At 64.8% G+C, this 107,671-nt stretch carries 95 protein-coding genes, 1 tRNA gene, 1 pseudogene and 1 riboswitch; of the genes and pseudogenes, 46 read left to right on the top strand and 51 right to left on the bottom strand.

What is annotated here, in order from left to right; translation table 11 throughout:
- The 6 genes from AB3X89_RS23795 to ubiA form a co-directional block, all read left to right on the top strand.
- A partial coding sequence (locus tag AB3X89_RS23795) for an ATP-dependent DNA helicase RecG (protein WP_368585448.1) occupies positions 1-1,144 on the top strand: 1,144 nt, incomplete at its 5' end.
- Positions 1,145-1,248: 104 nt separating this feature from the next.
- Entirely contained in the window at positions 1,249-2,208 is a 960-nt protein-coding gene (locus AB3X89_RS23790; protein ID WP_013088477.1) for a LysR substrate-binding domain-containing protein, read from the top strand.
- A 375-nt stretch (positions 2,209-2,583) separates the two neighbouring features.
- Positions 2,584-4,038 (top strand): catalase, encoded by a 1,455-nt coding sequence (locus AB3X89_RS23785; RefSeq protein ID WP_368585447.1) that lies wholly within the window; start codon positions 2,584-2,586, stop codon positions 4,036-4,038.
- Between the two features lie 95 nt (positions 4,039-4,133).
- Complete coding sequence (locus AB3X89_RS23780; RefSeq protein WP_368585446.1) at positions 4,134-4,298, top strand: hypothetical protein; 165 nt, start codon at positions 4,134-4,136, stop codon at positions 4,296-4,298.
- Between the two features lie 155 nt (positions 4,299-4,453).
- Positions 4,454-4,951, top strand: coding sequence for a Dps family protein (locus AB3X89_RS23775; RefSeq protein ID WP_018431894.1), 498 nt, complete (start codon positions 4,454-4,456; stop codon positions 4,949-4,951).
- Positions 4,952-5,185: 234 nt separating this feature from the next.
- Positions 5,186-6,049, top strand: coding sequence for a 4-hydroxybenzoate octaprenyltransferase (gene ubiA / locus AB3X89_RS23770; protein ID WP_368585445.1), 864 nt, complete (start codon positions 5,186-5,188; stop codon positions 6,047-6,049).
- Positions 6,050-6,180: 131 nt separating this feature from the next.
- Here ubiA and proC read toward each other — a convergent pair whose 3' ends face one another.
- The 6 genes from proC to AB3X89_RS23740 all read right to left on the bottom strand — a co-directional run bounded on the left by proC (position 6,181) and on the right by AB3X89_RS23740 (position 13,380).
- Positions 6,181-6,996, bottom strand: a complete 816-nt coding sequence (gene proC / locus AB3X89_RS23765) for a pyrroline-5-carboxylate reductase (protein ID WP_368585444.1) — start codon at positions 6,994-6,996, stop codon at positions 6,181-6,183.
- A 76-nt stretch (positions 6,997-7,072) separates the two neighbouring features.
- A complete protein-coding gene (locus AB3X89_RS23760; protein ID WP_368585443.1) occupies positions 7,073-7,795 on the bottom strand; it encodes a YggS family pyridoxal phosphate-dependent enzyme in 723 nt (240 codons plus the stop codon).
- A gap of 36 nt (positions 7,796-7,831) precedes the next feature.
- Entirely contained in the window at positions 7,832-9,058 is a 1,227-nt protein-coding gene (glcF, locus tag AB3X89_RS23755; RefSeq protein ID WP_368585442.1) for a glycolate oxidase subunit GlcF, read from the bottom strand.
- Positions 9,059-9,066: 8 nt separating this feature from the next.
- Positions 9,067-10,155, bottom strand: coding sequence for a glycolate oxidase subunit GlcE (gene glcE, locus AB3X89_RS23750; protein ID WP_368585441.1), 1,089 nt, complete (start codon positions 10,153-10,155; stop codon positions 9,067-9,069).
- Between the two features lie 183 nt (positions 10,156-10,338).
- Positions 10,339-11,832 (bottom strand): FAD-linked oxidase C-terminal domain-containing protein, encoded by a 1,494-nt coding sequence (locus AB3X89_RS23745; protein ID WP_368585440.1) that lies wholly within the window; start codon positions 11,830-11,832, stop codon positions 10,339-10,341.
- Between the two features lie 129 nt (positions 11,833-11,961).
- Positions 11,962-13,380, bottom strand: a complete 1,419-nt coding sequence (locus tag AB3X89_RS23740; RefSeq protein WP_368585439.1) for an FAD-linked oxidase C-terminal domain-containing protein — start codon at positions 13,378-13,380, stop codon at positions 11,962-11,964.
- 222 nt (positions 13,381-13,602) lie between these two features.
- On the opposite strand from AB3X89_RS23740, the gene AB3X89_RS23735 reads away from it, so the two are divergent.
- Positions 13,603-14,157: a cob(I)yrinic acid a,c-diamide adenosyltransferase gene (locus AB3X89_RS23735; RefSeq protein WP_368585438.1), complete on the top strand. Its 555-nt coding sequence runs from the start codon at positions 13,603-13,605 to the stop codon at positions 14,155-14,157.
- A 54-nt stretch (positions 14,158-14,211) separates the two neighbouring features.
- Here AB3X89_RS23735 and AB3X89_RS23730 read toward each other — a convergent pair whose 3' ends face one another.
- The 6 genes and pseudogenes from AB3X89_RS23730 to AB3X89_RS23705 all read right to left on the bottom strand — a co-directional run bounded on the left by AB3X89_RS23730 (position 14,212) and on the right by AB3X89_RS23705 (position 23,322).
- Positions 14,212-14,544 carry a helix-turn-helix domain-containing protein gene (locus tag AB3X89_RS23730; RefSeq protein ID WP_368585437.1) on the bottom strand — a complete coding sequence of 111 codons (333 nt, stop codon included), beginning with the start codon at positions 14,542-14,544 and terminating at the stop codon, positions 14,212-14,214.
- A pseudogene (locus tag AB3X89_RS23725) lies at positions 14,541-14,885 on the bottom strand (type II toxin-antitoxin system RelE/ParE family toxin). The gene AB3X89_RS23730 and the pseudogene AB3X89_RS23725 overlap by 4 nt, the downstream one beginning before the upstream one ends.
- A 201-nt stretch (positions 14,886-15,086) precedes the next feature.
- A complete protein-coding gene (gene aroG, locus AB3X89_RS23720) occupies positions 15,087-16,160 on the bottom strand; it encodes a 3-deoxy-7-phosphoheptulonate synthase AroG (RefSeq protein ID WP_368585436.1) in 1,074 nt (357 codons plus the stop codon).
- Positions 16,161-16,500: 340 nt separating this feature from the next.
- Positions 16,501-17,967, bottom strand: coding sequence for a metalloprotease TldD (gene tldD, locus AB3X89_RS23715; RefSeq protein WP_184225997.1), 1,467 nt, complete (start codon positions 17,965-17,967; stop codon positions 16,501-16,503).
- A gap of 87 nt (positions 17,968-18,054) precedes the next feature.
- Entirely contained in the window at positions 18,055-18,918 is an 864-nt protein-coding gene (locus AB3X89_RS23710; protein ID WP_368585435.1) for a carbon-nitrogen hydrolase family protein, read from the bottom strand.
- Positions 18,919-19,068: 150 nt separating this feature from the next.
- Positions 19,069-23,322, bottom strand: a complete 4,254-nt coding sequence (locus tag AB3X89_RS23705) for a YhdP family protein (RefSeq protein ID WP_368585434.1) — start codon at positions 23,320-23,322, stop codon at positions 19,069-19,071.
- Between the two features lie 262 nt (positions 23,323-23,584).
- On the opposite strand from AB3X89_RS23705, the gene glnE reads away from it, so the two are divergent.
- Positions 23,585-26,383: a bifunctional [glutamate--ammonia ligase]-adenylyl-L-tyrosine phosphorylase/[glutamate--ammonia-ligase] adenylyltransferase gene (glnE, locus tag AB3X89_RS23700; RefSeq protein ID WP_368585433.1), complete on the top strand. Its 2,799-nt coding sequence runs from the start codon at positions 23,585-23,587 to the stop codon at positions 26,381-26,383.
- A 112-nt stretch (positions 26,384-26,495) separates the two neighbouring features.
- Here the strand turns inward: glnE and recN are convergent, their stop codons facing one another.
- Complete coding sequence (gene recN, locus AB3X89_RS23695) at positions 26,496-28,163, bottom strand: DNA repair protein RecN (protein WP_368585432.1); 1,668 nt, start codon at positions 28,161-28,163, stop codon at positions 26,496-26,498.
- Positions 28,164-28,218: 55 nt separating this feature from the next.
- Entirely contained in the window at positions 28,219-29,133 is a 915-nt protein-coding gene (locus AB3X89_RS23690; protein WP_368585431.1) for an NAD kinase, read from the bottom strand.
- Between the two features lie 210 nt (positions 29,134-29,343).
- Here AB3X89_RS23690 and hrcA point away from each other — a divergent pair, with 210 nt between their 5' ends.
- The 3 genes from hrcA to AB3X89_RS23675 all read left to right on the top strand — a co-directional run bounded on the left by hrcA (position 29,344) and on the right by AB3X89_RS23675 (position 32,028).
- Positions 29,344-30,363: a heat-inducible transcriptional repressor HrcA gene (gene hrcA, locus AB3X89_RS23685; RefSeq protein WP_026227992.1), complete on the top strand. Its 1,020-nt coding sequence runs from the start codon at positions 29,344-29,346 to the stop codon at positions 30,361-30,363.
- A gap of 178 nt (positions 30,364-30,541) precedes the next feature.
- Entirely contained in the window at positions 30,542-31,612 is a 1,071-nt protein-coding gene (hemH, locus tag AB3X89_RS23680) for a ferrochelatase (protein WP_368585450.1), read from the top strand.
- 8 nt (positions 31,613-31,620) lie between these two features.
- Entirely contained in the window at positions 31,621-32,028 is a 408-nt protein-coding gene (locus tag AB3X89_RS23675) for an RNA-binding S4 domain-containing protein (RefSeq protein ID WP_368585449.1), read from the top strand.
- Here AB3X89_RS23675 and AB3X89_RS23670 read toward each other — a convergent pair.
- Positions 32,000-32,161, bottom strand: coding sequence for a hypothetical protein (locus AB3X89_RS23670; protein WP_176109498.1), 162 nt, complete (start codon positions 32,159-32,161; stop codon positions 32,000-32,002). The genes AB3X89_RS23675 and AB3X89_RS23670 overlap by 29 nt on opposite strands.
- Positions 32,162-32,524: 363 nt before the next feature.
- On the opposite strand from AB3X89_RS23670, the gene grpE reads away from it, so the two are divergent.
- The 4 genes from grpE to pabB all read left to right on the top strand — a co-directional run bounded on the left by grpE (position 32,525) and on the right by pabB (position 38,711).
- A complete protein-coding gene (gene grpE / locus AB3X89_RS23665; RefSeq protein WP_368585430.1) occupies positions 32,525-33,112 on the top strand; it encodes a nucleotide exchange factor GrpE in 588 nt (195 codons plus the stop codon).
- Positions 33,113-33,442: 330 nt separating this feature from the next.
- The gene (gene dnaK, locus AB3X89_RS23660; protein WP_176379033.1) at positions 33,443-35,398 is read left to right on the top strand and encodes a molecular chaperone DnaK; all 1,956 of its coding nucleotides are present in this window, start codon (positions 33,443-33,445) and stop codon (positions 35,396-35,398) included.
- 268 nt (positions 35,399-35,666) lie between these two features.
- Entirely contained in the window at positions 35,667-36,806 is a 1,140-nt protein-coding gene (gene dnaJ, locus AB3X89_RS23655; RefSeq protein WP_018431876.1) for a molecular chaperone DnaJ, read from the top strand.
- 18 nt (positions 36,807-36,824) lie between these two features.
- The gene (gene pabB, locus AB3X89_RS23650) at positions 36,825-38,711 is read left to right on the top strand and encodes an aminodeoxychorismate synthase component I (RefSeq protein ID WP_368585429.1); all 1,887 of its coding nucleotides are present in this window, start codon (positions 36,825-36,827) and stop codon (positions 38,709-38,711) included.
- 48 nt (positions 38,712-38,759) lie between these two features.
- Here pabB and panB read toward each other — a convergent pair whose 3' ends face one another.
- The 6 genes from panB to hda are packed head-to-tail and all read right to left on the bottom strand — an operon-like array spanning position 38,760 to position 43,922.
- On the bottom strand, positions 38,760-39,575 hold the full coding sequence (gene panB / locus AB3X89_RS23645) for a 3-methyl-2-oxobutanoate hydroxymethyltransferase (RefSeq protein WP_368585428.1): 816 nt from the start codon (positions 39,573-39,575) through the stop codon (positions 38,760-38,762).
- Positions 39,576-39,612: 37 nt separating this feature from the next.
- Positions 39,613-40,293, bottom strand: a complete 681-nt coding sequence (locus AB3X89_RS23640) for a deoxynucleoside kinase (protein ID WP_368585427.1) — start codon at positions 40,291-40,293, stop codon at positions 39,613-39,615.
- Positions 40,290-40,832, bottom strand: a complete 543-nt coding sequence (gene folK / locus AB3X89_RS23635) for a 2-amino-4-hydroxy-6-hydroxymethyldihydropteridine diphosphokinase (protein WP_368585426.1) — start codon at positions 40,830-40,832, stop codon at positions 40,290-40,292. The genes AB3X89_RS23640 and folK overlap by 4 nt, the downstream gene beginning before the upstream one ends.
- A gap of 51 nt (positions 40,833-40,883) precedes the next feature.
- Positions 40,884-42,494, bottom strand: a complete 1,611-nt coding sequence (gene pcnB, locus AB3X89_RS23630) for a polynucleotide adenylyltransferase PcnB (RefSeq protein WP_368585425.1) — start codon at positions 42,492-42,494, stop codon at positions 40,884-40,886.
- Complete coding sequence (locus AB3X89_RS23625; RefSeq protein WP_013088509.1) at positions 42,491-43,177, bottom strand: HAD family phosphatase; 687 nt, start codon at positions 43,175-43,177, stop codon at positions 42,491-42,493. Before AB3X89_RS23625 ends, pcnB begins: the two co-directional genes overlap by 4 nt.
- Positions 43,170-43,922, bottom strand: a complete 753-nt coding sequence (gene hda, locus AB3X89_RS23620; protein WP_368585424.1) for a DnaA regulatory inactivator Hda — start codon at positions 43,920-43,922, stop codon at positions 43,170-43,172. The genes AB3X89_RS23625 and hda overlap by 8 nt, the downstream gene beginning before the upstream one ends.
- Before the next feature lie 277 nt (positions 43,923-44,199).
- Between hda and purM the strand changes: the two genes are divergently transcribed.
- Positions 44,200-45,255 carry a phosphoribosylformylglycinamidine cyclo-ligase gene (purM, locus tag AB3X89_RS23615; RefSeq protein ID WP_368585423.1) on the top strand — a complete coding sequence of 352 codons (1,056 nt, stop codon included), beginning with the start codon at positions 44,200-44,202 and terminating at the stop codon, positions 45,253-45,255.
- A 91-nt stretch (positions 45,256-45,346) separates the two neighbouring features.
- Here the strand turns inward: purM and miaA are convergent, their stop codons facing one another.
- Positions 45,347-46,327, bottom strand: a complete 981-nt coding sequence (miaA, locus tag AB3X89_RS23610; protein WP_368585422.1) for a tRNA (adenosine(37)-N6)-dimethylallyltransferase MiaA — start codon at positions 46,325-46,327, stop codon at positions 45,347-45,349.
- 46 nt (positions 46,328-46,373) lie between these two features.
- Positions 46,374-48,470: a DNA mismatch repair endonuclease MutL gene (gene mutL / locus AB3X89_RS23605; protein WP_368585421.1), complete on the bottom strand. Its 2,097-nt coding sequence runs from the start codon at positions 48,468-48,470 to the stop codon at positions 46,374-46,376.
- 194 nt (positions 48,471-48,664) lie between these two features.
- Here mutL and AB3X89_RS23600 point away from each other — a divergent pair, with 194 nt between their 5' ends.
- Positions 48,665-49,336: a VTT domain-containing protein gene (locus AB3X89_RS23600; protein WP_176109485.1), complete on the top strand. Its 672-nt coding sequence runs from the start codon at positions 48,665-48,667 to the stop codon at positions 49,334-49,336.
- Positions 49,337-49,458: 122 nt separating this feature from the next.
- Here the strand turns inward: AB3X89_RS23600 and AB3X89_RS23595 are convergent, their stop codons facing one another.
- Complete coding sequence (locus AB3X89_RS23595) at positions 49,459-50,277, bottom strand: mechanosensitive ion channel family protein (RefSeq protein WP_018431865.1); 819 nt, start codon at positions 50,275-50,277, stop codon at positions 49,459-49,461.
- A gap of 191 nt (positions 50,278-50,468) precedes the next feature.
- On the bottom strand, positions 50,469-50,843 hold the full coding sequence (locus tag AB3X89_RS23590) for a hypothetical protein (protein ID WP_368585420.1): 375 nt from the start codon (positions 50,841-50,843) through the stop codon (positions 50,469-50,471).
- Between the two features lie 439 nt (positions 50,844-51,282).
- Here AB3X89_RS23590 and AB3X89_RS23585 point away from each other — a divergent pair, with 439 nt between their 5' ends.
- On the top strand, positions 51,283-51,606 hold the full coding sequence (locus AB3X89_RS23585) for a hypothetical protein (protein ID WP_368585419.1): 324 nt from the start codon (positions 51,283-51,285) through the stop codon (positions 51,604-51,606).
- 181 nt (positions 51,607-51,787) lie between these two features.
- On the opposite strand, the gene AB3X89_RS23580 is transcribed toward AB3X89_RS23585, so the two are convergent.
- The 9 genes from AB3X89_RS23580 to ydfG all read right to left on the bottom strand — a co-directional run bounded on the left by AB3X89_RS23580 (position 51,788) and on the right by ydfG (position 58,563).
- Positions 51,788-51,863: transfer RNA gene (locus AB3X89_RS23580), tRNA-Lys, on the bottom strand.
- A gap of 187 nt (positions 51,864-52,050) precedes the next feature.
- Positions 52,051-52,800: a tol-pal system protein YbgF gene (ybgF, locus tag AB3X89_RS23575; protein ID WP_368585418.1), complete on the bottom strand. Its 750-nt coding sequence runs from the start codon at positions 52,798-52,800 to the stop codon at positions 52,051-52,053.
- 20 nt (positions 52,801-52,820) lie between these two features.
- Positions 52,821-53,327, bottom strand: coding sequence for a peptidoglycan-associated lipoprotein Pal (gene pal, locus AB3X89_RS23570; protein ID WP_368585417.1), 507 nt, complete (start codon positions 53,325-53,327; stop codon positions 52,821-52,823).
- Positions 53,328-53,359: 32 nt separating this feature from the next.
- On the bottom strand, positions 53,360-54,652 hold the full coding sequence (gene tolB, locus AB3X89_RS23565; protein WP_368585416.1) for a Tol-Pal system beta propeller repeat protein TolB: 1,293 nt from the start codon (positions 54,650-54,652) through the stop codon (positions 53,360-53,362).
- 137 nt (positions 54,653-54,789) lie between these two features.
- Complete coding sequence (gene tolA, locus AB3X89_RS23560) at positions 54,790-55,833, bottom strand: cell envelope integrity protein TolA (RefSeq protein ID WP_368585415.1); 1,044 nt, start codon at positions 55,831-55,833, stop codon at positions 54,790-54,792.
- Entirely contained in the window at positions 55,830-56,276 is a 447-nt protein-coding gene (tolR, locus tag AB3X89_RS23555) for a protein TolR (RefSeq protein ID WP_013088523.1), read from the bottom strand. The genes tolA and tolR overlap by 4 nt, the downstream gene beginning before the upstream one ends.
- 10 nt (positions 56,277-56,286) lie before the next feature.
- Positions 56,287-56,964 carry a protein TolQ gene (gene tolQ / locus AB3X89_RS23550; RefSeq protein ID WP_006047860.1) on the bottom strand — a complete coding sequence of 226 codons (678 nt, stop codon included), beginning with the start codon at positions 56,962-56,964 and terminating at the stop codon, positions 56,287-56,289.
- Positions 56,965-57,151: 187 nt separating this feature from the next.
- Positions 57,152-57,616, bottom strand: coding sequence for a tol-pal system-associated acyl-CoA thioesterase (ybgC, locus tag AB3X89_RS23545; protein ID WP_368585414.1), 465 nt, complete (start codon positions 57,614-57,616; stop codon positions 57,152-57,154).
- Positions 57,617-57,816: 200 nt separating this feature from the next.
- On the bottom strand, positions 57,817-58,563 hold the full coding sequence (ydfG, locus tag AB3X89_RS23540) for a bifunctional NADP-dependent 3-hydroxy acid dehydrogenase/3-hydroxypropionate dehydrogenase YdfG (protein ID WP_176122515.1): 747 nt from the start codon (positions 58,561-58,563) through the stop codon (positions 57,817-57,819).
- A 247-nt stretch (positions 58,564-58,810) separates the two neighbouring features.
- A riboswitch (ZMP/ZTP riboswitch) is annotated at positions 58,811-58,937 on the top strand.
- Between the two features lie 178 nt (positions 58,938-59,115).
- Between ydfG and glyA the strand changes: the two genes are divergently transcribed.
- The 7 genes from glyA (at position 59,116) to AB3X89_RS23505 (ending at position 63,940) form a co-directional block, all read left to right on the top strand.
- The gene (glyA, locus tag AB3X89_RS23535; RefSeq protein WP_368585413.1) at positions 59,116-60,363 is read left to right on the top strand and encodes a serine hydroxymethyltransferase; all 1,248 of its coding nucleotides are present in this window, start codon (positions 59,116-59,118) and stop codon (positions 60,361-60,363) included.
- Between the two features lie 6 nt (positions 60,364-60,369).
- Positions 60,370-60,852 (top strand): transcriptional regulator NrdR, encoded by a 483-nt coding sequence (gene nrdR / locus AB3X89_RS23530; protein ID WP_368585412.1) that lies wholly within the window; start codon positions 60,370-60,372, stop codon positions 60,850-60,852.
- A 213-nt stretch (positions 60,853-61,065) separates the two neighbouring features.
- Positions 61,066-61,632, top strand: a complete 567-nt coding sequence (locus tag AB3X89_RS23525) for a GspH/FimT family pseudopilin (RefSeq protein ID WP_368585411.1) — start codon at positions 61,066-61,068, stop codon at positions 61,630-61,632.
- Positions 61,629-62,078: a hypothetical protein gene (locus tag AB3X89_RS23520; RefSeq protein WP_368585410.1), complete on the top strand. Its 450-nt coding sequence runs from the start codon at positions 61,629-61,631 to the stop codon at positions 62,076-62,078. Before AB3X89_RS23525 ends, AB3X89_RS23520 begins: the two co-directional genes overlap by 4 nt.
- Positions 62,075-62,881: a PilW family protein gene (locus AB3X89_RS23515; RefSeq protein ID WP_368585409.1), complete on the top strand. Its 807-nt coding sequence runs from the start codon at positions 62,075-62,077 to the stop codon at positions 62,879-62,881. The genes AB3X89_RS23520 and AB3X89_RS23515 overlap by 4 nt, the downstream gene beginning before the upstream one ends.
- The gene (locus tag AB3X89_RS23510) at positions 62,881-63,480 is read left to right on the top strand and encodes a hypothetical protein (RefSeq protein WP_368585408.1); all 600 of its coding nucleotides are present in this window, start codon (positions 62,881-62,883) and stop codon (positions 63,478-63,480) included. Before AB3X89_RS23515 ends, AB3X89_RS23510 begins: the two co-directional genes overlap by 1 nt.
- Before the next feature lie 22 nt (positions 63,481-63,502).
- Entirely contained in the window at positions 63,503-63,940 is a 438-nt protein-coding gene (locus AB3X89_RS23505; RefSeq protein ID WP_368585407.1) for a type IV pilin protein, read from the top strand.
- Between the two features lie 78 nt (positions 63,941-64,018).
- Here the strand turns inward: AB3X89_RS23505 and AB3X89_RS23500 are convergent, their stop codons facing one another.
- The 3 genes from AB3X89_RS23500 to AB3X89_RS23490 form a co-directional block, all read right to left on the bottom strand.
- Positions 64,019-64,534 (bottom strand): DUF3318 domain-containing protein, encoded by a 516-nt coding sequence (locus AB3X89_RS23500; RefSeq protein ID WP_368585406.1) that lies wholly within the window; start codon positions 64,532-64,534, stop codon positions 64,019-64,021.
- Positions 64,535-64,591: 57 nt separating this feature from the next.
- Entirely contained in the window at positions 64,592-64,981 is a 390-nt protein-coding gene (locus AB3X89_RS23495) for a phage holin family protein (RefSeq protein WP_368585405.1), read from the bottom strand.
- Positions 64,982-65,114: 133 nt separating this feature from the next.
- Positions 65,115-65,417 carry a YqjD family protein gene (locus AB3X89_RS23490; protein WP_026227987.1) on the bottom strand — a complete coding sequence of 101 codons (303 nt, stop codon included), beginning with the start codon at positions 65,415-65,417 and terminating at the stop codon, positions 65,115-65,117.
- A 340-nt stretch (positions 65,418-65,757) separates the two neighbouring features.
- On the opposite strand from AB3X89_RS23490, the gene AB3X89_RS23485 reads away from it, so the two are divergent.
- Positions 65,758-66,396, top strand: coding sequence for a peroxiredoxin (locus AB3X89_RS23485; protein WP_368585404.1), 639 nt, complete (start codon positions 65,758-65,760; stop codon positions 66,394-66,396).
- Between the two features lie 74 nt (positions 66,397-66,470).
- On the opposite strand, the gene AB3X89_RS23480 is transcribed toward AB3X89_RS23485, so the two are convergent.
- Complete coding sequence (locus tag AB3X89_RS23480) at positions 66,471-67,661, bottom strand: acyl-CoA dehydrogenase (RefSeq protein WP_368585403.1); 1,191 nt, start codon at positions 67,659-67,661, stop codon at positions 66,471-66,473.
- Positions 67,662-67,755: 94 nt separating this feature from the next.
- Here AB3X89_RS23480 and AB3X89_RS23475 point away from each other — a divergent pair, with 94 nt between their 5' ends.
- Positions 67,756-68,541, top strand: a complete 786-nt coding sequence (locus AB3X89_RS23475) for an IclR family transcriptional regulator (RefSeq protein WP_368585402.1) — start codon at positions 67,756-67,758, stop codon at positions 68,539-68,541.
- Positions 68,542-68,582: 41 nt separating this feature from the next.
- Here AB3X89_RS23475 and AB3X89_RS23470 read toward each other — a convergent pair whose 3' ends face one another.
- Complete coding sequence (locus tag AB3X89_RS23470; protein ID WP_368585401.1) at positions 68,583-69,416, bottom strand: diguanylate phosphodiesterase; 834 nt, start codon at positions 69,414-69,416, stop codon at positions 68,583-68,585.
- Between the two features lie 337 nt (positions 69,417-69,753).
- Between AB3X89_RS23470 and hmgA the strand changes: the two genes are divergently transcribed.
- Complete coding sequence (hmgA, locus tag AB3X89_RS23465) at positions 69,754-71,100, top strand: homogentisate 1,2-dioxygenase (RefSeq protein ID WP_368585400.1); 1,347 nt, start codon at positions 69,754-69,756, stop codon at positions 71,098-71,100.
- On the top strand, positions 71,097-72,395 hold the full coding sequence (gene fahA, locus AB3X89_RS23460; RefSeq protein WP_368585399.1) for a fumarylacetoacetase: 1,299 nt from the start codon (positions 71,097-71,099) through the stop codon (positions 72,393-72,395). The genes hmgA and fahA overlap by 4 nt, the downstream gene beginning before the upstream one ends.
- A gap of 106 nt (positions 72,396-72,501) precedes the next feature.
- Here fahA and AB3X89_RS23455 read toward each other — a convergent pair whose 3' ends face one another.
- The 5 genes from AB3X89_RS23455 to AB3X89_RS23435 form a co-directional block, all read right to left on the bottom strand.
- Positions 72,502-74,289: a PQQ-binding-like beta-propeller repeat protein gene (locus AB3X89_RS23455; RefSeq protein WP_368585398.1), complete on the bottom strand. Its 1,788-nt coding sequence runs from the start codon at positions 74,287-74,289 to the stop codon at positions 72,502-72,504.
- A gap of 125 nt (positions 74,290-74,414) precedes the next feature.
- Positions 74,415-74,600 (bottom strand): hypothetical protein, encoded by a 186-nt coding sequence (locus AB3X89_RS23450; RefSeq protein WP_368585397.1) that lies wholly within the window; start codon positions 74,598-74,600, stop codon positions 74,415-74,417.
- 538 nt (positions 74,601-75,138) lie between these two features.
- On the bottom strand, positions 75,139-76,296 hold the full coding sequence (locus tag AB3X89_RS23445; protein WP_368585396.1) for an MFS transporter: 1,158 nt from the start codon (positions 76,294-76,296) through the stop codon (positions 75,139-75,141).
- Between the two features lie 170 nt (positions 76,297-76,466).
- A complete protein-coding gene (locus AB3X89_RS23440; protein ID WP_368585395.1) occupies positions 76,467-76,859 on the bottom strand; it encodes an SRPBCC family protein in 393 nt (130 codons plus the stop codon).
- A gap of 35 nt (positions 76,860-76,894) precedes the next feature.
- Entirely contained in the window at positions 76,895-77,728 is an 834-nt protein-coding gene (locus AB3X89_RS23435; protein ID WP_368585394.1) for a crotonase/enoyl-CoA hydratase family protein, read from the bottom strand.
- A 143-nt stretch (positions 77,729-77,871) separates the two neighbouring features.
- On the opposite strand from AB3X89_RS23435, the gene AB3X89_RS23430 reads away from it, so the two are divergent.
- The gene (locus AB3X89_RS23430; RefSeq protein WP_368585393.1) at positions 77,872-78,450 is read left to right on the top strand and encodes a hypothetical protein; all 579 of its coding nucleotides are present in this window, start codon (positions 77,872-77,874) and stop codon (positions 78,448-78,450) included.
- 44 nt (positions 78,451-78,494) lie between these two features.
- Here the strand turns inward: AB3X89_RS23430 and AB3X89_RS23425 are convergent, their stop codons facing one another.
- Positions 78,495-79,490, bottom strand: a complete 996-nt coding sequence (locus AB3X89_RS23425) for a 2-hydroxyacid dehydrogenase (protein ID WP_368585392.1) — start codon at positions 79,488-79,490, stop codon at positions 78,495-78,497.
- Between the two features lie 335 nt (positions 79,491-79,825).
- Between AB3X89_RS23425 and AB3X89_RS23420 the strand changes: the two genes are divergently transcribed.
- From AB3X89_RS23420 to AB3X89_RS23400, 5 genes are all read left to right on the top strand, one after another.
- Entirely contained in the window at positions 79,826-81,049 is a 1,224-nt protein-coding gene (locus AB3X89_RS23420) for an alanine--glyoxylate aminotransferase family protein (RefSeq protein ID WP_368585391.1), read from the top strand.
- A gap of 717 nt (positions 81,050-81,766) precedes the next feature.
- Positions 81,767-82,756 carry a carboxylate--amine ligase gene (locus tag AB3X89_RS23415; protein WP_368585390.1) on the top strand — a complete coding sequence of 330 codons (990 nt, stop codon included), beginning with the start codon at positions 81,767-81,769 and terminating at the stop codon, positions 82,754-82,756.
- Between the two features lie 39 nt (positions 82,757-82,795).
- On the top strand, positions 82,796-84,049 hold the full coding sequence (locus tag AB3X89_RS23410) for an FAD-dependent oxidoreductase (RefSeq protein ID WP_368585389.1): 1,254 nt from the start codon (positions 82,796-82,798) through the stop codon (positions 84,047-84,049).
- A gap of 61 nt (positions 84,050-84,110) precedes the next feature.
- A complete protein-coding gene (locus AB3X89_RS23405; RefSeq protein WP_368585388.1) occupies positions 84,111-84,995 on the top strand; it encodes a polysaccharide deacetylase family protein in 885 nt (294 codons plus the stop codon).
- Between the two features lie 93 nt (positions 84,996-85,088).
- The gene (locus AB3X89_RS23400) at positions 85,089-86,333 is read left to right on the top strand and encodes a glycosyltransferase (protein WP_368585387.1); all 1,245 of its coding nucleotides are present in this window, start codon (positions 85,089-85,091) and stop codon (positions 86,331-86,333) included.
- 450 nt (positions 86,334-86,783) lie between these two features.
- Here AB3X89_RS23400 and AB3X89_RS23395 read toward each other — a convergent pair whose 3' ends face one another.
- Positions 86,784-87,167 (bottom strand): hypothetical protein, encoded by a 384-nt coding sequence (locus tag AB3X89_RS23395; protein WP_368585386.1) that lies wholly within the window; start codon positions 87,165-87,167, stop codon positions 86,784-86,786.
- A gap of 218 nt (positions 87,168-87,385) precedes the next feature.
- On the opposite strand from AB3X89_RS23395, the gene AB3X89_RS23390 reads away from it, so the two are divergent.
- From AB3X89_RS23390 to AB3X89_RS23365, 6 genes are all read left to right on the top strand, one after another.
- Positions 87,386-89,605, top strand: a complete 2,220-nt coding sequence (locus AB3X89_RS23390; protein ID WP_368585385.1) for a GNVR domain-containing protein — start codon at positions 87,386-87,388, stop codon at positions 89,603-89,605.
- Between the two features lie 142 nt (positions 89,606-89,747).
- Complete coding sequence (locus AB3X89_RS23385; RefSeq protein WP_368585384.1) at positions 89,748-90,848, top strand: glycosyltransferase; 1,101 nt, start codon at positions 89,748-89,750, stop codon at positions 90,846-90,848.
- Between the two features lie 4 nt (positions 90,849-90,852).
- The gene (locus AB3X89_RS23380) at positions 90,853-92,058 is read left to right on the top strand and encodes a hypothetical protein (RefSeq protein ID WP_368585383.1); all 1,206 of its coding nucleotides are present in this window, start codon (positions 90,853-90,855) and stop codon (positions 92,056-92,058) included.
- 157 nt (positions 92,059-92,215) lie between these two features.
- Positions 92,216-93,133 (top strand): glycosyltransferase family 2 protein, encoded by a 918-nt coding sequence (locus AB3X89_RS23375; protein ID WP_368585382.1) that lies wholly within the window; start codon positions 92,216-92,218, stop codon positions 93,131-93,133.
- Between the two features lie 57 nt (positions 93,134-93,190).
- Positions 93,191-94,927 (top strand): hypothetical protein, encoded by a 1,737-nt coding sequence (locus AB3X89_RS23370; protein WP_368585381.1) that lies wholly within the window; start codon positions 93,191-93,193, stop codon positions 94,925-94,927.
- 24 nt (positions 94,928-94,951) lie between these two features.
- Complete coding sequence (locus AB3X89_RS23365) at positions 94,952-96,241, top strand: oligosaccharide flippase family protein (RefSeq protein ID WP_368585380.1); 1,290 nt, start codon at positions 94,952-94,954, stop codon at positions 96,239-96,241.
- Positions 96,242-96,260: 19 nt separating this feature from the next.
- On the opposite strand, the gene AB3X89_RS23360 is transcribed toward AB3X89_RS23365, so the two are convergent.
- Positions 96,261-97,472: an MFS transporter gene (locus AB3X89_RS23360; RefSeq protein ID WP_368585379.1), complete on the bottom strand. Its 1,212-nt coding sequence runs from the start codon at positions 97,470-97,472 to the stop codon at positions 96,261-96,263.
- A gap of 357 nt (positions 97,473-97,829) precedes the next feature.
- Here AB3X89_RS23360 and xdhA point away from each other — a divergent pair, with 357 nt between their 5' ends.
- Genes xdhA through xdhC form a run of 3 tightly spaced genes read left to right on the top strand, consistent with a single transcriptional unit; the run spans position 97,830 to position 102,392 of the window.
- Positions 97,830-99,347 carry a xanthine dehydrogenase small subunit gene (gene xdhA / locus AB3X89_RS23355; protein WP_368585378.1) on the top strand — a complete coding sequence of 506 codons (1,518 nt, stop codon included), beginning with the start codon at positions 97,830-97,832 and terminating at the stop codon, positions 99,345-99,347.
- A 34-nt stretch (positions 99,348-99,381) separates the two neighbouring features.
- Positions 99,382-101,751: a xanthine dehydrogenase molybdopterin binding subunit gene (gene xdhB, locus AB3X89_RS23350; protein ID WP_368585377.1), complete on the top strand. Its 2,370-nt coding sequence runs from the start codon at positions 99,382-99,384 to the stop codon at positions 101,749-101,751.
- A gap of 29 nt (positions 101,752-101,780) precedes the next feature.
- Positions 101,781-102,392, top strand: a complete 612-nt coding sequence (gene xdhC / locus AB3X89_RS23345; RefSeq protein WP_368585376.1) for a xanthine dehydrogenase accessory protein XdhC — start codon at positions 101,781-101,783, stop codon at positions 102,390-102,392.
- 67 nt (positions 102,393-102,459) lie between these two features.
- Here xdhC and AB3X89_RS23340 read toward each other — a convergent pair whose 3' ends face one another.
- The 3 genes from AB3X89_RS23340 to AB3X89_RS23330 all read right to left on the bottom strand — a co-directional run bounded on the left by AB3X89_RS23340 (position 102,460) and on the right by AB3X89_RS23330 (position 105,865).
- The gene (locus AB3X89_RS23340) at positions 102,460-103,443 is read right to left on the bottom strand and encodes a LysR substrate-binding domain-containing protein (protein ID WP_368585375.1); all 984 of its coding nucleotides are present in this window, start codon (positions 103,441-103,443) and stop codon (positions 102,460-102,462) included.
- 199 nt (positions 103,444-103,642) lie between these two features.
- Entirely contained in the window at positions 103,643-104,302 is a 660-nt protein-coding gene (locus tag AB3X89_RS23335) for a 2-hydroxychromene-2-carboxylate isomerase (protein ID WP_368585374.1), read from the bottom strand.
- 159 nt (positions 104,303-104,461) lie between these two features.
- Positions 104,462-105,865, bottom strand: a complete 1,404-nt coding sequence (locus tag AB3X89_RS23330) for a TAXI family TRAP transporter solute-binding subunit (RefSeq protein ID WP_368585373.1) — start codon at positions 105,863-105,865, stop codon at positions 104,462-104,464.
- 555 nt (positions 105,866-106,420) lie between these two features.
- On the opposite strand from AB3X89_RS23330, the gene AB3X89_RS23325 reads away from it, so the two are divergent.
- Positions 106,421-106,759: a BON domain-containing protein gene (locus AB3X89_RS23325; RefSeq protein WP_176109426.1), complete on the top strand. Its 339-nt coding sequence runs from the start codon at positions 106,421-106,423 to the stop codon at positions 106,757-106,759.
- A 264-nt stretch (positions 106,760-107,023) separates the two neighbouring features.
- Positions 107,024-107,272, top strand: coding sequence for a hypothetical protein (locus tag AB3X89_RS23320; RefSeq protein ID WP_176109425.1), 249 nt, complete (start codon positions 107,024-107,026; stop codon positions 107,270-107,272).
- 45 nt (positions 107,273-107,317) lie between these two features.
- On the opposite strand, the gene AB3X89_RS23315 is transcribed toward AB3X89_RS23320, so the two are convergent.
- Positions 107,318-107,671 (bottom strand): TSUP family transporter (locus AB3X89_RS23315; protein WP_368585372.1); only part of this gene is annotated, 354 nt, incomplete at its 5' end.

Below are 107,671 nucleotides of genomic sequence, written 5' to 3'. Positions count from 1 at the left end.
CTACCAGGCCGCGCTGATGGCGCCGACCGAAATCCTCGCCGAGCAGCACGCGCGCAAGTTGCGCGGCTGGCTCGAGCCGCTCGGCGTGAACGTCGCGTGGCTCGCGGGCAGTCTGAAGACGAAGGAGAAGCGCGCCGCGATCGAAGCGGCCGCGCTCGGCACCGCGCAGCTGGTGATCGGCACGCACGCGATCATTCAGGACGCGGTCGAGTTCGCGCGCCTCGGGCTCGTGATCGTCGACGAACAGCATCGCTTCGGCGTCGCGCAACGGCTCGCGCTGCGCGCGAAGGCGCAGGGCGCCGCCGACGGCGCGTCCGACTTCCAGCCGCATCAGCTGATGATGTCCGCGACGCCGATTCCGCGCACGCTCGCGATGACCTACTACGCAGACCTCGACGTCTCCACGATCGACGAACTGCCGCCGGGCCGCACGCCGATTCTCACGAAGCTCGTGTCCGACGCGCGCCGCGAAGAGGTGATCGGCCGCGTGCGCGAGGCGGCGCTGACGGGGCGCCAGGTGTATTGGGTGTGTCCCCTGATCGAGGAAAGCGAGACGTTGCAGCTGCAAACCGCGGTCGAGACCTACGAGACGCTCGTGGCCGCGCTGCCCGAGCTCAAAGTCGGGCTCGTGCACGGGCGCCTCGCGCCCGCCGAAAAGGCCACGGTGATGGACGCGTTCTCGCGCAACGAGATCCAGCTGCTGGTGGCGACCACGGTGATCGAGGTGGGCGTCGACGTGCCGAACGCGTCGCTGATGGTGATCGAGCACGCGGAGCGCTTCGGTCTCGCGCAGCTGCACCAGTTGCGCGGACGGGTGGGGCGCGGCAGCGCCGCGTCGGTCTGCGTGCTGCTGTACACCGGACCGCTGTCGATGACCGCCCGCGCGCGTCTGCAAACGATGCGCGAAACCACCGACGGCTTCGAGATCGCCCGCCGCGACCTCGAAATCCGTGGACCCGGCGAGTTCCTCGGCGCGCGGCAGTCGGGCGCGGCGATGCTGCGTTTCGCCGACCTGCAAAACGATCAGCACCTGATCGAGCCCGCGCGCGAAGCCGCCGCGATACTGCTGGACCAGTATCCGGACGTGGTCATCCAGCATCTGGCGCGCTGGCTCGGCGCGCGCGAGCAATATCTGAAAGCCTGAGTGCGAGCCCGCCGCCACGAACGGAACGGCTAAAAGGTTGGCGAACCGACCCTATAGGTGTATAACTAGAACCTATCGAATCTATCGTACTGATTGATCCCCGAATGACGCTCACCGAATTGAAATACATCGTGGCGGTTGCGCGCGAGCGGCACTTCGGCCGGGCCGCCGAAGCGTGTTTCGTCAGCCAGCCCACGCTGTCCGTCGCCATCAAGAAGCTCGAAGACGAGCTGAACGTGCAGATTTTCGAGCGCGGCACCAGCGAGGTCAGCGTCACGCCGATCGGCGAACAGATTGTCACGCAGGCGCAACGCGTGCTCGAGCAGACGCTCGCCATCAAGGAAATCGCCAAGCAGGGCAAGGACCCGCTGGTCGGTCCGCTGCGCCTCGGCGTGATCTACACGATCGGACCGTACCTGCTGCCCACGCTCGTCAAGCAGATGATCCAGCGCGTGCCGCAGATGCCGCTGATGCTGCAGGAAAATTACACGCTGAAGCTGATCGAACTGCTCAAGCAGGGCGAAATCGACGTCGCGATCATGGCGCTGCCGTTTCCCGAAACCGGCTTGATGCTGCGTCCGCTGTACGACGAGCCGTTCGTCGTCGCGTTGCCGTCCGGTCACGCGTGGGAAGGCCGCTCGAAGATCGACCCCGATGATCTGAAGCAGGAAACCATGCTGCTGCTCGGCAGCGGCCACTGCTTCCGCGATCATGTGCTAGGCGTGTGCCCCGAGCTGATGCGCTTTTCGCAGAATGCGGACGGTATCCAGAAGACCTTCGAGGGCTCGTCGCTCGAGACGATTCGTCATATGGTCGCGAGCGGCGTCGGCATTACCGTGCTGCCGCGCATGTCGGTGCACGAGGTCAAGCCGCATGCGGGCGGTATCGACGCGGGCCTGCTCAGCTATGTCGCGTTCGACGAGCCGGTACCCGATCGCCGCGTCGTGCTGGCATGGCGCAAGAGCTTCACGCGGATGCCCGCGATCGATGCGATCTGCGAGGCAATCGCCGCCTGCGAACTGCCGGGCGTCAAAAAACTCGATCTGCCCGCTGCCGTCAACTGACGTGCCATCCCCGCGCAGCCGCGCCGCACAACGGCGCGGCCTGCCGCGAAAAAGGGCGCGAGCTCTATCGAATAGATTAAATTAATCAAATACGAATATTCGATAGTTATTGCTATAGTTTCCTCCATGGATCGCCCGATCCCCTTATTCGATAAGGCTCAGGAGGAAAACATCATGCAAGCGGTTTCTCAGCCCATCCACGCTTTTCCCGCCCAACCGATCATCACGGCCGTCGCGCCGAGTATCCGCACGGTCGCGATGTCGTTGCTGGTCGACCGGGTGCTGGCCGCCTGACGTGCCTACCCATGACGGCGTCCGTCCCGCACGGATGCCGCGCGATTTCCTCTGATCCAATAAAACCACGCAGGAGTGCCCATGTCCGAACGTAAGCTCACCAATGCCGCCGGCGCGCCCGTCGCCGATAACCAGAACTCGATGACCGCCGGCCCGCGCGGCCCGGTCGTGCTTCAAGATGTCTGGCTGCTCGAAAAGCTCGCGCACTTCGATCGCGAAGTGATTCCCGAGCGTCGTGTTCACGCGAAGGGTTCGGGCGCGTTCGGCACACTGACGGTCACGCACGACATCTCGCGCTACACGAAGGCGAAGGTATTCGCGCAGGTCGGCAAGGAAACGCCGCTTTTCATGCGCTTTTCGACGGTGGCCGGCGAGCGTGGCGCGGCCGACGCCGAGCGCGACGTGCGCGGCTTCTCGATCAAGTTCTACACCGAAGAAGGCAACTGGGACGTGGTCGGCAACAACACGCCGGTGTTCTTCATCCGCGATCCGCTGAAGTTTCCGGACTTCATTCACACGCAGAAGCGTGATCCGTACACGAACCTGCGCAGCAACGTCGCCGCGTGGGATTTCTGGTCGCGTCATCCGGAGTCGCTGCATCAGGTGACGATTCTGATGAGCGATCGAGGGATTCCGAAGAACTACCGGCAGATGCACGGCTTCGGCTCGCACACGTACTCGTTCATCAACGCGCACAACGAGCGTTTCTGGGTCAAGTTCCACTTCAAGTCGCAGCAGGGCATCGAGAACTTCACCGACGCCGAAGCCGCGCAGGTGGTCGCCAATGACCGCGAAAGCGCGCAGCGCGATCTGGTGAACAGCATCGACGCGGGCAACTTCCCGAAGTGGCGCTTCGCGATTCAGGTGATGCCCGAAGCGGATGCGGCGAACTACCGCTTCAACCCGTTCGACATCACGAAGGTGTGGTCGCAGAAGGACTATCCGTTGATCGACGTCGGCACGATCGAGTTGAACCGCAACGCGGCGAACTATTTCGCGGACGTCGAGCAGGCGGCGTTCACGCCGGCGAACGTGGTGCCGGGCATCGGCTTTTCGCCTGACCGTCTGTTGCAGGGGCGTCTGTTCTCGTACGGCGATACGCAGCGTTACCGGCTCGGCATCAATCATCACCAGATTCCGGTGAATGCGCCGCGCGTGCCGAACCCGCATTCGTTCCATCGCGACGGCGCGATGCGCACCGACGGCAATCTCGGCGGCAACGTGAATTACGAGCCGAATCGCTTCGGCGACTTCGCGCAGGACGCGAACGCATCGGAGCCACCGCTCGCGGCGGGCGCGGTCGCGCGTTACGAGCATCGCGAGGACGACGACTACTACACGCAGCCGCGCATGCTGTTCGCGCTGTTCGACGACGCGCAGCGTCAGCGTCTGTTCGGCAATATCGCGCGACATATCAACGGTGTGCCGCGGGAGATCATCGCGCGCCAGATCGAGCATTTCCGCCGCGCCGATCCGGCTTACGCGGAAGGTGTGATCGCGGCGCTCGCCGCGTTGCAGGAAGGCAGAAACCGCTAGGCGTCCAGTACGCGGCCCATGGCAACGCAGTAGCACAGTAATCGACGGCGCAGCGCGTCGCTGCGGCCGTCACGAGACGAACCGGGAGTACGATCATGATTCAGATGATGATGGCAAGCATCGGCGGTCCGACCGCCACGCCGAGCATGCGGGCGCAACGGCAGGTGTTGATGTTGCGCAAGGCGATGGGCGTTGCGATCGTCGCGAGCGGCTTTGCGGTAATCGCCGCGCACGCGTTGCAACACGCGCTGCGCGGCTGAGCGCAGTACCGCCAGGATGGCGGCGGGGCAAGGCTCCCGAGCACGCCTTGAGCGAAGCTTGCGGCAATTCACGCTACACTGTCGAACGGTTTTATTCGTGTTTCCGCAGACCGTCATCTGCCGACCGGTTCGTATCACTCTTCGAAGGAGTCATCATGGCCAAGAAAGAAGCCGCAGCAGCCGTACAGCACGTCAACATCGGGATCAGCGACAAGGATCGCAAGAAGATCGCCGAAGGGTTGTCGCGTTTGCTCGCCGATACCTACACGCTGTACCTGAAGACCCACAACTTCCACTGGAACGTCACGGGTCCGATGTTCAACACGCTGCATCTGATGTTCGAAACGCAGTACAACGAACTCGCGCTCGCAGTCGACTCGATCGCCGAACGTATCCGCGCATTGGGCGTGCATGCGCCGGGCACCTACAAGGATTTCGCGAAGCTGTCGTCGATTCCTGAAGCGGACGGCGTGCCGGCCGCGGAAGACATGATCCGCCAGCTGGTCGAAGGCCAGGAAGCGGTGGTGCGCACCGCGCGCGCGATCTTCCCGGCGACGGAAGCCGCCAACGACGAGCCGACCGCCGACCTGCTCACGCAACGCATGCAGACGCACGAAAAGACCGCGTGGATGCTGCGCTCGCTGCTCGCGTGATTTGGCGCGGCTAAGCCGGCCGAGTCACGTTCGAATGCAGGTGCGGGCAACAGCCGCGCCGTGATAGAAACGCACAAGCCTCCCTGTACGGGAGGCTTTGTTTTTTGCGCCGCCGCCGCGTGATGCAGGAGTGCGAGAGCCAGCCACTTCGATACGCGGCCAGATGAATTCAGAGCCGCCGTGCGGTTCCCGTAAAATAGGCGCACCGTGTTCGCACTTCACCGAATTCGTCCCATGTTCGCCCGACTTCCCCTGTATCTGCGCCTCGTGCGCATGGACAAGCCGATCGGCAGCCTGCTGCTGCTGTGGCCGACGCTCAACGCACTATGGATCGCTTCCGGCGGTCATCCGTCGTGGCAATTGCTGGTGATCTTCACGCTCGGCACGGTGCTGATGCGCTCAGCCGGCTGCGCGATCAACGACTACGCGGACCGCGATTTCGACCGCCACGTGAAGCGCACCGAAAACCGGCCGATCACGTCGGGCAAGATCAATGCGTGGGAAGCGGTCGTGCTGGCCACCGTGCTGTCGCTGATCGCGTTTCTGCTGATCCAGCCGCTCAATGCGTTGACCAAGGAGTTGTCGGTGGTCGCGCTGTTCGTCGCCGGCACGTATCCGTTCATGAAGCGCTTCTTCGCGATTCCGCAGGCGTATCTGGGCATCGCGTTCGGCTTCGGCATTCCGATGGCGTTCGCCGCGGTGCTGGATCACGTGCCGCTGCTCGCATGGGCGATGCTGGTCGCGAACATCTTCTGGGCCGTTGCGTACGACACCGAATACGCGATGGTCGATCGCGACGACGACATCAAGATCGGCATCCGCACGTCGGCGCTGACCTTCGGTCGCTTCGACGTGGCCGCGGTCATGCTGTGTTATGCGGTGACGCTGGGGATTTACGTCGGCATCGGCCTGACGCTCGGGTTTGGTTTGCTGTACTGGCTTGGCTGGGTGGTCGCGGTGGGTTGCGCGATCTATCACTACACGCTGATCCGCAATCGCGAGCGGATGCCGTGCTTTGCCGCGTTCCGTCACAACAACTGGCTCGGCGGCGCGTTGTTCGCGGGGATCGCCGCGCATTACGCGGTGACCTCGTTTTAATTCGCGCCAGCGAGTTTCTGGCTTCACGCCGCTGCTGCATCTGCACGCCGTAGGCGCCTGCCCTGAATGGAAAAGGGCAGACGCGCTACGGCGTTTTTGTTTCCGCTATTTGCTGTCGACGCCGATTCGCATTACTGCTTGCCGAACTCGTCGCCCATCTCGCGCGCCCGCGCGTCCGCGGCCAGCGCGCCGCGCACGATCGCATCCTTGATGCCGCTCGCGTCGAACGAGGCGAGCGCTGCCGCGGTCGTGCCGCCTTTCGAGGTCACGCGTTCGCGCAGCACGCTCGGCGGCTCGTCGGAATTGGCCGCGAGTTGCGCGGCGCCCGTGAAGGTCGCGACCGCAAGCGCGCGGCCCTGCGCTTCGTCCATACCGAGCTGGCGCGCGGCTTCCTGCAGCGCTTCGATGAAATAGAACACGTAGGCCGGCCCGCTGCCCGAGATCGCGGTCACAGCGTCGATCTTCGCTTCATCGTCGAACCAGACGTTTTCGCCGACCGCGCCGAGCACCTGCGACGCGAGCGCGCGGCCCGCTTCGTCGACGCTGCCGCTGGCGACGAGACCCGTCACGCCCATGCCGATCAGCGCCGGCGTATTCGGCATCACGCGCACGATGTGGCTGTGGCCATTCAGCCAGCGCGACATGTCGCCGATGCGGATGCCCGCGACGATGCTGACGATCAGTTGCGACGCGCGCAGATGCGGCGCCAGCGTCTCGGCGACGCTCTTCAGGATCTGCGGCTTCACCGCGAGCACGACCGCGTCGTAGTCGGCGAGCGTGCCGTCGGCGGCCGCACCGGTGCGGATGCCGAATTGCTGCTCGTTGCGCCTGCGCGCGTCTTCGTTCGGATCGATCGCGTACAGGTCCGCAGGCGCGGTGCCCCGCTTGATGAGGCCGCCGATCAACGCCGCGGCCATGTTGCCGCCGCCGATAAACGCAATTTTCATGATGGTCCGGATAGGTTCAGATGAGATGCGGTGGGGACTTCGCGCAGCCAGGTTCGCGCAAGGCCCATGGAAAAGCTCAGCGCGAATAGTCGCGCGCGCCGAAGATCGCGGTGCCGACGCGCACGATCGTCGCGCCTTCGAGCACGGCTGCTTCGAGATCGGCCGACATGCCCATCGACAGCGTATCGAGCTCGAGTCCGTCGTTGCGCAAGCGCTCGAACAACTCGCGCAATTGGCGATGCGGCGCACGTTGCGCGTCGAGATCGCCGGCCGGTTCCGGAATCGACATCAGCCCACGCAGCTTCAGCTTCGGCAGTGCGGCGATCTGGTGCGCGATGGCGGCCGCCTCGTCGGGAGCCACGCCGCTCTTCGACGCCTCGCCGCTGACGTTGACCTGCAGGCAGACGTTGAGCGGCGGCAGGTTGTCGGGGCGCTGTTCCGACAGCCGCTGCGCAATCTTCAGCCGATCGACCGAATGCACCCAGTCGAAATGCTCGGCAACGGGGCGCGTCTTGTTCGATTGCAGCGGCCCGATGAAATGCCATTCGAGCGACGCGCGCAGATCGGCGAGCGTCTGCATCTTGTCGAGCGCTTCCTGCACGTAGTTCTCGCCGAATGCGCGCTGACCGGCCGCATGCGCGGCGCGCACGGCATCGGCGGGAAACGTCTTCGAGACCGCGAGCAGCATCACGGACTGCGCATCGCGGCCGGCCGCTTGCGCGGCCCAGGCGATGCGCTCGTGCACTTCGGCGAGATTGTGAGCGAAGTGATCGGCGAAACGGTGAGGCAGATCGGACATGGAGCGAACCGGTGTTCAGCGAAGACGATGCCCCGATTATACGGACAGCATGTGCTCGACCAATTCGATCCAGTGCGCGACCGGCGTCGACGTGCCGCTTTGCAGATGCGCGATGCAACCGACGTTCGCCGACACGATCACCTGCGGCTCCTGCGCCTGCAAACGCTCGAGCTTCTGATCGCGCAGCGCGTATGACAGACGCGGCTGCAGCAGCGAGTAGGTGCCGGCCGAGCCGCAGCACAGATGGCTGTCGGCGGGCAGGCGCACTTCGAGGCCGAGCGCGCCGAGCAGTTGCTCGACCTTGCCGTGGATCTGCTGGCCATGCTGCAGCGTGCAGGGCGGATGGAACGCGACCGTGTGCACCGAGCGGCGGCGCGTGATCGCGACGAGCTGCTCTTCGAACTCGGGCAGGATTTCGGAGACGTCGCGCGTCAACTCGACGATGCGGCGCGCCTTCTCCGCATACTCTGGATCGAGGCGCAGCAGGTGCGCGTATTCCTTGACCGTCGCACCGCAGCCCGACGCGTTCATCACGATCGCTTCAACGCCCTGTTCGACGTAGGGCCACCATGCGTCGATGTTCGCGCGCACGTCGTCGAGTGCTTCGTCGTTGTAGCCGAGGTGCAGGCGGATCGCGCCACAGCAGCCGGCTTCGGGCGCGATCAGCGTTTCGATACCGAGCGCGTCGAACACGCGCGCGGTCGCGATGTTGACGTTCGGCATCATCGACGGTTGCACGCAGCCCGCGAGCATCAGCACCTTGCGTTCGTGTGTCGCGCTCGGCCATTCGAGCGGGCGTTGACGCGCGGGCACCTTGTCGCGCAGCTTCTTCGGCAGCAGGCCACGCACGTGCTGGCCCAGCCGCATCGCGGGCGTGAAGATCGCGCTGTTCGGCAGCACGCTCGCGAGCAGCCGCCGCATCAGCCGCTGATTGAGCGGACGCGTGACCTTCTCTTCGGTAAGCTTGCGGCCGATCTCGACGAGCCGTCCGTATTGCACGCCGGACGGGCAGGTCGTTTCGCAGTTGCGGCAGGTGAGGCAGCGGTCCAGGTGAACCTGGGTGCTGCGCGTGACCGGCGCGCCTTCGACCATCTGCTTGATCAGATAGATGCGCCCGCGCGGACCGTCGAGCTCGTCGCCGAGCAGTTGATAGGTCGGGCAGGTGGCCGTGCAGAAACCGCAATGCACGCATTTGCGCAGGATGGCGTCGGCTTCGTTGCCATCGGGGGTATTGCGAATGAAGTCCGCGAGGTTGGTTTGCATCGCGTCACTCAGAAGTCGGGGTAGAGACGGCCGCGGTTGAAGATGCGGGCCGGGTCGAATGCATGTTTGAGGCCGCGATGGATTTTCATTAACGGCGCGGGCAGCGGTGTGAATACGCCGGCGCTGCGGTCGTAGCCGTGGCCGCTGCGGAAAATGGTTGCGTGGCCGCCGGCCTGCTTCGCGCTGATGCGCACGGTTTGCGCGTCGGTGTCGGTGATCCACCAGCGCTGGCCTCCGCCCCATTCCATCAGTTGCGCGCCGGGCAGTTGCAGCGGCTCGGTGATCGACGGCAACGCGAGACGCCACAGCGCGGCCTTCGGCGGAATGCTCGCAAAGAACGAGTCGGTCTGTTCGCGCAGGCCGCCCCAGAAGCGCTCGGCTTCGACCGCATCGACGACTTCGCCGCCGAGCCCGGTGCGCGCGGCCTTGACCGCGGCCTCCGCGCCGCCCAGGCGCACCGCGAGCGTGCCGTTGCGCCATGCGCTCGCGGTGATCGGCAGCGGCCGGCCGCCCCATTCGTTGAGCTTGCGTACCGCGTCGGTGCCATTCATGTCGAACTTCAGCGTGGCTTCGGCCTGCGCGCGCGGCAGCACTTTGACCGACAGCTCGAGGATCAGCCCGAGCGTGCCGAGCGAGCCCGCGAGCAGCCGCGACACGTCGTAACCGGCGACGTTCTTGACGACCTGGCCGCCGAAATGCAGCACCTGGCCCTGGCCGTTCATCACGACGGCGCCGAGCACGAAGTCGCGCGCGGCGCCGACGGCTGGCCGGCGCGGCCCCGAAATGCCCGCGGCGATGCAGCCGCCGAAGGTGGCCTGCGGTCCGAAGTGCGGCGGCTCGAACGCCAGCATCTGGTCGTGCTCGGCGAGTGCCGCTTCGATTTCCAGCAGCGGGGTTCCCGAGCGCGCGGTGATCACGAGCTCGGCCGGATCGTACGCGATGATGCCGCGATAGGCGCGCGTGTCGAGGATCTCACCTTCCAGCGTCTGGCCATACCAGTCCTTGGTGCCGCCGCCACGGATGCGCACCCCGCGTCCCTCGGCGCTGGCCGAGCGCACGCGTTCGGACCATACGGCGACGATGTCGTCCTCTTCCATGGTGTCCTGCTCGTTGTGTTTCGTTTGATTGTACCGGGCGGCGGCTCGCTGGCAAGCCGGAGCACACCCGCATGACGGGGCGCGGCATCGGTCTGAAGGGTGACGGCGCAAAGCGCCGCGCAGGCCGCGCCCGCATCGGCGCGGGCGCGGCGAACGGTGCCTGCGCGATGCAGACGCGAGCCGCTAGAAGCGCGGCAGCTCGGGATGCGGCAGCAGCCCGCCGCGCACGTGCATCTTGCCGTATTCGGCACAGCGCGCCCGGGTCGGAATGCCCTTGTCGGGATTCAACAGACCGGGCGCGTCGAATGCTCGCTTGACCGCGTGGAACGTGTCGCGCTCCTCGGGCGAGAACTGCACGCACATTGAATTGATCTTCTCGATGCCGACGCCATGCTCGCCCGTCACCGTGCCGCCCAACTCGACGCAGGCTTCGAGAATGTCGCTACCGAACAACTCGGCGCGATGCCACTCGTCCTGGTCGTTGCCGTTGAACAGGATCAGCGGATGCATATTGCCGTCGCCGGCATGGAACACGTTGATGCAGCGTAGCTGGTAGGTTTTCTCCATCTCCTCGATGCGCGCGAGCAGCGGACCGATACTGCGGCGCGGCACGGTGCCGTCCATGCAGTAGTAGTCCGGCGAGATCCGGCCTGCGGCCGGAAACGCGTTCTTGCGCCCGGACCAGAAGCGCAGGCGCTCGGCTTCCGTGCGCGAAATCTGGATACGCGTCGCACCGTGCTCGCGCAGCACCGCGGTCATGCGCACGATCTCGGCCGCGACTTCCTCGGGCGTGCCGTCCGATTCGCACAGCAGGATCGCCGCCGCGTCGAGATCGTAGCCCGCGTTGACGAACTCCTCGACCGCGCGCGTGGCGGGCTTGTCCATCATCTCGAGGCCGGCCGGGATGATGCCCGCCGCGATGATGCCGGCAACGGCGTCGCCGCCTTTGACCACATCGTCGAAGCTGGCCATGATGACCTGCGCCGTTTGCGGCTTCGGGATCAGCTTGACGGTGACCTCGGTGACGATCGCGAACATGCCCTCGCTGCCGATCAGCACCGCGAGCAGATCGAGCCCCGGCGCGTCAGGCGCGAGCGAGCCGAATTCGACGATCTCGCCGTCCATCGTCACCGCGCGCACGCGCAGCACGTTATGCACGGTGAGGCCGTACTTCAGGCAATGCACGCCGCCCGAATTCTCGGACACGTTGCCGCCGATCGTGCAGGCAATCTGCGACGACGGATCCGGCGCGTAGTAGAGGCCATACGGCGCCGCGGCCTCGGAGATCGCGAGGTTGCGCACGCCCGGCTGCACGGTCGCGATGCGCGCATACGGGTCGATCTCGACGATCTTGCGAAAGCGCGCGAGCGACACCACGACGCCGTGCCGAATCGGCATTGCGCCGCCGGACAGCCCGGTGCCCGCGCCGCGCGGCACGATGGGCACATCGAGGCGATGGCAGATCTGCACGATGCGCTGCACTTGCGATTCGGTTTCCGGCAACGCGACTGCGAGCGGCAGACGCCGGTACGCGGCGAGGCCGTCGCAGTCGTACGCGACGGTATCTTCCTCGCGATAGAGCAGACAGTGGCTCGGCAACACGGCCATCAGCGCCTGCACGACTTCGCGCTGACGCTGCGCGAGGACTTCGGCCGACAGTTCAGCGGGTGCGTTCATGTGAGTTGTCTCCTCGTGGCTTGCGCCGGTCCGGCTTCCAGGCTCGAGCCGGCTGTTTCGTGCGGCCTGCTTCGCGTCACTTGCGTGTTCGGGCCGGCGGCCTGTCGCTGCCGGCCTTCGCAATGTCGATCAGGCCGCCGCCCAGGTGAAAATCTTGCCCGGGTTCATCAGATTGCGCGGGTCGAGCGCGTGCTTGATGGAGCGCATCGTGTCGACCGCGACGTCGCCGTGCTCCTCGAGCAGAAAGCCCATCTTGTGCAGGCCGACGCCATGCTCGCCGGTGCAGGTGCCGTCCATGCGCAGCGCGCGCTGCACGATGCGATGGTTCAGGCGTTCGGCTTCTTCGAGCTCTTCGGGCTTGTCCGGATCGATCAGGATCGCGACGTGGAAATTGCCGTCGCCGACATGGCCGACGATCGGGCACGGCAGCGGCGACGCCAACAGATCCTGCTCCGTTTCAACCACGCACTCCGCCAGACGCGAGATCGGCACGCAGACGTCGGTGGTCACCGCGCGCGAGCCGGGCTTCAGTTGCAGCATCGCGAAATAGGCGTTGTGACGCGCGTTCCACAGGCGGCTGCGGTCTTCGGGGCGCGTTGCCCATTCGAAGCCTTCGCCGGCATTCTGCGCGGCGATTTCCTGCACGAGTTCGGCCTGTTCCTTGACGCCGGCCTCGGTGCCGTGAAATTCGAAGAACAAGGTGGGCGCTTCGCGCAGCGTCAGATTCGAATGGCGATTGATCGAGCGGATCGCCAGCGAATCGACGAACTCGACGCGCGCGATCGGCACGCCGATCTGGATCGTCTCGATGACCGCGCGCACCGCATCGCCCATCGACGGGAACGTGCACACAGCGGCCGACACCGCCTCCGGCTGCGGATAGAGGCGCAGCGTGATTTCGGTGATCACGCCGAGCGTGCCTTCCGAGCCGACGAACAGTCGCGTGAGGTCGTACCCCGCCGACGATTTGCGCGCGCGCGAGCCGGTCTTGATCACGCGGCCATCGGCGAGCACGACCGTCAGGCCGAGCACGTTCTCGCGCATCGTGCCGTAGCGCACGGCGTTGGTACCCGACGCGCGGGTCGCCGACATGCCGCCGATGCTCGCGTCCGCGCCCGGGTCGATCGGGAAGAACAGGCCGGTGTCGCGCAGCGCTTCGTTCAGTTGCTTGCGCGAGATGCCGGGCTCGACGGTGACGGTCAGGTCTTCGGCGTTGATCGACAACACCCGGTTCATCTCCGACAGATCGATCGACACGCCGCCTTGCACGGCAAGCAGATGTCCTTCGAGTGACGAGCCATTGCCGTACGGAATGATCGGCACGTCGAACTCGCCGCACAGCTTGACGGCGGTTTGCACGTCTTCGGTCGTACGCGCGAAGACGACGGCGTCAGGCAGTTGCGGATCGAACGGCGATTCGTCGCGGCCGTGGTGCGCACGCACGGCTTCGGCAACGGAGACCCGATCGCCGAAAGCGGCTTTGAGCTGGTTCAGCAATTCGGCAGAAAACGGCCGGCGTAGCGGTGCCGGCGGTACGGGATGGTTCACGCATGTCTCCTATCGAGCGGAGTTGGCGCTTCAACGCTTACTCCGGTCCGATGAAAGTTTCTGTAGGTAACAGCCTGTTTGCAGCAGCTGTTTCATTTTACGCCGTTCGCTCCGCCAGGAGGCGCTGGGCCGGCTTCCGCTCATATAATGGCGGCGATTTCGCGATGCGTGCAATATGGACAAACGTGGTGGCCGCATCGTCACTGAAAGCAAGGAGACATCATGGGCAATCGCCTCAGCAAGATCGCCACTCGCACCGGCGACGACGGCACCACCGGTCTCGGCGACGGCCGCCGTGTGCGCAAGGACAGCGCCCGAATTGCCGCGATCGGTGACGTCGACGAACTCAATTCGAACCTCGGCGTGCTGTTGTGCGAGAACCTGCCCGAGAACGTACGCGCGGCGCTGGTCGCAATCCAGCACGATCTGTTCGATCTGGGTGGCGAGCTGTGTATTCCCGGTCATACGATGATCACCGAGCGGCATCTCGCTCAGCTCGACGGCTGGCTCGCCGACTACAACGCCACGCTGCCGCCGTTGAAGGAATTCATTCTGCCGGGCGGTTCGCGCGCGGCTGCGCTCGCGCATGTGTGCCGTACCGTTTGCCGTCGAGCGGAGCGTGCGATCGTCGCGCTTGGCGAACACGAGACGCTGAACGCGGCGCCGCGTCAGTACGTGAACCGGCTGTCCGATCTGCTGTTCGTGCTGGCGCGCGTGCTGAATCGCGCGGACGGCGGCACCGACGTGCTGTGGCAGCACGATCGCGGCGCGCCTTGAGCGGCGACGCGCATGCGCGTATAGATAGTCACTGAGCTTCGCACGAGCCGACGCTCAACCGACCGCGAGCGTGACCGGCTTGCCGATGCGGCTCAGCATTTCAACGAGCGTGTCGATCGTGAACTTGGTGGTTTTCTTGTTGACCACGTCTGACACGCGCGGGCGCGACACCATCAGAATTTCGGCCGCCTCGGCCTGCTTCAGATGATGCTGTTCGATCCACGTGGACAGCTCGGTCATCAATTGTTCCTTGAGCAGCCGCGTGTCGTTGATCTGCTTTTGCGACGCCGCGTGAAGGCGCTTCGCTTCCTCGGCGGAAAAACCGAGTTCGAGGAACACGTTCGCGCCGGCTCGCGTTACGTGACGAATGTTGGCGTCGATCGTCATGGCTGGGTGGTCCTGTAATGAGTGATGGCGCGATAGCGCGTTTCGGCAATTTTTCTGTCGCGCGGCCCGAGCTTCTGCGTTTTCTTCTGAAAGCAATGCAGCACCTACAGCGCTTCGGCGTATTTGGTCACGTACATCACGCGAAAAATGCCGTCCTCGTCTCTGATACGAATTTCGCGCGTTCCCGCGCCGATAGACTCGAACAGTTTCCAGTCGTCAGGGTCGAGTCCTGACTGAATCTTGTGAAGCTGAAACCCGGCGAGACGACGCGCTACATTGGGAAAAGCAAGCAAATCACGGTAGCTGGAGCCTAACCAGCGAATTTCTTTTTCCTGCTCCATCGCCACCTCATGTATAAAATATTATACGCTTTCTTCAACCCGGTCAAGTCGTGCAAGCGACCAGCCAACGAGCTATGACGATAGCGAGGCGTCCGGCTTCGCACCATTCGTCCGAATGGCCAATAAAAAACCCGGTTCGAAATCGAACCGGGTTTTGTACGGACTACCGACAAGCCCCCGCGGTGGCGGCGGGGCAGGCGTTCAGTTGCCGCTGCCGCGCGCGACGCGGCGTTGCTTGACCGCTTCGGCAAGGCCTTCGAGCACAGCGACGCTTTCGTCCCAGCCGATGCATGCATCGGTAATGCTCTGGCCGTACGTGAGCTGGCAGCCTTCCTGCAGATCCTGGCGACCCGCGACGAGGTGCGACTCCACCATCACGCCAACGATCCGCTCGTCGCCCGCGGCGATCTGACGGCCCACGTCCGCGCACACCGGAATCTGGTTTTCGTGCTTCTTCGAGCTGTTCGCATGGCTCGCGTCGATCATCAGACGCGCGGCGAGACCGGCCTTGCCGATGTCCGCACAGGCTGCGTTGACGCTGTCGGCGTCGTAGTTCGGCGTTTTGCCGCCGCGCAGAATGACGTGGCAGTCCTCATTACCCGCGGTCGATACGATCGCCGAGTGCCCGCCCTTGGTGACCGACAGGAAGTGGTGCGGCTGCGAGGCGGCCTTGATTGCGTCGACGGCGATTTTCACGTTGCCGTCCGTGCCGTTCTTGAAGCCGACCGGGCACGACAGTCCCGAAGCCAGCTCGCGGTGCACCTGCGATTCGGTCGTGCGCGCGCCGATCGCCCCCCACGAGATCAGATCCGCGATGTACTGCGGGCTGATCATGTCGAGGTACTCGGTGCCGGCCGGCAGGCCCAGTTCGTTGATACGCAGCAGCAGCTCGCGCGCGGTCCGCAGGCCTTCGTTGATCTTGAAGCTGTTGTCCATATGCGGGTCGTTGATAAGACCCTTCCAGCCCACCGTCGTGCGCGGCTTTTCGAAGTACACGCGCATCACGACTTCGAGCTCGCCGGCAAAGCGCTTGCGCTGCTCGATCAGACGCCCCGCATATTCGATCGCGGCCTTCGGATCGTGAATCGAGCACGGGCCGATCACGACGATCAGACGGTCGTCCATGCCGTGCAGAATGCGATGCATCGCGGTGCGCGATTCGTAGATCACGTTGGACACCGTCTCGTCGCAAGCAAACTCGCGGATCAGGTGAGCGGGCGGCGTGAGTTCCTTCAATTCGCGGATGCGGACATCATCGGTGTTGTGCGGGGGCATGTGGTTCTCCTGAATCGGTTCGTAGCGTGTTCGCGTGAGTCAAATAGGTATCGAAAAGCGTGAGGCGAAAAAAAACCGCCAGGCTAGCTGGCGGTTTTTCGGGAATTCTCGGTGTCCTGCGTGCACTAACACCCCTCTCGATCCGCCAGCGGTCTGAGATACCAAAAAAAGTAAAAATAAAACTTGGCGGACATGGCGAAGTGAATGCGTCGCTGGTCAAAAAAGGGTGAGTGACTTTATAACCCGGTACAGGCTCGGCTGACAAGCCGGGACGTCGAAAAATGCGGAAAATCCGCACGCTTCGCGCTTTGTGCGCGCGAAGCGTGCATCCGCCCAGCAATCAGGCCGTGCCGCCGACCGTCATTTTCTCGATGCGCAGCGTCGGCTGACCAACGCCCACGGGCACGCTCTGGCCTTCCTTGCCGCACACGCCGACGCCCGAATCGAGCTTCATGTCGTTGCCGATCATCGTGATGTACTTCAGCGATTCCGGGCCGCTGCCGATTAGCGTCGCCCCCTTGACCGGATACGTGATCTTACCGTTCTCGATCATGTACGCCTCGGAGGCCGAGAACACGAACTTGCCGTTCGTGATGTCGACCTGACCGCCGCCGAAGTTCACCGCATACAGGCCGTTTTTCACGGACGCGAGGATTTCCTGCGGGTCCTTGTCGCCGTTGAGCATGTACGTGTTGGTCATGCGCGGCATCGGCAGCGCCGCGTACGATTCGCGCCGCGCGTTGCCGGTGACCGGCATCTTCATCAGACGCGCGTTCAGCGTGTCCTGGATGTAGCCCTTCAGGATGCCGTCCTCGATCAGCGTCGTGCACTGGGTCGGATTGCCTTCGTCGTCGATATTGAGCGAGCCGCGGCGGTTCGGCAGCGTGCCGTCGTCGACCACGGTGACGCCCTTCGCGGCGACCTGCTCGCCGATGCGTCCCGCGAATGCCGACGAGCCTTTGCGGTTGAAGTCGCCCTCGAGCCCGTGACCGATCGCTTCGTGCAGCAGCACGCCGGGCCAGCCCGGGCCGAGCACGACGGTCATTGCGCCGGCCGGCGCCGGACGCGCATCCAGATTGACGAGGGCCGCGTGCACCGCATCGTCGACATAGCGCGACAGCACTTCATCGGTGAAATAGCCGTAGTCGAAACGCCCGCCGCCGCCGCCGCTGCCGATTTCGCGGCGGCCGTTCTGCTCGGCGATTACGGTGACCGACACGCGCACGAGCGGCCGGATGTCGGCCGCGAAGCCGCCGTCGCTGCGCGCGACCAGCACCACGTCGTACTCGCCGGCCAAGCCCGCCATCACCTGCTGGATGCGCGGATCGCGGCCGCGCGCCATTTGCTCGATGCGCTCGAGCAGCTTGACCTTCGCGGTGGCGTCGAGCGAATGCAGCGGGTCGGACGGCAGGTACAGATCGCGTCCGGCGATGCCGGTCAGCGACGACGCCACCTTGATCTTCTGCTTGCCGCCGCCCGCCTTGGCGATTGCGCGCGTGGCGATGGCCGCCTGGCGGATCGCTTCGGGCGACAGGTCGTCCGAATAGGCGAACGCGGTACGGTCGCCCGACACGGCGCGCACGCCGACGCCCTGGTCGATGCTGAAGCTGCCCGATTTCACGATGCCTTCTTCGAGGCTCCACGCTTCGCTGCGGGTGGTCTGGAAGTACAGGTCCGCGTAGTCGACGCGGTGCGTGAAGATTTCGGCGAGCGTGCGCGTGAGCAGCGACTCGTCGAGACCGTAGGGCGTGAGGAGGATGTCCTTGGCGGCGGCGAGATTACGGATACCGGGTTCGATGATGTTCATGCGAAGTATGTTCTGCTCGATACGAAGGGGTCGGGGAGCGCCTGCGTCGGTATATGCGTGGCAGGCGCCGCAGTTTCAATGTCGGTTTCAGGTCAGCACGCGATGACGCCATGCCGGCAGGCTCTGCCGCACTTCGTCGATGCGCGCGCGTTCGAGGTTGCCCGCGACCACGCCGGCGCCCTCGTCGCGCACCGCGACGATCTCGCCCCACGGGTCGATCAGCATGCTGTGGCCCCAGGTGCGGCGGCCGTTTTCATGTTTGCCGCCTTGCGCCGCGGCGAGCACGTAGCACTGGTTTTCGATCGCGCGGGTGCGCAGCAGCAGCTCCCAATGCGCGCGGCCGGTCGTGTAGGTGAACGCGGACGGCACCACGATCAGCGCGCAGTCTCCCATGCGCCGGTACAGCTCGGGAAAGCGCAGATCGTAGCAGACCGACAGGCCGACCCGGCCGAAGGGCGCCTCGAAGCTTTGCACCGACCTGCCGGGGCGGATGGTGCGAGCTTCGTCGAACGATTCATCGCCTTTTTCGAAGTTGAACAGATGGATCTTGTCGTAGCGCGCGGCCTCATTGCCGAGCGGGTCGAACACCAGCGTCGTGTTCAGCACGCGCGACGCCTCCGGCGCGTTCAGCGGCAGGGTGCCGCCGATCACCCAAAGCTGGTGGCGGCGCGCGGCGTCGGCGAGAAAGCGCTGGATCGGGCCATCCCGATGCGGCTCGCGCACGGCGAGCTTGTCGGTGTCCTTGAAGCCCATGAAACAGAAATACTCGGGGAGCAGCACGAGCTGCGCGCCGTCGGCGGCGGCTTCGGCGATCAGGCGCTCTGCGTCGGCGAGATTGCGATCGCGATCCGGCGTGCTGACCATCTGCAGCGCGGCGACCCGGAAGGGGCTGGCGACAGGGCCGCTGGACGTTGCGGCGGATGCGGACGATGTGACGTGTGTTTCGCTCATGAGCGTGTCGAAAGACTCCCGGCGGGCGGCGGTATGAGGCGCGGGCACCGCATGGTTCTGGGCTGGCTCGGCCCCGTTGGCGCATCGAGTCGGCGGAGCGGCACGAGCGGCCGCGTGGAACGAGACAGCGGCGCCAGGGAAAACCGAAGCTCAGTGCGCTTCCACGGTCGAAGCCGGAGCGTCAATCTTACCCCGTTCGCCCGTCACCCGCTGAACCTGCGGTTTCGACCACGAACCGGTGATCGCGTAGTCGCGCGCGAACACATGCTGTATCCCCTGCGAGAACGCGACATCGGCGATCAGCGCGCCGAGGCCGATCAGCGGATTGATGATTGTCGCGGCGATCACCGCGGAGCCGGCGCTGACGGTCGGTATCACGTGCAGGTGCAGGTCCTGGGTTCTCTGCGCGATGTCGACCGAGCCCACCATCTCGGCGCGGGCCGGCGCGGTCACCATCCTGAAGTTTTCGGTGCGGGCAATGCCGTCATGAATCTGCGCGGTACCCGTCACGCTCGAGAACGGCAGGCCCTCGCCGATCACGTCGCGGAAATTGAGCGTGGCGATGCGCGCGAGGCTTTGCAGGCTCAGCACGCCGAGCAGCGTCGCGACGCCTGGGTCGACCTTCAGGATCTGGCCGTGGCGCAGATCGAGCGCGAGGTTGCCGTTCAGCGTCGAATAGTCGATCGTGGTCGGGCCGCCCTGCCACACGGCCTTGCCCTGGATCGATCCGACGCCGCCCTTGAGCGTCCTCGGCAGACCGAAGCGCTCGAGCATCGCGCCAGCGTCCTTGATGTCGAGCTTGAAATCGAACACGGTGCGGCGCGGCGTGGCTTCGTCGGCCGAGATGGGCAATTCGGTCGAGGTGCGCCAGTTCGCGGTCGCGGTGAGCGTCGCGGTGGGGTTCGTCACGTCGAGCTTGTCGAGTTGCCAGACCGGCACGCCGTTCTCGTCGTAGTTGTGCGCGTCGACCTCGAGCCGGCCGACGTTGCGGTCGTGCACGATCAGCTCGTTGACGACCAGATCGATCGACGGCATGTTCAGCGCGGGCGCCGACATCGCCGGGCCGAGCAGGTCCTTGTCCGCGACCGACGGAATCACGACGCGCGCGAAGCGCGCCTGCAGTTCGCCCGGCGATTCGCGAGTCACGCCCGGCAGCCACGACACGTGGCCGGACACCTGGTTCGACGCGATGTTCGCCTGCCACGTGCGATCCATGTGCGACGCGCCGACGATCACGTTGTCCCAGTGACGCTTGAGCAGCGTCAGCGTGTCGATGTGCAGCGCGAAGCGGTTCGGCAGGAACTGCGTGAGCATCGGATTCGGCGCGGCGGCGGGGGTGGCCGCGCTGCTGGCGTTGGTGGCGCTATTGCCGCCGTTCGCACCGCCATTCGCGCCATTCGCGCCAGCCGCGCCCGCGCGCAACTGCGCGGCGAGCGCGCGCCAGGCATCCGCATTGAACTCCTTGATGTCCACCGCGGCCACCACGCCTTCGGATGGCAGCTCGACCGGCCGGTTCACGCCGATCGCGCCGCGCACGACGGTCGGTGGCGTTCGCGGCTGCGCGTTCGGCCGATAGCGCAGCAGATACGCAGCGGCGACCGGCCCCAACGTCAGGTCGGCGCGTTCGAGGCCGGCTTCGCCCGGCACCGTCGACGGATTGACCGAGAAGTGCAGCGGCATCGGCGTGCCGGCCTGCTTCTTGAACGGCGCTGGAAAATCGAGCGCGAGGCCGCTCAGGTCCGAGTTGGCGCTGACCTGCGGCAGGCGGCCCCTCGCGCCGGCGACGCGCAACGCATAAGGCGCGCTGCCGCTCAGATGCGTGAGCACCTGCGCGGCCGCGCCAGGCGGATGCAGCTCGCGCGCGGCATCGACGGCGATGTGGCCGTCGAGCGCGAGCGCGTATGTGCCGTCTTGCCGCAAGCCGCCGTTCGCATGCACGTCGCCGCCGAGGAACTGTCCGGAGAGCCGCTCGACCTCGGCGGTGCGTTCGGTGAAGCGCACCCGGCCGTTCAGCCGCGACAGCGGCGGCGCATTGCTCACGCTTAGGCGATTGTTCAGGAAGCCGAGCGCGCCTTCGACGCCCACATGTGGCTTCGGCGTGCGCGGGATCGTCAGCTTCAGCGCGAGCGACGCGGGCCCTTCGGCGCGAATCTTTTCGGTCTGATGCCGCGCCATGATGCCGAGCGAGCTGCGGTTCACGTAGTCGAGCATGTCGGCGAGCGGGCCGCGGCCATTGCCCTGGATGGTGAGGTTCGAGCCTTTGGTGCCGAGGTCGTCGATGCGGCCGTTCACGCCGGTCAGCGCGACGCGCTTGTAACGGCCGCGGTCGATGTCGAAGCGCAGCACGTTCTGCTTGAGCTCGAACACGCCGTCGATGCCGTCGAGCGGCGGCCAAACGTTCGGCGTGCCGTTGCGCATGTTGCGCGGCGGGAACGGCGTCGGATCGAACTTGCCGCCGGTGAACGGCGCGACGATGTGGAAGAGGCCGGCGTCGGGGTCGCGCGCGTAGGGGAACTTGGTCAGGTCGCCGTGCACTTCGATCGTGCCGCCGCGCGACACGCCAGCCTGCAAGCCGTGGCCCAGGTAAATGCGCAGCTTTTCGCTGACTGCGGTCGGCAGATAGCGGGCGATGCGGGTCACCTGAGCCCGCTGGAAGTCGGCTTTCAGGTCGAGCGAGCCGCGGCCGTGGCCGGGATTGCTGTAGCTCGCGGTCGCGCTCGCCTCGACGTCCGGGTTCGATACGCTGAAATCGTTGAGCTTGACCGCGAACGCGGGACGCGTGTCGCCCGGTGCCTTCTTGCCCATCGTCCACTCGGCGCGGCCGCGCAGACGCGCGAGCGTGAGACGCGGATCGTCGAACACGCCCGGCAGCGTGATCGCCAAGCTGGACGTATCGAGGTTCGCGCGGCCGCCTTTTTCGTCGGCGTCGACGGTGCCCCACAGGTTCTCGATGCCGGGAATGCCGGCGCGCGGGTGGCCGCGCGGCGTCAGGCCAGGCCCCGGCTCCTGGGCGGCGAAGCTGATGCCCTGCAGATCGCCCTTGAAGCGATAACGCTCGATCGGCTCCGCACCCGTCGGCCGATGGTCGCTGCCCACTTCTCCGGATTCCGGTTTGCCGCGCTCGACCTCGATCACGTAGTTCGCGACCAGCCCGCGCGGATCGATGCGCACGAGTTCGTTCAGAAAGTGCCGCGGCAACGGCAGCGCGCGGCTGAATTCGGCGAGGATGCCGAGATCGACGCGATCGCCGCTGATGCTCAAGAGCTGCCCGTGCTGCTGGGACGCTGTCCGGTAGCGGCTGTCGAGGGTCCGGAAGCGCAGGATGCGCGTGAGCGGCGTGCCGTCTTCGAGCGGCGGCTGGCCGAGCTCGGCGCGCAGATCCGACAACTGCAGCCGGTATTCGCCGTCGTCTGACTCGACGCGCCACAGGAAGTGGGCGATCGGCACCAGCAGCTTTGGCTGGGTCGGACGCACGCGCATCGCGACGTCGTTGCCGCTCAACTGGCCGGTCGCCTGGTTCATGCGGCCTTCGCTGAAGTCGATCCAGATCGCATTGTCGATGCGGCCGGCGAACGTCTCGATCGGGAATTCAATGTAGCGCGCGAGCGTCGGCAGGTCGACCGGGCCCGTCGACATATACACCTGGCCGGTCCAGTTGATCGGCTTGCCTATCGCAGAGAGCGGCGCGTGGCGGAAGTGCGTGCGGAAGTCGAGCGGTCCTTTCAGCACGCGGCCGTCGGGCGGCGCCTGCAGCGCCATGCGGTGGTCGTGGCCGTCATTGAGGATCGCGATGCGGATATCGCGCAGCGCCAGTTCGGGTTCGTGGCGCGTCGCGTCGCGCCAGCGCAGCACGCCGCCGCGCACGACGATCGCCTGCTGACGCAACAACCAGGTGGACAGCGCGTCGTTGCCGCTGTGGCGCGTCGGCACCGGCACGCCTGCGACCGACAGCACGCCGTCGTCGCTGCGCGACACCAGCACGTCCGGCTGATCGACGATCAGGCTCGACAGCGCCGGATGAAACTCCCACAGCGAGCGCCAGGACACCGTCGCGGTGGCGTGCGGAATCGTCAGCGCGGGTTGGCCGTCGTGATCGCGGATGACGAGGTTGGTGACGTCGAGCCCAGGCTGGAAGCCGCTCCAGTGCGGTGCGAGCCGGCCGATCGTGAATTGGGTGCGCAGCTTGTCGGAGACCGCGGCTTCGATGCGCGGCCGGAACGTGTCGATACGCGGCAGCACCACATAGCGCAAGCCCAGAAACACTCCGCCCGCGATGAAATAGAGGACGAGTGCGAGCGTGGCGAGCACCCGCAACGTCCGACGCAGCACGATGTGGTCGCTTCCGCTCACATGCCGGACCTGCGATGGGGCTTGCGGGTCGGCGGATTCGTTTCGCTCGGACATGCTGCGGCGGCTGGGCGTATGGTAGTTTTGCGTGTTAACGACGAAATGTAACACACGGGAAAGCGTCGGGCGGAGTTCCTGCAACCCCTGTCCGAAAGCCCGTGACGGGGATTTGCGAGGCCGTCCGGCACGGGGTTCGGCATGCTTGCCGCCGCGTGCCGATCGCACAATAGAACGATATGACAGCGACCCCGAAACGACACCCCGACATCGTCAGAACACCGCCGGACAAATTCGATCAAGCAACGAGCGAGCCAGATTTTTGATGACTGACGCAACCCTCCTGAGTTCCAGCTATTCGCACTATGCCGCGCGCGCCGCCGCGGCCCGCCCGCAACTGGCCGCGCATGTCAGCGCGCTGGCCGACGAACCGTTGACGCGCGAGCGCATCGACGCGCGTCTCGACGCGCTGTGCGCCGAGACGGCGGGCCCCGCCGGTGCGCCGCTCAACGAAGATGCGCTGAAGCGCGCGCTGCGCCAGTTGCGTACCGAAGTGTTCTGCGCGGTGATGGAGCGCGACCTGGCCGGCGAGGCCGATATCGCCGAAGTCACCGGCGCGATGACCGATCTCGCGGAAACGACGATCCAGCGTGCGCTGACGGTGCTGAGCGCCGAGCTCGAAGCGCTGTATGGCGAGCCGCGCGACCAGCAGGGCGAACGGCTCACGCTGGGTGTGGTCGGCATGGGCAAGCTCGGCGGGCGTGAGCTGAACGTGTCGTCTGATATCGATCTGATCTTCGTCTATGAGGACGACGGCGAGACTACCGGCGGCCAGCGCTCGCCGCTCGCGACCCAGGAGTTCTTCACCCGGCTCGGCAAGCGGCTGATCGGCGCGCTCGCCGAAGTCACCGCCGACGGCTACGTATTTCGCGTCGATATGCGTCTGCGGCCGAACGGCGATTCGGGGCCGCTCGTGTGCAGCCTCGGCATGCTCGAAGAGTATTTCTACGTGCAGGGCCGCGAGTGGGAGCGCTATGCGTGGATCAAGGGCCGGCTCGTATCCGAGGGCGCGAGCGCCTCGGCACAGCGGCTGCAGAAGCAGCTCGACGCGATCGTCACGCCGTTCGTCTATCGACGCTATCTGGATTTCGGCGTGATCAGCGCGATCCGCGCGCTGCATCTGCAGATCCGCCAGGAGGCGCAGCGCCGCGCGTCGATGCGCCCCGACAAGGCCGACGACATCAAGCTCGGCCGTGGCGGCATCCGCGAAATCGAATTCAGCGCGCAGGTGTTCCAGCTGATCCGCGGCGGGCAGGACGCCGGCTTTCGCGTGCGGCCGACGCTCGCCGTGCTGCGCCACGCGGCTACGCATGGGTTGATGGACCCGTCGGTGTGCGTGAAGCTGTCGCAGGCGTATCGCTTTCTGCGCGAGCTCGAGCATCGTTTGCAATACCGCAACGACGCGCAGACTCACGCGATGCCCGTCGATCCCGAAGACCGCGCGGCGCTCGCGCGCGCGATGGGCTGCGACGACTACAAGGAGTTGATGACGAAGCTCGACGCGCATCGCGAGTTCGTCGAACAGCAATTCGATCAGATTTTCGCCGACAAGGTGGGCGGTCGCGACGGCTGCGGCGCGCCGGAAGACGGTGCCGCCGCGTGGGTGTGGAGCAGTGCGCTCGCCGACGACAGCGCCGACGACGCGTTGCGCGCACGCCTGATCGAACTGGGCGTGGCCGAACCCGGCGAGTTGCTGGCACGGCTGCAGGCGGTGTGGCGCTCGTCGCGCTACACGGGGCTGAACGAGCGCAGCCGGCAGCGTTTCGACATCGTCGCGCAGCGCGCGCTCGAAGCCGCGCGCACGCTGGAGCCGGCCGAGCGGCGCGGCGACACGGTCGCGCGCCTGTTCGATCTGCTCGAAGCGGTGAGCCGGCGCGGCGCTTATCTGGCGCTCTTGACCGAGTATCCGCAGGCGCTGCACCAGGTGCTGTCGGTGCTGGGCGGCTCACGCTGGGCGGCCGGCTATCTGATCCGCCATCCGCAGCTGCTCGACGAACTGCTCGACGGCGAGGCGATCAACAGCCCGTTCGACTGGCCCGAATTCAAGCGTACGTTGCGTTTGCGGCTCGCCGCCGCCGATGGCGTCGAGCAGCAGATGGATCTGCTGCGGCACGCGCATCAGGCCGAGGTGTTCCGCATTCTGCTGATCGATCTTGCCGGCAAGCTGTCTGTCGAGCACGTCAGCGACCGGCTGTCCGAGCTCGCCGACGCGGTGCTGGACGTGACGATCGACGCCGTGTGGAATCAGTTGGCCAAACGCCACCGCGACACGCCGCGCTTCGCGGTGATCGCCTACGGCAAGCTCGGCGGCAAGGAGCTCGGCTACGCGTCGGACCTCGACCTGATCTTCCTGTACGACGATCCCGACGATGCCGCGGCCGACGTCTACGCCACCTTCACGCGGCGCCTGATCACATGGCTGACCACCGCGACCGGCGCCGGCACCTTGTTCGACATCGATCTGCGGCTGCGGCCCAACGGCGAATCGGGCCTGCTCGTCACCGATCTCGACGCGTTCCGCCGCTACCAGCTTCGCGAGGGCGACGCGGCGAACACCGCGTGGGTGTGGGAGCATCAGGCGCTGACGCGGGCACGCTACTGCGCGGGCGATCCGGAGATCGGCGCGAAATTCGAGGCGATCCGCGAACAGGTGCTGACGACGCCGCGCGAAGCGCCGCCGCTCGCGAAGGAGATCGCCGAGATGCGCGCGCGTGTCGAAGCGGGTCACCCGAATCAGACGCCGACTCTGTTCGACCTGAAGCACGACCGCGGCGGCATGGTCGATATCGAGTTCACCGTGCAGTACTGGGTGCTGCTGCATGCGGCGCGCGATCCGGAGCTGATCCGCAATACCGGCAACATCGCGCTGCTGCGTGAAGTGTCGCGTTTCGGGCTGATGAGCGAAGCGGAAGCCGAGACGGTCGGCGCTGCCTATCGGCGCTATCGCAAGCTGCAGCACACGCTGCGGCTCGATGGTATGGAGAAGGCGCGGGTCGATCCGGCGCTGGTCGCAGCCGAGCGCGAGGCGGTGCTGGCGTTGTGGAAAAGGGTGTTTGGGTAATGGCGCTTACGCATTTCGCGTAGCGCTGGCGCATCATGCGCGGCCGGGATCGGTGTGACGTCCCGGCCAATCCGACTCACGCCGTGTGCGGTGAGCTGCGCACGGCGCAATCTCAGGCGGCCAGCATTTCCTTCGCGTGCTTGCGCGTGGTCGCGGTGATTTCGAGGCCGCCGAGCATGCGCGCGACTTCCTCGATGCGGCTCGCCTTGTCGAGCGAGGTCACGCTGCTGAGCGTGCCGCCGCTGCCGTTGCTCATCTTTGCGACCTGGAAATGATGATCGCCGCGCGCGGCGACCTGCGGCAGATGGGTCACGCACAACACCTGGCGCGCCTCGCCGAGCTGATGCAATAGCCGCCCGACCACTTCGGCCACGCCGCCGCCGATGCCGGTATCCACTTCGTCGAAGATCAGCGTCGGTGTCGGGCTGGCCGCGCTCGCGATCACTGCGAGCGCGAGACTGATACGCGCGAGTTCGCCGCCCGACGCGACCTTCGCGAGCGGCCGCAGCGGCACGCCGGCGTGACCGGCGACGCGAAACTCGATCTGCTCGAGCCCATGCGCGCCGCCTTCGGGCAACGGCACCAGCGCGACTTCGAAGCTGCCGCCTTTCATCGACAATTCCTGCATGCCGGTCGTGACCGCCTCGCCGAGCGCCTTGCCTGCTTTCGCGCGTGCCTTCGACAGCTTCTTCGCCTCGCCGATGAACACTTCCTTCGCTTGCGCCTCGGCGGCGCGCAGGCCGTCGAGGTCCGCGGCGGCATCGAGCGCGGCCAATTGCTTGCGGCGCGCTTCGTGTTCTTCCGGCAGCGTCTCGGGCTGCAGGCGGAATTTGCGCGCGGCCGAGTGCAGCGCGTCGAGGCGCTTTTCGACCTGAGCGAGCCGCTCCGGATCGAGCTCGAGCTTCTGCGCGTAGTGGCTCAGCGAATACGCGGCTTCCTGCAACTGGATTTCGGCGGGTTCGAGCGCGGCGAGCACGTCGTTCAGCGCCGGGTCGATTTCCGCGAGGTCGCGCACCTTCGACACGATCGAGCCGAGATGCGTGATCATCGCGTCGTCCGATTCGGACAGCGCGCCGAGCGCACCCTGCACGCCGTCGATCAGATTCGCGGAATGCGACAGCCGCCGATGCTCGGTGTTGACCTCTTCCCATTCGCCCGGCTGCGGCGCGAGCTTATCGAGTTCGGTGAGTTGCCACGCGAGTCGCTCGCGTTCGAGTTGCAGCTCGCGATCGCGCGTTTGCGCGTGCTCGACCGCCTGCGCCTTGTCGCGCCACGTGCGCCACGCGCGTGTCACGGCGGCGGCCAGGTCGGACAGGCCCGCGTGCGTGTCGAACAGCTCGCGTTGCGCGTCCGGGCGCATCAGCAACTGGTGCGCGTGCTGGCCGTGAATATCGACGAGCATTTCGCCGACCTCGCGCAGCTGCGCGAGCGTGGCCGCCGTGCCGTTGATGAACGCGCGCGAGCGGCCGTTCGCGTCGACCACCCGCCGTAGCATCACCGTGCCGCCGTGTTGGCCGTCATCGGCAGCGCCGAGCGCCTGCGCATCGAGCCATTGATCGACCTGTGCGTGCGTTTCGAACTCCGCGGTGATGTCGGCGCGGCTCTCGCCGGTGCGCACGACGCTCGCATCGGCGCGCGCACCTAGCGCGAGCGCGAGCGCGTCGATCAGAATCGATTTGCCGGCGCCGGTTTCGCCCGAGAAAACGGTAAAGCCGCTGTCGAATTCGAGGTCGAGCGCGGCGACGATGACGAAGTCGCGTATCGAGAGGTGGCGAAGCATGGAGGTCGTCGGGTAAGCGTGGGATTCGGGTGGCGGTCGCTGCGGCGTTTGCGCTTCAAGGCGCCGCTTGCGGCCTCTGATCTTCTTCGTGCGACGGGTACTCGTGCCAGTGCAGCTTCTTGCGCAGCGTCGCGTAATAGCTGTAGCCGACCGGATGCAGCATCGGCACCGTATGACGCGAACGGCGCACCTCGATCGTGTCGCCGAGCTCCAGCGACGTGAACGACTGCATGTCGAAATTCACGTTCACTTCGCGCCCGGAAACGATCTGGATGCTGACCTTCGAGTCGTCCGGCAGCACGATCGGCCGGTTCGACAGCGCGTGCGGCGCGATCGGCACGAGCACGAAGCCCTGCAATTGGGGGTGCAGGATCGGCCCCTGCGACGACAGCGCGTACGCGGTCGAGCCGGTCGGCGTTGCAACGATCAGGCCGTCCGAGCGCTGGTTGTACATGAAGCGGCCGTCGACCGACACGCGCAGCTCCGCCATGCCCGAAAAACCGCTACGGTTGACCACCACGTCGTTGAACGCGAGCGCGTGGTAGATCGGCGTGCCGTCGCGCACGATGCGCGCTTCGAGCAGCACGCGCTCCTCGCGCTCGAAATTGCCGGACAGCATTTGCGGCACGGTCTCGAGCATGTCGGAGATCGGGATGTCGGTGATGAAGCCGAGCCGCCCGTGGTTGATCCCGATCAAGGGTGTGCGATATGGCGCGAGCTGGCGGCCGATGCCGAGCATCGTGCCGTCGCCGCCGAGCACCACGGCAACGTCGGCGCGCGCGCCGATCTCAGCGGGACGCAGCGCCGGGTAGTCGGTTACGCCGATTTCGGCGGCGGTGTCGGCTTCGAACACGACTTCGAGGCCGAGCCTGGCGAGGCACGCGGCGAGCGCGGTCAGCGGCTCGCCGATGCCTGGCGTATTGCTGCGCCCGACGAGCGCGACGGTCTTGAACTGGCTGGTCACTTGCATGCCGGCATTACACCATAGGTAGGGCCTGAAAAGAACCGCAGGCCAACCCGGTAGCGGGTCGGCGCACGCGGGGCGTCTGCGCATGTCGCGATTATCGTTAGAATGGTGAAGACCCGATGACATGCGCGCTCGCCGACGGCGGCGCATTTGCCGGGAGCGGGCGCCGCGGGCGCTCGCGGCTGCGATGCCATTGAGCTAAAATTTTTCGTCATGCTAGATCCTCGCGCACAAACCCTCCTCAAAACGCTGATCGAGCGCTACATCGCCGAAGGTCAGCCGGTCGGCTCGCGCACGCTGTCACGTTACTCGGGCCTCGAGCTGAGCCCGGCCACGATCCGCAACGTGATGTCGGACCTCGAGGATCTGGGGCTCGTGATCAGTCCGCATACGTCGGCGGGGCGCATTCCGACGCCACGCGGCTACCGTCTGTTCGTGGACACGATGCTGACGGTCGAGTCCGCCGCCGACGAAGAAGCGGTGATGCGCGCGGTCAAAACCACGCTGCAGGTGGGCGAGCCGCAGAAGATCGTCGCCGCGGCGGCGAGCGTGCTGTCCAACCTGTCGCAGTTCGCCGGCGTGGTGCTCACACCGCGCCGCAGCCACGTATTCAAGCAGATCGAATTCATGCGCCTGTCCGACAAGCGCATTCTGCTGATCATCGTGACGCCCGAAGGCGACGTGCAAAACCGCATTCTCGCCACCCAGCGCGACTTTTCGCCTTCGCAGCTGGTGGAAGCCTCCAATTACATCAACGCGCACTTCGCGGGCCTCTCGTTCGACGAAGTGCGCCGCCGCCTGCGCGAGGAAATCGACGAGCTGCGTGGCGACATGACTTCGCTGATGCACGCGGCCGTCACCGCGAGCACCGACGAATCCGATACCGGCGAGACCGTGCTGATCTCGGGCGAGCGCAATCTGCTCGAAGTCGCCGATCTTTCGTCGGACATGGCGCGCCTGCGCAAGCTGTTCGATGTGTTCGACCAGAAGACCAGCCTCCTTCAGTTGCTCGATGTGTCGAGTCATGCGGCGGGCGTGCAAATATTCATTGGCGGCGAATCGACGCTGGTGCCGATCGAGGAAATGAGCGTCGTCACCGCGCCGTACGAGGTGAACGGCAAGATCGTCGGCACGCTCGGTGTGATCGGACCGACCCGCATGGCCTACAACCGCGTGATTCCGATCGTGGACATCACCGCGCGGTTGTTGTCCATGACGCTCAGCCAGCAGTAGTCCTCGCGCTTTGCGGCGCTGCCGTCATCGCAGCCCGTGCCGGCCATGATGCGCGAACGGGCGGCGTCTGCCAATCGTCCGAATGGCCAGGGTCCGGCGGCGCCCGGCCGAACCCGCGCCGCTATAATGAATCTCCATTGAATCGACTCGCCGCGTGACGCGGCGATTTCTGCTGCCTATGCGCTTCGACCTCGAGCGGCCATCACAGAACGCCACATCGCATCGCGTCGCCGTGTTGCTGATCAACCTCGGCACGCCCGATGCGCCGACGCCGCGCGCGGTGCGCCGCTATCTCGCGCAGTTCCTGTCCGATCCTCGCGTGGTCGAAATTCCCGCGCTGCTGTGGCAGCTGATTCTGCGTCTGCTGATCCTGCCGTTTCGCGGCCGCAGCTCCGCCAGGAAGTACGCGGCGGTGTGGATGCCCGAGGGCTCGCCGCTGCGCGTGCACACCGAAAAGCAGGTCGAGGGCTTGCGCCATCTGCTGCAAGTCAACGACTACACGGTGCTGGTCGACTACGCGATGCGCTACGGCACGCCCGGCATTCCCGCAATGCTGAACCAGCTGAAGCTCGCTGGCGCCGAGCGCGTGCTGCTGATGCCGATGTATCCGCAGTATTCGGCGTCGACCACCGCGACCGCGTTCGACGAAGCCTTTTCCGCGCTCAAGCGCATGCGTAACCAGCCGGAAGTCCGCACGGTTCGCCAGTACGCCGATCACCCGGCGTATATCGCGGCGCTTGCCGCGCAGGTGCATCACCACTGGCATCTGCACGGCCGCCCCGATTTCGCGGGTGGCGACAAGCTCGTGCTGAGTTTCCACGGCGTTCCCAAGCGCACGCTCGACCTCGGCGACCCGTATCACGAGCAATGCCAGCAGACCGGCGCACTGCTGATGCAGGCGCTCGAGTTGACGCCGGTCGAATGCCGCATCACGTTCCAGTCGCGCTTTGGCAAGGCCGAATGGCTGCAGCCCTATACTGCGCCGACGTTGAAGGAACTCGGCGCGGCAGGCGTGCGGCGTGCTGATGTGTTTTGTCCGGGTTTCACCGCCGACTGCCTCGAAACGATCGAGGAAATCGGCATGGAAGTGCGCGACGAATTTCTACAGGCGGGTGGCAAGGAGTTTCACCGGATCGCCTGTCTGAACGCGTCTCAGCCGTGGGTTGCCGCGCTCGGCGAAATTGTCGCGCAACACCTGCAGGGCTGGCCGGTGCAAGCGGTGCCGGTGCCGCACACGACAGGAGCTTGAATACGCAGATGAACTACCGTATTTCAACCGAACCGGGCGCGAAACTGCGCATCGACAAATGGCTGTGGGCCGCGCGCTTCTTCAAGACGCGTTCGTTGGCCGCGGATGCGGTCGACAAGGGGCGGGTGCGCATCGGCGGCGCGGCCGTGAAGCCGGCCAAGGACGTGCGTGTCGGCGATCTGGTCGAAATCGAGATCGAGCGCTACGTGTGGCAGGTCGAGGTGCTGGGCGTATGCGACGTACGCGGCCCGGCGAGCGTGGCGCAGACGCTTTACGCGGAAACCTCGCAGAGCAAGGAGAAGCGGCAGGTCGAGCAGGAACGGCGCAAGGTGTATCACGAGCCGGCCGCCGCGCTGCACGGGCGACCGACCAAGCGCGACCGGCGCACTATCGACAGATTTTCGGGTGGGAACTAAAAAACTGCTCGACCGTGGCATGTGCGCCACCGTACTCGGTGGTGTGGTCGTTGACCGCGCCGGACATGCAGATTGTCGTGGTGCCCGCGATCAGTACCAGTGCGACCACCCCGATTGCAACGGTCAGTTTCACGGTACTCCCCTCGATGGGCTGAAACGGGCTATCGGAACGACTGTCAGGTGTCGGTAAGGCTTACGTCAAATTAGGGTTAACGTGCGTTGCCGCTCCATGACTGGAGAATAGGTCAGTTGCGGGCTGCACTCAATCCCTATCTGATTGCGCCACGTGAATGCTTGTTACGGCGCATTTCGCCTGCACGACGGTGGTGCGAAAAAACCTCGGAGCCGCTTGAAACGGCTATTTCAGACCCCATCTGGGGTCCGGTCTGGCGGATCGGCGCGAAGACACGTGTCGCGATTTTGCGAAGCACGAATCGTACGGTGTCGGAACGGCTTTTTCCGCCTTTGCTTTTACTTTTTAACGACTTTCAGCGACATGGAAAACACGCAAGAGAACCCGACGAGCCAGAATCCCACGCCCGCCGACGAAGCCGCGCGCCAGGCCGCCGAGACGGCTGAGGCCGCTACTCAACAGCAGAACACCGGCGCCACCACTGAATCCGCCCAGGCAGCCGCCGAGCAGGCGCTGGCCGACGCTCAGGCGAAGATCGCCGAGTTGCAGGAAGACTTCCTGCGCGCGAAGGCCGAAACCGAAAACGTGCGCCGTCGCGCTCAGGAAGACGTCGCCAAGGCGCACAAGTTTGCGATCGAGAACTTCGCCGAGCATCTGCTGCCGGTGGTCGACAGTCTTGAGGCGGCCGTCGCCCATTCGTCCGACGACCTGCAGAAGGTCCGCGAAGGCGTCGAACTCACGCTGCGCCAGTTGAGCGGCGCGCTGGAGAAGGGCCGCGTCGTGGCCATCAATCCGGTCGGCGAGAAGTTCGACCCGCATCGCCATCAGGCCATTTCGATGGTGCCGGCCGACCAGGAGCCGAACACCGTCGTCGCGGTGCTGCAAAAGGGCTTCGTGATCGCGGATCGGGTGCTGCGTCCCGCGCTCGTGACCGTCGCGGCGCCGAAGTAAGCACGTCGACGGGCATCTCGGCGTCAGCGCCGGCGGCGTCTGCCTCGTCGCTTCGCATCGGCGCGCGCCGCGAAACATCCAGTCGATTCAGGCACTTCCGGCGGACCGCGCCGGGGCGCCGTGCAAGCTGACGGAGCGGGCTCGCAGCAAGGATTCACGAGCCCGCCCCGTGATTGAAAAAAATTAAAGACCGCATCGCAATAGAGGTCTTGAAAACGATGTGGCCGCACTTATTTTGAGTGCAGGTAGGAATTGAGAGCGGATCGTCCCGCCGCCAGATGGGCCAACCGGGCGCTTTCCGCAGCGATCAAAGTCAGGAGATTTGTAAAAATGGGCAAAATCATCGGCATCGACCTCGGCACGACCAACTCGTGCGTGGCGATCATGGAAGGCAACTCGGTCAAGGTCATCGAGAACTCGGAAGGCGCGCGCACCACGCCGTCGATCATCGCTTACATGGAAGACAGCGAGATCCTGGTCGGCGCGCCGGCCAAGCGTCAGTCGGTCACGAACCCGAAGAACACGCTGTTCGCGGTCAAGCGCCTGATCGGCCGCCGCTTCGAAGAGAAGGAAGTGCAGAAGGACATCGGCCTGATGCCCTACAAGATCATCAAGGCCGACAATGGCGACGCATGGATCGAAGTGCGCGACCAGAAGCTCGCGCCGCCGCAAATTTCCGCCGAAGTGCTGCGCAAGATGAAGAAGACCGCTGAGGACTACCTCGGCGAGACCGTCACGGAAGCCGTGATCACGGTGCCGGCGTACTTCAACGACAGCCAGCGTCAGGCGACCAAAGATGCAGGCCGCATCGCCGGTCTGGAAGTGAAGCGGATCATCAACGAACCGACCGCAGCCGCATTGGCATTCGGGCTGGACAAGGCTGAAAAGGGCGACCGCAAGATCGCGGTGTTCGACCTCGGCGGCGGCACGTTCGACATCTCGATCATCGAAATCGCGGACGTCGACGGTGAAATGCAGTTCGAAGTGCTGTCCACGAACGGCGACACGTTCCTCGGCGGTGAAGACTTCGATCAGCGCATCATCGACTACATCATCGGCGAGTTCAAGAAGGAACAGGGCGTCGATCTGTCGAAAGACGTGCTCGCGCTGCAGCGCCTGAAGGAATCGGCTGAAAAGGCGAAGATCGAGCTGTCGTCGAGCCAGCAGACTGAAATCAACCTGCCGTACATCACGGCCGACGCGTCGGGTCCGAAGCACCTGAACCTGAAGATCACGCGTGCGAAGCTGGAAGCGCTGGTTGAAGAACTGATCGAGCGCACGATCGAGCCGTGCCGCGTGGCCATCAAGGACGCAGGCGTGAAGGTCGGCGAAATCGACGACGTGATCCTGGTCGGCGGTATGACCCGTATGCCGAAGGTGCAGGAAAAGGTGAAGGAGTTCTTCGGCAAGGACCCGCGCCGTGACGTGAACCCGGACGAAGCCGTGGCCGTTGGTGCCGCGATCCAGGGCCAGGTTCTGTCGGGCGACCGCAAGGACGTGCTGCTGCTCGACGTGACCCCGTTGTCGCTCGGCATCGAAACGCTCGGCGGCGTGATGACGAAGATGATCAACAAGAACACCACGATCCCGACCAAGCACGCACAGGTCTACTCGACGGCTGACGACAACCAGAGCGCCGTGACGATCAAGGTGTTCCAGGGCGAACGCGAAATGGCAGCGGGCAACAAGCTGCTCGGCGAGTTCAACCTCGAAGGCATTCCGCCGGCACCGCGCGGCGTGCCGCAGATCGAAGTGAGCTTCGACATCGACGCGAACGGCATTCTGCACGTCGGCGCGAAAGATAAGGCGACCGGCAAGGAAAACCGCATCACGATCAAGGCGAACTCGGGCCTGTCCGAAGCCGAAATCGAGAAGATGGTGAAGGATGCGGAAGCGAACGCGGAAGAAGATCACAAGCTGCGTGAGCTGGCCGACGCCCGCAACCAGGGTGACGCACTCGTCCACAGCACGAAGAAGGCGCTGACCGAGTACGGCGACAAGCTCGAAGCGGGTGAGAAGGACAAGATCGAAGCCGCGTTGAAGGAACTCGAAGACACGCTGAAGAGCAGCTCGAGCGACAAGGCTGCGATCGAAGCGAAGATCGAAGCGGTGGCCACGGCCTCGCAGAAGATGGGCGAGAAGATGTACGCCGACATGCAGGCTGCGCAAGGTGCCGAAGCGGCAGCGGGCGCGGCGGGCGGTGCGGGTGCCGGTGCATCGGCGGGCGCGAGCCAGCAGGCCGACGACGTGGTCGACGCTGAGTTCAAGGAAGTGAAGAAGGACTAAAGCCAGGTCGGCATCCGACCGTAAAGCCGTGCACAGCAATGTGCACGGCCCGGCTGCACGAGATCGGCGCCCTTGGGGCGCCTTGAGTGCAAGAGCGGTTTTTCGCGCCTGGCGAGCCTTTTGGGCTCTCCGGGCACGTTCGTTTTATGGAGGGCGTTGTTTTGAACCGTGTCGAGACGCGGCGCAGACAGCGGCCGGACGAGTCGCAAGACTCCACAGCATTCACAAGGAGCTACCGCGTCGCTTTGCGCGGCGGCGTTGAACCGATATGGCGAAACGGGATTACTACGAGGTTCTGGGCGTCGCAAAGAACGCGAGCGACGACGAAATCAAGAAGGCTTATCGCAAGCTTGCGATGAAGCACCACCCCGACCGCAATCCGGGCAACAAGGATGCGGAAGAGCATTTCAAGGAGGTGAAGGAAGCCTATGAAATGCTGTCGGATTCGCAAAAGCGCGCCGCGTACGATCAGTACGGTCACGCGGGCGTCGATCCGAACATGGGTGGGGCCGGTGCGCAAGGTTTCGGCGGCTTTGCCGACGCATTCGGCGACATCTTCGGCGACATCTTCGGCCAGGCGGCCGGCGCCGGCGCACGCGGAGGCGGCCGCGCGGGCCCGCAGGTCTATCGCGGCGCCGATCTGCGCTACAGCATGGAAATCACGCTCGAGCAGGCCGCGCACGGCTACGACACGCAGATCCGCGTGCCGAGCTGGGTTTCGTGCGAAGTCTGTCATGGCTCGGGCGCGAAGCCGGGCACCAAGCCGGAAACCTGCCCGACCTGTAGCGGCTCGGGTTCGGTGCGCATGTCGCAGGGCTTCTTCAGCATCCAGCAGACTTGCCCGAAGTGCCACGGCAGCGGCACCTACATCCCCGATCCGTGCAACCACTGCCACGGCGCGGGCAAGGTGAAGGAAACCAAGACGCTCGAAGTGAAGATTCCGGCCGGTATCGACGACGGCATGCGCATCCGCTCGGCCGGCAACGGCGAGCCGGGCATCAACGGCGGACCGTCGGGCGATCTGTACGTCGAGATTCACATCAAGCAGCACTCGGTGTTCGAGCGTGACGGCGACGATCTGCATTGCCAGATGCCGATCCCGTTCACCACCGCGGCGCTTGGCGGCGATATCGAAGTGCCGACGCTCGCCGGCCGCGCGACCTTCACGGTGCCGGAAGGCACGCAGTCGGGCAAGACGTTCCGTTTGCGCGGCAAGGGCATCAAGGGCCTGCGTTCGAGCATCGCCGGTGATCTGTACGTGCATGTGCAGGTCGAAACGCCGGTCAAGCTCACCGAGGCGCAGCGCGATCTGCTCAAGCAGTTCGAAAAGGCGCTCGTGGAAGGCGGGGCGCGGCATAGTCCGCAGAGCAAGAGCTGGTTCGATCGGGTGAAGAGCTTTTTCGATTGATCTGATTTGGCGGTCAGTATGACGGTGGACAGTCGCGGCGCGGTGTTCGCGCTGCTTGACGATTGCGGTGCAACGGCGGCGCGTCCGTCGAGCCGCTTGTACACGGGTTTCGTGCGCGAGCGGCTCTGCACGGAGGCCGCGCAGCTCGAAGCGGTGTGCGACAGCGTCGCGGCCGATACCCGCAACGGTCTGCACGCCGTCGTGCTGGCCGACTATGAATTTGGCCGTACGCTCGTCGGTATCGACAAGCTTCGGCCCACTGAAACGCAGCGTGGCAATGCCACGCTGCGTTTTTTATTGTTCGAACGCTGTGCGAAGCTTTCGCGCGACGAGGTCGACGCGTGGCTGATGACGCGGGACAACGGTGCGCCGGAGCCGTCGGTCGCGGGCACGGCGAACGTGCGCGAAAGCGTCGATCGCGCCGAGTTCGATGCGTCGATCGACGCGATTCACGCTGCGCTGCGCGCGGGCGATTCCTATCAGGTCAACTACACGTACCGCCTCGGTTTCGACGTGTTCGGCTCGCCGCTCGCGTTCTATCGGCGTTTACGCGCGCGCCAGCCGGTGTCGTTCGGCGCGCTCATCGCATTGCCCGACGATGCGTGGGTGCTGTCGTGTTCGCCCGAACTGTTCGTCGAGAAGCACGGCCCGACGTTGCGCGCGCGGCCGATGAAGGGCACGGCGCCGCGCTCGCAAGATCCCGCCATCGACCGGGGCAACGCCGAGTTCCTCGCCACCGATCTGAAGAACCGCGCCGAGAACGTGATGATCGTCGATCTGTTGCGCAACGATCTGTCGCGGGTCGCGCGGATCGGCTCGGTCAACGTGCCGGCGCTTTTTACGGTCGAACCGTATGCGTCGGTGTGGCAGATGACGTCGACAGTGGAGGCGACGTTGCTCGACGGCACCTCGTTCGCGACGATCCTGCACGCGCTCTTTCCCTGCGGTTCGATTACCGGTGCGCCGAAGCATCGCACGATGCAGCTGATCGACGAACTGGAAAGCACGCCGCGTGGACTTTATACCGGCGCGATCGGCTGGCTCGATGCGCCGGGCGATGATCACGATTGCGGCGACTTCTGCATGTCGGTCGCGATCCGCACGCTGACATTGACTGGGTCGGCGGCGCAAACGGGCGGCACCGACGGTCTGCGCGGCAGCATGGGCATCGGCGCGGGCATCGTGCTCGACAGCGTGGCCGCCGACGAGCATGAGGAGTGTCGATTGAAAGCACGTTTTCTGACCGGCGCCGAGCCCGGCTTCGAACTGTTTGAAACGATGTACGCGACGCGGGAAGACGGCGTGCGGCATCTCGAGCGGCATGTGCGGCGCTTGTCGTCGAGCGCCGCGACACTTGGCTTCGGGTTCGACGAAGCGCGCATTCGCGAGGAGATTTCCGCGCGATGCGCCGCGCTGCCGGCGCAGACGCCGCATCGTATGCGGCTTGCGTTGAGCAAGAGCGGCGCGACGCAGATCACCGCGGCGATACTTACGCCGTTGGCGGACGCGATCGTTGGGGTTCTGCTGGGCCCAGAAGCGCAGTTCGCGCCGACCCAGGCCGCCGATCCGCTGCTGCGCCACAAGACCACCCGCCGCGCCGACTACGACCGCGGCTGGCGCGAAGCCGAGGCGAAGGGCGCCTTCGATACGCTGTTCTTCAACGAACGGGGCGAACTGACCGAGGGCGGCAGATCGAACGTGTTCGTGAAGCTCGCGGGACGATGGTGGACCCCGCCGCTCGCGTCGGGCGTGCTGCCTGGCGTGATGCGAAGCGTATTGCTCGACGGGGCGTCGGACTTGCAGGCGGGTGAAAAAGTGCTGACGCAGGAGGATGTGCTGAACGCCGAAGCACTGCTGGTGTGCAACGCGTTGCGCGGCGCGATCCCCGCACGGGTTGTTGCTTAGAGCGCTGAGACAAACGGGAATGCCGCGCGCCCGCGCGGCAAACATACATCAGAACGTGTGCTCGGCGCCCGGGAACGAGCCGTCCTTCACTGCCCGCACATAGGCCTCGACGGCCGCCTGAATGTTCGGCTGTCCCTGCATGAAATCTTTGACGAAGCGCGGACGCTTGCCGGGGAAAATCCCGAGCATGTCGTGCAGCACGAGCACCTGACCCGAGCAGTCGAGGCCCGCGCCGATCCCGATCGTCGGAATGCGCAATTGCCTCGTGACCTCGCCCGCGAGTTGAGCGGGGATTGCTTCCATCAACAATGTTTGCGCGCCGGCGGCCTGCATCGCGAGCGAATCGCGCAGCAGCTGGCTCGCACCCGCTTCAGTCTTGCCCTGCACCTTGAAGCCGCCGAACGCATGCACCGACTGCGGCGTCAGACCTACGTGCGCGCACACCGGAACCGAGCGCTCGACCAGGAACCGCACCGTGTCCGCGAGCCATTCGCCGCCTTCGAGCTTGACCATCTGCGCGCCCGCGCGCATCAGTTCGACCGAACTCCTGAACGCGTCTTCGCGCGTGCCGTACGTGCCGAACGGCAGGTCCGCCATGATCAGCGCCGACGGCCGCGCGCGCGACACGCTCGCCGTGTGATACGCGATGTCCGCCAGCGTCACGGGCAGCGTAGTCGCCTGACCTTGCAGCACGTTGCCGAGCGAGTCGCCGATCAGAAGTACGTCGACGCCGGCGCGATCGAGCAGCGCGGCGAAGCTTGCGTCGTAGCAGGTGAGCATCGCGATCTTTTCGCCGGCGTCGCGCATTGCCTGCAGTTTCGGCACGGTGATCGCGCTCCGGCTCGCTTCCTGCAAATAAGTCATGGTCAATCCAGTGAGAAAAATGAACTAGCCGCGCCGCTTACAGCGACGTGGATTTGACAAAGAATTCCTTGCGGCCGCGCATCGTCTCGATGCGTTCGGCGAGCAGCGCAAGGTCCGCGTCGGAGTCGAGCGGATTCAGGTGTTCGGCGTTGACCGTCAGCACGGGAGTGCGGTCGTAGTGGTAGAAGAATTCGTTGTATGCGTCGCAGAGTGCGCGCAGATACGCATCGGAAATCTGCAGCTCCATCGGCACCGCGCGCTTCTGGATGCGCGCGAACAGCATCTCGGGACTCGCCTGCAGATAAACGACGAAGTCCGGCTCCGGCGCCTTGACGTCGAGCCGCGCGGCAAGCGCGCGGTACAGTTGCCACTCGTCTTCCTGCAAGGTCAGACGCGCGAAGATGTCGTTTCGCTGCGTGATGAAGTCGGCGATCAGCGGCGTGCCACTCGCCTGCGCGGCGCTCACTTCCTGCGCCTGCTGCGCGCGTTGCAGCGCGAAGTGCAACTGCACCGGCAGCGCATAGCGCGCGGTGTCGCGGTAGAAGCGTTCAAGAAACGGATTGTCCTGCGAGCGCTCGAACAGTTCGTGCATCGACCAGCGTTGCGCGAGGCGCCGCGCGAGTGAGGTCTTGCCGACGCCGATCGGCCCCTCGATCGCGATATAGCCGAACGGCGGGCGCAGCTGAGGCGCGGTGACCGTGAGCGGCGGCGAACTCATTCGCAGCGGCCTTTCTCGGCGGAATTACCGGCGAGTGCATTGAGCATCGGACACTGGCAGGGCCCCTTCACCTTCTCGATGCGCTGATCGCTGACGCTATCGAGCAGCGCGTCGGCCCTGCCATGTTGCGGAATCACGATCGCCGCGTCGATCTCGACCAGCGGCACCAGCGCAAACGCTCGCTCGACGAGGCGTGGATGCGGCACGATCAGATCGGCTTCGTCGATCGATTGATCGCCATACAGCAGGATGTCGAGATCGAGCGTGCGCGGCGCATTGCGGAACGGCCGCTCACGGCCGAAATGATGCTCGATCTTGTGACACAGCGCGAGCAGATGCCGCACGGGGAGCGTCGTTTCCAGCTTCACGACGCAATTGAAATAGTCGTCGCCGCCCGCGTCGACCGGGGCGGTGCGATATAGGCTCGATTTGGCGAGCACGGTGATGGTGTGCTGTTGTGCGAGGCACACCACCGCGTCTTTCAGGGTCTGGCGCGCGTCCCCGAGATTCGCGCCGAGGCCAAGATAAGCAACCGTCATGGCATAACTTCCTGCAACTATCGTTTCGACGGCTCTTCCGCGAACGCCGCGTCAGTCTTCGTGCGAGCCTTCGCGGCCCGCGTCGTTGTCCGTGCGTTCGGCGGACGAGCCGCCCTCCACCCCGTCACCTGATTTGCGGTTTCTGGCGCCACCGCGCCGCCGTCGTTTTCTGGGGCTCCGGTCTTTCCCGCCTTGCGTGAGCAATGCCTCGCGCGCGGCAGCGTCTCCTTCGATGAACTCCGTCCACCACGCACCGACCGACTCGTCGAGTTCGCCCGATGCGCAGCGCAACAGGAGGAAATCATACCCCGCTCTAAATCTTTGGTGTTCCAGCAGCTTCAGCGCGCTGCGGCCCGAGCGCTTTTCGAGGCGCAGCTGCAGACCCCAGATCTCGCGCATGTCGGCCGAGAAGCGCTTGTGGATCGCGAGCTTTTCGGTCTGCATGTCGAGCACTTCGTCCATCGCGCGATGCAGCGCCGGCACCGGATACTCGCCTTCGGCCTCGAACTTCTGCCAGCGCTGCTGCACGTCGTGCCACAACAGCGTCGCGAACAGGAAGCCCGGCGACACCGGCTTGCCGGCCAGCACGCGTGTATCTGTATTAGAGAGTGCCAGAGAAATGAATTTCTCGCCGGTCGGCTGCTCGAGCACCACGTCGAGCAGCGGCAGCAGCCCGTGATGCAGGCCTTCCTGGCGCAGCCGCTTCAGGCACGCGAGCGCGTGACCCGACAGCATCAGCTTCAGCATTTCGTCGAACAGACGCGCGGCGGGCACGTTGTTGATCAGATCGGCCATCTTCTCGATCGGCGCGCGCGTGGCGTCGTCGATCTCGAAGTCGAGCTTGGCGGCGAAGCGCACGACGCGCAGCATGCGCACCGGGTCCTCACGATAACGCGTGGCCGGGTCGCCGATCATGCGCAGCAGGCGCGTGCGCATGTCGGCCATGCCGTTGTGGTAGTCCAGCACGGTCTGCGTGGCCGGATCGTAGTACATCGCGTTGATCGTGAAGTCGCGGCGCGTGGCGTCCTCGTGCTGTTCACCCCACACGTTGTCGCGCAGCACGCGGCCGCTCGCGTCGACCGCGTGAGTGCGGCGGTCGAGCTCGTCGCGCTTCAGACGCTTCGGCGGCGGCGCGTCGGCCGCGGGCGGATCGACCAGCGCGCGGAACGTCGAGGTCTCGATGATTTCCTGGCCGAACTGCACGTGCACGATCTGGAAGCGCCGGCCGATGATGCGTGCTCTGCGGAACAGCTTCTGCACCTGTTCGGGCGTCGCGTCGGTCGCGACGTCGAAGTCTTTCGGCTTCACGCCGAGCAGCAGGTCGCGCACCGCGCCGCCGACGATGAACGCGCGGAAGCCCGCCTGTTGCAGGCCCTCGGTCACGCGGATCGCATTGCGCGAGATCAGCGTGGGGTCGATGCCGTGCACGTCGTGCGGAATGATGACGGGGACGTCCGGTTCGCGCGGCGCCTGTGCGGCGGCAGCGGCGGTCGATTTGCGACGCGGCCGCGCGGCCGTGCCGGATACGGTCGCGCCGGAAGCGGACTTGCCGCGCGCCGGCGGCTTGTCGTTGGCGTTGTCGTCGACGCTGGCGGCGGAGAGCGTGTCGTCAGCGCTCGCCGTGTCCTGGCCGAATAGCTTGCGGATGAGTTTCTTGATCACGAGGGTTGGAAGAGTTCGAGGATGCGCCAGCCTTTGGCCTGCGCATGGGCGCGCAACGTGTCGTCCGGATTGGTCGCGATGGGATCGGTGACTTTTTCGAGCAGCGGGATGTCGTTGTGCGAATCGCTATAGAAATAGCTGTGCTCGAAGTCGCTCCACGTCTTTCCGAGCGACGCGAGCCACATTTCAGTGCGCACGATCTTGCCTTCCTTGTAGCTCGGCGTGCCGGTCGGGCGGCCGGTATAAGCGCCGTGCGGATCGCCGCCGACGGTCTCCGCCTCGCACGCGATCAGCGTGTCGACGCCGAATGCCTGGGCGATCGGCCGCGTGATGAATTCGTTGGTCGCCGTGACGACGCAGCACAGGTCGCCCGCTTCGCGATGCTGTTTGACGAGCTCGATCGCCACCGGCTGGATGGCGGGCGTAATGACCTCGTGCATGTACTGCGCGTGAAAGTCCGCGAGCTGCGCGCGCGTGTACTTCGCGAGCGGCGTCAGCATGGCGATCAGATAAGCGTGAATGTCGAGCTTGCCGGCCTTGTAGTCGGCGTAGAAGCGGTCGTTTTCACGGGCGAAATTTTCGGCGTCGACCATACCTTTTTTCACCATGAAGCGGCCCCATTCGTGGTCGCTGTCCGTGGGAATGAGCGTGTGGTCGAGATCGAAGAGTGCAAGATTAGCCATGGGGGCCTATTTTACTTGAAGCCGGAAGAGCGGCGTGTGAACCCGGCGTGGTGGCGGGATCGGGCGAGGCGAGCATCGTGCGCAACAGCGGCAGCGTGACCGCGCGTTTCTGTTCGAGCGAGAAGCGGTCGAGCGCGTCGAGCAGCGCCATCAGGCTCGGCATGTCGCGGCGAAAATGCGTGAGCAGGTAGGCCGGCACGTCGTCGGCGAGCATGATGCCGCGCTCGCGCGCCGCGCGTTTCAGCACCGCGGCCTTCGCGTCGTCGGGCAGCGGCGCGAGATGAAACACCAGACCCCAGCCGAGGCGGGTGCGCAAATCCTCGCGCACCGTCATGGCGATCGGCGCCGCGTTGCCTGCGGCGACGAGCGCGCTGGTCGGATGCGCGCGCACCTCGTTGAACAGGTTGAACACGGCGATCTGCTGCGCGGCCGACAGCGCGTCGCAGTCGTCGATCGCATAGAGCGCGACGCGCGGATCGAAGCCGAAGGCGGCGAGGCTGCTTTGCGGACCGGCGAAGCGCGCATGTCCCGGCGGCGCTTCGTGCACGAGCGCCTGCAGCAGATGCGTGCGGCCGCTGCCGGCTTCGCCCCAGATGTAGAAGGTGCGATCGGCGACCGGTCCGGAGGCGAGCGCGTCGTCGAGCTCACGCAGGCGCGTGACCAGCTCGGCGTTCGCGCCGGCGAAGAAATTGTCGAATGTCGATGGCGGCGGGGTGCCGAGATCGAGCGTCAGTTGACGAAGCACAGTAGGGTTAATGCCGAAAATGAGGCTCGCGCCGCGAGTGGCCCGGACCTCGGGGCCTGGAACGTTGCCAGGCGCTTAGTTGTCGTGAAGCGTGCCCGCCGGGTCGTGAGGCCGAGCGTCGCGAAGGGCGGCGGACGGAATTGCGCGGGTCGGCGGCGCCGGAATCGGAGTGTCGTGTGGCAAAGTCGTTTCCAGGATTTCGTCGGAACGCGCGAATTCCAGCCAGGCGGCCAGCATCGGGTAAAATCGCATTTTACCGACCTTCGAGCTTTTCCCCATGAATCAACCGAAATCCGCTCCTGACGCCCAAGGTTTGTCGTATCGCGACGCCGGCGTGGACATCGATGCGGGCGACGCCCTCGTCGATGCCATCAAGCCCTTTGCCAAGAAGACCCTGCGCGACGGTGTGCTGGGCGGCATCGGCGGATTCGGCGCGCTGTTCGAAGTGCCGAAGAAGTACAAGGAGCCGGTGCTCGTGTCCGGCACCGACGGCGTCGGCACCAAGCTGCGTCTCGCGTTCCAGCTGAACAAGCACGACACGGTCGGCCAGGATCTCGTCGCGATGAGCGTCAACGACATCCTCGTGCAGGGCGCCGAGCCGCTGTTCTTCCTCGACTATTTCGCCTGCGGCAAGCTCGATGTCGGCACGGCGGCGACCGTCGTGAAGGGCATTGCGCAAGGCTGCGAGCTGTCGGGCTGCGCGCTGATCGGCGGCGAAACCGCGGAAATGCCGGGCATGTATCCGGACGGCGAATACGATCTGGCCGGTTTCGCGGTCGGCGCGGTGGAAAAGAGGAAGATCATCGACGGCAGCAAGATCGCTCCCGGCGACGTGGTGCTCGGGCTTGCTTCGAGCGGCATCCATTCGAACGGCTTTTCGCTGGTGCGCAAGATCATCGAGCGCGCCAATCCCGATCTGAACGCGGACTTCGACGGCCGCCCGCTCGCGGACGCGCTGATGGCGCCGACGCGCATCTACGTAAAGCCGTTGCTCGCGCTGATGCAGCAGCTCGAGGTGAAGGGTATGGCGCACATCACCGGCGGCGGCCTGGTCGAGAACATTCCGCGCGTGCTGCGCGAGGGTCTGACGGCCGAGCTCGATCATCGCGCGTGGCCGCTGCCGCCGCTGTTCTCGTGGCTGCAGAAGCACGGCGGCGTCGCCGATGCTGAAATGCACCGCGTGTTCAACTGCGGTATCGGTATGGCGGTGATCGTGTCGGCCGCGGATGCCCAGGCGGCAATCGGTCAGCTGTCCGCGGCGGGCGAGCAGGTCTGGAAGATCGGCACGGTCCGTGAGAGCGCGGCGGGTGAAGCGCAGACGGTCGTGGTCTAACGATTGACGAGGGTTCGCGTGGCGTGCAGCAACGGCGCGCCACGCGGGCTTCGAATCCCGTGCTTTACATTTCCCGCTTCAAATCCCCGCTTCAGATCCCTCCGATTCCCTCACTTCGATCGTCGTCTCGAACCAGCGTCTCGATCAACTCCACCACCCGCGCCGTCGCGTGCGGATCGCAGCAATCCACCACCTGTCTCTCCGGCATGCTGCGCAGCCACGTGAGCTGCCGCTTGCAGAGTTGCCGCGTCGCGAAGATGCCCTTGTCGCGCATGGTCCGATAATCGACCGCGCCATCGAGGTATTCCCACACCTGCCGATAGCCGACGCAGCGCATCGACGACATCTCGGGCAGCAGGTCGCCGCGCGCGCGCAGCTTCACCACTTCATCGATGAACCCATGTGCGAGCATCGCATCGAAGCGCTGCTCGATGCGCGCGTGCAGCACGCCACGCTCGGACGGCTCCAGCGCGACCGGCACGAAGCGCCATGCCGACGCGGCGTCGTCGGTGCGCGCGGGCGCGGCGAGCAGCGCCGACATCGGCTGGCCGGTCAGCATGAAAACTTCCAGCGCGCGCTGGATGCGCTGCGAATCGTTCGGCGCGAGACGCGCGGCCGTGACCGGATCGAGCGCGGCGAGTCGTGCGTGAAGCGCCGGCCAGCCGTCGCGGGCGGCATCGGCGTCGAGCGTCGCGCGTAGTTCGGCATCGGCGCCGGGCAGATCGTTGAGTCCGTGCGTGAGCGCCTTGTAGTACAGCATCGTGCCGCCGACCAGCAGCGGCAGCCGCCCGCGCGCATGAATTTCATCGACGAGCCGCAGCGTATCGGCGCGAAACTGTGCGGCCGAGTACGAGTCGGCCGGATCGACGATATCGATCAGATGATGCGGCGCGACCGCGCGTTCTTCCGCGGTCGGCTTCGCGGTGCCGATGTCCATCTCGCGATAGACGAGCGCAGAGTCGACGCTGATGATTTCGACTGGCCGCCGCGCGGCGAGCGCGAGCGCGGCGGCGGTCTTGCCGGACGCGGTCGGGCCGAGCAGGCACGGGATCAGGGTAGGGCGTGACGTCATGGGCAAGCGGGCGCGCAGCGCGGGCGGTGTGATCGAACGCGGCGCGTTACTGGCCGCGCATGAACAGCCGATCGAGATCGGCCAGCGTCAGCTGATACCAGGTCGGACGCCCGTGGTTGCACTGGTCGGCGCGCTCGGTCGCTTCCATCTGGCGCAACAGCGCATTCATTTCGTCGAGCGTCAGACGCCGGTTCGCGCGCACCGCGTGATGGCACGCGAGCGTGCCGAGCAGTTCGTGCTGACGCTCGGTCAGCACCCGCGAACCGCCGAACGCGTGCAGGTCGGACAGCACCGCGCGCGCGAGCGCTTGCAGATCCGCGTCCTTCAGCAACGCGGGGACTGCGCGGATCGCGAGCGTGGTCGGCGACAGCACCGCGAGGTCGAAGCCGAGCGCATCGAGCGTATCGCGCTCTTCCTCGACCGTGCCGATTTCGACCGGATCGGCCTGCATCGTCTGCGGAATCAACAGCGGCTGCACGGCGATCGCGCGGTCGGCCAGCGCGTTCTTGAACTGCTCGTACAGGATGCGCTCGTGCGCGGCATGCATGTCGACGATCACGAGCCCGTGGCGGTTCTGCGCGAGCACGTAGATGCCGTGGATCTGGCCGAGCGCGAAGCCGAGCGGCTGATCGTCGGTGGCATCGAATGCGGGGGAAGCCGAGCGCGACGCGAACGGTGGTGCGTCGTACGGCGACGTCGTTTCGCTCGCCGAGTCGCGTGCTTCGAACAGCGACGCGCCCTCGACCCGGCCCGCGAGCGGATCCTTGCGGCCGAACAGCGCGTCGTAACCGGCGAGCGGTTGCGCGACCGGCAGTGTGCCTTGCGTCATGCGCGCCTGGCGCATCCACGTGTTGCCGGGCTGCGAGGCGCCGAAGCTGCTGAACCCGTTGCCGCCGCCAAAGCTGCCACGGCTCCCGGCGTCGAAGCCCGCGCCGCTCGAAACACCGGCGCCCGCGACAATGCCGTCGCCTGCGCCGCTGCTGCCACCCAGCGGCGTCGAGCCAAACGAAGCCGGTCCTCCGGCCGACGGCTCCAGGTGCGCCGCATGCCCGCCAGCCGTCGTTTCCGGCGACGCGCCCGCGTGCCGCGCGAGCGCGCGCTGCACCGCATGGAACACGAACTGGTGGATCGAGCGCGAATCGCGGAAACGCACCTCGATTTTCGACGGATGCACGTTCACGTCGACGCCCTCTGGCGGCAAATCGAGGAACAGCACGTACGACGGATAACGCTCACCGTGCAGCACGTCTTCATACGCGGCGCGTACCGCGTGCGTAAGCAGCTTATCCCGCACGAAGCGGCCGTTGACGAAGAAATACTGTTGATCGGCGCGGCCGCGGCTTGCGGTCGGCAGACCGGCGCAGCCGTAGATTGCGAGCGGGCCGGCGGATTCGTCGAGCGGTAAATGGGCGGTCGCGAACGTGTCGCCGAGAATCTTCGCTACGCGCGCGGGCGGCTCGCTCGCGTTCCAGTGTTCGACGGCCTTGCCGTTGTGCAGCACGGAGATCGCGACGTCCGGCCGCGCGAGAGCGGCGCGGCGGATCTGTTCGAGACAGTGGCCGAGTTCGGTCTGTTCGCTCTTCAGGAATTTGCGGCGCGCGGGCGTGTTGAAGTACAGCTCGCGGACTTCGATCGTCGTGCCTTGCGTGCCGGCAGCGGGGCTCAGCACGCCGGTCTCCGCATCGATGCGTACCGCGTGCGGCACGTCGGCCGTGCGGCTCGTGATGCTCATCTGCGCGACCGACGCAATCGACGCCAGCGCTTCACCGCGAAACCCGAGCGTCGCGACCGCTTCGAGCTCGGCAAGCGAGCGGATCTTGCTGGTCGCATGGCGCGTCAGTGCGAGTACGAGTTCGTTCTCGGGGATGCCGCAGCCGTCGTCGGTGATCGAGATGCGTTTGACGCCGCCTTCGTCCAGCAGGATGCGCAGCGTCTGCGCGCCCGCGTCGAGCGCATTCTCGAGCAGCTCCTTGACCACCGACGCCGGCCGCTCGACCACTTCGCCGGCGGCGATCTGGCTGATCAGCTGATCGGGGAGCGGCTGGATCGCGCGCAGCGGACGCGGCGCGGGCGCCGCGCGGGAGCCGTCGGAGGGTGCGGCCGCGGCCGCGGTGCCCGCAGGCGTTTCGGAGAATTCGGACATGGCGAAATTATAGCGACTCGGCGCACGCCGCCCGTGCCGACGCCCGACCCGCAGTTTTTTAATCGAACCGAGGCACTTTCTGTATCATGTCGCGGTCAATTCGCAGCGGTCGGCCCGCCGCTTGCTGCCCCTGTTATTGGGTCGCGCGACGGCCGTTTCTCCTCTACGCAAACACTGGTTTATAAGGACATTCCTTGGATACGTTGCTCCATTTCGCCAACCTTGTCCTACACATCGACAAGTTCCTCGGGGACTTCATCCAGGTGTATGGCACTTGGGTCTACGCGGTGCTATTCGCAATCGTGTTCGCAGAAACCGGACTCGTGGTTCTGCCATTTCTGCCAGGCGACTCGCTGCTGTTCATCGGCGGCGCGTTCTGCGCGGCCGGGCAGATGCATCTCGGGCTGCTGATCCTGCTGCTGCTGGTGGCGGCAATCGGCGGCAATACGACCAACTATCTGATCGGCCGTGCGATCGGACCGCGCGTGTTCAATTCGCATATTCCGGTGCTCGAGCGTTTTCTCGATCGTGCCGCGCTGCAAAAGACTCACGATTTCTATGAGAAACACGGCGGCAAGACGATCGTGCTCGCGCGTTTCATCCCGGTCGTGCGGACCTTTGCGCCGTTCGTGGCGGGTGCGTCGTCGATGACGTGGAGCCGCTTCCAGATGTTCAATGTCGTCGGCGCGCTGTCGTGGGTGCTGCTGCTCGTGCTGCTCGGCTATTTCTTCGGCAACATTCCGTTCATCCGTCAGTATCTGAACGTGATCGTGCTGGTCGGTATCGGCGCGGCAATCGTGCCGGTCGTGCTCGCCGCGTTGTGGAAGATGCTGCGCAAGAATGGCGCGAACGCGAGTACGCGTTGACGAGCTGTTGCCAGGTTTATTTCAGGCCTTGAAAACCGGAAGGCGTCGCGAATCTCGCGACGCCTTTTTTCATGCCGCGGTGCCGGCGACGCGTGCCGGCTTCGCGCGCATGTTAGATCACATCAATCGCGCGTGATCGCGCGCGGCGCGAGCGGCGTTTCCGGCGTCGGATAGCCGGCTTCCTTGAAGGTCTGCACGATCGCGCGATTGGTGTCGAAGTAGACCTGCCAGTAGTTCTGGTTGGACGAATAAGGACGCACGCACAGCAGCGGTCCTTCCGGCGTGAAGCTCAAGACCTCGATGTCCGGCGCGGGGTTTTCGGACACGTTCGGAATCTTCGCGACGGCGGCTTTCAGACGCGCGATCGCGTCGGTCGGATCGACGCCGTTTGCGATCTTCGCGGTCAGCTCGACGCGCCGGAACGGCAGCACGCTGTAGTTCGAGATGGTGTCGGAAAAGATCTTGTTGTTGCCGACGATGGTCATTACGTTGTCCGGCGTGACGATCGTCGTGCCGAACAGGCCCAACTCGGTGACGGTGCCGGTGACCCCCGCGGCCGTGACGAAATCGCCGACCTTGAACGGTCGCAGCACCTGCATGAACACGCCGGCCGCGAAGTGCGCGAGCAGGCCGCCCCATGCAGTACCGATCGCGAGGCCGAGACCGGCGAGCAATGCGGCGAACGACGTCGTCTGCACACCGAAGATTTGCAGGATTGCGAGGACGAGCAGCAGGTTCAGCAACGCGCCGAGAATCGACGCGAGGTAGTGAGCGAGCGTCGGATCGACCTTGCCATTGCGCGCGAGCACCTTGCGCAACAGGTTGGAGATCAGCCCGATGACCCAGCGGCCGACGATCCACAGCACGATGGCGCCGATCACCTTGGTGCCGATGTCGATGCCCCGGGTCATGATGAATGCACGTGCGGTTTCGATATCCAAGATGTTCCTCGTTATAAGTTGTCATCAACGGATTGAACGACGGTGGTGCCATGACCCACAACGCGCGGTCTTCGGGAGTTATAGCCGACGGCGCCCGCCTGCGCAAGGACCGTTCCTGCGCTGCTCGCGGGCGGCAATTGAGAGACGAAGAATGGCGGGAGTATGTGAGAAGCCGGTCGAGCGCGCCGCGCCTACATGCGCAGCCGCGATTCGGAATACGGTGACGTGCGGATGACAACTGCGTTGTCCTGGTCGCTTTTCACGGCTCGCCTGCGCGTCGACATGCGATGCCACGAGAAAGCGATCACGATTGCGAGCGCATATGCGCCAGCACGCTGAAGAAATAAAGTCGGCCGGACGAATTGTCCGTAGCGGCTCTGCGCGTCGGCGAACACGACAAAGGTCAACAAGCCGTCGAGCACGCACGCGACCAGCGCGAGCACGATGAAAATCACCGGGCCACTCAAGGTAGCACCCAACCCAAACCGGTTATACAGTCGACAGGCCATCGACACGATGGCGAGCAAGGCGAGGTTCGATAGCAGATCGAACAGAAAGTTGGTCATTATCGGTTCAATGAAAAAGCAATGCGCCGTGGGTTTGCCGGAACGTATGCTCACGCAAGGTTCAGACATGCTCCGCTGATTCGGCGGCGATCATTGCATATCTTTTCATCTCGATAAATAACCAGAAGAAGCGATAACCGTGTCACTCTTTCTTTCGAGCGCTTTTATGTGCAATTGGAATGTGAAGAGTCGCAGGCCTCCGGTCACGCGAGAACCGCTGTCGGCCCAAGGAAAGAAATCGCCGTTGACACCGCCCTGTCGTAGCCGTATGTCATCTTCGTAGCGATTGCCGCCGACTTCGAAGTTGTGCAACAGATTGCACTGTGGTGAAAACACCAAATCGACATTGTTTAAATTTTGACAAGTCGCTCCGAGCGTCTATCCGTGCGAGGATCAAATGTCGATGTTCCTGACATGAAGATCCAGTTACGGGGGCTCCATGAGTAGCATTCCGCTTATCTGGGCAGCGGTGCCGCATAACAGCGACGGTGTTGTCTTTCAGATCCAACTTGGCCGCGGGCTTCAGCGTTTTCACGTGTCGCGGCGCGTGCTCGAGGATGTGTTCGAGCTCGAACGGAAAGCGTCCGACGCACGCCAACTCGAATTCTTCTACGTGCACGAGCAGCGCATTCTCGCGCGCGCCAGCGCAAAGCGCGCGACACCCAACTCGACCACCGTTTCATTACAGGCCGCCGATTTCGGCGTGTCGAACGACAGCGAGCGCTGGGCGAGGCCGAGCGGCATCGCGCACGGCCTCGTCTAGGCGAGAATGGGCGGCGGTGACTGCTTTCGTCCGCGCCGAACTCGATGTCACCGGATAGACCCGATGCTGCCAGACCCGATGCTGCCGCGCGTCGCGCGCCATCGTTTTCGACGTTTGCGGGTGCGGGCAACGGAAAAAGAAAAGGGCCGACATGCATTCGCATGTCAGCCCTCGAATCTTTTGGTAGGCCGTACGGGATTCGAACCTGTGACCAACGGATTAAAAGTCCGCTGCTCTACCAGCTGAGCTAACGACCCAAAAGAGAAGCGAAATTATATCGGCGAACCGATGACCTGTCAACAGTACAAGGCCGTCAGGCCAAAATGAAAAGCCCGGGCATCACTACCCGGGCTTCCCAGCGAGAGGCGCGCGTGGCTATCACTTCGGACACTGCGCGTTACTGCCGACAACTACATCAAAACGTGATCAATCCGCCACCGCGAACTACTTGATCTGCGACAGCTTGCTCTGCGCCGACTGCGCGACGTCCGAGCCGGCGTATTGCGCGACGATCTGCTCGAGCGTCTTTTTCGCCGCGGCCTTCTGGCCTTGTTCGAGCTGATTGTTCGCGATCGCGAGCAGCGCTTCCGGCGCGCGCGGATGCTGCGGGTACTTGGCCACGATACCTTGCCAGACCGCCGTCGAACCCTTGTAGTCGCGCAGTGCATACAGCGCGTTGCCGAGCCAGTATTGCGCGGTCGGCTGATAGGGGCTGCTCGGATATTTGGAGATGAAGCTGCGGAACGATGCCGCCGCGCTCTTGAAGTCCCCGCTGCGGAACTGCTGTGAAGCCGCGTTGAACGCATCGGTTTCACCCGGCTGCACCTCGCCCTGGACGCCATCCACCGTCTGCTGCTGCGGCTCGAATTTCTTCAGGCGCGTGTCGAGATCGGTGTAGTAGTCCTTCTGCTGCTTTTGCAGCGTCGTGAGCTGGTTCGCCATGTCCTCGTTCTGTCCGCGCAGCGTCGCGACCTGCTGGTTCAGCTGGTCGAGACGGTTGGACTGATCGAGGATCGTGCGCTGCGCCGCCGACAGCTGGCTCGACAGACTATCGGTCTTCGAGCGCAGATCGAGAATGGCCTGGCGGGCCTGATCGTCGTCGAACATGCCCGCGTGGGCGGGCACGGCCACGAGGGCCGAGCCTGCTACGCAGGCCGCTGCGGCAACCCGCAGCCAGGAGAAACGATGCGTCATTCGGCTTATCACCCGTTGACTTACTGTTGATACACGAGGTCGGCGCGGCGGTTCTGTGCCCACGACGCTTCGTCATGACCCGTTGCCAGCGGCTTTTCCTTGCCGAGGCTCACGGCTTCCATCTGCGAATCCGACACGCCCATCAGCGACAGCGAACGACGCACGGCTTCAGCACGCTTCTGGCCGAGTGCCAGGTTGTATTCGCTGGTGCCGCGCTCGTCGGTGTTGCCCTGGATCAGCACGTGACGCTGCGGGTGACCCTTCAGATATTGCGCGTGTTGTTGCAGCAGCGCTTGATAGTCGTCCTTCACCGAGTAGCTGTCGAAGTCGAAGTAGATGCTGCGCTTTGCGAGCGGGCTGTTCGGATCGTTCAGCGGGTCGACGTTGACCGTCGCGACGTCGTTCGGATTCGGTTGACCCGAGCCTGCGCCCTTGCCGGCGTTTTCGTCGAGCTTGACGCCAGAGTGACATGCGGCCAATGCACCGACCATCACGACGGCGAATGCGAAACGAAGTTTGGACATCATTTGATTACTCTCCTTGTGTTATTGCATCAACGTTATTGCATAAACGGGCCCCAGGATGGCTCGCGTACGCTGCCCCCCTGAACGGACAGGACCTGCCGAGTGCGACCATCGGTCGATACTGCGGCCAACACGCCACGGCCGTTCACCTGAGTGGCGTAAAGAATGTACTGACCGTTCGCCGCGAAGCTCGGCGATTCGTCATGTGAAGTGTCCGTCAGGCCCGTAGCGGTTCCGCCTTGCAGGTCCTGGATGTACAGCTTGAATGCACCGCCGACGCGCGAGATGTAGGCAAGCTCCTTGCCGTCAGGACTCACACGCGGGCTGGTGTTGTAGCTGCCCGTAAACGTGACGCGTTGCGCGTTGCCCGCGCTTTCGCCTTGCGCCGGCATCTTGTAGATCTGCGGAGCGCCGCCGCGGTCGCTCGTGAAATAGATCCACTGACCGTCAGGAGAGTAGGTCGGCTCGGTGTCGATCGAGCTGCCCTGCGTGAGACGACGCAGACCGCTGCCGTCCGCGTTGACCGCGAAAATCTGCGTATTGCCGGTACGCGACAACGCGACGGCGAGCGTGCGGCCATCCGGCGACCACGCCGGCGCGCTGTTGTTGCCCTTCTGGTCCGATACGACGATGCGCCGGCCCGTAGGCAGGTCGTGGATATAGACGATCGGCTTCTTCTTCTCGAACGACACGTACGCGACCTTGGTGCCGTCCGGCGACCAGGCCGGCGAGATGATCGGCTCGGGGCTCGACAGCGCGATATGCGCGTCCTGGCCGTCCGAATCCGAGATCTGCAGCTGGTAGCGGTTGCCCGACTTGATCACATACGACAGGCGCGTCGCGAACACGCCGCGATTGCCCATCAGCTTGGCGTAAATGTAGTCCGCGACCTTGTGCGCGCTCATGCGCAGACCGCTTTCCGGGCTCACTAGCACGAGGCCGCCGAGGCTTTCCCCCTTGACCGTGTCGTACAGCTTGAAGCGCACTTCGTACTGGCCGTTCGGCAGGCGGTTCACGCTGCCCGCGACGAACGCATTGGCGCCCTTCGCCTTCCATGCGCCGAGGTCGACGGAGTCGGTCTCGGGCACTGGCGCCGAGCCTGCGTCGATATTCGTGAATTTGCCGCTGCGTTGCAGATCCTGACGCACGATCGTGCTGACCTGCTGCGGGGAGTTCGCTTCATTGGCGAAATTCGCCGTTGCGATCGGAAACTGGGTGGATCCAACGCCCGTCACGAGGACGTTGAGTTGTGCGTTGGCGGCGCCGCCGACGGCGATCAGGCACGTTGCCACGAGTGTTCGCAGGCCTAGCTTGGTCATCAAACTCATGCTGTATGGGTTCCTCAAAACGGTTTTACTTAATACTCGAAGACAGCAGACAGACCGGTAAACGGTTATTTCGTTCCCGCGCAACGCCGGCCTGGTGGGGCGCGGCGTTGGATGTCAGTCGGCTGTCAGCCTGCACATCAAGCTGCCGGACGCAGCGTGATAGTGAAGTAGTCCGGCGTCTTGCCATTCACGTCCCGCGGCATCGGATCGGAGGCTTTCACGGCTCGCAACGCGGCGGCGTCCCACGCGGCGTTGCCGCTGCTGTGGGTAATGTTTGCGCTCAGCTGATTGCCGTCCGGCGAACAGCGCACGGCGATCACGGTCTCCAGTCCTTCCGTTTCGCCGCCCCAGTTCACATGCTGAAGCACCAGCCGGCGTACCTTGTCCGCGTAACCCGGCGATGCCGCCGTGCCCCCGGAGCCGCTACCCGTTCCGCTCTTGCCCAGTCCGTTGCTGCTAGAACTGCTGCCGCCGACGCCACCAGCCAGACCCTGCATCTGCGCGAGCCGCGCGCGACGTTCGTTGTCGAGCTGCTTCTTCGCCTGCGCGGCCGCTTCGGCTTGCGCCTTCGCCTTCGCCGCTTTCTCGGCCTCGGCCTTCTTTTGCGCTTCCGCCTGAGCCTGCTTTTGCTGCTGCTCCTGCTGTTCCTTCAGTTGCTGCTGCTTCTGCTGTTCGGCGAGTTGCTGCTGCTTGAGCTTCTCGGCCTGCTGCTGTTGCTGTTGTTGCTGCTGCGCCTGTTGCTGCTTGAGCTTCGCGGCCTTCTGCGCCGCGAGCTGGGCCGCCTGTTCGGCCGCCAATTGCTGCTGACGCTTCGCTTCCGCTTCCTGCTGCTCTTTCAGCTTCAACTGGCGCTGCTGTTCGGCCAATTGCGCGGCGCGCGCCGCTTCCTGCTGCTGACGCTTCTTTTCCTGCAGCGCGATGTCGGCCTGCTCGTCGCGCACGGGCGGGGCAGGGGCGACCGGCGCGGGCGGCGGCGTGACGACGGGATGCGGGATCGCGGAATCCGGCACCTCGGTCCACAGTTCCGCCTGCTCGCCCTCGGGCGTGCTGTTTTGCCACTGGATGCCGTGATAAAGAAAGAATCCGAGCAGCGCATGCATCACCAGCGCGAACAGAAAAGCTCGCCCGGTGCCGCGTTCACGCGGTGGCTGAAGCGGATATTCGGTGTTCTTGCGGATCATTGCGATTTGACAAGCAATCCAACGCGCTTGACGCCCTGAGCCTTCAACTCGGACATCACATTCATCACGACTTCGTACTTCACGGTTTTGTCGGCGGCGATCACGACGGGCTGATCCGGGTGCGATTGTGCCCGATCGGCGATGAAACCTTTGAGGCCAGCTTTCGTCATGTCTTCCTGCTGCTGCGTGCCGGAGTCGTCCTTGTACTTGACGCTCATGTTGCCGTCTGCGCGGATGTTGACGATCACGGGCGGCGTCTGCTGCTGCGGCGCGGCGCCGCCGACGGTCGGCAGATTGACGATCGACGGTGCGACGAGCGGCGCCGTGACCATGAAGATCACGAGCAGCACGAGCATCACGTCGATGTACGGCACGACGTTGATGTCGGCCATCGCGCGACGCGAGCGCGAGCCACGCATGCTGGAGGAGCGGGAGCCTGCCATCGGGGCCTCCTTAGTGTGCCTGGCGCTGCAGGATGTTCGAGAACTCTTCGATGAAGGTTTCGAAACGGATCGCCAGACGGTCGATGTCGTGCGCGTAGCGGTTGTAGGCGACCACGGCCGGAATCGCGGCGAACAGGCCGATCGCGGTGGCGGTCAGCGCCTCGGCGATGCCCGGCGCGACGTTCGCGAGCGTGGCCTGCTGCACGTTTGCGAGGCCGCGGAACGCATTCATGATCCCCCACACCGTGCCGAACAGACCGATATACGGGCTGACCGAACCGACCGATGCGAGAAACGCGAGGTTCGCCTCGAGCACGTCCATTTCACGCTGGAATGCCGCGCGCATCGCGCGCCGGGCGCCGTCGAGAATCGCGCCGGGATCGTTCAGGCGTTTCTCTTTGCCTTTCAGGAATTCACGCATGCCGGACTCGAAAATCCGCTCGAGCGCGCCGATCGTGTGGCGGTTGTTCGCGGCGCTCTGATACAGCGCCTGCAGGTCGCCGCCCGACCAGAAATCGCGCTCGAAGCGTTCAGTTTGCGCGCGCGCCCGGCGAATCGCAAACCACTTGCGGAAGATGAAAGTCCATGAGAGTAGCGACAGCAACAGCAGCAGAGCCATGACGGCCTGGGCCAGCAGGCTCGCGTTGAGTACGAGTGAAACGATCGACAGATCTTGTGTAGTGTTCATAAAGGTTCGTTTTAACGTCCCGGGAAGGGGGCGTCCGGCTGCAAAGCCGCTTCAAGCTTGCCGTGGGCAAAACGGAAGCTTCGGCGATATCGAAGCCGAACCATGCTTTGTGCTACCTGACCGGTATGAGTTCACTGGCCCCGTAACAACGAGGCTCAGGTATCGTCCGTTGACATGCCGCCGTGGTTCAGTCCGCTCTCTCGCCGACGCCCGGTCCGTGCCGCAGCGCGGCGAGAACCGAAGGCGGGATCGCAGCTGGCCGTAGCGTCGCGCGGTCCACACAGCCAACCCGGACCGACCCGCTAGCAAGCAACGTGCCTTCACGCCAGGCTTCCTGCGCGAAATCTACCGAAGCTCGGCCAAGACGCTCGATCCGGCTGATAATTTTCACGAGATCGTCGAGCCGGGCCGGAGCCCGGTAATCGACCGCGGTACTGCGCACGATGAAAATCGCGTCGTTTTCTTCCGCAAGCCGATGCTGGTCGACGCCACACGCGCGCAGCCATTCGGTGCGAGCCCGTTCGAAAAACTTCAGGTAATTGGCGTAAAACACGATGCCGCCGGCGTCGGTATCTTCGTAGTACACGCGGATGGACCACGTATAGCCGATTTCCGTGCCTGGCTGGCTGGTCGACATATTCATGCGGCGCATTCTACCGGAACGCAAACTCGGGGGTCTGTTTCGAAGTGTGTGTTGCGCTCGGTGGGTGCCTGCGGCGATGGTTGCCGGCTCTGCCGGCCGCGCCGGGACTGGAAGCGCGATATCGGCGCGCCGCGCGAAAAAAGTCAGCACGGGTGATAGGCGGCGGCGCGACCAATGGTAGCGGCCGCCGCCTCAGCCCGCCTTCAAACTCAGCCGCGATGTACGGACAGACCCGCGAACGACTGTGCGACCGGCATCAGCTCGATCGTGTTGATGTTGACGTGGGCCGGGCGCGTGGCGATCCAGTAGATGGAATCGGCGATGTCTTCGGCCGTCAGCGGCTGCACGTTTTCGTAGACCTTGGCGGCCTTGTCGTCGTCGCCGCGATAGCGCACGTTCGAGAATTCGGTGCCGCCGCACAGGCCCGGCTCGATATCCGTCACGCGCAGCGCGGTGCCGGCGAGGTCGGCGCGCAGGTTCAGGCTGAACTGGCGCACGAACGCCTTGGTCGCACCATACACGTTGCCGCCCGCGTACGGCCAGCGGCCCGCCACTGAACCCAGATTGAAGATATGTCCGCGATTGCGCTCGACCATGCCGGGCAGCAGCGCATGCGTGACCTGCACGAGGCCCGTGCAATTGGTCTCGATCATGGTGTTCCATTCGTCGAGGCTCGCCTTGTGTGCCGGCTCGGTGCCGAGCGCGAGGCCGGCGTTGTTGACGAGCACGTCGATCGCGGCGAAGTCGGCGGGCAACGAGGCGGGCACGGCTTCGACGGCGGCGCGGTCGCGCACGTCGAGTTCGTACGGCAGCAGCGCGTCGCCGAGCTCGTCGGCGAGTGCCTGGAGGCGGTCCTTGCGGCGAGCAGTGGCGACGACACGATGGCCGCCCTTGACGAACGAGCGGGCGATGGCGGCGCCGAAGCCGGCCGACGCTCCTGTGACAAACACGATCATTGCAGTTCCCTGGTCGGTAAGAGACAAAGGCCCCAAGCCTACTTCCAATGCCGCGCTGCGGCAAGGATGGACGAGCCGGATCGGCGGCTGCCGCGGCGGCGCGCAACGGGTGCGCGGCGCGGTCGGCGTGCTTTCGTCAGATGGTTGCCCAGCGGGGCCGCCAGACAGTCCGCAGGCCCCGCCAGCAGCCGCCGGAGCACCCGCAAGTCGGTTGCCTATTCGGGCCTCTTCCAATACACTAACGCGCTCGACCCTGCGTGACTGGCGATAGAACCGAGTCGTCTGACTCAGCCGATTCAACCAATCGGGTTCAAGGTGGAACAACCCACCGTGAAGCGCAGGGTGCCGTTTTGCCGTTCGCCTGGGCAGCCGTGAACCGCGCGCATTAATCTGCGCTGACGGTGGCTGGCCTGCCTCGCGTGTGCGGCGACTCTCCACTCGCCACGTCAGGGCAAGCCTCGCCGCCCACAGCGCTGCGTACCCCGCTGTGTACCCTCTACGCAGGATTCGGCGCACGATCCGGTCAACCTGAAAACACTCAACGGAACCCGTATGTTTGACAGAGCCCAAAGCACCATCGCCAACGTCGATCCTGAACTCTGGAAGGTCATCGAGCAGGAAAACCGCCGTCAGGAAGAGCACATCGAACTGATCGCGTCGGAAAACTACACGAGCCCGGCCGTGATGGCCGCGCAAGGCTCGCAACTCACGAATAAGTACGCCGAAGGCTATCCCGGCAAGCGCTACTACGGCGGCTGCGAGTATGTCGACGTCGCTGAGCAGCTGGCGATCGACCGCGTGAAGCAGCTGTTTGGCGCGGAAGCCGCGAACGTGCAGCCGAACTCGGGCTCGCAGGCCAACCAGGGCGTGTTCTTCGCAATGCTCAAGCCGGGCGACACGATCATGGGCATGAGCCTCGCGCACGGCGGCCACCTCACGCACGGCTCGCCGGTCAATATGTCGGGCAAGTGGTTCAACGTGGTCAGCTACGGTCTGAACGAAGCCGAAGACATCGACTACGACGCTGCTGAAAAGCTCGCGCAGGAACACAAGCCGAAGATGATCGTGGCGGGCGCATCCGCGTTTGCGCTGCGCATCGATTTCGAACGCATGTCGAAAATCGCGAAGTCGGTGGGAGCCTACTTCATGGTCGACATGGCGCACTACGCCGGTCTCGTCGCAGCGGGCGTTTATCCGAACCCGGTGCCGCACGCCGACTTCGTCACCACCACCACGCACAAGAGCCTGCGCGGCCCGCGCGGCGGCGTGATCCTGATGAAGGCCGAGTATGAGAAGCCGATCAATTCGGCGATTTTCCCGGGCATCCAGGGCGGTCCGCTGATGCACGTGATCGCCGCTAAGGCCGTCGCGTTCAAGGAAGCGCTGTCGCCGGAATTCAAGGCGTATCAGCAGCAGGTCGTCGAGAACGCGCGGGTGCTCGCTGAAACGCTGGTCAAGCGCGGGCTGCGCATCGTGTCGGGCCGCACGGAGAGCCACGTGATGCTGGTCGACCTGCGTGCGAAGAAGATCACCGGTAAGGCTGCGGAGGCGGCACTCGGCGCGGCGCACATCACGGTCAACAAGAACGCGATTCCGAACGATCCGGAAAAGCCGTTCGTGACCTCGGGCATCCGCCTGGGTTCGCCGGCCATGACCACGCGCGGCTTCGGCGTGAAGGAAGCCGAGCAGGTCGGCAACCTGATCGCCGACGTGCTGGACAACCCGGAAGACGCCGCGACGATCGAGCGCGTGCGCGCGCAAGTCGCCGAGCTGACCCAGCGCTTCCCGGTTTACGGCTAAGCCGTCATGCATTGCCCCTTCTGCCGCCACGCCGATACGCAGGTCGTCGACTCGCGCGTATCCGAAGACGGCGCGACGATTCGCCGGCGCCGCCGCTGCCCGGCCTGCGACAAACGTTTCACGACGTATGAGCGGGTCGAGCTGGCGTTGCCGTCGGTCGTCAAGAAGGACGGCACGCGCACGGAATTCGATCGCCGCAAGATCGTCGCGAGCATGCAACTGGCGCTGCGCAAGCGCCCGGTTGCGGTGGACGCGATCGAAGCGGCGGTCGCCCGCATCGAGTATCAGCTGCTCGGCTGCGGCGAGCGCGAGGTGCGCAGCGAGCGCCTCGGCGAACTCGTGATGAACGAGTTGCGCGCGCTCGACACGATCGCCTATGTCCGTTTCGCTTCCGTGTACAGGCGCTTCGAAGACGTTTCCGAATTCGAGGACGTGATCGAGGAATTTCGCCGCGCCTCTTCCCCGCCCAAGCCTTCCCGCAAGCGCTGAGCGCACGCGTGCCGCAGCTGAGCCGCGGTCATTCGTATCCATCGCCTCGCGCATTTCGCGCTTTTCTTCACGCATCGCTTCTCCCGCCTCCGTGATCGATCGTCACGTGCATTGTTGCGTGCGCTAACGTCTGAATGCCACCTGGCCATTCGGACGATGGTCGGCGCACTCGCAAATCGCTAGATTGGCTGCATCTGTTCGAAACGCTGAGGGATGCAGATGAAAATCAATGGAACTCGCCGGCCGTCCCGCGCCGGTTTCACGCTCGTCGAGACGCTGGCGGTGATAGCGCTCGTGATGCTGATGGCGGTGATGGCGATGCCGTCGTTCGCCGCATGGCAGATGCGAGATCAGGTCGACGCGCGCGCGAAGGCGCTGCTGTCCACCTTCGCCTACGCGCGCAGCGAGGCGCTGCGGCGCGGCGCGCGTATCACGGTGTGTCGCGTCGATGCGGCGCGCGTCTGTCTCGCGTCGGGCCAACCTTGCGCCGACGGCGTCGCCGACTGGGCCTGCGGATGGGCCGTATTCGCCGAACGCGGCGGCAAGCCGTCGTTGTTGCGCGCGCAGCCGGCGCTGGCGGCGGTGAGCATCGCCGGCGTGCAGACGGATATGACGTTCACGCCGCCCGCCGGCCAACTGATCGGCGCGTTTCGAAGTTTCGATATCGCGCCGCGGAGCCCATCGAAGTCGATGCAGGGCAACCCGTGGCGGCGCTGCATCAGTGTCGCGGCAGGAGGTCGCGCGCGGATCTCGGAAGGCGCGTGTGGAGCGACGTCATGAGACGGCCCGCATTCCACACCCGGCTGCGTGCGCATGCGTCGGCATGTGGCGGCAGTTCGTTGATCGAGGTGATGCTGGCGGTCGCGTTGGTCGCGGTGAGCGCGCTGGGGTTGATCGCGGCTCAGGTGTGGACCGCACGTGAAGCGCGCGCGATGTCGCTGCGCGAGAGCGCCACGTGGATAGCCGAGTCGATCGCCGAAGCGACGCGCACGCCTTCCGTGGGCAATGCCGCACTCAATCAATGGAGCGCTTGGGCGAGTGTTCTGCTGCCGCACGGCGACGCATCGGTCGGCGAGAGCGGCGCAGTCGCTGCGGCGCGCGTGACGTGGGCTTCCGTGCGGGACCGGCCCACCGCGGGCGATGGGATCGGCCCGTCGGCGGAGCCTTGCGGCGGCGTCGATGCACCGGCCGGATCGTCGTGTGTCGCGTTGGCGTTCGCGCAATGAAGCGGCTGCATTGCCCACGCGGTCACACGCTGGTCGAGTTCCTGATCGCGATGGCGCTCGGGCTGATCGTGACCGCGGGGGCCGTGTCCCTTTACACGACGCAGCGCAACGCGTTCGTGCAGGCGAGCAACGCGCCCCGGATTCGCGAAGCCGGCTTGACCGCGCTGATGCTGATCGGCCAGCAATTGCAGATGGCCGGCTTCGTTCCTGCCGATGTCGTTGGTTATAACGCGGCGCCTGCGCTGTTCGGCTGCTCGGGCGGTCGCCCGACCGGCGCCGACGACAACCTCACTTGCACCGCGTTGAGTACCGGCTCCGATGGCGTCGCGATCCGCTACGTCGCAGACGTCGTATCGACGTGGCCATCGTCGAGCGGGCAGGTCACCGACTGTGTCGGCCAAGCCGTCAAGAGCAGCGACGCAGTTCTTGGCGATCACGGCGCGCCGGTGGTCAATCGGTACTTCGCCAACCTCAGCGGCTCGACCGGCGAGCCGGAGCTTTACTGCGTCGGCAGCGGCAATGCGGGGTCCGCGCAGCCGCTGGTCGAAGGCGTCGAGCGCGTGCGGTTGCGCTACTGGCTGAGCGGTGCGGCCAATGCTGTGAACGCGTCGGCCGTCGCGGCGGATCAATGGACGAACATCGTCGCGGTAGATGTCTGCGTGCTGGTGCGCGGCGCGCCGCAAGGACGGCGCTCGAAGTACATCGATTGCGATGGCGTGAGTACGCTCGGCACCGACTTGCGGCCTCGGCAGGCGTTTTCGCGCAGGGTGGCGCTGCGCAATCGCGCGGAGGTATCGTCGTGATGGACCGTGACGCAGCAACGCAACGCTGCCGCGCGTACGACATATGCGGCGGGGCAGGTGGAAAAGCGAAACACTTAGGCAGGCGAAGTTGTCGGGACGGTGCCCGACGCGCACATCAACGCGGGGTCGTGCTTGCTATCGTGCTGTTGATCTCGGCCATGATGCTCGCCACGTCCGCGATCTGGTTCGAAACATCGCTCGCGGCCGCACGCGCGGCGACCAATACGCGCGACTTTCTGCAGGCTTTCCACGCGGCGGATTCGGCGCTGAGCTTGTGCGAGCGCAACGTGCGATCGGCACCTGGCGACGCGCCCAATGCGCCGCTCACATCCGGCGAGCCGGTTCAATGGAGGCTTGAAACCGCGTTCGACGCAGGCGCCATCACGCCTGTGTCGCAATGGCCGGGATCATCGCGTGCGCCGCAATGCCTGATCGAGCCTTGGCGTCTCGCGAGTCGACCCAACGCCAGCGCTTATCTGCTGACCGCGCGCGGCTTCGGGCAGAGCAGCGAGTCACAGGTCTGGTTGCAGATGGAACTGGTGACCGAGGATGGCGCGATCGAGCGTCATTGGCGGCGCGTTGCCGCGAGACCATTCTGAAGAACGCACCGACTGGACACGTATGAAAAGCCCGAACACATCCGCATTCACGCTGCTCGAACTCGTGATCGCGCTCGCGATTGCCGCCACGCTCGCCGCCTTTGCGATCCCTTCGTATCGCAGCCACATCGCGCGCACCCATCATATCGACGCGGCGTCGGCGTTATATCGGGCCGCGCAATTCGTCGAGGCCGCGGCGAGCGATGGCGCGCCGGCCTTGCCACCGGGCATCGATCAGGCGCCGCAGTTCGGCGCGCCGGTGTATCGCGTGCGCGTGCTGCCCGCGGACGACACGAACGGCGGCTATTCGATCGAAGCGGTGCCAGCGGAAGCGGGCCCGATGCGCGATGACCCGTGTGGCACGTTCACGCTAGATGCGACAGGTCAGCGAGGCAATAGAAACGACACGAGCGGCGCGACGCCCACGGGCAGCGAATGCTGGATACGGGTTAGCAGGTGATTGAAAGCCGACGCGCGCGGCCGTGCGAGCGGACATCCGATATAGCGCAGATCGCAGCCCCTCGTAGCGGCCACGACCTCAATAGCCGCTTCTCGTCGAATCGACCTGCTCAGCCGCCGCCTGCGCGGTAGCGGAAACCGCCGCCGCCGCCCGCGCCGCCGCCGACTCGTTCTTCATCTGTTGCCAGATCCGGAACGCTTCCCACGCGCCGAGCGCAAGGCTGCCCCACTTGAGCGCGGGTCTTGCGCTCCTGACGACCGTCGCGCGCAGCGGTTTGGCGAGCAACAGCGAAACGACCGAACTGATGAACGGGTACTGCTTGAGCAATGCGCCGATCGTGCCCGCGTTGAGCACGCTTGCCTTGGCCCCTTTGCCGACGCGCACGCCGCCGAAGCCGGGGATCACGAACTTGAGCCAGCTGAAATGCGTGACAGCCTGGCGCAGTTCGAAGGCGGCCTGCGCGAGCTCGACGCGCTCCACGTCCGCGCGCACGAGCAGCAATTCCTTGCGTAGCGCCCGCAGATGCGGGGCGCTCAGATCCTTCGACGGATGGCGCTTGTTACGAAAGGCTGTATCGGGACGGGATGGGCTCATGGCGTGTCGGCGGGAGTGGAGATGAGGCGATGGATCGGATGCAGACAAACTTGCCCATCAGTCGCGGCTGCGAAACGCTTCGCGATCTTTTTCGAACTCGGCGATGGTCGCTTCGAACACCAGCGGCGCGTTGCGCAGACCGCTGCGAGCCTTCAGCGCACAGGCGAGCCCGGCAATCGCGTAGACCGCGGTGATGCCGGCAAGCGCCTGCCATCGGTAGGTGTCCCAGAAGGCAATGGCGACGAGTGCGGTCAACGCGATCAAGGCCATCGTGGCGAGCATCATTGCTGCAAGACCGAGAAACAGCACGCCGAGCAGGCGGTCTTTTTCCTCGGCGAGTTCGATGCCCACCAGTTCGAGCCGCGTCTGCAGAATCGCAAACACGGAACTGAGAATACGGCGCAACGGGCTGTGTTCTGCGCGCTGCGAGTGTGTTTCGGTCGTCATGGCTGTGGGCGTTGCGCGTGAGGGCCTAGCCAGCGCGCACGCGCGCCAGCAGAAGGGGACCGGCGAGGCTCGCGCCGGTCCGCCTGTATCGCCGGTGCGCCGGACATGCCTGCTCCGGCGGACTCACCGACCTTTACTTGCGATTGATCAGCAGACCGACCACCATGCCGATGCCGGCGGCGATGCCGATGGACGCCCACGGATGTTCGTGCACGTAGTCGTCGGTAGCGCGGGCAGCCTTCTTGCCTTTTTCGACGACCACGACCTGAACGTCGGCTGCTTTTTCTTTCGCCTGCTTCAGGCGCGTCAGCGCGGTCTCACGCAGTTCGGACGCGCGTTCGCCGGTAGCGCTCGCGGCCTGTTTCAGCAGGTCTTCGGCGTCCGCGAGGACGGTTTTGATATCCGACATCAATCTCTCCTTGTTGACTTCCGACATTGACAGCTCCCTTTGTCTCACGCTACGCGTAAATCGTAACCAAAGAAACGGTCGCTGGCGAGCCTAGTGCCGGTTGCATGGCGCCGACGCACGATCCGTTCCCGGCAGCGCGTGGCAACACCCGTTTGAGGGCACTTTGCTCCAGACCGGTATCGGATTGAGTTGATCTGTCCCGCAAAGTTTCCATCAAACGGGAGAAAATTACAAAAACGCATAAAGTACTGACGCGATGTTGGTTCGCCATGTACCACCACGGCCTTATGCTTTATCGTCTGGCCGTCGCGGGCACACGCCCGCGACCTTATCTGGATACGTTCCGAATACCTACAGGAGATGCACTATGAGTCTACGTCTTGGCGACATTGCGCCGGATTTCGAACAGGAGTCGAGCATTGGCCGCATCAGTTTTCACGACTGGCTCGGCAATAGCTGGGGCGTGCTGTTCTCGCATCCCGCCGACTTCACGCCGGTCTGCACGACCGAGCTGGGCCTGACCGCGAAGCTTGCAAGCGAGTTCGAAAAGCGCAACGTGAAGACGATCGCGTTGTCGGTCGACAGCGCGGAGTCGCACAAGGAGTGGATCAAGGACATCAACGAGACGCAGGCCGCCAGCGTCGGTTTTCCGATTCTCGCGGACGGCGATCGCAAGGTTTCCCAGCTTTACGACATGATTCATCCGAACGCGAACGAAACGTTCACCGTGCGTTCGCTGTTCATCATCGATCCAAATAAGAAGGTGCGTCTGATCATCACCTATCCGGCGAGCACCGGCCGCAACTTCGACGAAGTGCTGCGCGTGATCGATTCGCTGCAGCTGACCGACAGTCACTCGGTCGCGACGCCGGGCAACTGGAAGCAGGGCGATGACGTGGTGATCGTGCCGTCGCTGAAGGACGAGGAAGTGATCAGGCAGAAATTCCCGAAAGGCTACAAGGCGCTGCGCCCGTACCTGCGCATGACGCCGCAGCCGAACCAGTAAGCTGCGCGGCATCAAACAGAAAAGCCGGTTCGAATGAACCGGCTTTTTTTGCACTTAGCGGAACGCCAGCGGCATCAGAAGAACGCCTGAATACCGGTCTGCGCGCGGCCGAGGATCAGCGCATGAACATCGTGGGTGCCTTCGTAGGTGTTGACGACCTCGAGGTTCACCAGATGGCGGGCAACTCCGAACTCGTCCGAAATGCCGTTGCCGCCGAGCATGTCCCGCGCGAGGCGGGCGATGTCGAGCGCTTTGCCGCACGAATTGCGCTTCATGATCGACGTGATTTCGGTGGCGGCCGTGCCTTCGTCCTTCATGCGGCCGAGGCGCAGTACGCCTTGCAGCCCGAGCGTGATTTCAGTTTGCATGTCGGCGAGCTTCTTCTGGATCAGCTGGTTCGCGGCGAGCGGCCGGCCGAACTGCTTGCGATCGAGCACGTACTGACGCGCGATGTGCCAGCATGCTTCCGCCGCGCCGAGCGCGCCCCAGGCGATGCCGTAGCGCGCCGAGTTCAGGCAAGTGAACGGACCGCGCAGGCCGCTGACGCCAGGCATGATGTTCTCTTCCGGCACGAACACATCGTCGAGCACGATTTCACCGGTGATCGACGCGCGCAGCCCGATCTTGCCGTGGATCGCCGGCGCGGACAGACCCTTCCAGCCCTTCTCGAGAATGAAGCCGCGGATGTTGTCCTTGCCGTTTTCCTCGAGCTTCGCCCACACGACGAACACGTCGGCGATCGGCGAATTGGTGATCCACATCTTCGAGCCCGACAGCGAATAGCCGCCATCGACCTTCTTCGCGCGCGTGACCATGCTGCCCGGATCGGAGCCGTGGTTCGGCTCAGTCAGACCGAAGCAGCCGATCCACTCGCCGCGCGCGAGCTTCGGCAGATATTTTTCCTTCTGCGCGTCCGAGCCGAATTCGTAGATCGGCACCATTACCAGTGACGACTGCACCGACATCATCGAGCGATAGCCGGAGTCGACACGTTCGACTTCACGCGCGATCAGCCCGTACGCGACATAGTTCAGACCGGGGCCGCCGTACTGTTCGGGAATCGTCGGGCCGAGCAGGCCGAGTTCGCCCATTTCGCGAAAAATCCCGACATCGGTCTTTTCATGGCGGAACGCTTCCAGCACGCGCGGCAGCAGCTTGTCCTGCGAGTAAGCCGCGGCGGCATCGCGCACCATGCGTTCGTCTTCGGTTAACTGCTGATCCAGCAGCAACGGGTCTTCCCAGTGAAACTGCGCGGCTACGGCCATGACGTATCTCCTGATTTCACGCTCAGAACAAGCTTGACTTGAGTTCCGCCTTGCGAAACAATGTTTTGCAAACGACGCCCGAGTGTAGCACCCTATGACGCTGCCATCCACTTTCTCCGCTCCGCTCGACGAACGCAAATTCGTCGTCGCCCTTGCCCGCGGGCTGGACCTGTTGCGCGCTTTCCAGCCGGGCGACACGATGCTCGGCAATCGCGATTTCGTCGAACGCACGGGTTTGCCGAAGGCAACCGTGAACCGGCTCGCCTACACGCTGACCGTGCTCGGCTATCTGCGGCTCGACGAAAGACACGGCAAATATGCGCTCGATGCGGGCGTGCTGTCGCTCGGCTTCGCGCTGCTATCGGGCAGCGACATACTCGAACTCGCGCGCCCGCACCTGCGCAGCCTCGCGCGCGAGGTCGGCGCGGCGGTTTCGCTCGGCTGCCGGGATGGGCTCGACATGGTGTATCTGGAGACGATCCGCAGCGAAACCGCGTTGACGCTCGGCCTCGCATCCGGCTCGAAACTGTCGATGCTGACGAGCTCGATGGGTCGCGCATATCTCGCCGTGCAGCCGCTCGACGCGCGTACCGCGTTACTCGCGGAACTGAAAAAAGCGGCAGGCAGGGCGGGCGCGATGCTGGTCGCCGAAGCCGAACAGGAGATCGCCGCGTTCGCGACCGAACGCTGCTGCTACTCGTTTCGTGCGTGGCATGACGACGTGAACGCGGTCGCGGTGCCGTTTCGCGAGCCGCGCGAAAACCGCTGGCTCGTGCTCAGCTGTAGCGGGCCGGCGTCGTCGATGGGGGAGGAGGTGTTTCGCGAGAACGTCGCGCCGCGTCTGAAGGCGCTCGCGGCGCGGCTGGGGGAGCCGGGCTGAGCGAAGGCCGGGGCGCCCGGGCCAATCGGGCCCACGCCGTGTCACGCCGCCCGGTCGTGATAATGCGCGTTGAACAATGGACCTTGCACGAACCGCACGTCGTACTGCTGTAGCGCGGAGAACTGCGTCTCGTCCATCACGCGATTGAAAATCAGCGGCACCCGCAGCCGGCCCGCGTAGCCGACGAGCGGCTTCACGGTCGCGTCGCGCAATGCGGCCGTCGCATCCATCTTGATGAAATCGAGCCGCGCGGTTTCCGATACCGACAGGATCTGCCCCGCGTTCGACAAATTGCCCGCCACCTTGAAGCCGTAGTGCTGATAGCTGCGCGTCAGGTAACCCAGAAACGTCTTGTGCGCGACCGCCGCCGCCGGCAGCTCGATGACGATGCGCGTCGGATTCAGATTGAACGACGTCAGCACGCTCGAAAAATGCCGGCCGTGATCGTACTTCACACTCTTCAACAGCCTCTCGTGCACGCGTAGAAACAGCAGCCCATGCCGCTGCGGGCCAAAGAAGTTGATTGCGTGCAGCGCGCGCGACATGCGATCAAGCGCGACCAGCTGCTGATCGTCGGCGATGTTGTCGAACGGATCGAACACGTCGAACGGCGGTGCGCCGAGCCGGTGCGTGACCGCCTGAAAGCCGAGCTCATCGCCGAAACGGTCGACTCCTTCCGCGCCGCATGATAGCGACTGCGCGAGCCCATGCACGCTGATGTCGAAGATCGGCTCGTAGGCGCTCGTGAGCTCGATGCCGTCGAAATGCGCGAGCGCGATGCCGGCGTGCGCGCCTTGTCCCATGGCCAGATGCTCGCCGAGAAACGGGTGATGAGCGGCGCGGGCGATCAGATCGGGGATGGTCGGCGAAATCATGAAGGCGAGTGAAAGGCGACGATGAACGCGCACCGGGCGCGTGGCAGCGCGACGCGATGGCCGCATCCATTGATGGTAGCAGTACGCGCACTGCGCGGATTAACAAAATGCTCATAACGTTATTGGTCTGACGCTTATGGGCCGGGGCTCAGCGCGCAATCACGAGGTTGGCATGCCCGCTTCCAAGGGTATACGTTAGTTTCACTATTCGTAATTAGTTTTACTATGCGTAAAACGTGATTTCACCAGTTCGCGCGTCTGAAGCCGAGCCGGCCTGAGCGTGACTGCAAAGATCACGTAATCGGGAAAGAATCGAGCAACTCGCGGAGAACCTTGTATGGATACCTCAACACGTACGCCGGCCGACCAACGCCTGCGACCTGAAATCGAGCCCGGCTATCAGTCGGGTTTCGCGAACGAATTCGCAACCGAGGCGTTGCCTGGCGCGCTGCCGACCGGCCGCAACTCGCCGCAGCGCGCGGCCTATGGTTTGTATGCCGAGCAGATTTCGGGTACCGCGTTTACGGCGCCACGCGGTCACAACCGTCGCTCGTGGCTGTACCGGATTCGTCCCGCGGCGATGCACAAGCCGTTCACGATGATGCCGTCGGAGCGGCTCGTCGCGAACTTCGCCGAGGTGCCGCCGACGCCGCCGAACCAGCTGCGCTGGGACCCGCTGCCGCTGCCGTCCGAACCGACCGATTTCATCGACGGCTGGGTGACCATGGCAGGCAACGGCTCGGCCGAAGCGATGAACGGTTGCGCGATCCATCTGTACGCAGCGAACCGTTCGATGCAGGACCGCTTCTTCTACAACGCCGACGGCGAACTGCTGATCGTGCCGCAACAGGGCCGCCTGCATATCGCGACCGAAATGGGCCGCGTCGATATCGAACCGTTCGAGATCGCGGTAATTCCGCGCGGCGTGCGCTTCGCGGTCAGCCTGCCGGACGGCAGCGCGCGCGGCTATATCTGCGAGAACTTCGGTGCGTTGCTGCGTCTGCCGGAACTGGGGCCTATCGGCTCCAACGGTCTCGCGAATCCGCGCGATTTCCTGACGCCGCACGCCGCGTACGAAGACCGCGAAGGCGCGTTCGAACTCGTCGCGAAGATGAACGGCAATCTGTGGCGCGCGGACATCGGCCATTCGCCGCTCGACGTCGTGGCATGGCACGGCAACTACGCGCCGTACAAATACGACCTGCGCCGCTTCAACACGATCGGCTCGATCAGCTTCGACCATCCGGACCCGTCGATCTTCCTCGTGCTGCAATCGCAAAGCGACACGCCGGGCGTCGATACGATCGACTTCGTGATCTTCCCGCCGCGCTGGCTCGCGGCTGAAGATACATTCCGCCCGCCATGGTTCCATCGCAACGTCGCGAGCGAGTTCATGGGTCTCGTGCATGGCGTCTACGACGCGAAGGCCGAGGGCTTCGTGCCCGGCGGCGCGAGCCTGCACAACTGCATGACGGGCCACGGTCCGGACGCGGACACGTTCGAGAAAGCGTCGCATGTCGATACCTCGATGCCGAAGAAGGTCGACGACACCATGGCCTTCATGTTCGAGACGCGCACGCTGATCAAGCCGACGCGCTTCGCGCTCGAAACCGCGCAACTGCAGGCGCATTACTACGAGTGCTGGCAAGGCCTCAAGAAACACTTCAATCCGGAGCAACGATGAACGCGGTGAACGATCTCCAGGCGACGCTCGATGCGTCGCGCAAGAGCTGGATCGAGTCGGCCAACGAGCCGGCGAGCGACTTCCCGATCCAGAACCTGCCGTTCGGCATTTTCAGCGATCGTGGCAACGACGCGCGGCGCGTCGGCGTCGCGATCGGCGATCAGATCGTCGATCTCGGCGCGTTGCAGGCAGCGGGTCTGCTGAACGTGCCGGCGCAGAACGTGTTCGCGCGCGATGCGCTGAACGATTTCATCGCGCTTGGCCGCGACGCATGGCGCAGCGTTCGAATCCAGCTGAGCCAACTGCTCGCGCGCGACACCGCGACGCTACGCGACGATGCCGTGTTGCGCGCGAAGGTGCTGGTGAATCAGGCCGATGCGCGTCTGCATCTGCCGGTGCAGATTCCGGGCTACACGGATTTCTATTCGTCGAAGGAGCACGCGACCAATGTCGGCTCGATGTTCCGCGATCCGAAGAATGCGCTGCTGCCGAACTGGTCGGAGATGCCGATCGGCTACAACGGACGGGCGTCGTCGGTGGTCGTGAGCGGCACGCCGGTGCGTCGCCCCAATGGTCAACTCAAGCTGCCCGATCAGGAGCGCCCGGTGTTCGGCGCGTGCCGCAAGCTCGATATCGAACTGGAGACGGGTTTCATTATCGGCGGCGGCAATGCGCTGGGCGAGCCGATCGCATGCGAGGACGCGGAGGCGCACATCTTCGGCATGGTGCTGCTGAATGACTGGAGCGCGCGCGACATCCAGCAATGGGAATACGTGCCGCTCGGTCCGTTCAACGCGAAGACCTTCGCGACGACGATCTCGCCGTGGGTCGTCACGCTCGATGCGCTCGAACCATTCCGCGTCGCGCAGCCGGTGCAGGAGCCGGAGCCGCTCGCGTATCTGCGGCATCGAGGAAAGCATGCGTTCGACATTCATCTCGAAGTGAGCTTGCGCGCGCCACATGCGCGGCAAGCGAGCACGATCGCGCGGACCAACTTCAAATACATGTACTGGACGATGGCGCAGCAGCTCGCGCATCACACGGTGTCGGGTTGCAATACGCGGGTGGGCGACCTGATGGGCTCGGGGACGATCAGCGGGCCGACCGAGGATTCGTACGGCAGCCTGCTCGAACTGACGTGGAACGGCAAGAAGCCGCTGGAGCTGCACGAGGGCGGTACGCGCACGTTCATCGAGGACGGCGATGTGCTGACGCTGGTGGGCTGGTGCCAGGGCGACGGGTATCGCGTCGGGTTCGGCGAGTGTGCCGGAGAGATTCTGCCGGCGCGAGAGTGAGCTCGCGGCAGTCACGATGAACGAGGGCCGGCAACGAATGCCGGCCCTCGTCGTTTGTGCGAGACCTTGGCCGTGCCGTGCCGCAATGACTCGCGCGTCGACCGCTTCACCTACCGAGCAACCCGAACACCGCCACGCCATTCGTCGTGCCGACATACACCTTGCCGTTCGCGATCATCGGTGTGATGAACTTGTTGCCGGTGCCGAACTGATCGCGCGTGCCCATCTGGTTGCTGTTGTACAGTTCGTTGAGCGTGACCGGGTCGAACGCATGGAGTGCCGCGACGTTGCCGTTTTCGGCGGCCCATACGATGCCATTCGACGTGCCATTCGCCGAGACGCTCGGCGTCGTGCCGGGATAGGCGAACGTCATCGCGCTTTGCGCGGTGGGTGTGATGGACAGCTTCGCATTGGTCACGGTGAATGCCTTCAGATGATCGCCGACCGAGCCGAAATACACGCGCCCGTTGAAATAGGCGGGCATGCCGAACTCGCCGCCCGCCAGCTGCGCGGTAATCTCCTGATAGATGTTGTCGGTCGTCGGGTTGAACTTGCCCATCGAATCGCGATTCAGCACGTAGATGGTGCTGTCCTTGCCCGCGCCGAGCGTCAGATGCTGCACGACGCCGTTCGCGTCGGTCAGGTCCGGCAGCACCAGTGCGCCGCCGGAGCCGAGGTCGATGTCGTCGTTGGCCTCCTGCACGACGTTCGTCATCGCGAAGTAGTCCGTGACCGACAGGCCGCCCGACGTGCCGAGCTTCAGGAACGTATTGCCGAAATCGTTGTTGGCCGGAAAGCCGCTCGAGGTCATCGTCGTTTCGAAGGTGCCGTTGGCATCGAGCAGATAGATCGACGAGCCGTCCGACGCCGGCCCCGCGCCGCTCATCCAGATCGCGCCGCCGATGCCGTTAGGCGTCACGTTGAGCACCGTGGTCTGCTGCAACGTGTCGGCGGCGTAGCCCATGAGCCATCCCGTATAGCCGCCGTCGTCGCAGTGCGAGGTCCATGTCGTGTAGACCGTGTTGCCGAGCAATAGCAGCCCCGCGCGCTCCGCGTACAACGACGGGGTGAACGGCAGGACGCCGTTCGTATTGCCCGCGCCGGTGCCCGGGTAAGAGGCGACGGCGACTTCGGTGGGACCGTTCAGCAGTTCGGCGCCGGTCGCGAGGTCGAGCGCGTGAACGCGATGATGGTAGCCGCCGGCCGGGTCCTTCGACATCGCGACGACATAGATCGTGCCGTGCGTGCCGCGCGAACGGTCGATCACCGGTGTCGAGGTGATGCCGATCGTGTTCACGATCTGGCTGCAGCCGCGGTCGTCGCTCGGGCTTTCGCCGCTGCCGAGTGTGCGCACCTGCCACAGGGTCGCGCCGGTGTCGGCATCGAATGCGTACACGGTGTCGTTCTCGGTCGCGACGTACAGCACGTTGTGCGTGCCGCCCGCCATCGCCAGCGAAGCGACGAATAGCGGCTGCGCGTCGACCTTGCCGTCGACGCTAAAGAAGCCGACCTTGCCGAATGTCGCGGCCGTCACGTTGGCGGGCGTCAGCGTGGTTTCGCCGAGGTTCTGGCCGGTGCGCGCGATGTCGTTGTGATAGGTGAGCACGTCCTGCACGGCTGCCGTCGACGTGCCACCCATCGACGTGGCCGAGCCGCTGCCCGCGGTGCCGGTGCTACCGGTGCCGCCGCTCGTGGTGCCACCAGTGGTGGTGCTGCCGCCGCTTGCCGCGGCTGGGGTCGATGCGCCCGATGAGGCGCTGCCGCCGGCGCTCGTGCCCGTCGGGGCACTGCTGTTTCCGCCTCCGCCGCCGCCACAGTTTGCGGCGACGATCGCGGCTACCGCGATCGCCGTGCCCAACAGGCTGGCACGGAGCAACAAGCGCATCGAGACCATGGCGGACTCCCCGTTGCTTGCGGTGGCACCACAAAATATGGGCCGTGTCGAGTGCCCGCGCAACGTGGGTTGAAGATTATCACCCGGCGTATAGATCGTAAAAGCCAGCAACTAGCGTCTAATCGTCAACTCGCCGTCCGCAGCGTGATCCGCCGACGCTCCCACCACACCGCCACCAGAAACGCGAGCGCCGCGCACAACAGCACGCCGACCACCGCATCGTGGCCGACCGATTTCATTTGCATCAACGCAGTCGCGCAGGCCACCACCAGCACCGCGCCGACGATCACCTGACGGCCGCTCGCCGTCATCGACGCCGATCGCGAGCGTTGGCGCAATACCGTACCAGTGAGAGACGTTACCCCACGACAGATAAAGGGTGCCGTCGCGAGGCTCGCAAAAGACCTCCGGCGCGCCCATGTCTTCTGCATGTCCGTGCGCGTCGAATTCTGACTCGATGTGCGGAGTTTCGTCGCTTGGATCTGCCAGTTCGGACGTGCGGACGGCCCATCGCTCAGGATTCGTGTAAAAGTCCAATCCGGTCAACCGGTGATGCCGGTCGACAAGCATCGATAAGGTGCCCGCCGTCAGGACATAAGGGGGGCGCCAATGCCGAAGCGTGCATCCAGCAAGTCGCTGAGATTGTTTTGTGGGTCCGCCGGCGCAGCCAAAGGCGGATATGTGACCTCACAGGTCAGCGTAGAGCTTTGTTCATCCCACCGCACGACGGCGGAAACGCCGGTGGCAGGGGTAGTCGCGTAGACGGTGGGATGCCTCTTCAAAGAGGTTTATAGGCAAAGTGCAGAACGGTGTGATCGCTCTCGCGAACCGCGACTTCGGTCGGCAAGCTCACCCCGCCACCACCACCCGCCGTTCGATCGACACCGACCACAACGTCAGCAGCAGCGCACCCAGCGCGGTCGCGACGCCGACCCACGGCAGCGTCGTCAGCGGCGCGCCCGCGCCGATCGCCATGCCGCCGAGCCACGCGCCGGTTGCATTGCCGAGGTTGAAAGCGCCCTGATTGAGCGTCGAGGCAAGATTCGGCGCATGGCTTGCGCGATCGACGATCAGCATCTGCAGCGGCGGCACGATCGCGAATGCGAGCACACCCCACACGAACACGGTCAGCATCGCCGGAATGCGCGCGTGCATCGTGCCCGCGAATACGCACAGAATCACGACGATCGCCATCAGGAACGCGACCAGCGACGGCATCAGCCGCCAGTCCGCGAGCTTGCCGCCGAGCGTGCTGCCGACCGTCAGCCCGAGGCCGAACAACAGCAGCACCAGCGTGACCGCGTGCGGCGTGAAGCCGGTCACGTCTTCGAGAATCGGCGTGATGTAGGTGAAGGTCGAAAACAGGCTCGCCGACGCGAGCACGCTGATGCCGAGCACCATTAGCACCTGCGGGTTCTTCAGCACGCTGAATTCGCGCACGAGGCTCGCCTTTTGCATCTCGATCTTCGCGGGCAGGCACACCGCGAGCGCGGCCGCCGCCAGCACGCCGATGCCGGTCACGGCCCAAAAGGTGGCGCGCCAGCCGACCGCCTGGCCGAGCGCGGTGCCGAGCGGCACGCCGAGCACGTTGGCGAGCGTGAGGCCGGTGAACATCAGCGCGATTGCCTGCGCGCGGCGATTGGGCGCGACGAGGCCTGCCGCGACCACCGAGCCGATGCCGAAAAACGCGCCGTGGCAGAACGCGGTGACGATGCGCGCGGCCATCAGCACCGCGTAACCCGGCGCGATCGCGCACAGCAGATTGCCGACGATGAACACGCCGATCAGGCTCATCAGCGCCTTCTTGCGCGGCATGTTGGCGACCGCGATCGCGACGATCGGCGCGCCGATCGTCACACCGAGCGCATAAGCGGACACCAGCATGCCAGCCGCCGGAATCGACACGGACAGATCGCGCGCGACGTCGGGCAACAGCCCCATGATGACGAACTCTGTGGTACCGATTCCAAACGCGGCAACGGCAAGGGCAAGCAGAGGCAAAGGCATGGCGATGATGGGGTGTGACGCGTGAAGCGGCGCGAAAAACGGGCGTCGGACGGGCGTTTCTGAAGGCGGAAACGCTGTCGCCGGATAGGGGAAAACAGTAGGGGATTCTACCTAAGTCAATTCTGCCTTGCAGGCCGTCAGGAAAGCTGTTGTTTTGTGGAAAGCGGCGCTCAGCGTGGCGCGAGGTTGCGCTGCAGCGCCGCGCAGCCCGCATCCACCAGCATTTCGACCACGTTGGCGCGCTCGTCGGGCTTGAAGTCGCTGATCCAGATCACGCGGCAACGCGTGGGCGTGTCGGCGACGACCTGCAACGTCGAGTGATGATGCTCGAAGCGTCCGCCGCCCACCGAGTAGGCGAGCCGCAGGTGCGCATCGTCGACGGCGATCACCCGTTCCTCGACCACGGTGCCGTCGGCGAACGTGACCCAGCGCAGTTCTCCTTCCATGCGCGCCTCGGTCAGCACGCCCGCGAACGCGTGGGCGACGTCGGCGGGGTCGCGCAGCGCCGCCCATGCATCGGCCGCGGCGGTTTCCACGGCAATTTCCCGGTAGATCGTAGCCATCGCAGTTCCTCTTATACGTGTCAGGTAAGGATGTCTCAACGATTCGGCGACGCCGGCTGATCTGCGTCGAACCTGTCGCCATGACGGCCCGCGCCCGATGCAAAGCGCGCCGCGCCCGCCACGCCCTCGGCGAAGACCGCCGCGTAGCCGCCCGCCCCTTCGCGCCGCAACGCCTCGGCGAGATCGTTAAGCGTGCTGTTCTCGAGCACGGAACGGCGATCGGCGAGCAGCGCCGCCTGCGGAAACGCGGCGAGCTCCGCGGCCAGTTGCTCGGCGGCCGCGCGCGCTTCGCCCTTCGGCACCACGCGATTGGCGAGCCCGAACGCCAGGGCTTCGCGCGCATCGACCGCGCGGCCGGTCAGGATCAGATCGAGCGCGCGCGACAAACCGATCAGCCGCGGCAGCCGGATCGTGCCACCGTCGATCAGCGGAATGCCGACGCGCCGGCAGAACACACCGAGCACCGCGTCTTCCTCGACGACGCGCAGATCGCACATCGCGGCAAGCTCGAGTCCACCCGCGACCGCGTAGCCGGCGATCGCGGCGATCACCGGCTTGCTCAAGCGTGTGCGGGTCGGTCCCATCGGACCCGGGCCGCTGCCGTCGGCGTGCAGTTCGTTGCGATGCGTGTCGTCGGCGAGCGCGCTCAGGTCTGCGCCCGCGCAAAACGTGCCGCCCGCTCCGAACAGCACGGCCGCGCGCCATGCGGGCTCGGTCTCGAAGCGGCTGAACGCGGCGCTCAACGCGTCGGCCACCTGCCGGTCGACCGCGTTGCGCCGCGCGGGCCTGTCCAGCACGATCGTCGCGACGCCGTTGACGTCATGCGACTCGATTCGCACATGATGATTGAAATGTTCGGTGGCTATCATCGTTAGGTATACTTGAACGGGTATCTGAAACGCCGAGTTCGCGTGATGATCAGGAAGTGTTGCCAACCGCTCATGCAGCGCGATTAATCCGGTAGGCCGTCATGTTTTCGTCACATCCGGCTCGTAGCGTTAGCGCTCTATTAATGCGCTGGTGTCCCGCCGCCAGCTTGCCGAGTGTGCCTTTGTCCCTGCCTTTGCCCAATTCATCGCCGGCCTCCGCACCGACCAGCGCCGAAACGGTCTGGATCGTGCCGTTGCGCGAGCATTCATGGTACGACCACGTGCGTCTGAAGCGCGTATTCGTTACCGACGGCACCCGTCACCAGGTGGTGCTCGTCGATCTGCGCAAGCTGCTCGTGTGCGCGAATCGCGACAACACCGACTACGTGTTGAAGCCGGTCGCCGAATGGCACGCGGGCAAGATCCGCGGCATTCGCGAGTTTCTCGATCCCGACAGCGCGCGCATTCCGCAGATGCCCTACGTGACGATCTCCACGCGTCGCGCGCCGGGATTGCTCGGCTGGTTCGGCATCGAGCGCGAGGGGGTGGTCGCGTTTCGCAACGGCCAGCATCGCGCGCGCTACCTGGCCGACGCGGGCGCGCGCTGGTGTCCGGTCGAAGTGCACGAGCGCGAGGCGGCATTGCTGCGTGAGCTGTGCGGTGCGGCCGATGATGCCCGCACCGAGATTCGCGCGACCCCACTGAGCGACAGCGACGTCTGAGTTTCGCGGTCCGCGGCAACTCGCATAGACCCCGGTTATCACCGCTACCCCGCCTGCACGACGTTGCGCGGCGTGCCCGCCTGCCACGCCGCGATGTTCGCGAGCGTGGTCTGCGCGATCTCGGTCATCGCCTCGCGCGTGAAGAACGCCTGGTGCGCGGTGACGATCACGTTCGGGAACATCAACAGACGCGCGAGCACGTCGTCCTGCAGCGGCAGATTCGAATGATCCTCGAAGAAGATGCCGCCTTCTTCCTCGTACACATCGAGCCCGAGATGGCCTAGCTGGCCGTCCTTCAACGCGCCGATCAGCGCGTTCGCCTCGACGAGCCCGCCGCGCCCGGTGTTGATCAGCATCGCGCCGCGCTTCATCTTCGCGAGCGCGGCGCGGTTGATCAGATGATAGGTGTCGGGCAGCAGCGGGCAATGCAGACTGACGATGTCCGATTCGGCGAGCAAGGTATCGAGCGGCACGTAGCGCGCGCCGAGGGCGATCAGTTCGTCGGCGTGCGGCCCCGGGTCGTAGGCGAGCACCTGCATGCCGAAGCCCGCCATGATGCGCCCGAATACCCGGCCGATGATGCCGGTGCCGATCACGCCGACCGTCTTGCCGTGCAGGTCGAAGCCGAGCAGCCCATGCAGCGAGAAGTCGCCTTCGCGCGTGCGCGCGACCGCGCGCGGCAGGCGCCGGTTCAACGCGAGAATCAGCCCTACCGCATGTTCGGCGACCGCATACGGCGAATAGGCCGGCACGCGCGCGACCGGCAGGCCGAGCCGCTCGGCCGCCGCGAGGTCGACGTGATTGAAGCCCGCCGAGCGCAGCGCGATCATGCGCGTGCCGCCCGCATGAAGCCGTTCGAGCGTGGCGGCGTCGACCTTGTCGTTGACGAACGGGCAGACCACGTCGTAGCCATGCGCGAGGATCGCGGTCTCGCTGTCGAGAGGGGATTCATGGAAATGCAGTTCATAGCCATGCGCGGCATTGGCTTCGGTGAATGTATCGACGTCGTATTGACGGCTGCTGAACAGGATCGTGCGCATATGAGGCTCCGAAGAAGCGTGCTTTAGACGTGATTTGCGAAGTCGGTTTTTCGTAAATGAATAACAGTGACAGAGGTGCCGAACTGCAATATCGAATGCACAAACATGCGGCAAGAAACGGGTCAAACAGCAGATTATCTTTCTCACGATGTTAGGCGACTTCGCGAGGAAAGAGTAACTGTCGGGCATTCGGACGCGCGCTTAGCGCGCCGGCTACCCTGGCCAAAAAACTTGCGCAATCGCGCGGTTCGGTGAATGATCGGACGAACGGCCTCGAGCGGCGTATCTGCGGCGAGGCCGTTCGCTCCTTTGCGCTTCACATTCACACACCGATCATGCCGACTTCAACTCCTACTACCGTTGCTGCGTCCGTCCCCTGTCCGGTTGTCGAATCGCTCGACGCCATCCTTCCCGAAGAACCGCTGCTGATGATGGGCGCCGGCCCCGTGCCGATTCCCGCCGCGGTCGCGAAGGCCAATGCGATCGTGATCAACCATCTGGGCGGCACGATGGCGAAGGTGGTGAACCAGGTGAAGACGATGGCGCGCTACGTGTTCCAGACGCAGTCGAAGTGGGTGCTCGGCGTAGCGGGACCGGGATCGGGCGCGATGGAGATGGCGATCTGCAATCTCGCGTGGGAAGGCACGCGCATGCTGTGCATCAAGAATGGCTTCTTCAGCGACCGCATGGGCGAAATGGGCCGACGCGTCGGCGCGAGGGTGACCACGCTCGAAGTCGCGGACCGCACGGTCGCGAGTCTCGATCAGGTCGCCGAAGCGCTGCGCCGCGAGCGTCCCGAGGTCGTCACGGTCGTGCAGGGCGAGACCTCGAACACCGTGTGGAACCATCATCTGAAAGACATCGTCGCGCTCGCGAAGGAAGCCGGCGCGCTCGTGATAGTCGACGCCGTCTGCACGCTGAGCACGATGCCGCTCGAAATGGACAACTGGGGCATCGACGCGGTGATTACCGGCGGGCAGAAGGGCTTGTCGTCGATTCCGGGTGTGTCGCTGATCGCGTTCTCAGACGCGGCGTGGGCGCGCGTCAAAGGCCGCACGGTGCCCAACACGCACTGGTGCCTCGATGCGTCGCTGGCGGAAAACTTCTGGCACAACGCTGGTTATCACTACACGGCGCCGGTGTCGGGCGTACTCGCTTTGCACGAGGCGCTGCGGCTCGTCTGCGCGGAAACACTGGAGAAGCGTTTCGCGCGCCATCTGAAATGCTCGCTCGCGTTGCAGCAGGGCGTCACCGCGATGGGCCTGCAACTGTATGCGCCGGAGAATTGCCGGCTCAACTCGGTGATCGGCATCGAGGTGCCGGACGGCCTGAGTCCCGCCGACGTCTGCGCGCACATCTCGCGACAGCATCAGGTGGAAATCGCCGGCTCGTTCGGTTTGCCGATCGTGCGGATCGGCCAGATGGGCGAGCAGTGCCGCGAGCACAACCTGTTTCGCACCGTGCACGCGCTCGGCCGCACGATGGTCGATCTCGGCGTCAAGGTCGATTTGCCGGCGGGTGTCGCGGCGCTCGAGCGCGGATTGAGCGAAGGTAAATAAGGCATTTGACGACGCGCTACGAATAGCATTCGTAGCGCATATTTTTTGTGCGATCCAGCACTTTATAGTCCCATTAGAAAGTTTTTTTCCGCCATTATCGCGTTGCAATAAATTAATGCTTCGCAAGGCTTTTACATAACAATTGCGGCATCGCTGAAACCCTTACGGAATAAGGCTCTGCGCCTTTCTAAAGGGTTTTTTTCTCTTCTTACTTTCTATTGTCCTCTGTGCGGCGGCGCACGTATCCAGATCAGGCGGAAACGTAAAGTAGGTCACGGCGAGAGCAGCGCAATGCGCTCGCTGCGGTAAATCGCAAGACCATGATTCGACACACGGCGCGTGCCAGGACGCGCCTGCCGCGCTCATGCATGCTTTCCGCCGAAACATAGCTTTAACGCCCAAGCCCCCCGCGAGGCGATAAAAAGGATTTCTATCCGATTCGATAGTTCGATCGCGTGGAGTCTCGAAGCATGTCTTCGAGGGCCCATGCACGTACGAAGCAAGGAAATCGACACTATGGCGAGCGCATACGACTCAGGTCAATCGGCAGCGGTTATTGTTGGAGCAGAGTTGAACGGACTGGGGGTAGCGCGATCGCTCGCGCAGGCCCGCGTTCCGGTTGTCGCAGTCGATACGAGGAGCCGCGCGGCGACGTGGTGCCGACACGTTCACGCGCATCAGGTAAAAAGTTTCGTTGGAAAAATATTCGTCGACGAAATGATCGAACTCGGCAAGCGGTTCGATCGTCTGCCGGTTCTGATTCTGACGGACGAAGACGCGGTGCATGCGGTATCGGAAAATCGGCTGGCTTTGTCGCACTGGTATCGATTCCGTTTGCCCGCCGACGACACCGTCAAGATGTTGTCGAGCAAGGCGCGCTTTCACGAATTCGCACAGAGCCATGGCTTTCGGGTGCCGCGCTCGGTCGTGCTCGAAAAGCTTGCCGACATCGAACGGCTGGCCGAATTGCGCTACCCGTGCGTGCTGAAACCAGATGACAAGCGCAACGTGCTGCGTGGCGAGAAAGAACGCGCGGTGCGCGTCGACACGCTGCAGCATGCACGCGATCGCGCGATCGCGATGCTGGCGACGCCAGGCGGCATCATCGCGCAGGAGTGGATCGAGGGGCCCGACAGCAACATCCACTTCACGCTGTTCTATCGCGGCGCCGACGGCAAGATGGTCAGCATGTTCACCGGCCGCAAGGTGTTGAGCTCGCCCCCGGGCGTCGGCAACACCGCCATCTGCGTGGCCGCGCCCGAAGCGCGCGGGACGCTCGAACCGCTGACGCGGCGCTTCGCCGAGGCGGCCGGTTTCGACGGCATGGGCAGCATCGAGTACAAATGGGACGACAACTACAACGAGTTCGTGATGGTCGAGCCGACCGTCGGCCGCACGGACTGGCAGGAGGAGATCGCGACGCTGTGCGGCGTCAACATTCCGCTTGCCGCGTACCGCCATGAACTCGGCCTGCCGTTACCTGTCGAGCGCCTGAGCCGGGTACCGGTCGCGTGGCGCGCGACGTTTTCCGACCGGCCGCCGCCCGAACTGCTGAGCGAGCGCACCAAAATTTTCGATGGCTATTTTCGCTGGAATGATCCGTTGCCAGCGTTGCAGCACTATGTCGTGATGAATCCGCTGCGACGCATGAAGCGCAGCTGGAAAAAAGCGATCAGGGCGCCCGAGTCGCGTCAGGCCAAAGCCTGACGCTAACGACAAAAAAGCCGTTCCCCCTGGAGACCAGCAATGTCTTTGACCGATACCATCATCATTGGCGCGGGGCCGTACGGGTCATCTCTTGCCGCGCATCTGAAGGCCGCCGGCGTGGATCACCAGATCCTCGGCGAACCGATGGGAGCGTGGCGAAACTACATGCCGCCCGGCATGCTGCTGCGCTCCGAAGCTTTTGCGTCGAGCATGCACGCGCCGCGCAGCGGCTTTACCGTCGAAGACTACTGCCGCCTCAAAGGGCTGCCTTACCGGCCGCTCGGCATGGCGCTGCCGCTCGAGACCTTCGTCGAGTACGGGCTGTGGTTCCAGTCGAATCTGGTCGGCGAAATCCAGCCAGTCGATGTACTCGCATTGCGCCGCGTCGGCGATCAGTTCCAGCTATCGCTGAGCGACGGCCGCTCGCTCGCCGCGCGCCGGGTCGTGATCGCGCTCGGCCTGAAGGGCTTCGCGCAAACTCCGCCGGCGCTGCAGGACTTGCCGCCGCAGTATGCGTCGCATTCGGAGCTGTACGGGAACCTCGAGTGGGCGCGCGGCAAGGACATTGCGATCGTCGGCGGCGGGCAGTCGGCGCTCGGGCTGTCCGCGTTGCTCAACGAGATCGGCGCACGCGCGCACGTGCTGATGCGCGAGAGCAGCGTGGTGTGGCATGAGCGGCCGCACGGCGGGCGCAACATCCTGTCGCGCATCAAGAGACCCGACGCGGGGCTCGGGCGCGGCTGGCGCTCCCTGTTCCTGTCCGAGTTTCCCGGCGTGTTCCACATGCTCGACCCGCGACGGCGCAAGCTGATCATGGAGCACACGTATGGCGCGTCCGGCGCATGGTGGCTGCACGATCGCGTGGTCGGCAAGGTGCAGATCTCGCATCGCACCGTGGTGCGCTCCGCCGCGATCGAAAACGACCGCGTCGTCCTGAACGTGCTGACCGACGGCAAGGAAGCGCGCGTGAGCGCCGATCACGTGATCGCCGCGACCGGTTTCAAAACCGACATGCGGCAGCACGCGTTCCTGTCGAAAGATCTGGCCGACGCGATTTCGAATCAAGGCGGCATGCCCGACCTGAACTCGCACTACGAAACGCGTGTGCGCGGCCTCTATGTGATCGGTCCGGCGTCCGCCCACAGCTTCGGGCCCGTGATGCGCTTCGTCTATGGAACCAAGCACGCGTCGCCGACCGTGGCGCGGCACCTGATCGGCTCGTTGAAAGCGGGCTCGCGGCAACGCGCGTGGCCCGTCGTCCATGCACCCATGCCGGAGCGCTCAGGTGAATAAGACCCAAACAACGGGCGCGTCTTTCCGCTCGCGCCTCTCCGATAGCTACCGCGGACCCCGCATGAAGCGCTACAAGGCGCTCGTGAAAGAGATGCTCGCGGGCTTCGTGTTGTGGTCGGGTCTTGCATGGTGCACGCGCAAGCTACTGTGGCGCGATCGCGTGGCCGTGCTGCTTTATCACGATCCTGATCCGGACACGCTCGACCGTCATCTGACTTATCTGAGCAAGCTGTGCGACTTCGTGCCGTTGACCGACGTCAGCGCGCCCGGCCGCGGCCGCCCGCGCGTGGCGATCACGCTCGACGACGGCCACGCGGGCAACGCGAAGCTGTTGCCGGTGTTCATCAAGCACAAGGTGCGCCCGACGATCTTCCTGTGCAGCCGCATCGTCGGACGGCCGCGCAGTCACTGGTGGCTGCATCCGGGTTCGCTGCGCGTCGGCCATGAACGTCTGAAGCGCATGACGAACGAAGAGCGCCTCGCCGCGCTGGCGGCTGAAGGCTACCAGCAGGATGGCGACGACCGGCCGACCGGCCTGTCGATCGAACAGATGCAGGCGATGCGCGAGCACATCGACTTCCAGGCGCATACGCGCTTCCATCCGATCCTCACGCATTGCAGCGACGCTGAAAGCCAGGCCGAAATCAGCGACAGCCGCCATGAAATCGCGGCGCTGCTGCAACAGCCGTGCGAGCACTTCGCGTATCCGAACGGCAATTACGGCGAGCGCGAAGTGGAGTTCGTGCGCGCGGCGGGCTTCAAAACCGCGCGTACCTGCGACATCGGCTGGAACGATCAGCACACCGATCCGTACCGGCTGCGCACGATCATCATCGACGATGCGGCGTCGACGCTGCGCTTCGCGGCGCAATTGAGCGGCATTGCACTGTTCCTGCGCTATCTGCGCGAGGGCGGCGGCTGGCGCGGCAAGTTTCCGCAGTTTTGAACAGGGGGAGCGCCCGGACCACGCGAATGGTCCGGGCAAAGCCGTCCGGGTTCTTCGCGAGACGGCTCGAGAGGCAGACAACAGGAGGGGAACATGCAGCGCTGCAGGGTACTGGTGATCAACGATTACGCGCACATGGGCGGCGCGGAAGTGGTCTATCAACAATCGGCCGAGCTGTTGGGCACGCTGCGCGGCGTGGAGGTCGAGCGTTTCGACGATAGCCAGTTCTGCGGCCGCTCGACGATGCTGACGCGCTCCTGGAACACGACCGCCGCGCGCGCGCTCGAAAAGGCGCTGCACCGTTTCCGGCCGCATCGGCTGATGGTGCACAACTACCACAACGTGCTATCGCCTTCGATTCTCAGCGTGATCGCGCGCAACCAGCGTCAGTTCGGCTACCGCGCGTATCACACCTGCCACGACTATCACCTCGTCTACTACAACCCGTCGCTGCAGTACTTCGACAAGGACAAGCGGCCGATCATTCTGCCGCTCGACGTGTTGCGCACACGCGCGGTTTTCACGTTGCGGCCGACGCCGAAGGGCCTCGTGCACGATCTGATGACGAAGGCGTGGTGGCACGCGGTCCGCGCGGCTTATCAGCCCGCGCGCGTGTTCGACAAGATCCTGTGCCCGAGCCTGTTCATGCAGCAGGCGCTGCATCGCGTGGGCATCGAGAACACGGTGATCGTGCACAATCCGTCGGCGGTGCCGAGTGCGATGCCGATCGTCACGGTGCGCGACAAGGAGCGCTTCAACATCGCGTTCGTCGGACGGATCTCGCCGGAGAAAGGTCTGCTGCAATTTCTGACGCTTTGCGAGGCGGCGGGCTTCGAACGCATCAATAGCATCGGCGTGTATGGCGACGGGCCGGATCGCGCGGCGATCGAACAGCGCTACGCGTCGCTGATCGCCGAGCGCAAGCTGATCCTGTTCGGCACGATGCCGCAGCAGCAGCTGTTTCCCGCGATGCGCGAGTTCGCCGATGCGGTGGTCGTGCCGTCGGTGGGCGCGGAGAACGCGCCCCTCGTCGTCGTCGAGGCGGCGATGCTAGGCCTGCCGGTGCTGATTCGCGATGGCGGCAGCATGGCGGTGACCGCGGAATCGGTCGGCAACAAGATCAAGTTCAAGTTCGATCCGGGCAGTCTGAAACAGGCGCTCGGCGAATTGGCCGTTCATCTGGCCGATGAGCACAGAAAGTACGACGTCGGCGAATATCTGCCCGAGCATTACGCGCGGCGTCTGGCAGAAATCATGCACATCGGCGAAAGCTCGGCGCCCATCGCACCGTCGCGCCGGCGCGCGCGCTATGCAGATAATCCGCGTCCGGCGCCCTGAAAATAGTCGGTACTGATTGTGGCAAACGGCGTGTATATCCGCACGGTTATCGTCGCTTTAAACATGCGTTTTTTGTTGCGTGATTTGTCTGAAGCAATCCTGTAGCAATCGGCTTTTGTGTGCGCTGCCGAACGTTGTAAGGACGGGCTCTCTGAATATTATGATCGCCAAGGAAAGGCTTTTTTTCGAGCATTGAAGCGCGCGGCTCGACAGGGTAAGCGAGGGCGCGTAGCTGGCGATGATCGGCTCGATGGCCGACCAAACCGCAGACTCATCAGAACAAGAGCATGTGCAGGTCGTGAGCGTTTGCGTGGAAAAACGGCGGACGAGACGCGGCTAATCGGGGAAATATTCGCTACCGGGCCCGGCAGTCAGCTCAACCCAAACAGAATGTGGCCGCACGCGGCCACATCAGCGATACGGGGGATCCAGACGGTGGTGCGCTAAAGCTCAGCGCACGCCGTACGGATCAGAGGTCTCGGGAGAGGCGTAGGTCTGGTCTGAATTCCACAAATCGCTGCCGTAGGGGTCCGCTGAGTTCTTGCCGCGGACAGGCTGCGCAACGCTTGTACGTTTCTGCTTCGGAAGGCTGTTTTTAGTTTGGGTGTACACGTTGGGCGCGACATAGCGGTTCTTTTTTGCGTACGCGAAATCCGACGGGGAGCCGTAAAGCGTCGTGGAACTGGCCGCATGAGGCGTCATCGCGTCGAGTTGCGAGTGCTTGGCGACATAACGCGGCGCATAAGCGGAAGAGGAGGCGGACACGATGCTCTGGGCGTGTCCCACCTGGGCAGTCAGTAATACCGGTAATACGGCGGCAAGAAGTTTTTTCATTTCGGTCTCCGTAAAAAAGCGAGTGGTGCGATGTTAGGGAAAAGAGCCGAGCTCGCATAGGTGCTGTTACACACAAGGTAGCCGATGTGGCGTAAATCAGCTACCCCGTCCGATCGAGGCGGTCGGCTCGACGGACACGGGCGTGACTGGATGCGGCGACGTGCCGGTCCGGGCGCCGCGAAGTAGTGGGAAACCGTCGAGACTTTGGGAGAACTCGCATGAACCAAAGCAGTGCACCATTCGATAGCCGGAACAACAACAGCGAACATCCGCCGGCAGGCTTCGCGAACTATCTGGATGCGCTGTATGACAACCGCAAGCTGATTGCCATCACGACGGCCATCGCGGTCGCGCTCGGCATCGGTTATTCGGTGTTCTCCCAACCCGTCTATCGCGCGGACATCCTGGTGCAGGTCGAGGAGAACGCGGGAACCTCGTCCAAGAGCGTGATCGGCGACGTGTCCGCGATGTTCGACGTAAAGACCGCGACGTCCGGCGAGGCCCAGGTGATCGGCTCGCGCATGGTGGTGGGCCGCGCGGTCGACAAGCTCAATCTCGACATCGAAGCGGCGCCGCGCTACTTCCCGCTGTTCGGCCGCTGGCTCGCCCGCCATTCCGATCATCTGTCGACGCCGGGACCGCACGGCTACGTGTACGGCAACGAGCGCATCACGGTGTCGAAATTCGACGTGCCGGAAGAGCTGTTCGACCGTCCGTTCGTGCTGAGGATGGGCGAGGGTTCGAGCTACGAGCTGCAATACGGCAAGCTGAAGCTCGACGGCACGGTCGGCCAGGCGCTTACCGCGACGACCAACTACGGGCCGCTCACGCTCGTCGTCGACCGGATCGACGCGAAGCCCGGCGCGACCTTCGAATTGCGGCGCCAGTCCGCGCTGACGACGACCGAAAAGCTGCGCAAGGAATTGACGATCTCCGAAAAAGGCAAGGAGTCCGACATCCTCGGCGTGTCGCTCGAGGGCAGCGATCCGAATAAGATCAGCGCGATTCTTGGGACCATCGCGGGCGAATACGTGAGCCAGAACCTGAAGCGCAAATCCGAGGAAGCGGAGCGTTCGATCCGTTTCCTCGAAATGCAGCTTCCGGAAATGCGCCAGCAGCTTTCGGATTCGGAAACGCGCTTCAACGACTTCCGCGCGAAGCATGGCACCGTCGATCTCGGCGAGGAAGCGACCAACCTGCTGCAACTGTCGGTTCAGGCGCAGACGCGGCTCGCGGAACTCCAGCAGAAGCGCAATGAACTGCTGTCGCGCTTCACCGACCAGCATCCGGCGGTGCAGTCGGTCAACGCGCAGTTGCGTGCGGCGCAACAGGAAGCGAAAGATCTCGCGAGCCGGACGCAATCGCTGCCGCCGCTCGAACAGAACGTGCTGCGCCTGCAGCGCGACGTGCAGGTCGGCACCGAACTCGACACGTCGCTGCGCAATACGCTCGAACAGCTGAAGCTGATCAAGGCGGGCAAGGCCGGCAATGTGCGCATCGTCGACGGCGCCGTCGCGCCCGATACGCCGGTGCGGCCCAAGCCGCTCCTGATCATCATCGGCGCGATGATGCTCGGCGTGTTCGTCGGCGCGGTGATCGCGCTGGTGCGTCAGCGTCTGTTCGATGCGATCGACGATCCGTACGAAGTCGAGCTGCGCACCGGTCTGCCGGTCTACGCGAGCGTGCCGTTCAGCCGTCAGGAAGAGCGCTTCGCGCACAGCCGTCGCCGTCCGGAATCGAAGGCGCTCGTGCTCGCGGGCGAAGCGGTGATCGATCCGGCGATCGAAAGTCTGCGTGGCTTTCGCACCGCGCTCGAATTCACGATGACCAAGGCGCGCAACCATATCGTGCTGATCACGGGCCCGACGCCGGGCATCGGCAAGTCGTTCGTGTCGCTGAATCTCGCCGCAGTCATCGGTGCGACCGGCAAGCGCGTGCTGCTGGTCGACGGTGACCTGCGCCGCGGCTTCCTGCATCGGCATCTCGGCGGCGATCGCGGTCCCGGCCTGTCCGATCTGATCCAGGGCGCGTACCGCCCCGAAGAGCTGATTCGCGCGACCCGTTTCCAGGGTGTCGATTTCATCGCGAGCGGCCGCCAGGTGGCGAGCCCGAGCGACGTGCTGTCGAACGCGCGGCTCGAGTCGGTGCTGCGCCAGGTCGCGACCGGCTACGACGTCGTGCTGCTCGACGGACCGCCGGTGCTGCTCGCCGCGGATGCGGTGCGGCTCGCGTGCGTGGCAGGCACGACGTTCTTCGTCGCGCGTCAGGGTGTGACGGGCATCGGCGAACTGCGTGAGTCGGTCCGCCAGATGCAGAAGGTCGGCCTGCCGGTGCGCGGCGTGATCATGAACGGACTGAAGATGCGGCCGGGACGCTACAGCTACGGCTACGGACGCTATCGCTACGCGGCCTACATCTACAAACCGTACGACCGATGAACCCGGGCGCGTGGTTCGCGACGCTCCCGCGGTGCGGGGCGTAGCGCCCGAATGGACCGATCAGAAAACCAACATAGCAATGCGAAGGGATCTTACGGCCGCGCTTGCCGAGCGCACACCGTACAGGCAAGGGACTACTCGGATGAAACAGCTATTTGTCACGCCTTTTCTGCCTCAGAAAAACGCGCCGCAAGCTGGCCACCGGTTGGCCTACGACTACCTGATCAAACTGAGCGCGGAATCGGAGCTGGACGTGCTGATCGTGTCGCGCGTGCCGGTCGACGAAAAAGACATCGAGTTCCGCGCGAACGTACGCAACGTCTATATCCAGTACGTGAGCCGGTTCGACCTGATTCCGTCGTTCCTCGCGAATCCGCTGACGTTTTCACCGCGCCTGTACTCGCGCTATAAACCCGCGATCGGCAAGTTCCTCTGCGAGCTCGTCGACAGGCACCGTTACGACACGGTGCGGCTCGAGTTCTCACAATGCTTCACGTATGCACAGAACCTGCGCGAGCGTTTCCACGACGGCGTGAAGATCGTGATGTGCGCGCATGACGTGCAGATCCAGGTCATGCTGCGCATCAAGTCCATCGAAGGATGGCTGTTTACCCGGCAGACCTTCATGCTCGAACAGCGTCTGCTGAAGCTGGCCGACAAGGTGCTCGTGCTGTCGAGCAAGGACGCGCAGCTGATCAACGGCCTGTATCCCGGGGTCGGCACGGTGCAGGTCGTGCCGATCTCGCTGCCGGCGTTTCTGAAGGAAGTGCGGCGCTCCAAAGACACGATCGAGAAAGGCAACATCCTGTTCTGGGGGGCGATGCAGCGCCGCGAAAACGAAGAAGCGCTGCTCAATTTCATCGACACGATCTTTTTGCCGCTGCGCCAGCGCGGTCTGAAACTGAAGCTGTTCGTGGTCGGTTCCGATCCGAGCGAGCGCGTGAAGCGGCTGAATAGCGACGATATCTGCGTGACCGGTTTCGTCGAAAATCCGGGCAAGTACTTCGAGTCCGCCGATATCGGCGTGGTGCCGCTGCTGTCCGGCGCAGGCGTCAAGCTGAAGACGCTCGAAATGCTCGCGGCGAAACTGCCGGTCGTGTCGACGCCGCTCGGCGCGGAAGGCGTCGAGCACGACGGCACCTTGCTCAACGTGTGCGAGATCGATGAGTTCCAGCACGTGATCGAGCGCATCTACCGCGGGGAACCGGTCAACGTCAACGCCTCCGTGGCGTATCAGGCGTGACGCCATGATCGCGACCATCGCCTATCTGCTGGCCGTCGTGCTGTGCGCATCGCGCGGCGTGCTCGAGTATCTGATCGGCAAGGACGCCGCCTATCTGATCCAGGTCGGCGGCATCGTCGGACTGCTCGTGTGGTACATCTCGCCGACGGCGATCGCCGCTTACTTCCGCGACGAAGGACGCCTGTCGTTCGGCTTGCTCGTGGGCATGCTGTTCTCGATCGGGCTGTCGATCGTCGCGACGCTCGCAGTCACCGATCAGCTCGGGCAGTCCTATCTGTTCGTCTTCATCTTCACGCTGTTCATCTATTTCTACGCGATCTCGAACTATCAAAGACGCTTCGTGCGGCCCCGCGTCGCCTATGTCGGGCTCGTGCTGATCGCGCTGATCGAGGCGGGCGTCGCGCTCGCGCAGCAGCAGAACGTGTTCCCTATCGATCTGCCCGGCGCGACTTACGGCTTCGACAACCTGCGCGCGCCGTCGCTGACCGGCAGCTATCTGCATTACCCGCTGTTCGTCGCGATTGCCGCGTCGCTGTGCGGCGTCGATTATCTGGTGCGCAAGAACGTGCTGTCGGGCCTCGCATGCGCGGTGCTCAGCTTCGCGATTTTCTCCGCGCTGTCGCGCAGCGGCATGCTGATCATTCTCGGCACGTTCGGGCTCGCGTTCGTGCAGGGACCGATTCAGTTCATCACCAGAAACGCGAAGCTGATCGTCGCCACGGTGCTTGCGACGATGGCGATCATGATCTTCGGCGTCGCGCTGAGCAGTCAGAACGATAGTGTCGTCAACGTCGGCACCGAACGGATGATCGGCGCGACCGACCTGCAATCGGAAGGCAACGACGGCCGCGCCGAAGCATGGGAAAAGGCCAAGTCGCTCGTATTGCCGGTCAACGCGATCGCCGGCACCTACTTCGGGCTCGTCACGAACTCGGCGCCCGAGCCGGTGAAACAGGAGTTCGGCATCGTCGAATCGAGCGTGCTGCAGCAGATCCTGAATATCGGCCTGATGGGCGCGATCTTCTATTACGGCGTGCTGATATCGGTGACGAAACTCGTGAGCAGCGCAAGCCGCATTGCGCTGTGTGTCTGGGCCGCTTTATTTCAAACGCTCTTCTATCAATCGATCGAAGTGATTCCGTTTGTCTTCATCCTGATGACATTGCCAGTGTTCGATTACGTGGACGGACCGCGTCGAAACAACGCGTAGCGAACCGCAAGGCAGTGCATGCCAGATCGTCCGCATCGCGCGGACGAGCAGTGGGTAGTCGATAGTGCGCGCGACGAGCGCGAAGCATGGTGAACGAACTGGAAAGCCGTGTTTGGGGGTAATTCCACGAACACCTGATGCAAAGCAGGAGGTGGGGATGAACCTGAAGGGAATGTTTAGCGTGGTGATCGTCAATTACAACACGCCGAAACTGGTCGGAAATTGCGTGCGCTCCGTGCTGGAACTTTCGATTGCGGATAAGGAGGACATCGTCGTAGTGGACAACGCTTCACCGGACAATTCCTTTTCCTATCTGCGGGAGACGCTTCCGACAGGAGTGAGACTCGTCAAAACGTCGATCAATCGCGGCTTCGGAGCCGGCGTCAATTTCGGCATGGTCGGTTGTCTGCGCGAACTCGTGCTGGTGCTGAACCCGGACACCTATTTCGTCGATACATCGCTCGAAAAGGCGGTGCAGTTGTTCAACACGGAGAAGGACGTCGGCCTCGTCGGTCTCGATCTGGTCTATCCGGATGGCGAGCGGCAGTTCTCCGCGCGGCGCTTCTATTCGGTGCTCGACATACTCGGCCGGCGTTCGCCGCTCGGGCGGCTCGGCGTGTTCAAGCGCCGCATCGACATCCACATGATGCGCGAAGCATGGGCCGCGGGCACGCCGTTCGAAGCCGAGTGGGTGCTGGGCACGGGCTTCATCGTGCGGCGCGCGTTGTTCGGCGAACTCGGCGGCATGGACGAGCACTTCTTCCTCTATATGGAGGACGTCGATTTTTGCGCGCGCATCTGGCAGGCGGGCTACCGCGTGCTGTGCGTGCCGGGCGCGCGGCTCACGCACGAGCATCAGCGTGCGTCGGCAGCGGGCTTCCTCAGCAAGGCGGGACGCCGGCATATGAACAGCTTGTGGCGCTTCAGCCGCAAGTATCGTGTGCCGCTGTTCAGACCGCCAGGCGTGCAGGGCCTGATTCGCGGCGCGAAGGCGCGTGCGCTGCCGGTCCCGATGAGCGCCGTGAGCGCGCGTCCGGCGGCCGCCGAGCAGGCGCGAAGCATCACGGTCGAGTGACGCCTCGCGCCGTATCGACGTGAAAAAAGAAGGAGTAACGCAATGGGGGAGGAGTAGATGAAAACCCGGCGACAGGCGCTCAAGACGTTCCTGCTCGGCGGCCTGGCCGGGGCCAGTGCAAGCGCAGCCGATCTGGGCATCGCGCGCGCGACGGGGCACGCGGCGCGCGCGTCCGACGCGTTCGCGACTCCGGGTAACGGCGCGGACGACGGCGCAGGCGGCATCCTGCGCGTCGCCGCGTCCGTGCCCGAGCGTGCCGCATCGGAACCGGTGGCGCCGAGCTATCTGAAGACGCTGAGCGACATCGTCGCGGGACTCGAGGTCAGCGTCGCGCGCTTCGTCGATCCGCGCAGGCTGGCGGCGATCCAGCGCGGCGCGTCCGGCTACGATGTCGGCGCCGAACTCCGCGAGGCGTTCGCGAGCGGCGCGCGCGGGCTCTATCTGCCGCGCGGCATCTGGCGTTACACCGGCGACCTGACCACCGCCAACGGTTCGAGACTGCGCGGCGACGGCGGCGGCGAATACGTAGTGATCACCGACATCGCGATGGGCGCGACCGTGCTGGAGAGACAGGACGCGGGCGGCCCGACGTCGGCGGCGCTGAAGCTCGGCGACTCGGCGTTCGTCGAGCATGTGCAGGTGCGGCCCGCGCATTACGACAAGGTCATCTACTACCTCGCCAACTATCCGGCGCACACCGGCAACACGGCGATCGGCATCCACTTCGGCACGTCGGCCGGCGCGAGTCGTTGCACGGCGATCGGTTTTTCGCGCGCGGGCTACGAGCTCGGCGTCACGTCGACGCTCGAGCGCTGCTATGCGTACATGTGCGAGCGCGGCTTCTACGCGACCGAGCATACCGACGGCTCGCTGATCAACTGCATCGGCATGTTCTGCCATACGGCCGGCGCGGATATCGTCGACAACTTCTGGCAGGTGATCGGCGGACGCTGGGAATGGAACGCGCGGCATGGCGTGATTCTCGGCGCGGAGTCGCTGATCGTCGGCGCGGTGTTCGATCGCAATGGCTTTGCCGGCGTCTATATGAAGAGCGGCAACTGGGGCAAGGTGGTGAACGGCAACTACTTCTCGCGCAACGGTTGCGGCGGCGACGGCAAGATCGGCCGCTGGAAGTTCTCGACGCGCGGCCATCCGTCGTACCTCGATGTGCCGCCCGGTCAGAGCTGCCACATCCAGATCGACTACCAGCAGGGCGCGACGATCGTCGGCAATCGCTACCGTCCCGGCCAGGACGACGAGAACGCCGGCTGCGACGGCCCGCAGTTCGTGTACGGCAGTTCCACCGCGCCGGGCAGCACGCCGCTCGACGGCATCACGATTCAGGGCAATTTCGGCGATCGCGCCGGCGATTCGATCGTCGGTTACGCAAAGGCGTATCCGGGCGGCGGCGCGATCGCGGGCGGCAAGGACGCGAGCCTCGTGCATGCGCTGAATCTCGGCGTCGGCTACGAACGCGGCGGCGTCGCGGCGGCACTGCATTGCGGAAACCAGACGGTGTCGCAGGAGACGACGCGCATCTCGATCAACGTGCTGCGCTCGACCTCGGGCCGCGTGGTGTTGCGTGCGGCCACACGCGGCCATGCTCTACTCGCCGAAATCCTGTTCGCAACCGACGCAAGCGATGCCAACTACAAGACCGTGGTCAGCAATCTGATCGGCAATGCGGTGAAGAGCGCGGTGTTGAACGCAAATAGTGAAGACGATCGCTACAACAAGATCGATATCGCACTAAGTGAACCTGCTTTCGTGTCGTATTCTGTTTTTTCGACTTGAGTTTTAACTGCAAACAGGACGATTGTGTCGACGAGAAACGTCATCATCGCGCTGTATTCGGTGTATGCGCTGAACTACGTGCTGCCGCTCGTTACGTTGCCGTATCTGTCGCACGTACTTGGGCCGGCCGGGTTGGGCGTGATCGGTTACGCGCAATCGATTTCGCAGATTCTTCTCGTCATCGTCGACTTCGGCTTCGGCCTGTCGAGCGCGCGCAAGGTGGCGGTCCACATCGACAACCCGGAAGTCGTGAACCGCATCTACTGGTCGACCACGATCGGCCGCGCGATTCTCGCGTTGCTGTGCTCGCTGGTGCTGGTCGTCTGGGCGTTCGCCGCTCACATGTCGCCGCAGGAGCGCGCTGCGACGCTGCTCGGCTCGCTCGTGATCTGGGGCGGCGTGCTGACGCCCGGCTGCTTCTACGAAGGCACGCAGCGCCTGCCGGTGCTCGCGGGCACGCTGCTCGCCACGCGCGTAGGTCTGCTGATTCCGCTGTTCCTGTTCGTGAAGACTCGCGACGACGTGATGCTCGCGGCCACGCTGCAATATGCGCCGACCTTCGTGTGCGGGTTGATCCTCATGGGCGTGCTGATCTGGAAGCGCGAGATTCTGCTGACCGTGCGGGTCAGCTGGGCCGACGTGATGGCCGAGGCGAAAGAGGCGTATCACATCTTTCTCGGCTCGGCGCTGACGTCCGTGTACATGTACGCAAACGTGATCATGCTGCGCATGATCAGCGGCCCGGGCGCGGTCGGCTATTACGTGGCGGCCGAGCGGCTCACCAACGCGCTGCGCGCGTGCACGGCGCCGGCCATCCAGGCGTTCTTTCCGAAGATCTGCGTGGCGTACGAGCGCAACGACTTCGGCTATATCCACAAGGTCAACCGCGGCTTCATGCTCGCGTTCGCGGCGTCGGCGGTGCTGATCCTGGTCGGCTTCACGGTGCTCGGCGAATGGTTCGTCGGACGTTTTCTCGGCGAGGCGTTCGGCGAGACGTTCCGCATTTTGCGCGTTCTCGTGTTCGTGCCGGCAATCGTCGGCATGACGACGACCCAGGTGATGCTGACGGTGATCGCGTCGGGCAATCAGTCGTTGCTGAAGCGGATCTATATCTACGGCGCGCTGTTCCATCTGGTGCAGGCACCGATCAGCATCTACTTCTGGGGCGGTGTCGGCACCGCGTGCTCGGTGGCCGCGACCGAACTGTTCATGCTGATCGGCGTGTACAACGTGGCGAGCCGGATCAATCACGGCCAGATCGCGGTGCGCTCGCAGACGGCGATCAAGCAGGAAATGGCGGCGGAGCGGGATTAGCCGCCGAGGCGAACGGTGCTTACTGCGCGGTGGACAGATTGGTCACTTTCGCGTTGCGCAGATACAGCACCGTCGACAGCACGACCGCCGCGGCAGCCGCGAGCGCGGCAAACAGGAACACCGAGCCGTAACCGAACTCGCCGGCGATATACCCCGCCAGCGGCCCGGTGATGCCGAGCGACAGATCGAGGAACACCGAATACGCGGACAGTGCCGCGCCGCGGCTCGCCGGCGGCACCAGCCCGACCGCCTCGACGCCGAGCGCTGGAAACACCAGCGCGAAGCCGAAGCCGGTCAGCGCGGCGCCCGCGAGCGCGATATGCGGCTCGGGCGCGAGCCACAGCATCAACAGACCCGCGCATTCGAACGAGAACGATACGATCGCGACGCGAAAGCCGCCGTAGGTCTTGATCGTGTTCGCGAACAGCAGGCGCGCGCCGATGAACAGCGTGCCGAACAGCGTCAGCGACAGCGCCGCGTTCGGCCAGTGCTTCGCCGCATAGAACAGCGTGATGAAGGTCGCGATCGAGCCGAAACCGGCCGAGCCGAGCGCAAGACCCATGCCGTGCGGCAGCACGCGCGTGAACACGCTGCGATACGACATCCGCTCGCCGTGCACGACCGGCACGGGCGCGATCAGACGCGCGAGGTAATAGCCGAGCCCCGCGAGCGCGATCACCAGAATGCCGAGCGCGGTGAAGCCGATCGAGCGCGAGATCATCACGCCGAGCGGCGCGCCGATCGCGAGCGCGCCGTAGGTTGCGATGCCGTTCCACGAAATGACCCGGGCGTTGTTCGACGTGCCGACCCGGCCGATCCCCCACAGGATTGCGCCGGTGCCGCACAGGCTCTCGCCGAAACCGAGCACGAGGCGGCTGCACACCAGCAGCGCGAGGCTCAGCACCGGCCACTGACCGGCCAGCGCGGCGAGCAGCAGCAGCACGCCGCTCGCGCCGCAGCCGAGCAGACCGATCGATACCGTGCGCTTCGGCCCGAGCGTGTCGGCCGAACGGCCCGCGAGCGGCCGCGACGCGAGCGTCGCGAGGTACTGCACGCTGATCGCCGCGCCGGCCAGCACCGCGCTGTAGCCGAGGTCGCCGTGCACGTAGCCGGGCAACACCGCGAGCGGAATTCCGATCGCGAGGTAGCAAAGGAAGGTGAAAAAGACGACTGGAATGATCTGCAGGGTCGTCGCAAATTCGCTGCGGGCGGGCGCGGAGTCGGTGGACATCGGGAAAACGAGACTTGAAATCGGCGAAGAGCCGTGATTCTCCCATGGAACCGATTCCCTTGCAGGGCTTGCTTAAAAAATGGGACGAATAAATGGCGGGTCGCGACTTGGTAAAGGTCCGGTTTCGCGCGGCTTGCCGGGATAAGACATGTCATTTCACCTGCAAAACGTCTAAAAAAACGGCAAAAACGTCCGATCAACATAAGCGTTGCCACGCGCAAATCCATCTCCATATCGCGCGACGAATATGTCCCCCATGCGATTCAAGCTATGGGTTGCGTTTATTGACGGTGATAGCTTTCAAACCATCGACGCGGCGGGTCCGCGCGAACACAGAACAGACGAGAGCATCGAGACATGACTGAGCCGATTCGCTTCTATCACCGCAACGCGATCCGCGAAATCCAGGACGCGCCCATCACCCGCACGGTGCTGCAGTATCTGCGCGAGGACGCGCATTGCACCGGCACCAAGGAAGGCTGCGCCGAGGGTGACTGCGGCGCCTGCACCGTCGTGATCGGCGAGCGCAACGCGGCGGGCGGCGTCGACTTCAAGGCGGTCAACGCCTGCATCCAGTTCGTGCCGACGCTCGACGGCCGCGCGCTCTTCACGGTCGAAGACCTGCGCCAGCCGGACGGCTCGCTGCATCCGGTGCAGCAAGCGATGGTCGATTGTCACGGCTCGCAGTGCGGCTTCTGCACGCCGGGCTTCATCATGTCGATGTGGGCGCTCTACGAGAAGCACGGCCACGAGCATGGCTGCGCGAACCGCACGGTGCCGTCGCGCGAGGCGATCGGCAATGCGCTGACCGGCAACCTTTGCCGCTGCACCGGTTACCGGCCGATCGTCGACGCGGCCGAGCGCATGTTCGACGCGCCCGCGCCGACAGCGCCGCTCGACGTGAAGGCGCTCGCCGACACGCTCGCGACGCTCGAGCGCCGCGACACGTTCGAGTACGAGCACGCGGGCCAGCGCTTCGCCGCGCCGCGCACGGTCGCGGCGCTCGCGCAGATCAAGGAGCAGGAACCGGCCGCGCGCATCCTCGCGGGCAGCACCGATATCGGCCTGTGGGTCACCAAGCAGATGCGCGCGCTCGGCAACCTCGTCTACGTCGGGCAGATCGCCGAGCTGCAAAAGCTCGAAACCAATGACGACTGGATCGAGATCGGCGCCGGCGTCAGCGTCGAAAGAGCGTACGCCGAGATCGCGAAGCAGTATCCGGAGCTGACCGAAATGTGGCAGCGCTTCGCGTCGCTGCCGATCCGCAACGCCGGCACGCTCGGCGGCAACATCGCGAACGGCTCGCCGATCGGCGATTCGATGCCCGGGCTGATCGCGCTCGGCGCGCGCGTGATCGTGCGCGGCGGCGACATCGAGCGCGAGATGCCGCTCGAAGACCTGTACCTCGCATATCAGAAGAAGGACATGGCCGAGCACGAGTTCGTCGTCGGCCTGAAGGTGCCCGCGCGCGGCGGCGCGCGCAAGAACCTGCGCTTTCGCACCTACAAGCTGTCGAAGCGTTTCGACTCGGATATCTCGGCCGTGTGCGCGGCGTTCTCGTTCATCGCCGACGGCGACGTGATCCGCGAGCCGCGTATCGCGTTCGGCGGCATGGCCGCGACGCCGAAGCGCGCGCTCAATGCCGAAGCCGTGCTGCGCGACGCTGATTGGCACGAGGCGACCGCACAGGCCGCGATGCTCGCGCTCGGCAACGACTACGCGCCGCTCACCGACATGCGCGCGAGCAGCGACTACCGCCTCGAAGCGGCGAAGAACACGCTGTACCGCTTCTGGCTCGAAACGCGCGCGCGGGAGCCGCTGCCGAAGAGCGCACTCGATGTGCGCGCGGTCGCGCCGGCCGGCGCAAGCGTTTGAGCGCCGCGCGTCCACGGATACGGAGAACCCAACGATGAACCAGCAAGCCGAACCGTTCCTGAAAGAGCTTCAGGATCTCGACGACTTCACCCAGGTGCACGTGTCGCGTCCGCACGAGTCCGCGCATCTGCACGTGAGCGGCCGCGCGACCTACACCGACGATATCCCCGAACTCGCGGGCACGCTGCACGCGGCGCTGGGGCTGTCGTCGAAGGCGCACGCGAGGATCGTGTCGATCGCACTCGACCAGGTGCGCGCGACGCCCGGCGTGGTCGCGGTCTTCACCGCCGACGACATCCCCGGCGTCAACGACGTTGCCCCGATCGTTCATGGCGACGATCCGATCCTCGCCGACGGCGTCGTGCAATACGTCGGCCAGCCGATGTTCATCGTGGTCGCGAGCTCTCACGAAGCGGCGCGGCTCGGCGCGCGGCGCGCCGAGGTGGTCTACGAGGAACTGCCGGCGGTACTGACCGCGCAGCAGGCGCGCGCCGCGAACCAGTACGTGCTGCCGCCGATGAAGCTCGCGCGGGGCGACGCCGGCACGAAGATCGCGCGCGCCGCGCATCGCGAGGCCGGTGCGATGCTGCTCGGCGGCCAGGAGCAGTTCTATCTGGAAGGGCAGATCTCGTACGCGGTGCCGAAAGATGACGACGGCATGCACGTCTACTGCTCGACCCAGCATCCGACCGAAATGCAGCACCTCGTCGCGCACACGTTGGGCGTTGCATCGCATAACGTGTTGATCGAATGCCGGCGCATGGGCGGCGGGTTCGGCGGCAAGGAATCGCAGTCGGCGCTATTCGCCTGCTGCGCCGCGCTCGCCGCATGGAAGCTGCTGTGCCCAGTGAAGCTGCGCCCCGATCGCGACGACGACATGATGGTGACCGGCAAGCGCCACGATTTCCACTACACGTACGAAGTCGGCTACGCCGACGACGGCGTAATCGAAGGCGTCGCCGTCGACATGACCTCGCGCTGCGGCTTTTCCGCGGACCTGTCGGGCCCGGTAATGACGCGCGCGCTGTGCCACTTCGACAACGCGTACTGGCTGTCGGATGTATCGATCGACGGCTTCTGCGGCAAGACCAACACGCAGTCGAACACCGCGTTTCGCGGCTTCGGCGGCCCGCAGGGCGCATTCGCGATCGAGTACATCCTCGACAACGTCGCGCGCTCGTGCGGTATGGATTCGCTCGACGTGCGCCGCCGCAATCTGTACGGCAAGACCGAACGCAATCAGACGCCGTACGGCCAGGTGGTCGAAGACAACGTGATTCACGAGCTGATCGACGAACTCGAAGCGACCAGCGACTATCGCGCGCGCCGCAAGGAGATCGACGCATTCAACGCGAACAACGAGATCCTGAAGAAAGGCCTCGCGCTGACGCCGGTCAAGTTCGGCATCGCGTTCAACGTCACGCACTTCAACCAGGCCGGCGCGCTCGTGCATATCTACACCGACGGCTCGGTGCTCGTGAATCACGGCGGCACCGAAATGGGCCAGGGGCTGAACACCAAGGTCGCGCAGGTCGTCGCGCATGAACTCGGGGTCGGCTTCAAGCGCATTCGCGTGAGTGCGACCGATACGAGCAAGGTCGCCAATACGTCGGCGACGGCCGCGTCGACCGGCTCCGACCTGAACGGCAAGGCCGCGCAGGACGCCGCGCGCCAGCTGCGCGAGCGGCTCGCCGCTTTCGCGGCCGAACGCTACGGCGCGGGCAGCGTGAACGCGCGCGACGTGCGCTTCGCGCATGATCGCGTGGTGGTCGGCGAGGTCGCCGTGCCGTTCGAGGAAGTGATCGCGAAGGCGTATCTCGCGCGCATCCAGCTGTGGTCCGACGGTTTCTATGCGACACCGAAGCTCTACTGGGATCAGTCGAAGCTGCAAGGCCGGCCGTTCTATTACTACTCGTATGGCGCGGCGGTATCGGAAGTCGTGATCGACACGCTGACCGGCGAAATGCGCGTGCTGCGCGCCGATGCGCTGCACGACGTCGGCGCATCGCTGAATCCGGCGCTCGACGTCGGCCAGGTGGAAGGCGCGTTCATCCAGGGCATGGGCTGGCTCACCACGGAAGAACTGTGGTGGAACGCGGGCGGCAAGCTGATGACGCACGCGCCGTCGACGTACAAGATTCCGACCGTCAACGACGTGCCGCCGGTCTTCAACGTGAAGCTGTTCAAGAACCGCAACGTGGAGGACAGCATCCATCGTTCGAAGGCGACCGGCGAGCCGCCTCTGCTGCTGCCGTTCTCGGTGTTCTTCGCGGTGCGCGACGCGGTGTCGGCGGTGGGCGGCCACCGGGTCAATCCGCCGCTCAATGCGCCCGCGACCAGCGAGGAAATCCTGAAGGCGGTCGGCGCGGTGCGCGCCGCGACCACGGCCGCGCGGCAGGCTTGATGCGAATGGCGGACGAGCGGGAGCGCGATATGGAAGTACGCCTGAACAATTCTCTGAACGGCACCGGCGCCAGTGACGACCGCGCGCCGGTGCGGATCGGCCGGCGTAGCGTCGCATCCGAAATGGCACCGCGGCCCGCGCCGATGCATATCGTGCTGTTCGGCGCGGGACATGTCGGCCATGCGCTCGTGCAATTGCTCGGCAGCCTGCCGTGCGTGGTCCAGTGGGTCGACGAGCGCGACGAGCTGTTCCCCGACGAAACGCCGCCCAACGTGCAGGTCGAAGCGACCGACACGCCCGATGCGATCGTCGACGCGGCGCCGCCCGGCGCGTGGTTTCTGGTGATGACGCACAACCATGCGCTCGATTTTTCGCTGGCCGCGCGCATCATGCGACGGCGCGATTTTAGCTATTTCGGCATGATCGGCTCGAAGACGAAGCGCGTGAAATTCGAGCGGCGTCTGCTCGAACGAGGCGTGGAGCTGGAGCGGCTCGCGGACATGACGTGCCCGATCGGCGTCGAGGGCATCGTCGACAAGGCGCCCGCCGCGATCGCGATTGCGGTGTGCGCCCAACTGCTGCGATTGAGGGCACAACGGGCCGCGAGCCAGATCCGCGCAACGGAGCAGATCATGGCTTAGGCCACACGGCGCAACGGGCTTGCGCGAGTGTTCGGGGGGGACGGGGCTCATGCGCCGTCCCCCTTCTTCATTTGCCGCTGGACACTCGTTGTTGGCCCCGCTGTGGCGTCTTCACGCGCGGCGCTTTGCGCGCGACCAGCTCACTCGACACCTCGGACATCAACGTCCTCAGCCAGCCGACATCGCTCGGCCGATCCGGCTGCGGATGCCACAACTGATAGCAGCGGATGCGCGGAAACGCGATCGGCACATCGACGACCGCAAGCGGCAGCATGCTCGCGTAATGCATCGCGAAGCGCCGTGTGGTCGTGAAGATCAGATCGGATTGCAGCAGCGTCTGCGCGACGAGCCCGAAGTAGGGCAGCGTCGCGACGATGCGCCGGCTCGCCTTCGCGCGCGCGAAGCCGGTATCGATCGCCCCGCCGCGCGTGCCGCTGTACGGGGTCGGCGCCAGATGCGGCGCGGCCAGATAGGCGTCGCGCGTGAGCGGTTCGCGGGTCAGCGGATGGTCGGCGCGCATCATGCACACGACGGTATCGGCGAACAGGTCGCTGCGCTCGAAGCGCGGATCGGGCTTCGGCCAGTTGCCGATCACGAGATCGAGTTCGCCGGCGTCGAGCGCGGCCGAATGATCGAGCAGCGGCCCCAGCGACTCGATTTCGAGCCGCGCATGCGGCGCCGCCTCGCGAAATCGCGCGATCACGGTCGGCATGAAGAAGTCGTTCAGATAGTCGGGCGCGGCGACGCGAAACGTGCGGCGCGAGCGGCCCGGGTCGAAATCGCCGTGCGGCGTCGCGACGAAATCGACATCGCGCAGCACGCGCTGCGCGGCCGCGAGCAGCGACTCGCCGTATTCGGTCGGCACCATGCCCGACTTGCCGCGCACCAGAATCGGATCGCCGAGCGTATCGCGCAACTTGCGCAGCGCGGTGCTGATCGCGGGCTGGGTCTGGTTCAGCCGCATCGCGGTCTGCGTGACGCTGCGCTCGACGAGCAGCGTGCGCAGCACGCGCACGAGCCAGATATCGAGTGAGGCGGCGGTGTCGTCCATGGTCGAAGCGTGGTGACGCGGGCGCCGCCGATCGGCTCGCCGCGCGGCGCGCGCGTGGGGTGCGAAAGCCTATAACCTTAGGCCCGTTTGCGCGTCGGCGGCATAGCGGGCGCGGTATGGCCGGCATCAGCGCGGCGCGTGCCGGCGGCGCTTCGCTCGGGCCGAAGCGGCAGCCGCAGCGCGGCCCGCCGCCGCCGTGTTATGGCGCCGGTGCCGGCTTGTCCGCGAGGCCCCACGGCAGCGAACTGATCCGCTTCACTTCGCGCGATTCGAGCCAGTTCGGCGTGCGCGCGCAGTACAGCACCATCGGCAGCGCGTCCTCGCCCCAGAACAGCTGATCGTTCAGACGAAACGTCGGCACGCCATAGACGCCGAGGTCGATCGCATCGGCGGTATTGCGCTGCAGTTGCGCCTTCACCGCTTCGTCCTGGATCAGCTCGGGGCCGTCCGGCCTGCCGACGCGCTCGCACAGCTCGGCGAACGCTTCGTCGCTCGACGGGTCGCGCCCGTCGCGCCAGATGAAGCGGAAAATCTCGCGCACGAATTGCACGTCGCCGTTCGCGGCGGTTGCGAGCAGCAGCGGTTTCATCGAATCGAACGGATGGGCGGGCGGCATCTTGTACGGGATGCCGAGCTGCTCCGCGCGAAACAGCGCATGCCGGTACATGAAGGTGCGCTTGGCGGGCACGCTGTACGCGGAGCGCTGGCCCCAGTGGCGATACAGATCGTTCAGCACGACCGGCGTGAATGCGAAGTCCATGCCGGGCCATTTGTCGTGTTGCTCGAGCAACAGGTACGTGAACGGCGAGACGAAATCGTAAAACCACAGCGGCTGTTGGGCGTCGATGCCAACGGTCATAAAGGTCTCCCGGATTGCCTGTGTCGGACGGAGCGGAGGGTGGGTCCGTTATCTCATCAAAATTGTAGCGATCTTACGCGGTGCGCTCCCGGCTTGCACCGGTCGATATCCCCTGGTGGCGGGCGGCGGGTGCGGGTTCAGGCGGTGTCGCCGGCGCGCTCAGCCTTTGACTTGATCGGCCGCCTGCTCGTCGGCTTCGTCCAGCCCGGCCGGCGTGTCGCGGCTTGCCATGAGCCGCCGCCGCACGAAGCCGATGTGCTCGCGCAGCACGTAGAACTGGTCCGCGTATGCGAGCGGCATCTTCATGCCGTTGACCGAGTCTTCGATCGCGTCGAGCCGCTCGATCAGCGACGCGCGTTCGGCCGGCGAGTGTTCGCTGAGCGCGCTGCGCTCGATTGCGATCAGCGCGCCGTACCAGCGATAGATGCGCGACTTGACGCGCCATGCGTACAAGCCCGGCACGACGCGCAGCGCCGGCACCAGCAGCACGATCAGCGGCACGACGATCACCAGCAGGCGGTCGGCGAGGCTCGCGATCCAGAACGGCAGCGTCCGGTACAGGAAGCTCTTGCCCGACTTGTAGTAGCGCGCGGCGTCGTCGGACAGCGGGAAATCGTGCGCGAGCGGCGCGGGGAATTCGCCGGCGCGCTGCATCGTCGTCGCGCCGCCGTGCACCTCGCGCGCGGCTTCGATCAGCAGATCCGACAGCGCCGGATGCAGCGAATCGCGCGCGATCAGCTCGGCGGTCGGCGCGACGATGCTGATCGAGTTCGCCGGCAGGTTCTTGCCGAGGTCGAAGGCGCCCATCGGCACCTTCAGCTGCGTCAGGTACGGAAAGCGGCGCGTGTACGCGTCGGCCTGCGAAAAATCGTAGAAGCGCACATTCCCCGTGCGGTAGAGCTTGCCCATCACGGCCGGTTGCGCCGAGTCGCCGGCGAGGAAGGTTGCGTCGATCGTGCCGTCGATCAGCGCGTCGGCGGCTGCGTCGCCCGTCAGCGGCAGCAGCTGGGTCGGGCCGCCCGGCACGATGCCGTTGGCCTTCAGCAGCGCGAGCGCGAGCTCGCGCGTGCCGCTGCCCTCGGGGCCGATCGCGAGGCGTTCGCCCTTGAAGCCGGACAGCCAGTCGACCGGCGCGCCGCGATAGAAGATCGCGAGCGGCACGTAAGCGACGCTGCCGAGCGACATCAGGCTTTTGTCCTTGTCGACCGCGGCGGGCGCGATGCCGCTCTGCACGAAGCCGACATCGACGTTGGCCTTCGGGTCGAACAGTCGCTTCAGATTTTCCTGCGAACCCTGCGAGGCCAGCACGTTCAGCGTGATGCGGTTGCGCGCGAGGATCGCCTTGTACTTCTGCGCGGCGATCCAGAACGTGCTGCCGACCGGGCCGGCGCTAATCGTCAGCGTATTCGGCGGAGCGGGCTGGATCAGCCGCACGGCGGCCCAGATGCCGACGATCACGAGCAGCACGAGCGGGCCGAACGAGACCGCCAGGTCGCGCCACGAGATCGCGACAAAGCGAGCGACGAGATGGGTAGGGCGGCTGCGGCCGGTGTCAGGCTTCATCGGATCTTCTGAAAACGGCGGTCGGTCGGGCGCGAATGCGCGCAGGCGGCTCGGGCGGCGCGCCAGCACGCGTCGCGCCGATGGTACCTGAGATTGGCACGGCCGCGAATCGCGTAGCCGCCCGTCACGCCGACAAACGCGTAACAAATGGTGAGCGTCGCGGGTGCGCGCCAGCATGACGTCCATGCAAATTTTGCGCGACCACGTAGCGTGTCCGTCTTTATCCGGCAAGCATGACGCACCCGCTGTCGGTGCGCCACGCCGCACGCTAAACCCTTTGCGCTTCTGTGCCGGCTAGATTAAATTGTGCATCGTTACCGCGATCCAACGTTTGCGGCGATATCCCGGCAAGACGGACAAGAACCGGGCACGTCGGCGGACTTCGCGGTTTGGCGGTTACCGATTACCGGTAATCAGCCTCTCTCGCCTCTTGCACATCGTGTCAACCATTGACGGCCGTCGCGCACGCGCGCATTCGCGCGATGACGGCCGCCCGTAGTCGTAACGAAGCCGCTTGTTGATGCGGTCCAATGTGAAACCAAGGAGAAGAGAGCTATGAAAACGGTCGGTTTTCTGAAAACACTGGGTGCGGTCGTGGCAATGGTGGCGGCGTGCAGCGTCTACGCCCAAAACGCTCCGGATACGGCGTCGGCGGCAGCCACCGTCAAGGCCGGCAAGGCAGCGAATCATGAACTTGGCCGTAAGGTGCGCCACGCGCTGACCAAGACCCAGGGTCTCGACGTGTCGCACATCGCCGTGCGCGCGCGTGGCGGCGCAGTGACGCTGACCGGCACGGTGCCGGACCAGGGGCAGGCCGAGAAGGCCGGCGAAGCCGCCAAGGGCGTCGAGGGCGTGACGTCGGTGACGAACAAGCTGACGGCGAAGCAACAGTAAGCGGTGCGCGCGAGCGCGGCGCCGTAAGGCCCGCGTCGGAAGGTCTATCAATCAGTTCGGAGGCTCCGGCATTTTCGCCGGAGCTTTTTTTTCGTGCGCAGTTTTGGGCGCGGCACTTGCGACGTTTGCGGGACCGCAGCAATGCGGCTTGCCGCACTCACTGGTGCTGATCGAGGCGCGGCTGTCCCGGCTTCGTGCGCTGCGGCACAGTACCGGCGCATCGCGGGGCGTACTGTGACGAGGAGGGAATGGGGAGCCAAGCTTATGCAAACCACGCAGTTTCGCTACATCGATCTGCCGATCGGCGATCGCGCGGCATTCGAACTGGTGTGCGCAAGACACGGTTTCGCGCCCGCGCATTTCGACATCAGCGCGAGCGCGGCGCCCGGTGAGCCGGCGCACGAACGCGTCGTCACCGTGCGGCGTGTCGACTGGTCACGGTCGTATCGCGATGGCCACGGTCAGTGGGTCCGGCAGTTCGAGGCGGATCTGACCAGCCGGTTTTTCAAATAGACACCGGTCGCCGCGTGCGCGCTTGACGCGTCTTCAACGGGCGGCTCACGACAACACCAGCCGCACGCCGACCAGCGTCAGCGTCGCCGCGAGCAGATTGCGCAGCAGCACTTCCGGCGCGCGCGACGCCAGAAAGCTGCCGATCGCGATGCCGGGCAGCGATCCCACCAGCAGCGACAGCAGCATCGACCAGTCGATCGAGCCGAGCAGCCAATGTCCGGCACCCGCGAGCAAGGTCAGCGGCACCGCGTGCGCGATGTCGGAGCCGACGATGCGTGTGGTCGGCAGCATCGGATACAGCAGCAGCAACACCGTCACGCCGATCGCGCCCGCACCCACCGACGTCAACGACACCAGCGCACCGAGGATCGCGCCGGTCAGCATCGTCAGCGCGAGCGT

It is taken from the genome of Paraburkholderia sp. BR14320 (genome assembly GCF_040948665.1).
GTDB lineage: Bacteria > Pseudomonadota > Gammaproteobacteria > Burkholderiales > Burkholderiaceae > Paraburkholderia > Paraburkholderia youngii.
Note: the sequence above shows the minus strand (reverse complement) of the source record. Positions and strands in the feature narration are given on the sequence as shown.

What these genes read in the sequence shown, in the direction of transcription:
- AB3X89_RS23790 (WP_013088477.1), top strand. Translation starts at nt 1,249, where the DNA reads ATGACGCTCACCGAATTGAAATACATCGTGGCGGTTGCGCGCGAGCGG.
- AB3X89_RS23785 (WP_368585447.1), top strand. Translation starts at nt 2,584, where the DNA reads ATGTCCGAACGTAAGCTCACCAATGCCGCCGGCGCGCCCGTCGCCGAT.
- AB3X89_RS23780 (WP_368585446.1), top strand. Translation starts at nt 4,134, where the DNA reads ATGATTCAGATGATGATGGCAAGCATCGGCGGTCCGACCGCCACGCCG.
- AB3X89_RS23775 (WP_018431894.1), top strand. Translation starts at nt 4,454, where the DNA reads ATGGCCAAGAAAGAAGCCGCAGCAGCCGTACAGCACGTCAACATCGGG.
- ubiA (WP_368585445.1), top strand. Translation starts at nt 5,186, where the DNA reads ATGTTCGCCCGACTTCCCCTGTATCTGCGCCTCGTGCGCATGGACAAG.
- proC (WP_368585444.1), bottom strand. Translation starts at nt 6,996, where the DNA reads ATGAAAATTGCGTTTATCGGCGGCGGCAACATGGCCGCGGCGTTGATC.
- AB3X89_RS23760 (WP_368585443.1), bottom strand. Translation starts at nt 7,795, where the DNA reads ATGTCCGATCTGCCTCACCGTTTCGCCGATCACTTCGCTCACAATCTC.
- glcF (WP_368585442.1), bottom strand. Translation starts at nt 9,058, where the DNA reads ATGCAAACCAACCTCGCGGACTTCATTCGCAATACCCCCGATGGCAAC.
- glcE (WP_368585441.1), bottom strand. Translation starts at nt 10,155, where the DNA reads ATGGAAGAGGACGACATCGTCGCCGTATGGTCCGAACGCGTGCGCTCG.
- AB3X89_RS23745 (WP_368585440.1), bottom strand. Translation starts at nt 11,832, where the DNA reads ATGAACGCACCCGCTGAACTGTCGGCCGAAGTCCTCGCGCAGCGTCAG.
- AB3X89_RS23735 (WP_368585438.1), top strand. Translation starts at nt 13,603, where the DNA reads ATGGGCAATCGCCTCAGCAAGATCGCCACTCGCACCGGCGACGACGGC.
- AB3X89_RS23730 (WP_368585437.1), bottom strand. Translation starts at nt 14,544, where the DNA reads ATGACGATCGACGCCAACATTCGTCACGTAACGCGAGCCGGCGCGAAC.
- aroG (WP_368585436.1), bottom strand. Translation starts at nt 16,160, where the DNA reads ATGCCCCCGCACAACACCGATGATGTCCGCATCCGCGAATTGAAGGAA.
- tldD (WP_184225997.1), bottom strand. Translation starts at nt 17,967, where the DNA reads ATGAACATCATCGAACCCGGTATCCGTAATCTCGCCGCCGCCAAGGAC.
- AB3X89_RS23710 (WP_368585435.1), bottom strand. Translation starts at nt 18,918, where the DNA reads ATGAGCGAAACACACGTCACATCGTCCGCATCCGCCGCAACGTCCAGC.
- AB3X89_RS23705 (WP_368585434.1), bottom strand. Translation starts at nt 23,322, where the DNA reads ATGTCCGAGCGAAACGAATCCGCCGACCCGCAAGCCCCATCGCAGGTC.
- recN (WP_368585432.1), bottom strand. Translation starts at nt 28,163, where the DNA reads ATGCTTCGCCACCTCTCGATACGCGACTTCGTCATCGTCGCCGCGCTC.
- AB3X89_RS23690 (WP_368585431.1), bottom strand. Translation starts at nt 29,133, where the DNA reads ATGCAAGTGACCAGCCAGTTCAAGACCGTCGCGCTCGTCGGGCGCAGC.
- hrcA (WP_026227992.1), top strand. Translation starts at nt 29,344, where the DNA reads ATGCTAGATCCTCGCGCACAAACCCTCCTCAAAACGCTGATCGAGCGC.
- hemH (WP_368585450.1), top strand. Translation starts at nt 30,542, where the DNA reads ATGCGCTTCGACCTCGAGCGGCCATCACAGAACGCCACATCGCATCGC.
- AB3X89_RS23675 (WP_368585449.1), top strand. Translation starts at nt 31,621, where the DNA reads ATGAACTACCGTATTTCAACCGAACCGGGCGCGAAACTGCGCATCGAC.
- grpE (WP_368585430.1), top strand. Translation starts at nt 32,525, where the DNA reads ATGGAAAACACGCAAGAGAACCCGACGAGCCAGAATCCCACGCCCGCC.
- dnaK (WP_176379033.1), top strand. Translation starts at nt 33,443, where the DNA reads ATGGGCAAAATCATCGGCATCGACCTCGGCACGACCAACTCGTGCGTG.
- dnaJ (WP_018431876.1), top strand. Translation starts at nt 35,667, where the DNA reads ATGGCGAAACGGGATTACTACGAGGTTCTGGGCGTCGCAAAGAACGCG.
- pabB (WP_368585429.1), top strand. Translation starts at nt 36,825, where the DNA reads ATGACGGTGGACAGTCGCGGCGCGGTGTTCGCGCTGCTTGACGATTGC.
- panB (WP_368585428.1), bottom strand. Translation starts at nt 39,575, where the DNA reads ATGACTTATTTGCAGGAAGCGAGCCGGAGCGCGATCACCGTGCCGAAA.
- AB3X89_RS23640 (WP_368585427.1), bottom strand. Translation starts at nt 40,293, where the DNA reads ATGAGTTCGCCGCCGCTCACGGTCACCGCGCCTCAGCTGCGCCCGCCG.
- folK (WP_368585426.1), bottom strand. Translation starts at nt 40,832, where the DNA reads ATGACGGTTGCTTATCTTGGCCTCGGCGCGAATCTCGGGGACGCGCGC.
- AB3X89_RS23625 (WP_013088509.1), bottom strand. Translation starts at nt 43,177, where the DNA reads ATGGCTAATCTTGCACTCTTCGATCTCGACCACACGCTCATTCCCACG.
- purM (WP_368585423.1), top strand. Translation starts at nt 44,200, where the DNA reads ATGAATCAACCGAAATCCGCTCCTGACGCCCAAGGTTTGTCGTATCGC.
- miaA (WP_368585422.1), bottom strand. Translation starts at nt 46,327, where the DNA reads ATGACGTCACGCCCTACCCTGATCCCGTGCCTGCTCGGCCCGACCGCG.
- mutL (WP_368585421.1), bottom strand. Translation starts at nt 48,470, where the DNA reads ATGTCCGAATTCTCCGAAACGCCTGCGGGCACCGCGGCCGCGGCCGCA.
- AB3X89_RS23590 (WP_368585420.1), bottom strand. Translation starts at nt 50,843, where the DNA reads ATGACCAACTTTCTGTTCGATCTGCTATCGAACCTCGCCTTGCTCGCC.
- AB3X89_RS23585 (WP_368585419.1), top strand. Translation starts at nt 51,283, where the DNA reads ATGAGTAGCATTCCGCTTATCTGGGCAGCGGTGCCGCATAACAGCGAC.
- ybgF (WP_368585418.1), bottom strand. Translation starts at nt 52,800, where the DNA reads ATGACGCATCGTTTCTCCTGGCTGCGGGTTGCCGCAGCGGCCTGCGTA.
- pal (WP_368585417.1), bottom strand. Translation starts at nt 53,327, where the DNA reads ATGATGTCCAAACTTCGTTTCGCATTCGCCGTCGTGATGGTCGGTGCA.
- tolB (WP_368585416.1), bottom strand. Translation starts at nt 54,652, where the DNA reads ATGAGTTTGATGACCAAGCTAGGCCTGCGAACACTCGTGGCAACGTGC.
- tolA (WP_368585415.1), bottom strand. Translation starts at nt 55,833, where the DNA reads ATGATCCGCAAGAACACCGAATATCCGCTTCAGCCACCGCGTGAACGC.
- tolR (WP_013088523.1), bottom strand. Translation starts at nt 56,276, where the DNA reads ATGGCAGGCTCCCGCTCCTCCAGCATGCGTGGCTCGCGCTCGCGTCGC.
- tolQ (WP_006047860.1), bottom strand. Translation starts at nt 56,964, where the DNA reads ATGAACACTACACAAGATCTGTCGATCGTTTCACTCGTACTCAACGCG.
- ybgC (WP_368585414.1), bottom strand. Translation starts at nt 57,616, where the DNA reads ATGCGCCGCATGAATATGTCGACCAGCCAGCCAGGCACGGAAATCGGC.
- ydfG (WP_176122515.1), bottom strand. Translation starts at nt 58,563, where the DNA reads ATGATCGTGTTTGTCACAGGAGCGTCGGCCGGCTTCGGCGCCGCCATC.
- glyA (WP_368585413.1), top strand. Translation starts at nt 59,116, where the DNA reads ATGTTTGACAGAGCCCAAAGCACCATCGCCAACGTCGATCCTGAACTC.
- nrdR (WP_368585412.1), top strand. Translation starts at nt 60,370, where the DNA reads ATGCATTGCCCCTTCTGCCGCCACGCCGATACGCAGGTCGTCGACTCG.
- AB3X89_RS23525 (WP_368585411.1), top strand. Translation starts at nt 61,066, where the DNA reads ATGCAGATGAAAATCAATGGAACTCGCCGGCCGTCCCGCGCCGGTTTC.
- AB3X89_RS23520 (WP_368585410.1), top strand. Translation starts at nt 61,629, where the DNA reads ATGAGACGGCCCGCATTCCACACCCGGCTGCGTGCGCATGCGTCGGCA.
- AB3X89_RS23515 (WP_368585409.1), top strand. Translation starts at nt 62,075, where the DNA reads ATGAAGCGGCTGCATTGCCCACGCGGTCACACGCTGGTCGAGTTCCTG.
- AB3X89_RS23510 (WP_368585408.1), top strand. Translation starts at nt 62,881, where the DNA reads ATGGACCGTGACGCAGCAACGCAACGCTGCCGCGCGTACGACATATGC.
- AB3X89_RS23505 (WP_368585407.1), top strand. Translation starts at nt 63,503, where the DNA reads ATGAAAAGCCCGAACACATCCGCATTCACGCTGCTCGAACTCGTGATC.
- AB3X89_RS23500 (WP_368585406.1), bottom strand. Translation starts at nt 64,534, where the DNA reads ATGAGCCCATCCCGTCCCGATACAGCCTTTCGTAACAAGCGCCATCCG.
- AB3X89_RS23495 (WP_368585405.1), bottom strand. Translation starts at nt 64,981, where the DNA reads ATGACGACCGAAACACACTCGCAGCGCGCAGAACACAGCCCGTTGCGC.
- AB3X89_RS23490 (WP_026227987.1), bottom strand. Translation starts at nt 65,417, where the DNA reads ATGTCGGAAGTCAACAAGGAGAGATTGATGTCGGATATCAAAACCGTC.
- AB3X89_RS23485 (WP_368585404.1), top strand. Translation starts at nt 65,758, where the DNA reads ATGAGTCTACGTCTTGGCGACATTGCGCCGGATTTCGAACAGGAGTCG.
- AB3X89_RS23480 (WP_368585403.1), bottom strand. Translation starts at nt 67,661, where the DNA reads ATGGCCGTAGCCGCGCAGTTTCACTGGGAAGACCCGTTGCTGCTGGAT.
- AB3X89_RS23475 (WP_368585402.1), top strand. Translation starts at nt 67,756, where the DNA reads ATGACGCTGCCATCCACTTTCTCCGCTCCGCTCGACGAACGCAAATTC.
- AB3X89_RS23470 (WP_368585401.1), bottom strand. Translation starts at nt 69,416, where the DNA reads ATGATTTCGCCGACCATCCCCGATCTGATCGCCCGCGCCGCTCATCAC.
- hmgA (WP_368585400.1), top strand. Translation starts at nt 69,754, where the DNA reads ATGGATACCTCAACACGTACGCCGGCCGACCAACGCCTGCGACCTGAA.
- fahA (WP_368585399.1), top strand. Translation starts at nt 71,097, where the DNA reads ATGAACGCGGTGAACGATCTCCAGGCGACGCTCGATGCGTCGCGCAAG.
- AB3X89_RS23455 (WP_368585398.1), bottom strand. Translation starts at nt 74,289, where the DNA reads ATGGTCTCGATGCGCTTGTTGCTCCGTGCCAGCCTGTTGGGCACGGCG.
- AB3X89_RS23450 (WP_368585397.1), bottom strand. Translation starts at nt 74,600, where the DNA reads ATGACGGCGAGCGGCCGTCAGGTGATCGTCGGCGCGGTGCTGGTGGTG.
- AB3X89_RS23445 (WP_368585396.1), bottom strand. Translation starts at nt 76,296, where the DNA reads ATGCCTTTGCCTCTGCTTGCCCTTGCCGTTGCCGCGTTTGGAATCGGT.
- AB3X89_RS23440 (WP_368585395.1), bottom strand. Translation starts at nt 76,859, where the DNA reads ATGGCTACGATCTACCGGGAAATTGCCGTGGAAACCGCCGCGGCCGAT.
- AB3X89_RS23435 (WP_368585394.1), bottom strand. Translation starts at nt 77,728, where the DNA reads ATGATAGCCACCGAACATTTCAATCATCATGTGCGAATCGAGTCGCAT.
- AB3X89_RS23430 (WP_368585393.1), top strand. Translation starts at nt 77,872, where the DNA reads ATGCGCTGGTGTCCCGCCGCCAGCTTGCCGAGTGTGCCTTTGTCCCTG.
- AB3X89_RS23425 (WP_368585392.1), bottom strand. Translation starts at nt 79,490, where the DNA reads ATGCGCACGATCCTGTTCAGCAGCCGTCAATACGACGTCGATACATTC.
- AB3X89_RS23420 (WP_368585391.1), top strand. Translation starts at nt 79,826, where the DNA reads ATGCCGACTTCAACTCCTACTACCGTTGCTGCGTCCGTCCCCTGTCCG.
- AB3X89_RS23415 (WP_368585390.1), top strand. Translation starts at nt 81,767, where the DNA reads ATGATCGAACTCGGCAAGCGGTTCGATCGTCTGCCGGTTCTGATTCTG.
- AB3X89_RS23410 (WP_368585389.1), top strand. Translation starts at nt 82,796, where the DNA reads ATGTCTTTGACCGATACCATCATCATTGGCGCGGGGCCGTACGGGTCA.
- AB3X89_RS23405 (WP_368585388.1), top strand. Translation starts at nt 84,111, where the DNA reads ATGAAGCGCTACAAGGCGCTCGTGAAAGAGATGCTCGCGGGCTTCGTG.
- AB3X89_RS23400 (WP_368585387.1), top strand. Translation starts at nt 85,089, where the DNA reads ATGCAGCGCTGCAGGGTACTGGTGATCAACGATTACGCGCACATGGGC.
- AB3X89_RS23395 (WP_368585386.1), bottom strand. Translation starts at nt 87,167, where the DNA reads ATGAAAAAACTTCTTGCCGCCGTATTACCGGTATTACTGACTGCCCAG.
- AB3X89_RS23390 (WP_368585385.1), top strand. Translation starts at nt 87,386, where the DNA reads ATGAACCAAAGCAGTGCACCATTCGATAGCCGGAACAACAACAGCGAA.
- AB3X89_RS23385 (WP_368585384.1), top strand. Translation starts at nt 89,748, where the DNA reads ATGAAACAGCTATTTGTCACGCCTTTTCTGCCTCAGAAAAACGCGCCG.
- AB3X89_RS23380 (WP_368585383.1), top strand. Translation starts at nt 90,853, where the DNA reads ATGATCGCGACCATCGCCTATCTGCTGGCCGTCGTGCTGTGCGCATCG.
- AB3X89_RS23375 (WP_368585382.1), top strand. Translation starts at nt 92,216, where the DNA reads ATGAACCTGAAGGGAATGTTTAGCGTGGTGATCGTCAATTACAACACG.
- AB3X89_RS23370 (WP_368585381.1), top strand. Translation starts at nt 93,191, where the DNA reads ATGAAAACCCGGCGACAGGCGCTCAAGACGTTCCTGCTCGGCGGCCTG.
- AB3X89_RS23360 (WP_368585379.1), bottom strand. Translation starts at nt 97,472, where the DNA reads ATGTCCACCGACTCCGCGCCCGCCCGCAGCGAATTTGCGACGACCCTG.
- xdhA (WP_368585378.1), top strand. Translation starts at nt 97,830, where the DNA reads ATGACTGAGCCGATTCGCTTCTATCACCGCAACGCGATCCGCGAAATC.
- xdhB (WP_368585377.1), top strand. Translation starts at nt 99,382, where the DNA reads ATGAACCAGCAAGCCGAACCGTTCCTGAAAGAGCTTCAGGATCTCGAC.
- xdhC (WP_368585376.1), top strand. Translation starts at nt 101,781, where the DNA reads ATGGAAGTACGCCTGAACAATTCTCTGAACGGCACCGGCGCCAGTGAC.
- AB3X89_RS23340 (WP_368585375.1), bottom strand. Translation starts at nt 103,443, where the DNA reads ATGGACGACACCGCCGCCTCACTCGATATCTGGCTCGTGCGCGTGCTG.
- AB3X89_RS23335 (WP_368585374.1), bottom strand. Translation starts at nt 104,302, where the DNA reads ATGACCGTTGGCATCGACGCCCAACAGCCGCTGTGGTTTTACGATTTC.
- AB3X89_RS23330 (WP_368585373.1), bottom strand. Translation starts at nt 105,865, where the DNA reads ATGAAGCCTGACACCGGCCGCAGCCGCCCTACCCATCTCGTCGCTCGC.
- AB3X89_RS23325 (WP_176109426.1), top strand. Translation starts at nt 106,421, where the DNA reads ATGAAAACGGTCGGTTTTCTGAAAACACTGGGTGCGGTCGTGGCAATG.
- AB3X89_RS23320 (WP_176109425.1), top strand. Translation starts at nt 107,024, where the DNA reads ATGCAAACCACGCAGTTTCGCTACATCGATCTGCCGATCGGCGATCGC.